We start from the raw sequence: 98,800 nt of genomic DNA, 5'->3' as shown, positions 1-98,800 counted from the left end.
GTGACCACGTCCTTGCAGTCGCGGCCCTGCTCGATCATCGAGATCACGCCGGCCAGCTGGCCTTGCGCACGGCGCAACCGATTCAGTACGGCAGCAATGCTGTCTTCGTCACCAACCATCACGTTCTCCTTGCTTGTTACAACTCAATGTAAGCCATTATCCCCCGGGGGGTATTCCCGCAGCGTCATGACGCGGCTGCGCGCGGTCGCGCCGCTCGGCGAGTGTGCGGCCGCGGCGACGATATCGCCGGACAACATCGCCGTCAGTTCACACGCGGCGAGAGATCAGGAGACCTTCTTCACCGGCGGTGAGTAGCTGGGCTTGCCCAGCCCGAGCGTGTACTGACCGATCATGTTGCGGAACACCTCGAGGGTGCCGCCGTAGATTCCGACCAACGGGGCGAACCGGTAGACGTATTCGGCGCTGCCGTCATCGGCGGCCCCGTCGGTTCCGAATGGCAGGGTCGACGCCGCTCCGTGGATGTCCATCAGATCCGGGGAGATGTCGCGCATCGTTTGGGCGATCGCCACCCGCCCGTAGATGTTCGGCGACGACAACGCCGCCTCCAACCTGGCGACGCTGCGGCCCAGCCGGTACGCGACCGAATCGTCGTCGACAAGCTTGCGCCCATTGGGATCCGGCCGTGTCACGGCCGTTACGGCGTTGTCGACCGCGGTGGCCATCGAACCGGCCTGGTGCATCATGATGGAGGTGTCCTGCAACCCGTCGGGTGCGGCCGCGACCGCGCCGTGCTCGGTGTTGAGCGGCTCGCGCAGCACCGTCCAGCCCGCGTTCACATCGCCCAGCCGGTACTTGTCGTCGACGCGGACGTCGCTGTAGTAGACGATGTTGGTCCGGTCGCCGTCCACCGTGCGGATGCCCTGGATCTCGATGCCCGGCGAGTCCAGCGGCACCAGGAACATGGTCAGGCTCTTGTGCTTTGGCGCATCCGCGGCGGTGTTGGTGATCAGGAAAACGTACTGGCAGTTGTGCGCACCGGTGGTGAACATCTTCGAGCCGTTGACCACCCAGCCGTCGCCGTCGCGCACCGCGCGGGTTTTGCAGGTGGCTATGTCGGAACCGCCCTCGGGCTCGGTGTAGCCGAGGCAGAGCCGGACCTCGCCGCTGAAGATTTTCGGCATCACCTCGTCCTGTAGCTCGGCCGAACCGAACCTCGCCACCGACCGCGCCACCATGGCGGTCGTCCCCCACGTCACCCACGGCACGTGAGCCCGCCGCTTCTCCAGCTCCCAGATGCGGCGGCGCAGGCGGGTGAATCCGCCGTCGGATTCCGGCTTCCATTCCAGGGCCAGATAGCCCGCGGCACCGATTGCCAGGTGCACGCCTTCGTCGAAGTTGTCACCGGTCTCGCGGTCGCGCCGCCGGACCTCCTCGGTTACATGGGTTTTCAGGAAATCGCGCACCTCGTCGCGGAACGCGGTGTCCTCATCGGATAGCTCCACCCGGGAGAAGTCCATGGTTTGCTCCTGTCCTAGACGGCCGCAGCCGCGCTCTCGCGAGCTGCCGCGATCTCGGCCACCCGCTTTGCGGCGGCGCCCGGATCACCGGCCGCCAGCGGCCATCCTCGGGCACGCACCAGGTACGCCGTCGCCGCGGCTTCCGACGAAACACCAAGTCCACCTTGGATATGGACGGCCATCGTGGCCGCCTTGGCGGCCTCCTCGGCCATGAACACGAACGCCGACGGCGCCAACTCGGCTCGCTCGCCGGGCTCGTTGTCCAGGAACCAGGCCGCCCGCCGGGCGAGGTTACGTCCGCCCTGGACGGTGATGGCCATGTTGGCCAGCGGATGCGAAATCGCTTGCAGCGTCGAGATCGGGACACCCAATGTGTAACGGCTCTTGGCGAATTCGGCCGCGATGGTCATCGTCTCCTCGACCAGCCCTACCAGGGCCGCCGCGGTCAGCAACCGCCACTCGTCCAGCGCCAGTTCGTAGTTCGCCAGCGCTTCGGGTCCCTGCGCGACGACCGTGCGGGTGTCGGCGGCGACCGGATCCACCCAGGCCATCGGCAACCGGCCGAGGTTGTCGACCTTGGCGGGCCGGGTCCCGAACGTCAGCCGCACCACCTCGTCGCCGTCGCGGACGATGATGTGGTCGGCGATCGATCCGGTCGGGATCAGCCGAGGGCCCGGTGCGCTGTCAATACGCGCGTCGATGCCGGCGAGCTGTTCACCGTCGGCGATGCCGGCGGTGTCGGCACCCAGCGCTCCCAGCCGGCCCAGCAGCCTTGCGGCGCACACATGGTCGACCCACGGGACGGGCGCGAGCGAGCGGCCGACCTCTTCGGCCACCAGGGTGAGGTCGACGAGCGTCGCCCCGTCGCCTCCACACGACTCGGGCAGCGCCATCGTGGTCGCACCCATCGCGCACAAGCGCTCCCACAAGTTCTTGTCGAAGCCGGAAGGCTCTGCGGCGCGGACTATTTCGATAGCACAATGGGTCTTGAAGAATTGCTTGTACGCATTCTGCAGATCCACGTGGTGGTCGGACAGGCTGTAGTCCAGTCTGCGCAGCTCGAAGCGGTCCATCTCTGTGCTCCTGTCGTATCTCAGGCTCGGTCGCCGAAGAAAAACTCTTGTGCGTTGTTGTAAAGGTAGTTGTCCAGCACCTCGGCGGGCAGGTCCAGCGCGCGGGCTTCAGGCAGCACTCGACGCATCCGCAATACCGGCCAGTCCGACGCGTAGATGACCTTGTTCGGACCGCGGGTTCGCATATAGTGCAGCAGGCTTTCCGGCAGTCGCTTGGGCGACCAGGCCGAAGTCATCAGCCGAAGGTTGGCGTACTTCAGCATCAGCCGGATCGCGACGTCCCACCACGGGTCGGCGCCGTGGATCATGCACAGCTTCAGCTCCGGAAACCGCACGCACACCCGGTCGAGATGGATGGGGTTCTGTACCTCTCCGGGAATCGGCGGCCCGGGGATACCGGTGTTGACGCACAGCGGCAGGTTGAGCTCCGCGCACTTGGCATAGAGCGGGTAGTAGACGGCGTCGCTCGGGGGGTACTGCCCGTCACCCCAAAAGCTCGGTCCTACTACGGCATACGCGACCGGGAGGTCGCGCACGATGGCGGTCAGTTCGCGCAGCGGCCCCACCGGACGCAGCAGGTTGACTCCGCCCATGGCCAGCGCGAAGCGCTCCGGCTTGGCTTCGACGAACTTGCGTGCCGTGGTCGACGGGCTGGCAAGGTTGTCCATAAGGACCGCTTTTTGCACGCCGTGCTCGTCCATCTCGTCGAGCAGTTCGGACAGGTCGACGGGCGCGAACATCGACTGCGGGCCCTTGAAGTAGTCGTCGCGGACCTTGAGCATCCAGGTGGGCTGGGAGTCAACCTCACCGAAGTGCACGTTGATCAGGCAGTCAATCGCTTTGTCGTTCATGCGGGCCCTTCATCGACGCCGACCAGTGCGGTATCCGAAAGCTGTTCTGCGGCAGCCTGTGTAGCCCACCGGTAGTTTGGCTTGCCATTGCCGAGTCGCTGAACCTGCTCGACGAACAGGATTGCCTTGGGCGCTTTGAAGTGCGCCAGCTGCGACTTGCATAGTGCGGCGAGTGCGGCTTCTTCGACACCCGCGCCCGGCTGCAGCGCGACCAGCGCGACGACTTCCTGGCCCCACCGCTCGCTGGGCCGGCCCACCACCAACGCGTCGGAGACGCCGGGATGGGTGCGCAACACCTCTTCGACCTCTTCGACGAATACCTTTTCACCGCCGGTGTTCACCACCAACGAATCCCGTCCGTACAGGCGCAGGGTGCCGTCGGATTCGATACTCGCTCGGTCGCCGGGGATCACCACCCGCTTGCCATCGATCTCGGGAAAGGTGCGCTCGGTGGCCTCAGCGTCGTTGAAGTAGCCCAGTGGAATCCGGCCGCTGCGGGCCACCCAGCCGATCTCGGGATCACCGGGCTGCAGGAACCTGCTGCGATCCTCCGACACCACCGCGCCGCCCTCGCGGAGCTGGAAGGTCTCACTCTGCGTCCCACGTTGACTGTGCCCGAACCCCATGTTCCCGGATTCCGACGAGCCATACCCGTCGATGATGGTGACCTGCGGCAGCTTTTCCATCAGCGCGCGCTTGAACTTCGGATTTGTTGCGGCCCCGCCAGTCCCGATCCCGTTCAGCGACGATAGATCGTAGGAACCGAGTTGCAACTCGGCGACCAACGGGCCGGCGTAAGCGTCGCCCACCATGGTCATCATGCCGACCCCTTCGCGCTCGGCGGTCTGCCACACCGAGCGCACGTCCAATTTGCCTCGGCCGTCATAGAGCACCGCCGTGAACCCGCTCATGATCGCCGCGAAGGCGGTCCACATGCCGGCGGCATGCATCAGCGGAGAGACCGCGAACCACGGCCGGCCGCCCCCGCGTACCTTCGCGTGGATCTCGTCGACGCTTGCGTGGTCGGCCCCGACCATCGACGCCACGTACATGTCGCTTTGGCGCCACAGGACGCCCTTGGGACGGCCGGTCGTCCCGCCGGTGCACATCATGATCAGATCGTCGGGCGATCCCGGCGCCGGATCGCCCGAACCACCCTGTGCCAGCGCATCATCCAGCGATATCGCGCCCGGCAGTTCGGCGGCGTCGGTGCCATCGTCGATCGAGATCAGCAGCTCGGCACCGTCCGGCGGCAGTACCTCGGCGCACCGCGCACCGAGCGACCGGTGATAGATGATGCCGCGGGGCCGGATGTAAGAGAGCAGATCGGCGATCTCCCGCGGCGAATAGCTGTAGTTCACGTTGACCGGAACCACGCGAGCTTTCAGACACGCGATCACCGCGTCCGGGTACAGGTCGTTGTACATCAGCAGCGCGACGCGGTCCTGACCACACTCCCAGCGGTTCAGCGCGTCTCGCTCTTGGTGCGCCCCGAAGCCGTTGGCGCTCAAGAAGTTCGCCAATCTGCTGGTTCGGCTCGCCGACTCGGCGAAGGTGCTGCGCCGAGTTCCGCATACTGTCATCAAGCGGTCGGGGATGACGTCCGCGATGGCGTCCAGAACCGACCCGACGGTCCATTCACTCACGGGCCGGGCCGCCTAGGCCGCCACTGTGGCTTTGACGCCCAGCAGATCTAACGCGTTGTCACGCATGATCTTTCGGATGTCCGATTCGCTGAAGTCGGTGAGCTCCTCGGCGAACGACAGGGGCGACTCGAGGCCTTCGCCGTGCGGCCAGTCCGAACCGAACAGGATCTTGTCGACGCCGATGACCTCAGCCAGCTCCGGCAGGTCGTCCTCGTAGTACGGGGCGATCCATACGTTGTTGCGCAACTGCTCCACCGGATCCTCAGGGAAATCGCGCGGCTGGGTGTTGGCCGCTTTCTTCAGCCGCTTGACCAGTCGGTGCACGAAATACGAACCGTTTTCGATGCTGACCGCCTTGAGTTTCGGGTGGCGGGTGAACACACCGTGCACGATCATCGAGGCCATCGTGTCGTGAATCGCGCGGTCGTCGAGGAGAACGTTCTCCAACGGATCCTTGGCGCCGAAGCCCTCGAACGTCGCCTTGCCGCCCCACGCCGCCGCGATGTGCAGATAGCCGCTGTCGCTGAGGTGGAATCCCACCGGCACCCCCGCCTCGGCCAGCCGGGCCCACACCGGGTCGTGGCTGGGGTGACCCAGCGACCGCGGCTTGACCAAGCCGGGCACCGGCGCCGGACGCACCAGCACCAGTTTCGCGCCGCGCGCCAACACGAAGTCAACCTCTTCGAGCGCCTTGGCCGGGTCGGCCAGCGAGATGATCGGCGCGGCGATGATCCGGTGATCCGGCCGGTCGAAGCCCCAGTCCTCGTCGAGCCATAGGTTGAACGCGTGCACCGACGCCATCGTCGCGTCGATGTCGTGCTTGAGCGCCTCCTCGACCCCGCACCCGAATGTCGGCAGCATGAAGACGGTTTCGATGTCCTGGGTGTCCATCACCGTGATGCGGGCGTCGCGGTTCTGGTATTCGGGGTGTTCGGCCATCCGCTCGACCTTCATCAGCGACGCCGGGTCGACACCTTCGGGTATCTCACCTCGGAACAACAGGTCGAGGCAGCCGGGCACGATGATCGGGTCGAAGGTCGGGTTGGGGATGAAGTGGTTGACCCGGTCCCCGATCACGGCCCAGGTGCGCTTGCCCTGGGTAACCATCTGCACGCCGCGGCGCTTGAACTCCTTGTCCAGGTGGCGGGTAAACGAGTCCAGCGGTTCGTAGTAGTGGTTGTCGACGTCAATCGCCTTGTAGCTCAAGCTATTCATCTTCTTCCTTCCCTGGTGCTAAGCGTCTGTTGGGCGCAGCGATGGAAACTGGGGAGGTCGCTTCTCGAGGAAGCTGGTGATCCCTTCGATGACGTCCGGCCGCGACATCGCCTCGTGCACGAGGACTTCGGAACGGTTGTTCGCGTCCACGACATCGCGGATGTCGTCGCCATAGACCTGACGCTTGATCACCGCCATCGATGCGGGCGAACAGTTGGCGGCCATGTCCTCCGCGTATTCCAGGGCACGCTTCATCAAGTCGTCGGCGGCAACGACTTCTTTGACCAGACCCAGCTCGGCGGCCTCCTCGGCGAGGAACGTGCGTGCGCTCAGCAACAGATCGAGGGCGACGCCCATGCTGGTCAGACGCGGCAGTATCCAGGAGATGCCGAATTCGGCGATCAGCCCGCGGCGCGCGAACACCGCGCCGAACTTCGCGCCCGCGGCGGCGAACCGGACATCGCACATCAGCGCCTGGGTCAGGCCGATGCCTACACACGCACCGTTGACGGCCGCGATGACGGGCTTACGCAGCGTCGTCACGAAGTGGGGCGGCCGTTCGCCGACCAAGTCGGCCAGGTTCGTCTGGCCGGCCTTCTCCATCGATTCGCCGACCTTGGCCGCCGCGCCCGGCGCGCCCAGGTAGGCACCGGCGCAGAACCCTCTGCCCCGGCCGGTCAGCACGATCACCCGGACGGCGGGATCGGATTCGGCGCGGTCGATACCGGCATAGAACGCGGCCGCAATGTCGGGGCCCCAGGCGTTGAGCCGGTCCGGACGATTGAACGTCAGGATGGCGACGCCGGTTTCCGTGGCCTCGTACAGCACCGCGTCGTCGGCATCGGAGGCACCGTCGCTGCCGGACATCTTCCGCGGCACCTCCTCACGCTTTGACTACGAGATTCACTGGGCTTTGTACCCATACTGTATACCTATCGGTACCGCATTCCACAACTGTCCCCGCGGCCTCGCTAACCCACGCCAAACAGCGAATTTCCACACGCTGAACCGCGGTCGGGGTGCCGTCAGCGGAGCTGGTGGAGAACCGCAGCCACGACGGTGCTGGGTGCCCGAAAATCTTTGGCACTGAATGCGCATCGCATTGTTTGGGATGGCGACTCGCCGGGTTACCGACACAGGTACTTGGATAATCGGCAACTGACGGGACCAGTAGTGAAGTCGACAGCAAAAGCGGTTGCGCATCGCGCCAGACAAGCGCGCTCAGCGGTGGTGAAAATCGAGGCGACGTGGGCGGGCTTTCAGTTTCTGCTCGCGTTGGGATCCATAGGCGTCCTCGTCGGCCTCGTTCTGTGGGCACGACGGCGTCGAACCCGTGACGAACCAGTGCGGGCGGATACGGCCACAGCGCCGGATGCGGACGCGCAAGCGCCCGGGCCGGTGGCCGCTACTGCGGCGAAAGCGGCCGCGAATGGGCTGGTCAACTGATGCTGTGGCGAGCGCCACTTTCCGTTCGTGTTTTCCCCATCGGCCGATCGGGAAGCGGTACTAAAGGCACCCACTAGGCAGGAGGAGGGAAACGCCAATGGTTGACATCATCAAGGGCGTCGTGGATGACGTTGTGGGCAAGGCCAAGGAAGTAGTCGGTACGGTCGCCGGTCGCAACGACTGGATCAGCGAAGGCCAGGCGCAGCAGGACAAGGCAGAGGCGCTGCGTAACGCCGCGAAGAAAGAGGTTCAAGCCGACAAGGCTCGCGCCGAAGCGAAAATTCACGAGGCACGCGAGCGCGCCGAGCAAAACTAATCGAATTGCGTAAGCAAGGCCCGGTCACTCCCTCGGTGGCCGGGCCTTTGCATACGCCTGCGGCACAGGGCTTTTGACTACGATTCGATGAGCCCGAGCCGGCGATAGGCCGTCTCGATTTGGGCCTTGGCCTCGGCCGGCAACTCCGCCTGCGGGGGCCGCGAATGCGGGTAGGCCCCTATCGGCAAGCCCAGTACCGAGGCAGCGTACTTGAACGCTCCTCCCCAGTGGGTGAAGTAATCCGATCGTCCCGGGTAGCACGTCCACCACGGTCCGAGGTCGAGATCGAATTGGTCCAGACCGGATTCACGGCCGTAATCCATTGCCTCGAGCAACTTATCGGACAACACCAGATCCCAGTACTCGGAAAACAGTCGCCGCTGCGGGGTTTCGAACAGGTAGCCCGCGGTACCCAACTGTGCCGGGCAGACGATCCCGTCGCGCAACCATCCGGCCCGGTACACCGTCTTGTCGCATTCCCACACCGCCAGGCCGGGCGCCAGTTCATGCAACATCCGGCTGCTCGCCGGCCGGAAAGCGCCCTCTTTGGTGGCGCACACCGCGGGCACCTCGTGATAAATCCGGGCACTTTCGGCCGGGGTCAACACATAGCCCGAAGATGGGGAATTGAACATGCCCAGTGCGATATCCGTGCGCGCGGCGACGTATTTGAAAAAGCGCAACACACCTTCGCCGCCGTGGGCCTCCATCATCGGTGTCTGGATGTAGGCGATATCAGCACCGGCCTGCTGGGCGTGCAGCGTCAGATCCAAACAGTCCTTCGGCGCCATGGCCGCCGTGCAGGCCTGCACCACGACGTCGGGATTGATACGGCGCGCTTCCTCGATCGCCACTTCCAGCAAGCGTTTCCGCTCATCGAGGGTCAGTGACCAGAACTCGGCAATTCCGCTGGTACACCACAACATCGGGTGTCCGAGATCACCGACGCAGTAGCGCACCAACGTCCGGTAGGCATCCCAGTCGATGTCGTCGCCGTCGGTGCCGCAGAACGGCGTGTACAGGGAGTCGCCGATACCCCGCAACGCCCCGCGCGCCCACGCGCGCGCCTCAGCAGCTGTCGCCACAGTCCACTCCTTCCGTTGGCCAAGCGATTTGAGGTCAGGTGAAGTCCGAGCCGCCGTCGACGTTGATGTTCGCGCCGGTCATGTAGGAGTTGCGCCGCGACGCGAGGAATGCGACGACGGGCCCGATCTCTTCCGGCAGGCCGGCCCGCGGCATGTGCGCCGGATGCCCAAAGTGCTTGGCAATGGCCTCCATCAGGCGATAGGGGTCGTTGCCATCGACGCCGACCGAATCGGCCCAGCCGACCAGCGACTCGGACGCAATGCTGCCCGGTGACACCACGTTGACCAGGATCTCGTCTTTGGCGAGTAACAGGGATAGGTTTTTCGAGACGCTCGTCAGCATCGATTTGGCCGCGGTGTAGGCGGGCAGCATGACACTTTGCCGCTGGGTGGAATGCGCCGATAAGTTGACGATCCGCGCCCACTGGGCCTTGCGCAGCAATGGAAGTGCCGAACGCACGCAGCGCACCATCCCCATCACTCCGTCTTCGACGGACTCACGCCACTGTTCGTCGGTCAGATCTTCGAAGCTGCCCGGCGCTCCCGGTCCGACCGTATTGATCAGCACATTGAGTTCGCCGTTCCATCGGGCGGCAATCTCGGAGAACACCTTGTCGACGGCGGCGGCATCGCCGATGTCGGCGGCGAATCCGAGGACATCCGGACTCCCGCGGTCCGTCAAATCTGCCACCGCGCTATCGAGAGAGCCGCGAGTTCGGCCAACCAGCGCCACCCGGGCGCGGTCCTCGGCGAGGCAACGGGCCGCGGCCAAACCCATGCCGCGGCTACCACCGACAACTACTGCTGTCGCATTGGCCAGCCCTAAATCCATCGCGATGCCCGCGGCTCATCCGGTGGGGCAGCCATTGGCTTACGTCCGGTCATCTTCGTCCGTCCAGCCTGATATACCAAAAACCCTACGATAGGTATTACAGTAGCAGGTGGAAAAGCGTACGAGAGCCCGGTTGACGGTCATATCCGAATGGCGACACGCCTACATATACGCAGGTGGGAGCGCATCTACCGGTAGATTTGGGTCAGCCGGTGGCGCGGTTGCAGACCGTACGCACAGGATACATTTTGATGGAGGTGCCCGTAGTGGCAAAGCAGGCAACCGCTGATAAGCGTCAACGACGCGAACGCGGGTCCATCAACCCCGATGACATCATCAGCGGCGCATTCGAACTCGCGGAGCAAGTCTCGATTGACAACCTGAGCATGCCGCTGCTCGGCAAACACCTCGGCGTCGGTGTCACCAGCATTTACTGGTATTTCCGCAAGAAGGACGATCTGCTCAACGCGATGACCGACCGCGCGTTGAGCAAGTATGTGTTCGCCACGCCTTATGTCGAAGCCAGCGATTGGCGGGAAACCCTGCGAAACCACGCGCGCTTGATGCGTAAGACGTTCATGGGCAACCCAATTCTGTGCGACCTGATTTTGATTCGCGCCGCGCTGAGTCCGAAGGCCGCACGAATGGGCGCCCTGGAGATGGAGAAGGCGATCTCCAATCTGGTCGAGGCCGGCCTCTCGCCCGAGGACGCCTTCGACACGTATTCAGCGGTTTCGGTCCACGTCCGTGGCTCGGTGGTGCTGCAGCGGCTCTACGAAAAGAACCAGTCCTCCGACATCGGTTCGCGCGCGATCGAGGATGCCGTCTCCATCGATCCTGAAAAGACTCCGCTGCTCTCCCAGGTGAGCCGGATAGGTCACCGGATCGGGGCGCCGGACGAAACCAATTTCGAGTACGGCCTCAGCTGCATCCTCGACCACGCCAGCCGGCTGATCGACGAGGGATCAAAACCCGCCAAGTCGTCATCCCGGGCACGCAAGGCCACGAAGTCCGCCAGTCCCCGCGCGCGGGCCAAGGCGACCGCGGACCAGTAGGCGCGAATCTCGTTATTACGCTTCGGGTTCCGGCACGTGGAAGTACTCGTCGCGGAGCCGGAACGCCTCTTTGGTGCCGTGCTGCGCCCGGGTCTTGACGAAATTGAACTCATCCGGCCCGAATTGCAGGTTGGTGCCATAGGCGTGAAAGAGATAGCTCGCGACCTCCTCACCGTTGTATGCCTGGCTCTGCTCGACGAGGCGGAATGCTTCCTTGGCGATGACGACACCGTCGGCGGGCATCTTCGCCGCCTTCTCGGCCCAGTACCGGGCGCGGGCGGTCACGGCGCCGGGATCGCATGTGTCGGTGAAGATTCCAAGATGTTCGAGCTCACCGGCTTCGATGACGTCGCCGGTCAGCAGCAGGCGCCGCGCCATGACCGGTCCCAGCCGATGGAAGAACATGTGCAGGCTGCCGAGCGCGGGGCCCAGGAAGCGCGTCGCCGGCATGCCGATCTTCGTGTCGCGCGCGATCACCGAGATGTCGGTCATCAGGGCCATCTCGAAGCCACCGCCCAGGGCGTAACCGGAGATCTCCCCCACCGTCACCTTCGGGAAGCCCATGAAGTTGTGGTAGAAGCTGAATGACTTGCGGTCCACCGTAAGTCGTCTGCGTTGACTGGGCCGACGCTTGCCTGCGGCATCATCGGGCGCCTTCGGCTTGTCGCCGTACCAGCCGTACGCGTTGTTCATGTCGGCCCCGGTGGAAAAGACTCCCTCGGCTCCGCGCAGCAACACCACGGTCAGATCGTCGTCGTCGGCCACCTGATCCAGGCAGCGGCCGACGGCCTCACGCATGGCCGCGTCATAGGAGTTGCGTTGCTTGGGATTGTTCAGTGTGATCGTCGCGATTCGATGGGCGGCATCGACTTCGAAAAGCACGCGATCGTCGTTCGGGGCAGTCATCTAGCGGATTCCTTTCGCCGCCTGCCGAATCTGTATCCGGTCAGCTTGTCCGGCTGCGACGCCAGGGTGTCGACCTCGCCGGTACACAGCACTTCGTCGCCGAGCAGCAGCCGCGCGGTCGACTCGATACCCCGCTCGACGTGGCGCCGGACAATGTCGAAGCGCAACTCGGTCAGCAGCGGCGTCGGCCGACGGAAGGTCACGTGCAGCGATCGCGTCTTGCCGGACAACCCCATGACGCAACTGTGATGCTGGATGACGCAGTCGAAGAAGACGGACAGAAAGCCACCGTGTACCAATCCAGGCGGCCCCTCGTAGGCCAGCGGGAAGACGACCCGACCATCGGCCGTGTCGGCGTCGAGATGATCGAAGGAGTACTCGGGGAAGGACGGGTTGTAGGCACCGATGTCGGTGGCGTGGTTGAGATAGACCCGCCGGGGATCGTTGTCGACGTCACCGATCCGGGGCGCGTTGTCCTGCGGCGCCGCGGACGCCAGCTCGCTCTCCCATTCGCCGAACTTCGCCAGCATGGCGTCAACCGTCGGGTGCGGATGTTCGAGCGACAGCAGTAGCGAGCTCAGGCGCCTCATCGCGCCGGCGGCGGCGACGGTCTGAGCCAGGGGCGCCTCGCCGAATTTCGCGTCGTCGGCGCGGACCGGTGTCCCCTTGGGCATTGGCGCCGCTCCTCCTCATCGCCGTCGCCGGCTCTGCATCGTCGCCGGCGCGAGGCATGCGACCCTCTTCCGCCGGGTTTCACCCGGTTGTTCCGTCGGCAGCGTTTCCTTGATAACTTATACAGCGTATCAATCGTATTGCCTACTGTATGGGTTCCCGTATCGCTGAGAAAGGCCGGATTCGACGGTGAGTCATGACGCCGATGCGGCCGACGCCGAGGGGTCGGTGACAGCACGCCGCGATGGCGCGATCCTGCGGCTCACACTTGATCGCCCACAGCGGCGTAATTCGTTGACCCACTTGATGATCGAGACGCTGGTCGGCGCGCTGACCGAGGCCGCCGCCGACGACTCGTTGCGCGCGATTCACCTGGACAGCGCCGGCGAGGACTTCTGCTCGGGCGCCGATTGGGTCGCCACCAACAGCGGCACCGGGCAGCGCCCGCGCACCGGTGACCTGGTACGCAGAATTCCGCACGCCGCCCACCGCCTGATCGAGCTCGTGCACACCATCCAGCTCCCGGTGGTCTGCACCGTGCGGGGTTGGGCAGTAGGGATGGGTTGCAATCTCGCCCTGGCCGCCGATTTCGCGGTGGCCGCCAGCGATGCCGTGTTCTGGGAGCCGTTCATCGAACGTGGATTCAGCCCGGATTCGGGCGCCACCTGGCTGCTCCCCCGACTGGTCGGGGTGGCGAGAGCCAGGCGCATGCTGTTGCTCAGCGAGAAGGTCAGCGGGGCGGACGCGGCCGACTGGGGCCTGATTCACCAAGCCACCGGCCCGGCCGAACTCGACAACGCCGTCGAGCAGCTGCTGGCGCGACTGGGCGGCGGACCGACGGTCGCGATCGGGCTGGCCAAGCAGGCCCTGAGCTACGGCCAGCACGCTTCGCTGAGCCAGTCCATGACACAGGAACTGTTCAACCTGGAACTGTCCTGTCGGACAACCGATTTCAAAGAAGGCCTGGAAGCCTTCCGGCAACGACGTGCGCCGAAGTTCGATGGACGCTGACCAGATGGGCTTTCGGTCGCACCGGGCGCTAGACGAAGGGAACACGGATGCCTGCTGACTCGTTCGACACCATCAACTATGAGGTCGACGGGCACACGGCCACCATCACGCTGAACCGGCCCGATGCCCTCAACGCGCTGAGCCCGCACATGATCACCGAGCTCCGAGCCGCCTACGACGAGGCCGAAAACGACGACAACGTCTGGCTGAGCATCGTCACCGGCACCGGCCGCGCGTTCTGCACCGGCGCCGATGTCAAAGAGATTCCCGAAGACGGCAAGGTGATCTACGAGCGGCCGTACCTGTCGACCTACGACCAGTGGGAGGCGCCGCAGGAGGGCACCCCGCCGTTTCGCACCATGGCCAAGCCGGTGCTGACCGCGGTGAACGGAATCTGCTGTGGCGCCGGCATGGATTGGGTCACGACGACCGACATTGTCATCGCTTCCGATCAGGCGACCTTTTTCGATCCGCACGTCAGCATCGGGCTGGTGGCCGGACGCGAGCTGGTGCGGATATCCAGGGTGTTGCCCCGCTCGATCGCCCTGCGGATGGCGTTGATGGGCAAGCACGAGCGGATGAGTGCACAGCGCGCCTACGAACTCGGGTTGATCAGCGAGGTCGTCGAACACGACCGCCTGCTGGACCGGGCCCGTGAGATCGCCGACATCGTCAACTCGAATGCGCCACTGGCGGTTCGGGGAACCCGGCAGGCCATTCTCAAAGGCCTGAATGTCCCGCTGCACGAGGCCGAGATAATGGCCGAGACCTTCCGCGAGCGGGTGCTGCGCACCGAGGACGCTGCCGAAGGCCCCAAAGCCTTTGTGGAAAAGCGCAAACCAAATTGGCAGTGCCGTTGAGTACCCCGCGTTTCGAAACCATTCTCCTCGACGTCGACGCAGCCGATCACGTCGCCACCATCACGCTGAATCGTCCTGATCAGCTGAACGCGTTCAACCGCACGATGTGTGAGGAGATCGCCGAAGCCTGGCGCACCGTCAAACTCGACGAGTCGGTGCATGCGGTGGTGCTGCGGGCAGCCGGCAACCGGGCCTTCAGCGCCGGGCTGGACATCAAGACGCCATACGGGCAACCCGAAAACGTGTGGAATCACGAGGATCCCGGCGAGCTGCTCAGCCCCAAGTGGCAGAAGATGTGGAAGCCGGTGGTGTGTGCCGTTCAGGGCATGTGTACAGCGGGCGCGTTCTACTTCCTCAATGAGTCCGATGTGGTCATCTGCGCAGAAGACGCAACATTTTTCGATTCACACGTCTCGGCCGGACTGGTCTGCGCCCTGGAGCCGATCGGGCTGATGCGCCGCATCGGCCTGGGCGAAACGCTGCGCATCGCACTGATGGGCAACGACGAACGGGTCAGCGCCGGCACCGCGTTGCGGATCGGATTGGTATCCGAGGTGGTCGCAACGGATCAGCTGTTCAGGCGCGCACACGAGATCGCCGCGGCGATTGCGGCCAAGCCGCCGTCGGCGACTCAGGGCACCGTCAAAGCGATCTGGGAGTCGCTGGACAAGCCCTACCGCGCCGCCTTGGAGCAGGGCCTGATCTACACACGGCTGGGCAACCCGCTGGGCACCGCCGAACTGGCGGCGCAGCAGGACGCCGACGGCAAGGATGCCAGGAGCGAACCAAAGATCCGCTGATGGCCGATCATCCACTGAGTCAACGCATCGCCGACGTACTGGATCTGCAGCCCGGCGCACCGGCGATCGAGTACGACGGTCGATGGCTGTCCTGGGCGCAGATCGCCGCGGCGGCAACGCAGATGGCGTCATTGACCGCCGAACACGCCGACGACCCGCAGATCGGAATGCTGCTGCGCAACCGGCCGGGGCAAGTGGCGGCGTTTCTCGGTGTGCTGCTGGCCGGCGGGACGGTGGTCACCATCAACCCTTCGCGCGGCGACGAACGTACCCGAGCCGATATCGCCGCACTGCAACTACCGCTGGTAGTCGGCGAACCCGACGACCTGGCCACGCTGGTCGCCCCCGGTACACCGACCCTGGCGATTGCGGGCCGGCTGGACGAGCCCGGCGAGTCGGAGCGGCGCGACTACCGGCCCATTGCCGCCCCCGAAGTCGCCGTGCGAATGCTGACCAGCGGAACGACCGGTCCACCCAAGCGAATTGACCTCAGCTACGACATGCTGGCACGCAGCGTGATGGGCCGACATCCAGAACACGCACCGGCTCCTCAAGAGCTGCGACGCGGTGTCGCGATCATGAATTCTCCGCTGGTTCACATCGGCGGCGTCTTCCGGGTGCTGCAGTGTGTCGCCGAGGCGAGATCTTTTGTGCTGCTGGAACGCTTCGAGCTCAAACCGTGGGCTCAGGCGGTGCGCACGCACCGGCCCCGCGCGGTATCACTGGTGCCGGCCGCATTGCGGACGGTGTTGCACTCCGACCTGTCGCGTGCCGATCTGGACGGCATCCGCGCCGTCACCTGTGGCACGGCCCCGCTGTCGGCAGACGATGCCGATGCCTTCACCGAGAAATTCGGCATACCGGTTTTAACCTCCTATGCTGCAACTGAATTTGGTGGCGGGGTGGCCGGTTGGACCCTGGCCGACTACGAGAGCTACTGGACCGCCAAACGCGGCAGCGTCGGACGGGCCAACCCGGGCGCGCAGTTGCGGGTGGTCGACGACGCCGGCACGCAGCTCGAAGCGGACCAGGTTGGGCTGCTCGAGGTCAAGCCGGGGCAGCTGGGGCGCTCGGCGCAGTGGATGCGGACCACCGATTTGGCACGCATCGACGCGGATGGTTTTCTCTGGATCGTCGGGCGGGCCGATCAGGCGATCATCCGCGGCGGGTTCAAAGTGATGCCCGACGACGTCCGTGTCGCGCTGGAGGGCCACCCCGCAGTGGCGGGCGCGGCTGTGATCGGGCGAGCCGACGCGCGACTCGGCGAGACACCGGTCGCGGTCGTAGAGTTGCGCGAGTCCGCTGGCACCGATACCGACACGTTGGTGCAGTACCTGCGAACGCGGTTGGCCCGCTACGAGATTCCCACCGAGATCGCGATCGTCGACACGATCCCGCGCACCCCGTCGGGTAAAGCCGACCTGAGCGAGATCCGGCGCATTTTCGAAGAGTCCGCGGCGCAGCGCGACCATGCCCGGTGAATCCACCGTCGCCGAGCTGCTGCGACTTCAAGCCCGCACGCATGCGAACAAACCTCTGCTCGTCTGCGATGCCGAGCGCATCAGCTACGCAGAAGCCGACTTCCGGTCAGCAGAGCTCGCACGCGGCCTGATCGCCCTCGGCGCCGGCAAGGGCACCCATGTCGGTCTGCTCTACCCCAACGGCGCCGAGTTCGTCATCGCAATGCTGGCGGCCGCGCGCATCGGCGCCGTGCTGATCCCGTTCTCCACCTTCGTCACCGCCCGTGAGATGCATGAGCAGCTGGTCGACAGCGATGTCGAAATCCTGCTGACCGCAGCGTCTTTTCGCACTCACGACTACGTGCAGCGACTGGCCGAGATCCTTTCGAACGCCGATCTCGGTTCCCGGTTGCTTTGCGCCGCAGCACCGCAACTGCGCCATGTTGCGGTCACCCACGAGACGGTGTACCAACGAGCCGGCACCGTCGACCCCGTGCTTTTGGCAGCGATGGAAGATGACGTCTACGGCTGCGATCCGCTGGCGATCATCTACACGTCGGGATCCACCAGCACTCCCAAAGGAGTCGTGCACACACATGCCGCGCTACTCGGACATCAACAGAACCTCAACCAGATCCGCGGTTTGACCAGGGCGGACAAGCTGTTCTGCAATTCGCCGTTCTTCTGGATCGGCGGATTCGCGTTCGGCCTGCTCGCCACCTTGGTGGCCGGGTCGACGTTGGTGTGCTCCAACGCCACCTCGGATACTGACGGAGCCGGGGCGACACTCGACCTGCTGGAAGCCGAAAAGCCAACCATGACAAACGGGTTCGCCGCCGGGATCGCTCACCTGGCCGACCACCCGAGCTACGCTGAGCGTGATCTGTCGTCGATGCGTCGCGGCAACCTCTACCCGATCATGGCCCCCGACACCAGGCCGGCCGACCCGGAACTGCGGCACAACATGCTCGGTATGACCGAGGCCGGCAGCGTCGTGCTGATCGGCGACGACGAATCCGACCAACCCGAAGCACGGCGGGGATCGTTCGGCAAGCCCGCACCCGGATTCCAGACGATGCTCATCAACCCCGACACCAAGGAAAACGTTGCCGTCGGCGAGGTCGGCGAACTGTGCATCCGCGGGCCTTATCTGATGCAGGGCTATTACAAACGCGGCCGCGAAGAGTGCTTCGATGCCGACGGCTGGTTCCACAGTGGTGATTTGGTGCGCACCGATGCCGACGGATTCGTCTACTTCGTCGGACGGCTGGGCGCGATGATCAAAACGGCCGGCGCCAACGTCTCGGCCGCCGAAGTGGAGAAGGCCATCACCAAGGTCACCGGCGGAGCGCCGGCTTACGTGATCGGCATTCCCGACACCAGGCGGGGGCAACTCGTCGCCGCGGTCGTTGTCCGGCCGGACGGCGCTGCGGCGTTCGATGACGCCGCATTGAGCGAACGACTCAAAGCCGAACTGTCCGCATACAAAATCCCCAAGCGGTTCATCTCCCTGCCCCGCGCCGACGTACCGCTGTTGTCCAGCGGCAAGGTCGACACGCGGCAACTGCGGAAGCTCTTCGATGCCTGACCCGGGCGCGCACACCATCGACGAGCTGGTGCGGTTTCGCGCCGACCGCGACGGGGATACGCCGATGGTGATCGATCCCACGTCCCGGGTCAACTACCGCGAACTCGACTCGACCACAAGCGATTTGGCTGCGGCATTTATCGAGGCCGGCGTGGGGAAGGGCACCCGGGTGGGGCTGATCATGCCCAACAGCACCCGCTGGGTACAGGTCGCCGTCGCAATGACCCGGATCGGCGCCGTGCTGGTACCGCTGAGCACCCTGCTGCAACCCCGCGAGCTCGTCGCACAGCTGCGAGTGGCGGCCGTGCAGTTCCTGGTGAGCGTCGAGGAATTCCGCGGCCATCGCTACCTCGATGACCTGAGGGCGGTGCCGCAATCCGAACTTCCTGCCCTGCGCCGGGTTTGGTCGATGGGGCAGCTGGACAACGCCACGGCGAGTGATGAGGCCCGGCAGATCATCGACGCCATGGCCGCAACGGTCACCGCCGCCGACCCGCTGGTCATCATGTTCACCTCCGGCAGCAGCGGAACACCCAAGGGAGTCGTGCACTCCCATGGCAACGCATTAGGCGCCGTGCGGTCGGGGCTTGGGGCCCGTTGCATCACCTCCGAAACCCGGCTGTACCTACCGATGCCGTTCTTCTGGGTAGGCGGTTTCGGCAGCGGGATACTGTCCGCCCTGCTGGCGGGTGCCACCCTGGTGACCGAAGAGATCCCCCGCCCGGTTACTACTCTGCGACTGCTGGAGCGTGAACGGGTCACCCTGTTTCGCGGCTGGCCCGATCAGGCCGAGACCCTGGCGCGGCATGCGAGCTCCGTCGGCGCCGATCTGTCCGCCCTGCGACCGGGCAGCCTGGAAGCCCTGCTGCCGCCCCCGCAACGGGCTGCACCCGGGGCGCGGGCCACGCTGTTCGGCATGACCGAGGCATTCGGGCCGTACTGCGGCTATCCCGCCGACACGGACATGCCCGCGACGGCATGGGGCAGCTGCGGAAAGCCGTTTGGCGGCATGGAAGTCCGCATCGTCGACACCGACAGCGGTGAGCCGGTCGCGGCGGGAACCGCCGGCATGATTCAGATCCGCGGACCCCACACCTTGCGCGGCATTTGCGGTCGCAGCCGCGAAGAGCTGTTCACCGTCGACGGCTTCTATCCGACCGGCGACCTCGGCCATCTCGACGAAGACGGATTCCTGTTCTACCACGGGCGATCCGACGACATGTTCAAAGTCAGCGGTGCGACGGTCTACCCCAGCGAGGTCGAGCGCGCGCTACGCACGATCGACCGTATCGACAACGCGTTCGTGACGAATGTGCCCGGCGCCGCGGGTGAACGGGTGGGCGCAGCGGTGGTATGCGGCGACGGTGCGCTGACGGCCCAGCAGTTGGGCGGCATGGCGCGGACTGTGCTGAGCGCCTTCAAGGTTCCGACGGTGTGGCTGCTGCTGGACTCCGACGACGGCGTCCCGCGCGGCGGCACCGGCAAGGTCGACGTCCATCGTCTGCGCGAGATGTTGATCGAAGCGAACCAGCCTTAGGGGCACCGACAGCCGCGCCGAACGTGCCGTGAGGGCGAAAAAATCAGGGATATCTCGCCCTCAGAGCAGGTTCGGCGCAAAGCAAAGCAAGGCCGACAAACTCAAGGAATCCCTAGGGGACCCGCGTCCAGGGTTGACAGTTCTGCGACTCGAAGGCCTTGACCGACGTGTTGATGTTCGCGAACATCGGACCGACCGAGATGTTCGTCTGGAGTACATGCTCCTTGTTCGCATCGGGCGTGCTGTAGGTAAACCACGCGCACATCGAATCCTGGGTCGGCACATTGTTGATCCAGACCCCAAAGGTCGACGCCGAACCGGCCGTTCGGTACAGGCCCGGTGCAATGTCCGGTCCGACGACAAAGACACCATTACCGGGGATCGGGTCGAGGAGGTCGGCACTCGCGGGTGACGCAAACGCGATCGCTGTCACGGTCGCAACGATTACCGCTGCGGGACGTAGTCGGCGCATGTTCTTCTCCAAACTGTCGCCACCCCAATGCAGCGTATGCCCAGCCACGCCCCAGCAACAACAGAAATCTTGGCGACGACCCCTCAGCCGGATGTGCCGCTGCGACCTTGCTGAGCCGGCGGGCCGCCTTCGTCTGCCACCACACCACGCGCGACGAGATGATCAATCAGCGGAACCGCCCCGGCGGCAAGATGTTCCGACATCGCCGCGCGGGCAAGCTTGTCGTCGTGTATTTCGAGCGCGGTCAAGATCTCCCGATGGTCCTTTATCGACTGGCTCGGCCAGCCCTCGATCGTGGGAAACACCGACTCGGGAGCGTAACGGGTGATCTGCAACATCAGCTGAGCGAGTTTCGGGGAGTCCGCGGCGACATTGATGGCCCGGTGAAACTCGTGGTTCAGCCGGACCGTCCGCTCGTGGTCATCACCGGCATAGGCCTGCTCCAGCTGGGCCTGCAGCTCCTTGAGCTCATGCAGCTGATCGTGGGTGATGTTGACTGCGGCCCGCGCGGCGAGCTCCCCGCCGACATGCGCCTGCACGTTCGCGACGTCGGTGACGTCTCGCCCGGTGACCGGCAACACCACGAAGCCGCGCCGGGGCTGCTGGGCGATCAGCCCTTCCGCGCGCAGCGCGAACAGCGCCTCACGGACCGGTGTGACGCTGATCCCCAACTCCGCGGCCAGTTGGTCCAGACGCACGTAAGACCCCGCGGCATAGGCACCATCGAATATCCGCCCACGGATGATCCGCGCGACGTCCTCGGAAAGTTGAGGCCGCGCAGCGAAATCCGGAACGCTCATCTGCTTACACCTGATACTCGGCGAGCAGTCGCTTGCTGATGATGTTCTTCTGGATTTCGCTGGTTCCCTCACCGATCAGCAGGAACGGCGCGTCGCGCATCAGCCGCTCGATCTCATATTCCTTGGAATAGCCGTACCCGCCGTGGATCCGGAAGCTCTGCTGGGTGACCTCGGTGCAGTACTCGCTGCACAGGTATTTGGCCATGCCGGCGGCGACGTCGTTGCGTTCCCCCGAATCCTTCAGGCGCGCCGCGTTGACCATCATCAGGTGTGCCGCTTCGACTTTGGTCGCCATCTCGGCCAGCTGGAACGCGATGGCCTGGTGCTCGGCGATCGGCTTGCCGAACGTCTCGCGTTGCTGCGCGTAACGCACCGCGAGCTCGAAGGCACGAAGCCCGACACCACACGCGCGCGCCGACACGTTGACCCGGCCAACCTCGATGCCGTCCATCATCTGGAAGAAGCCCTGCCCGGTGGCGCCGCCGAGAACATCGTCGGCGCTGGCCCGATAGCCGTCGAAGATGAGCTCGGTGGTTTCGATGCCCTTGTAACCCAGCTTGTCGATCTTGCCCGGAATTCGCAGGCCCGGAACGACTTCGCCGAAACCGACCGGCTTCTCGACCAGGAACGCGGTCAGGTTGCGGTGCGGTTTGTCCGAGCCTTCGTCCGTGCGCACCAGTACCGCCACCAGCGTGGAGGTGGCGCCGTTGGTCAGCCACATCTTCTGACCGTCGATGGTGTAGTTGCCGTCGGAATCGCGCCGGGCCCGAGTGCGGATCGCGGCCACATCAGAACCCAACTCGGGCTCCGACATCGAAAAGGCGCCGCGGGTCTCGCCGGCTGCCATCCGGGGCAGGAAGCGCTGCTTCTGCTCGTCGGTGCCGTGCTGGCGCAGCATGTACGCCACGATGAAGTGGGTATTGAGCACGCCGGACACGCTCATCCAGCCCCGCGCCAGCTCCTCGACACACAGCGCGTAGGTCAGCAACGACTCCCCCAGTCCGCCGTACTCCTGCGGAATCATCAGCCCGAACAGGCCCATCTCCCGCATTTGATCGACGATCTGCTGCGGGTAGGTGTCGCCACGTTCGAGTTCCGCCGCGTGCGGAATGACTTCCTTTTCGACGAATTGCCGCACCGTGGCGATGATCTCGGTCTGGAATTCGGTCAGCCCGAGGGTTTGGGCGAGCTTGGTCATGTGCTGTGTTTCCCTTCCAGCTGCTCAGCAGGCGATGGTTTTGGCGTTGGTGAGGCGCTCGATGTCGGCGGTGGTCAAGCCCAGGCTCCCCTGCAGGACATCGGCGGTGTCCTGTCCCAACGCGGGCGCGGGCGCGCTGGCCGGATGAGCGCCGTCGAACACGGCCGGCAGGCCGGGGGCTAGATACTCGCCGAGACCCGGCTGCTGCAGTCGTGAAAACAATGGATTGGCAGTCACTTTCGGTCCTGCTGCGACCTCGGCGAAGGTGCGATAGCGCTCGAACAGCACCGTGGTTTCTGACAACGCGGCGGTGATTTCGTCGGCCGTGTGATCGCCGAACCAGGTGGCGAACAAGCCGGACAACACGTCACGGTATCGGTAGCGGTCACCTTCGGAACCGAAATCCACGCCCAACGCGTCGGCGAGCGCCGACACTGCGGCGTCGGTGCCGGTCACCTCGAGCAGGTCACGAAAGTGCCGACCGGTCAACGTGACAAGCATGAACCGGGCTCCGTCACGACTAACGAAGTCCTGCCCGTACTGGCCGTAGATGGCATTGCCCAGCCGCTCGCGTTGCGTCCCGTTGACTTGCGGTTCGGTCAGCAAGCCGAGATTCGCGGCGGTGGCCAGGGCGACGTCCTCCAACGCCAGGCTGATCCGCGCCCCCACCCCGGACTGCTCCCGACGACGGACAGCGGTAACGACCGACAGCGCGGCGTACAGCCCGCAGCACACGTCCCAGGCCGGCAACACGTGATTGATCGGACCGGCCTGTTCGGCCGGGCCCGTGACGAGCGGATACCCGATACCCGCGTTGACCGTGTAATCCACCCCGGTGGACCCGTCGCCGCGTCCGAGCAACTGAACGTGGATGACGTCGGATCGCTTGGCCGCCAGCACATCATGGTTCAGCCAGGACAGCCCGGCGGCGTTGGTCACGACGATCCCGTCGCCGTCGTTGATCAGCCGCTGGACCAGCTCTTGACCTTCCGGAGAACGCAGATCGATGGTGGCCGAACGCTTTCCCTTGTTCAGACCGGTCCAATAGATCGAGGTGCCGTCTGCCGACAGCGGCCAGCGTTGGACGTCAGAGGCGCCACCGATCGGGTCGACGCGGATCACCTCTGCGCCAAGCTGGCTCAGCGTCATACCGCACAGGGGCGCGGCGACGAAACTCGACACCTCGACCACGGTGAGGCCGGTCAGCGGCAACACGGGGGTGCTCATGTCTAGGTGACCCGTTCGAAAATCGCGGCCAGTCCTTGGCCGCCGCCGATGCACATGGTCTCCAACCCGTAGCGCGCCTGGCGACGGTTGAGCTCACGCGCCAGGGTGGCGAGCATTCGCCCGCCGGTCGCACCCACCGGATGGCCCAGCGAGATTCCCGACCCGTGCACGTTGGTTCGGTCGAAATCGGCGGCACCGAAATTCCATTCGCGTGTCACCGCAAGCGCTTGGGCGGCAAAGGCTTCGTTGAGTTCGATCAGGTCGATGTCGGACAGCTGCAAGTCGGCTTTGGCCAGCGCGGCTGCCGTGGCGGGCACCGGACCGATACCCATGATGTTGGGCGCCACCCCCGCCAGTCCCCACGAGACCATGCGAACCAGTGGCGTCAGGCCGTATTCGGCCGCCTTCTCGGGCGTGGTCACCAGACACATGGAGGCGGCGTCATTCTGTCCGCTGGCGTTGCCGGCCGTAACCGTGGCCTCCGGATCATCTTTCAGTAGAACCGGTTTGAGCTTGCCCAGCGACTCGACCGTCGTGTCGGCGCGCGGATGCTCGTCGGTGTCGATGAGTTCCTCGTCCTGTCGGTTCCGGATGATCACTGGAATTATTTCCGAGGCCAGCATGCCGTCCTTCTGCGCGGCAATTGCACGCTGATGCGACCGCACGGCGAGCTCGTCCTGCTCCTGTCGCGAAATGCCGTACTGGCGGCGCAAGTTCTCGGCGGTCTCGAGCATGCCGCCCGGGACCGGGTAGCCGCGGCCGCCGGCAGTGGTGCGTCCCCGGGCCAGCCCGTCGTGCACCTGTACACCGTTGCGGGCGCCTCCCCAGCGCATGTCGGTGGAGTAGAAGGCGACGTTGCTCATGCTTTCGCAACCACCGGCCACGACGAGGTCATTGTCGCCGGCGCCCACTTGCAGACACGCCTGAATGACTGCCTGCAGGCCCGACCCGCAGCGTCGGTCGACTTGCATGCCGGGAACCGTCACCGGCAAGCCGGCGTCCAACGCCACCACGCGTCCGATCGCCGGCGCGTCGCTGTTGGGATAGCAGTGGCCGAGAATCACGTCTTGCACGGTGTCGGGCGCCAGCCCGGTTCGCTCGAGTAACCCTTTCAGCGCGGTGACACCAAGGTCGACGGCGCTGAGCGACTTGAACATTCCGCCGTAGCGACCGATCGGCGTCCGGACGGGTTCACAGATCACGGCTTCCCGCATTGCGTCACCCATCTCAGAGATGCCGGCCGCCGGTGATTTCCATGACGGTGCCGGTCATGTACGACGACAGGTCGGAAGCCAGGAACAGCGCCACGCTGGCGACCTCGCTGGGCTCGCCGGCCCGGCCCATCGGCACCTCGGCGACCTTTGAGTCCCAAATGCGTTGCGGCATAGCCTCAGTCATGGCAGATCGGATCAATCCGGGAGCGATCGCGTTCACCCGGACACCCAGGTAGGCCAACTCTTTGGCAGCCGCCTTGGTCATGCCGACGATGCCGGCCTTGGCCGCCGAGTAGTTGGTCTGCCCGACCATGCCGACCTTCCCCGACACCGAGGACATGTTGATGATCGCGCCCCGCTTGTTTTCCCGCATGATTGCTGCGGCCAGCCGGATGCCGTTCCAGGTTCCTTTCAGATGTATGGCGATGACCTGGTCGAACTGCTCCTCGGTCATTTTGCGCATCGTCGCGTCACGGGTAATCCCGGCGTTGTTGACCATGATGTCCAGGCCGCCGAAACGCTCGACCGCGGTCTGGATCAGGGTTTCGACGTCGGACGACTGCGTGACATCGCACCGCACCGCAACGGCGACGTCGTCACCGCCCAGCTGCTTGGCCACGACTTGGGTTTCCTCGAGATTGACGTCACCGAGTACGACTCGCGCCCCTTCGGCGACAAAGCGCTCCGCAATGGCCAGACCCAGTCCCTGCGCTCCACCTGTGATTACTGCGGTCTGACCTGCCAACAACGACACCTGGATCACACATCCTTCACTGTTTTCGCTACCACCGGGCACCCGCCAAGCAAATATCATATTTGATATAGGATCCTGCTCTGGACCGGGGTGCCCCGGATCCGGAGAGGAGTGTGGAGCCGATGGCCACCACCGAATTCGCGCAAGTCTCGGACGACGATTTCCGCGAGATCCTTGCTCAAACAAGGCAATTCGTCCGAACCGCCGTCGTCCCCCGCGAGCAGGAGATCCTCGACGAGGACCGCGTCCCCGACGACCTGCGTGACGAAGCCAAAAAGATGGGACTGTTCGGCTACGCGATTCCCCAGGAGTGGGGCGGCCTTGGGCTCGACCTCATGCAAGACGTCGAGCTGGCGATGGAGTTGGGCTACACGTCCCTGGCACTGCGTTCGATGTTCGGCACCAACAACGGCATCGCGGGACAGGTTCTGGTCGGGTTCGGCACCGACGAACAGAAATCCCGCTGGCTGGAGTCGATCGCGTCCGGCGACGTCGTCGCCTCGTTCGCACTGACCGAACCCGGCGCCGGATCCAACCCCGCCGGTTTGCGGACCAAAGCCGGTCGAGTCAATGACGATTGGGTGATCTCCGGCCAGAAACGCTTCATCACCAACGCACCCGTCGCCGACCTGTTTGTGGTATTCGCGCGCACCCGGCCCGCTGACGACCAGGGCCCGGGGATCGCGGTGTTCCTGGTTCCGGCAGACACCGCCGGCGTCGAGGTCGGCGCCAAGGACGCCAAGATGGGCCAGGAAGGCGCATGGACGGCCGATGTCAGCTTCACCGACGTCCGCGTGGGATCCGATGCGCTCGTCGGAGGCAGCGAAGACGTCGGCTACCGGGCCGCGATGACGTCGCTGGCGCGCGGGCGCGTCCACATCGCCGCGCTGGCGGTGGGCATAGCGGCACGCGCGCTTGACGAATCGGTCGGGTACGCCGCCACCGCGACCCAGGGCGGTGCGGCGATCGGAAGCTTCCAGTTGGTGCAGGCGATGCTCGCCGACCAGCAGACCGGCGTGATGGCCGGACGTGCGCTGGTGCGCGATGCCGCGCGGCTGTGGGTCTCAAACGAGGATCGCAGGATTGCGCCGTCGGCCGCGAAGGTCTTCTGCACCGAAATGGCCGGCACCGTCGCGGATCTCGCGGTCCAGATTCACGGCGGCAGCGGTTACATGCGTGGCGTTGCCGTCGAACGCATCTACCGGGACGTGCGCCTGCTGCGGTTATACGAGGGGACCAGCGAAATCCAGCGCCTGATCATCGGTTCGAACCTGGTCAAGGCAGCACAACGAGGTACCACAAAGAAGGAGCGCTAATGCCAGGCAAGCTCGAGGGGAGAGTGGCTTTCATCACCGGAGCGGCCCGCGGCCAGGGCCGCGCGCACGCCGTCCGAATGGCTCAGGAGGGCGCCGACATCATCGCCGTCGATATCGCCGGCAAGCTGCCGTCCTGCGTTCCCTACGACCCGGCGACGGAGGAGGATCTCGCCGAAACCGTTCGCCTGGTTGAGGAAAGAAATCGCCGCATCGTCGCCTCAGTTGTCGACACCCGCGACCTGGAAGCGCTGCGCAAGGCCGTCGACGACGGAGTCGCCGCACTGGGACGCCTCGACATCATCGTGGCCAACGCCGGCATCGCGGCCCCCCAGCCCTGGAACGAGATCACGGCCGAGAACTTCGGCGACGTGCTGGACATCAATGTGACGGGCACCTGGAACACCGTGATGGCCGGCGCGGACAAGATCATCGAAGGCGGTCGCGGCGGCTCGATCATTCTGATCAGCTCGGCGGCCGGGGTAAAACAGCAGCCGTTCATGGTGCACTACACCGCCAGCAAGCATGCCGTCACCGGGCTGGCGCGGGCCTTCGCGGCCGAATTGGGCAAGCACTCGATCCGGGTCAACAGCGTCCACCCCGGTCCGGTGAACACGCAGATGGGATCCGGCGACATGGTCGAGGCGGTGGCCAGAGCCATGGAAACCAACCCCCAGCTGTCGCACGTCCTCACGCCGTTTCTGCCCGACTGGGTTGCCGAGCCGGAAGAGATCGCCGACGCCGTGTGCTGGCTGGCCAGCGACGAGTCGCGAAAGGTCACCGCGGCCCAGATCCGGGTCGACCAGGGTTCCTCCCAATACTGACGCGGGGCGAATGCGGGCTATTCGCCGCCGCCCACGCGATCCGTCAACAAACCGGAAATGCCTTCCGAGCCGCGAATTGCGCCAACATATTTCACGGTGACAACGTCCGACGCCTCGGCCGTCTTTCGATTGAATCGGCCCATCATTACGACAGCGTGATGTGATGCAAATCACATCGTTATTGAACGTGGCGGGCGACACACCCACCCGGTGGAGCAAAAGACTAAGTACCACTCTTATTCTCTCAACATGGGACGGCCCCATTTGTCGATTGATGCTGTTGAGCCACTAGCGGCTGACATAAACGATTACGTTCTCGCCGACGGCACTATTGTCTTGCCCGACGGGTTGACTCTCACCTCGTTCTTCGATCAAAACCGGGCAGCATTCGGTGACCGTCCGTCATACCGGTTCATCGACTACGCGAAAGAGCAGGACGGACGCGTCGTCGAACTGAGCTGGAATGACTTGTGGACCCAGGTCCGTGCGATCGGCGCCCGACTGCAGCAAGTCGCGAAACCCGGAGACCGGGTCGCGATCTTGGCGCCGCAGGGCCTGGAATATGTGGCCTCCTTCTTCGCCGCGGTCCATGCGGGCAACATCGCGGTCCCGCTGTTCGCACCGACCTTGGCCGGCCACAACGAACGGTTGACGGCGGTGTTGGCCGACGCACGGCCGGCCGTGGTGTTGACGACGACCGCGGCGGCCGAGTCCGTGCGGGCATCGCTGCGCGCGCATCCCGTGGCGGGGCGGCCGCGATTGATCGCGGTCGACGCGATCCCGGCGTCGCTGGCCTCGATGTTCACCGAGCCGACCATCGACACGGACGACACCGCGTATCTGCAATACACGTCCGGGTCGACGCGCAGTCCGGCCGGGGTGGAGGTCACGCATCGCGCCGTGGTCACCAATGTGCTGCAGATGATCCTGGGCGCCAACCTGCACCGAAACACCCACAGCGTCAGCTGGTTGCCGCTCTACCACGACATGGGATTGATCATGATCATGTTCCCGGCGTTGTGCGGTGGCGAATACCTCACGCTGCTGGATCCCATGGCGTTCGTCCGTCGGCCCTTCCGGTGGATCAAAGAGCTGAGCGCGGAAGCCGCCAATGGCCCGACATTTGCGGCCGCACCCAATTTCGCGTACGAGTTGACCGCCGAGCGGGGGCTTCCCCCCGACGGCGTCACCATTGACCTCCACAACGTGGTCGGGCTGCTCAACGGCTCGGAGCCGGTGACCATTTCCGCCATCGAGAAATTCACGGAAGCGTTTGCTCCGCACGGTCTACCCGCGACGGCGGTCAAACCGGCCTACGGGATGGCGGAGGCGACGCTGGGAGTGGCCATGACCGCCCTGGACGAGGCTGCCCACGCGGTCTTCCTCGACCGTGTTCAACTCGCCGCCGGGCACGCGGTGATCGTCGAGCCGGACGCCGAAGGCGCGGTCGCCTATGTTTCCTGCGGCCGCCCGTTCCGTGATCTCTGGGCGGTGATCGCCAGCCCGGACGGTGCCGAGATGGCGGACGGCACCGTCGGGGAAATCTGGCTGCACGGCAACAACATCGCCCGCGGGTACTTCGGACGCGACGAAGAATCACAACGCACGTTCGCTAACAAGCTGCAGTCCCGGGTCGAAAGCGACAGCCATGCCGAGGGCGCCCCGGACAACTGCTACTGGTTGGCCACCGGCGATCTCGGCGTCTACATCGACGACGAGCTGTACCTGACGGGGCGGATAAAAGACCTCGTCATCATCGACGGTCGCAACCACTACCCGCACGACATCGAAACCACCGTCAGCCACTCGTCGGACGCGATCCGAACCGGCTATGTGGCCGCATTCTCGGTTCCGGCCGACTCCGTGGACGGCGGCGCCGCCGAGCAGCTTGTGGTGGTCGCCGAACGCGCCGCGGGAGTCGGGCGCGCAGATCCCGATGCAATCGCCGCGGCCGTCCGGGCGGCGGTCTCGCGCGAGCATCAGGTCCGGGTCGCCGACATCCGGCTGGTCGCCGCCGGGACGATTCCCCGCACCACCAGCGGCAAATTGGCGCGCAACGCGTGCCGGGCCGAGTACCTGGCCGGGCGGTTCACCCGATAACCGGGCTCAACTCAGCAGTTCCAAGGTTCCCAGTTCCCGCACGGCCCGACAGCCGCGACTGAGCATGGCGAGCACCATGTCGTCGCCGCGTTCGGTGGCCGTCGCGAAGGCGAATCCCAGGGCGGAGATCAGCAGGGCCTGCGGCATCCCGAGTCGGTAATCGCGCCAACATGTTTCACGGTCATAGCCCGTCACGCCGTAACCCAGCAAGGCTCGATGGTATTCGCCGACGAGGTCTTTCTCGATCGCCGACCGCAGCTCCGAATTCAGGCTCGTTGCCGTGAAATACGCGAGGTCTCGCGCCGGCAGACCCACGCCGAGCGTCTGCCAGTCGACCACGCTCACCCAGCTGTGCGCCGGGTCGAACAGCAGGTTGTCGAGTCGGTAGTCACCGTGCAGCAGCGCGAACCGATCCCGCTCGGTGAACAGCCACGGCGTCACCAAACCCATTGTCGTGGTGAAGGTTTCGCGGTCCTCGGCGCTCATCCGGTCGCCCAGCTTTTCCAGGGTGATGTCGGCGCTCATCTTCGCCACGTCGCCAAGGCCCTTGGCCCCTGCCTCGTCCGGCCGGGGAAACGCCAGGCCGGGCAGGTCCAGCCAGAACGGGTCGCACCAGCTGGGCCCGTGCAGTCCGGCCAGCGCCACCACCGACAGCCGCGCCTGCTGCTCGCCACAGCCCGCGATCTGATCACCTTGCACCGCGGGCGCTTGGTCGGCGAGCAGCAGCGCGTATTCCATGGCGTCGTCGGTGATCTGGCAGTAGAAGCAAGTCGGGGTCGGCACCCGCACCCGGTCGGCCACCGCGGTGTAGAACGCGCACTCGCTGCGGTAGCCGATGACGACGCGGTCGCGCACGGTGTCATCCTGGGCCGGCAGCTTGATCACGAATGTCTGTGGCAGATCACCGGGATCCGTGGCATACCCGGCCGTCACGCGATAGGTCGCCCCGGTCTGGCCCGTGCCGATCGCCACCACGTCGACGTCGGACACCTCGACCGGTGTGCGGCGTTCGCTAAGCGCTGCGGATAACCATTCGGGTGTCACATCGCCGGGGTACCGCGGAATCGACACCACAGCACTCATAAGCAACCACGCCTCCAGGACTCAACCAGCCGACTGACCGATCAACTGTAAGGCATACGGCAAGAGTCACCCGCCGTGGCCTATTCGGCAACGATGTGCCAGTCGGCAGCGTCGTGCTGCTGGTGCCAGAACTCGCTGAAACGGCCACCCGCGGTCAGCAATTCGTCGATCGAACCGTCCTCGACCACTCGCCCGTTGTCGACGAACAGAACGCGGTCGGCGTGCCGGATGCTTGCCAACCGATGGGCCACGATCACCCGGGTCCGCAATTGCGGATCGGCGGTCAGCGCGTCGACCACCGCAACCTCGTTCTCGGTGTCCAGGGCGCTGGTCGCCTCGTCGACCAGCAAAACGGGAGCGGCCTTGAGCAGCGCCCGAGCGATGCTGACCCGTTGCCGCTCGCCGCCGGACAACGCCGAGCCTGCTTCGCCGACGATCGTGTCGGCGCCGTCGGGCAACCTGCCGATCAGCTCGTCGACTCGCGCCAGCGCGACGGCCCGGCCGAACTGGTCGTCGCCGGCGGCGGGGTTTCCCGCGAAGACGTTGTCGCGGATGGTCCCGTGGAACAGGTACGGGTGCTGGAAGACGACACTGCTGACCGCGCGTCGAGCCTGCGCGTCCAGCGTTGCGGCGTCGGCGCCGTCGATGACGACGCGACCGCGGGTCGGTTGGTGCAGCCCGGCGATCAGCGCCAGGATCGTGCTCTTGCCGGAGCCGGACGGCCCGACGATCGCCGTCGTGGTTCCCGGCTGCAAGGCGAAGCTGACCCCGTCCAGCACGGGAGTGCTCGCGCCGTCGTAGCCGAAGGCGACGTCATCGAATTCGATGCGGGGGGCAACGGCGGCGTCGGACAAGCCGGCGGCCCCGGCCACCAACGCCGGTGCGGTCAGCACACCGCGGATCCGGTCGAGCGTGGCGCGGGTGCTCTCCAGCGCCGGCGCCAGCTCGCTGACAGTGGCGAACGGCTCCAGATAGCGGGCGATCACCACGATCAGGGCGACCGCCTCGGCCACGGTCAGGGTGCCGTCGATGGTGAGCGCCGTGGTGGCGCCGGCCAGCGCGATCAGGGCCAGCTGGCTGGCGACGCTGAACAACAGCTGGCCCGGGATCTGCATGCCCAGCAGCCGCATCGTGGCACTGTGCTGTTCGGCCAGAGCGGTGCCCACCAGGCTGCGGGCCGGCTCGACCCGCCGCGCGGCCCGCAGCGCCTGCTGGGTTCGCGCGAACTCGATGATCCGTTCTGTCAGCACGGTATTGGCGTCGCCGGCCGCCGCGTCGGCGCGCCGCGTCAAACGAAGCGAGGCCCACAGCGCACCGAGTAGCAAGGGCACCCCGGCCAGCGCCGCCACCCCGAGTTGCCAGGAGATGGGCAACAGCGCCAGGGCGATGGCCGCGGGTAGCAGAACCGCCGTGGTCAGTGGCGTCAGCAGGTTGACCACCAGGCCGACGAGTTCCGGGCCGGTTGCCGCAATCGCCTGGCGGGCCATCGCGGTGTTGTCGGTGGTGAACCAGTCCAGCCGCACCCCGGGAAGCCGGTCCGCCACATCGTGCTGCGAGTGGTCGAGCACGGCGAACCCCAAGTCGAAGCCGATCCGCGCGGTCATGGCGTCGACGATCCAACCGGTCACCGTCGCGACGGACAACCAGCCCAGCCATGCCAACGCGCGCTGCGGTGTGTCGCTGAACAGCGCGCCCACCAGCGGGACGAGCAATACCGCGCCCACCGCACGCACGACGACCGCAACGAACGCGAGCACGGCATAGCAGATCACCTTTGCGCGGTGATCCGCGGGAACAAGGCTTATCCAGGTGCGGATCATCGCCCGCTCTCCCGCCCCGCCGCGGTCACGGCCACTGGCTTGCCCTGGCCGGTATCCCAGAGCCGGCGATACCGTCCGTCGGCGGAGAGCAACTCGTCGTGGGTACCGCGTTCGGCAATCCGTCCGTGATCGAGCACGACGATCTGGTCCGCCCGGGTGATGGTGTGCAGTCGATGGGCGATCACCAACACGGTCCGGTCGTGGGTCAGTCGGTTAAGTGCCTGCTGTACAAGGTATTCCGACTCAGGGTCGGCGAACGCCGTGGCCTCGTCGAGGATCAGGACTCCCGTGTCGGCAAGGATGGCGCGGGCGATGGTGAGGCGTTGCCGCTCACCACCCGACAGCGCGGCGCTGGCGCCCAGGACGGTGTCGTAACCATGCGGCAGCCGCAGCACCCGGTCGTGGATTTGTGCCTCGCGGGCCGCGGCCTGGATCTGTTCGAGCGTGGCATCGGGGACGGCCAGCGCGATGTTCTCCGCGACCGTGCCGTGCACGAGCTGGGTTTCCTGCAGCACGAACCCGACCCGCGTGTAGAGCTGGTCGGCGGTCAGCGACCGGATATCTTGTCCCCCAACACGTATCGCGCCGTGTTCGACGTCGTGGAACCGGGCCAGCAGCGCCGCGAGCGTCGACTTCCCGGATCCGGACGGCCCGACCAGCGCGGTCACCGTGCCCGACCGCAGTTCCAGCGATACCTCCTGGATCACCGGCACCCCGGGGCGATAGCTGAACCCGACCCCGTCGAACACCACCGTGGCCGCGTCGCCGGACCTTGCGCACGGCCGTTCTTGCACCGCGAGTTCTTGTTCGTCGAGCGCGATTTGGAGACGCCGGGCCGCGATCATTCCGGTGCGGATGCCGCCGAGTCCGTAGGCGATGCCGAGCAGTCGGACACCGAAGGTGGTGCCCAACAACAAGAACGGCAGCAGATTGACCGGATCCATCCGATGCGTGACGACCAGCAAGGTGCCGATGACCGAGATCAGCCACAGGAAGGTGGACGGTCGGGTGGCCAGATCCATCGCGGTTTTCTTGCCGGCCAACGGGCGCTGCCAGGCGACCAGGAATCCCACGTACTCGTCCAACCGGCGACGGAAGCTCGACGCCGTCGCGCCGCCGAAGACGCGGATCACCGGCTGGCCCTCGAGGTAGGCGCCGGCCTCGTCGTTCATCCTTTCCGCCCAGCGTTGCGCCTGCACGATCTTCGGTCCGGATTGAATCGTCAACGACGACGTCATCACCAGATAGACCAGCACCGGCCCGAACAAGACCAGCGCCACCCGCCAGTCGACGGAAAACAGATAGACGAGCACCGCCACCGGCGCGACGATCGCGTTGACCGCGTCCGGGATCGCGTGGGTGACCAGGTAGTGCAGCGACAGCGTGTCGTCGGTCACCAGTTGCTTGATCGAGCCCGATCCGCGGGCGGTGAACCAGCCCAACGGAAGCCGGGACATCTTGCTCAGCAGTCGCGAGCGCAGATCGCTCGCGAACCGCGCGTCGATCACATGTAGCCAAAGGGTGAGGGCGGCACCGAGCACAGTTCCCAACCCCAGTAGCCCGACCGCCGCGATCCCGACATTCCACAAACGCGACTCGTCGGCGCCGGACACCAGTGACCGGGCCAGCTCCACCAGCAACACGAACGGCGCGAGTTGCACGAGCGTGATCACGGCTTGCAGCACGCCCGAGACGATCAGCGCCGATCGCAGCGGCGCGAGCAGCCGGCCGGCGGCCTGAGCGCGCCAACTGCCGTAGTTCGCCGGCGCGGACACATCCTCGGCGGCGACCGGCGCTGTCGCCGCTTGGGCCGCAACGCTTTCCGGCGCAATGCCGTCATCGGGCAGCGAGGTGGTCTCGGGCTCGCCGCCGCGGGTGGTGCCCATCTCGCGGCCGGCGCTCCAATACGCTTGTGCGTGGACCTCGGACTTGGGAAAACCGAACGTGTCACGCAGCCGCTTACGGACGTTCTTCAGAGTGTTGGCCTCGGGCGTCGCCCACGCATACCAATTCGACCAGTCACGGGTCTCGATGGCGTCGGCCAACGATTTCTCGTCGCTGCGGGCGACCCAGTGCACCCGCAGCCGGGGATGCCGCGCGATCGGGATCGCGGTGTCGTTGTCGTCGTGCTGCTCGAGGTACATCTCGATCGGCACGTCGTCGGGGACCGTGCCGATGATTCCGTTCATCCCGGGGATCGACGCCGAGTCGCCGATCAGCAGATAGCCGGCCGGCTGTTCTTCGGGGACGTCGAACCGCGACGAACCCATCAGCGACATCGCCGCGATCGTGGTGCCGGGTTCGACGGTGCGCGCCCACTTCGAAGCCGGACCGGCGGGCTCGTGCAGCACGACGTCGACGGCGAAACGACCGGCGGGTACGTCGGCCTCGGAGATCGTGTAGGCGCGCTGGAACTCGGTATTCGATCCGTCCGGGTCGGGAAACCAGAACCGCAGCCACGCCGCGGGCTCGGCCTCCGCGTCTTCGAACAGGGTCGCCGACTCCATCCGGATCCGCACGAAATGCGGTGCGATCTGCACGGTTTCGAGCACGGTCGCGGTGTGGTCGCGCGCGCCGAACCCGCGCAGTATCGCGCCCTGGAACCCGCGTGCCATCAGCGGTCCTCTCCCGCGGCGAGCAGTCCCGCCACGACCTCCACCCGCAACTAAGGGTTGCCTTACCATAGCTGACGGTGTGCGGGCGGTCGAGGCGCGGTGGCCCGGTGCAAGAGGTGCGCGGCTGAAACGCCGGACTGCGCAAGAGGTGCGGGCGGAGGGACTCGAACCCTCAAACTCTCTCGAGCACCGGCACCTAAAGCCGGCATGTTTGCCAATTTCATCACGCCCGCGGCGTGCCGATCGTACCGCCCACCTCACCGACGAATCTGTCGGCGGTCGTATCTAATCTTGGTTCATCACGGCCCCGAGAGGGGAGGCACGGGTGCGATCCGCGAAGGAGTTCGAGGCCGTACAGCGCCTTATCGCAATCGGTATGAACGACTGTGCGATCGCGCGTCAGACGGGCATTCCGCGAAGGACGGTGTGGGATTGGCGCTACTGCAGGTCACCAATTCGAGCAAGTGGTCCGAGCGCGGCATCAGCTTGCGGCATTGATCATGACTTCTCCGCGCTCCCATCGGCGCCGTACTGTTATTTGCTGGGCCTCTATCTCGGCGATGGCTGCATCTCACGCAGCGGACGCGTCTGGCGTCTAAGGATCGTCCTCGACTCCAAATATCCGCGGATTATCGCGCGCTGCCGCGAGGCGATCGACGCCCTGATGCCGGATCAGCGCGCGGCGGCGCTACGTCGTTCTGATCATTGCACCGAGGTCTCGCTGTACTCGAAACACTGGCCGTGTCTCCTGCCTCAGCACGGTCCCGGTAAGAAGCACCAAAGGCCGATCCGGCTCGAAGCATGGCAGCAATTACTCGTCAAACAGGCCACGGAGGAATTCGTTCGCGGCCTCATCGACAGCGACGGATGCCGAGTGGTCGCCAACGACCGCGGCGTCCGAAGCATCCGGTACCACTTCTCGAATCGATCCGAAGACATCCGAGGACTCTTCAGCGGGGCCCTCGATGCCCTCGGAATTCCGTGGACCCGGCCGAACCAGCACACGATCGCCATATACCGCAAGGTGGCGGTGACGCGTCTCGACGAATTCGTGGGGCCGAAGTCATGAGCCTTGTGTAAATTTGGCATGCCTAACCTAACCATCGGGCAGGGCTCGGGTAAGGTCAGCAAACGATGAACGGAGCCGCTAGCACCCAGACCGACGACGCGTCGACCCGAGTATTGAAGCGCGAGCGCAAGGACTTATCCGAAGAGGTACGGCGCGTCGGCCCGCTTCCTGTCCCTTTGCTGGACCCGCCGTACTCTCTCTGCGCCGCCGAAAGCGACGACGCAGAGATGGTGTCGGAGTGGATGAATCGCCCTCATCTCGCCGAGACCTGGGAGTACGCCTGGCCGGCGTCCCGCTGGCGCCGACACCTCGACGCGCAACTCGAGGGGACCTATTCGCTGCCGTTGATCGGAACCGTGCATGGCGAGGAGTGCGCCTACCTGGAGATCTATTGGGCAGCAAAGGACATGATCTCCCGTCACTATGACGCCCAACCCCACGACATCGGGCTACACGCGGCCATCGCGGATCTGGCGCTGGTCAACCGGGGCTTCGGACCGCGGGTACTGCCGCAGATCGTGACCAGCGTGTTCGTTCAGGAACCACGCTGCAGCCGGATCATGTTCGACCCCGACCACCGCAACACCAATGTCCGCCGACTGTGCGAGTACGTCGGATGCCGTTCGCTTGGCGAGCACGACGCGCCAAACCGGCGGATGGCGCTCTACGCGTTGGAGCGTCCCACCCAGTCCTCGTAGCCCTGGCGGTCGGCTTTCATTCCGGCCGCCACCAATTCCCAGAGGACCAGGTGAGAGTTATGCCACTCGATAGTTGCTGGTGCTGCCGTCGGTCGATCCAGCCGCGCTCGAGTTACGCCGCGCTGGAAGCGGCCCGCAATTCACGCAGCGCGGTGCGCAGGCCCCGCCGTTTACCGGTCGCGGGGTCGACGAAGCTCTCCCGCAGTCCCTCTCGGACGCGAAACTTCAACTCCGAGTGCGTTTCCGGCGCGTCATCCGGCGTGCCTTTGAGCAGCTTGTCAGGCAGGGCGAGCTTGAGGATCGTCCAGAACGACTGCCAGTATTGCCGGCCGAGGGACCCCGTGGTGTAGGGCAGGTCGTACTTCTCACACAGCTCGCGCACCCGCACGCTGATCTGGGCATAGCGATTGCTGGGCAGGTCCGGAAACAGATGGTGCTCGATCTGGTAGCACAGATTGCCACTCATGAACGCCAGCACCGGTCCGGCGTTGAAGTTCGCCGATCCCAGCATCTGGCGCAGATACCACTCCCCCTGCGTCTCGTTGTCGAACTCGTCCTTGGTGAACTTCTCGGCACCGTCGGGAAAGTGGCCGCAGAAGATCACTGCGTAGGACCAGTAGTTGCGGATCAGGTTGGCGACCGCGTTGGCCCGCAGGGTGTGCTTCCAGTTGCGCCCGGCTAACGCCGGAAAAACGACGTAGTCCTTGCCGACCTGCTTGCCGACCTTTTTGCCGATGATCCGCAGGTCTTTGCGCACTTCCGCCCAAGTCTTGTCGTGTCTGCGGACCGCCGAAAGCTCTAGCCCGTGCGCCGCGACGCCCCATTCGAACAGTGTGCCCAGCAGCAGGTTGTAGATCGGGTTGCCGATCATCCACCGCGACCAGGGCTCGTCACGGGTGACCCGCATGATGCCGTAACCGACGTCATCATCCATGCCGACGATGTTGGTGTACTTGTGGTGGATGAAATTGTGCGACTTCTTCCAGTGCACGCTCGGCGAGGTGGTATCCCATTCCCATTCGGTGGAGTGGATTTCCGGGTCGTTCATCCAGTCCCATTGACCGTGGGTGATGTTGTGACCGAGCTCCATGTTCTCGATGATCTTGCCGGCGCCGAGCATCGCCGTCCCCGCGGTCCACGCGTACTTGTTGCGGCTGGCCATCAACACAATTCGAGCGCCGACCACCAAGGCGCGTTGCAACTGAACCGAGCGGCGAATGTAGCGGGCGTCGCGCTCGCCGCGGGACTCCTCGATGTCGGCGCGGATCGCGTCGAGTTCGCGCCCTAGCGCTTCCACGTCCTCGGTGCTGAGGTGTGCGTACTGCTTTACGTCGGTAATTGCCATCAGTTCCTCCTTAGATCTTGAGCGTGCAGTTGCCGGAGGCCGTCGAGATGCAGGTTTGAATCCGGTCGCCTTCACCGTGTTCGGTCCCGGACCTGAAGTCGCGCACGTGCCCCGACTCCAGCGGAAGCACGCAGGTCTGGCAGATGCCCATCCGGCAGCCGAACGGCATCTGAATGCCCACCTTTTCTCCGGCGTCCAAAAGTGAAGTAGCACCATCGATTTCGATGGTCTTGTCGGAGATCGCGAAGGTGACGGTGCCCCCTTCGCCGCCCTTATCGGTAGCGGCGATAGTAAAGCGCTCCAAATGCAGCAAGTCGCCGATGCCCGCGCCCTTCCAGACCTCTTCGACCGTGTCCAGCAGCGCGGACGGCCCGCATACCCACGCCTGGCGATCCCGCCAGTCGGCGACGACGTCGTCGATCTGGTCGAAGTCGACGTGGCCTTCAGTTTCGGTGAGCTGCAAGTGAAGTCGATATCCGTCCTGAGATTCCTTGAGGTCTCTCAACTCGTCGTGGAAGATCACGTCGTCCGCACTGGGCGCCGAGTGAATGTGCACGATGTCGGCCTTCTGGTTACGGGCGTTGAGAGTCCGCAACATGGCCATCACCGGCGTGATGCCGCTGCCCGCGGTGACGAACAGGATCTTGGCCGGCGGCGGGTCGGGTAGCGCGAACTCCCCCTTCGGCGAGGCCAGGCGCACGATGGTCCCCGGCTCCACGCCGTTCACCAGGTGCGTCGACAGAAAACCCTCGGGGGTGGCCTTGACGGTGATCGTGATGTTCTTGTTGTCGCGCCGCGGAATCGATGTCAATGAATACGAGCGCCAATGCCACCGGCCGTCAATCCGCAATCCGATACCGACGTACTGTCCGGGTCGGTATTTGCCGGAGAAACCCCAGCCCGGTTTTATCGTCACCGTTGCCGAATCCGCGGTCTCGGGATGGACATCCACGATGAGGCCACGCAGTTCGCGCGCGGACCACAACGGGTTGAGCATCTTGAGGTAGTCATCGGGCAGCAACGGCGTGGTTGCCCGGGCCGCGAGCCCGCGGGGCACGTTGACCCAGGACTTGGCGGTCTCCACGCCTTTTGCGGGCGCCGTGCTCCAACGAGTGAGGCTGCGCAGGGTAGAACCCATTATTTGTCCCAGTGGTCGATTGAGGTTCCGTGCATCGGTTGAGAACACGGTTACCGTCGGCTTCCCCGCATCCGCGTTCAATAAACAGTTGTTCGCTGAATGGTCGGCGGGCGATGCTGCGCGGGTGAAGCTCACCGCGGCCGCCGCACGGTACCGTCGAGGGGTGTCCAGCCAGGCCCATCGGAGGCGCCATCACCGGCCCGCCCTGATCATCCTGGTGATCGTCGCGGCCTGCGGCTGCCTGGCCCTGGGCTGGTGGCAATGGACACGGTTTCAGTCGCCGTCCGGTTCCTTCCAGAACCTCGGCTACGCGCTGCAATGGCCGTTGTTCGCGTGGTTCTGCGTCTATGCGTACCGCAATTTCGTTCGCTACGAGGAGGTCCCACCGGAGCCGCGTAAACGGGGCGCGGTGACCGAGATACCGGCCGGGCTGCTCCCCGAGCGGCCACCGCCCGCGCAGCAACCGCCCGACGATCCCGCACTGCGGGAGTACAACGCTTACCTGGCCCAGCTCGCCGACAAAGATGCCGAAAAGCAGAACAGGACCACCGCATGACCACACCCGAGACACCTGGGGTCGCCGCCGCTGACCGCATCCGCCCTGCCCTGCTCGGCTATCGGATCATGGCGTGGACGACGGGTCTGTGGCTGATCGCGCTGTGCTACGAGATCGTCTCGCACCTCGCGTTCCACCATGAGATCCGGTGGATCGAAGTGGTGCACGGCTGGGTGTACTTCGCGTACGTGCTCACGGCTTTCAACCTGGCGATCAAGGTCCGCTGGCCGATCGGCAAGACCATCGGCGTGCTGCTGGCCGGCACGATCCCGCTGCTGGGCATCATCGTCGAGCACTTCCAGACCAAGGACATCAAGGCCCGCTTCGGACTTTAGGACAGGGTGCGCAAGGCGGGCAGTAGTAGCGCCAGCGCGCGCCCGCGATGCGAGGCCGCGTCCTTCTCCTGCGGGCTGAGCTGCGCCGCGGTGCGGTCCCCGAATTCAGCGCCAACGGGAACGAAAACCGGGTCGTAGCCGAACCCGCCGTCGCCGCGTGGCGTACGGGCGATCACGCCTGGCCACTCGCCGCGGACAACGACTTCGCCGCCCACCGAGACCAGCGCGCAAGCCGACACGAACGCCGCGGAGCGCCGCTCGCGGGGCACATCGCGCAACTGGGCAAGCAGCAGCGCGGTGTTGCCGGCGTCGTCGCCGTGGGTGCCCGCCCAGCGCGCCGACAGCACGCCGGGCATGCCGTTCAGCGCGGCCACCTCCAAACCGGAGTCATCGGCCACGGTGGCTAAACCCGTTGCGGCGAACGCGTCTCGCGCCTTGGCCAACGCGTTGTCCTCGAACGTCGCACCGGTTTCGGGCGCCTCGTCGAACGGCGCCACATCGTTCAGCGACACCAGCGTCAGCCGCGACAAGCCTGCGCCGTCCAGCACCCGGCGCAGTTCGGCCAGCTTCTTGGGGTTACGGCTGGCGACCAGCAGCTTCACCACAAGCGCCGCTTCTCCTCATCGCTGGCGCTCTGCATCGTCGCCGGCGCGGTCAGCTTCCGAACGCCTTCGGCGCATTCGGCCCCTCGGGCAGCACACCCGGGTACGGCAACTCCAGCGCCTCGCGCTGCGCGGCGAACAGGGTGTCGCACGCGCCAAGCGCCATGTCGAGCAGCTTGTCCAGTGTCGAGCGCGGGAACGTCGCCCCCTCACCGGTGCCCTGGACTTCCACCAGGGTCCCGGTGTCGGTGGCGACGACGTTCATGTCGACCTCGGCGCGCGAGTCCTCCTCGTAGGGCAAATCCACCCGGACCCTGCCGTCCACCACGCCCACGCTGACCGCCGCGATCGCGCACGACAACGGCCGCGGATCCGACAGCTTGCCCGCCGCCGACAGGTAGGTCACCGCGTCGGCCAGCGCCACATAGGCACCCGTGATCGCGGCGGTGCGAGTGCCGCCGTCGGCCTGCAACACGTCGCAGTCGACGGCGATGGTGTTCTCCCCCAATGCCGCCAGGTCGATGCACGCGCGCAGCGACCGCCCGATGAGCCGGCTGATTTCCTGGGTGCGCCCGGACAGTCGGCCTTTGACCGATTCCCGGTCCGAGCGCGTGTGGGTGGCCGACGGCAGCATCGCGTACTCGGCGGTCAGCCAGCCCAGGCCAGACCCTTTGCGCCAGCGCGGTACGCCCTCGGTGACGCTGGCGGTGCATAGGACTTTGGTTTGGCCGAACCCGATCAGCACCGAGCCGGCGGGGTTTTCGGTGAAGCCCCGGGTGATGACTAGGGGGCGAAGCTCGTCGTCATTGCGACCGTCTTCTCGTTTTGACACGACGCCACCCTAGCCCTCCGGTGCGTCGGGTGGGGCACCCCCAGCCGCGCAGCGGCGAGGGGACCGGCTCGGTCGAATCAGACTCGTTCTGAGTGCCGAACGTCGAACGTCTCGCCGCACACCACCGCGTGCACGGGACCGTCGAACTCGGCCTTGGCCTCGCTGATCACGTCCTCGCGCGAGGTCCACGGTGGGATGTGCGTCAGGAGCAACTCACGAACACCGGCCTGCGCGGCGACGCGGCCGGCTTCGGTGCCCGACAAGTGCAGGGCGGGCGGACGATCCGGCGCGTGCGTCCAGGACGCCTCGCAGAGGAACACGTCGGCGTCGCGGGCCAACTCGACGAGCTGATCGCAGACTCCGGTGTCGCCGCTGTAGACGAACGAGGCGCCGCTGGGATCGGTGATCCGCATGCCGTAGGACTCGGTGGGGTGCGCGACGACTCGCGGCGTGACGCGCAGCGCACCGATGTCGACCGCTTCGCCGTCGACCCAGTGCCGGACGTCGAAGATGTCCGAGCAGTCGTCGATTTCACCGCCGTAGGGCGACGACGCGGCGCCCAACCGCGACCAGGTGTCGCTCGGGCCGTACAGCATCGCCTTGCCCAGTGGACGGGCCGACGGATGGTAGCGGCGCCATACGAACAGGCCCGGCATATCCAGACAGTGGTCGGCATGCAGATGAGACAAGAGCACCTGTACCGAAGATGGGTCGGCGTAGCGCTGTAATGCCCCTAGCACACCCCCACCGAAGTCGAGGACCAGCGGTGGTGTGTCTGGAGCCCGGAGCAAGTATCCCGACGCGGGCGAATCCGGCCCCACCACGCTGCCCGAGCAGCCGAGCACGGTTATTCGCACAGGCACTACTGTGCCATGCCCGGAACCACCATGAGAAAAACATCGCCGCATTGATGTGATGAGAATCTCTCTGCGAGCTAGGCGATGGGCGAGTGGTGCACAGGCCGGACGCCGCTGACGGCAGGCCCCAGGAATCGCGCCGCCAAATTGGTGAAGGCCTCGGGGTCGCCGGTAGCTTCGAAGACGCGGGTGGCCGGCGCCGCGTCGTGTGGGCGCAGCAAATCCCGCTCGGTGAGCACCCGCAGCACTTCCTTCGCCGTCTCCTCGGCACTGGAAACCAGCGTCACGTTTTCGCCCATCGCCAGCTGTATCAAGCCGGACAGCAGCGGATAGTGCGTGCATCCCAGCACCAGCGTGTCGACCTGGGCGCGTTGCAGCGGCTCCAGATACCCCTCGGCCAGTCCCAGCACCTGACGCCCGCTCGTCACGCCGCGCTCCACGAAGTCGACGAAGCGTGGGCAGGCCACCGCGGTAATCTCGGTGTCGCGGGCGGCGGCGAACGCGTCCTGGTAGGCGTGCGACGTGATGGTCGCCTGGGTGCCGATGACGCCGATGCGGCCGTTGCGGGTCGTGGCGACGGCGCGGCGCACCGCCGGCAGGATCACCTCGACGACGGGCACGTCGTAGCGTTCGCGGGCATCGCGCAGGCACGCCGCCGAGGCCGTATTGCAGGCGATCACCAACGCCTTCACGCCGCGGCCGACCAAGTCGTCACCGATGGCCAGTGCGTGCGCGCGGACCTCGGGGATGGTGAGCGGACCGTAGGGACCGTTGCCGGTGTCGCCGACGTAGACGATGTCCTCGTCCGGCAGTTGGTCGATGATCGCGCGGGCGACCGTCAGTCCCCCGACGCCGGAGTCGAAGACCCCGACGGGCGCCAGTGGCGAGCTCATGAGTGCGTGCCGGCTTTTCGCTTCGCCCGGGCCTTGCGTTCGGGAGCGGACAACAGGTACGCGGCCACCACGCCGGCGATGGCACCACACAAGTGGCCCTGCCACGACACCCCACCGCATTGACCGAGCACCGGCATCGCGCCGAGCAGCACGCCGCCGTAGACCAACAGCACCACCAGACCGATGAAGATGTCGGCAAACCTGCGCACGAATATGCCGAAAACGAGCAGAAATGCCAGCCAGCCGAAGATCAGCCCGGAGGCCCCGATGTGGTCCGTCGGCCCGCAAGTGCTGCCCCAGTTGCCGATCAGCCAGGTGCCGAAGCCACCCAGGATCCAGACGATCGCGGTGGCCCACACGAACCGGGACAATCCGGACAGTGTCATCAGAAATCCGAGCACCAGCAGCGGGACGGTATTGGCCATCAGATGCTGCCAATTGGCGTGCAGCACTGGCGAGAAGATGATTCCCCACAGGCCGTCGGTCTCCAGCGGCCTGATGCCGTTGGCGTCCAGGGAATGCCGCGACAGTTGGTCGAACAGCTCGACGAGGTAGAGCAGCGCCACGAAGGTGAGGATCGTGGCCCCGCCCACCATCCACCGCGGACGCTTGGTTGTCTGCGTGGCGGGTGTGTCCTGATGTCCCGGGCTCATGCGCATAACTGCCCTTCTAGAGCGTCTTCGGCATCGTCCAGGCTACCGGGATACGCGCCGGTCGACAGGTACTTCCACCCGGGGTCGGCGGCGTCGCCCGCCCTTTCCATGGCCCGCCACACCTTGAGCTGCTCGTGCGAGTCGAAGCGGTAGAACGTCGGCGAGCGCTCGGCGTTGGCCATCGGAATGTGGCGTTCGGGACGATCGGAGCCCTCGGTGCCGGCCACCACGTCAGCTGCTCCCCTTCCCGAATGCACCGGGCAACGTGTCGCGATAGGTCGGTATTCCGGCGACCGACTCGGCCGCCAGCACGCCGACCAGCACCGCGCGGGCCAGGCAATCGGCCGCCGCGGCGCCCACCTCGGTCACCAACCGCGTCTCCGGAGACATCGCGGCGGGCGCATCCGCCGGCGGTGGCACCTCGACCGCCCCGGTGGCCAGGGCGAACACCGCGTCGCCGTCCAGCGGGGTGTGCGCAGGCCGGATGGTGCGGGCCAGCCCGTCCTGGGCGGCGATCGCGATGCGCCGGCACGCCGCCGAGCTCAGCGCCGCGTCGGTCGCAACCACGGCGATCGTCGTGTTGAGCGGTTCGAGCGAAGAACGCAGCTGCGCGAGCGCGTCGATCTGGTCGGCCGGTGGCGGCGTCAGCGCGAACTCCTCGATCAAGTCAGCCATCCACGGCAGCCCGGTGGCCCGGTCAACGACGTCGCCGGCGGAATTGACCACGACGACCGCGCCGACGGTAACGCCGGAGGACAGCGTCGTCGACGCCGTTCCGACACCGCCCTTGAGTACGCCGGCCCGCGCCCCCACACCGGCGCCGACCGTGCCGAGGGCCATCTCGGCGCCGGCGGCCTCGCACGCGGCGTAACCGAATTCCGCAGTCGGCCGGCAAGCCCAGCCGCCGACCGGCAGGTCGAAGATCACCGCGCCCGGCACGATGGGCACCACGCCGCCATCCATCGCCAGGCCTCGCTCGTGTTCCTCCAGCCAGCGCATGACACCGTCGGCGGCCGCCAAACCGTAGGCGCTGCCCCCGGCGAGCAGCACCGCGTCGATGAACCGCACCGTGTTGGCGGGGTCCAGCAGATCGGTCTCGCGCGTCCCGGGCGCGCCGCCGCGGCAATCGACCGCGCCGACGGTCCCCGGCGGTGTCAGCACCACGGTGACGCCGCTGGCCCACCCGGCGCCCATGGACACATCGGGGTCCAGCCGCTGGTAGTGGCCTACGCGAATGCCGCCGACATCGGCGAGCGAGTTCATCCGGTCGGCCATCAAGATGACCGGTGCCCCATCAGCACCAGGACCAGGTACTCCTGCAGGACGGTCAGCCACTGGTAGACGTCGAAATGCGTGGCCATCGGATGTTCGGGCGGCAGCCGTTCCGGCCCGTCCGGCCCGATCTCGAGCATGACCCCCAGCGCCAGCCGAATGTCGTTGACGGCCGAAATCCAGGCATTCGCCTGGTCCTCGGACAGCTCGAACCGTCCGCCGCTTTGCGGAACCGTGCCCAATAACTGCTGTGCCGCAACACGTTTGGCGTCGATGATCTCCGGCTCGTGCAGATTGCGCAGCGCGGCATTGAGACCTTCGGGCGTCTCGATCCCAGCGCCCGAGGCATGCTCGACGTCCGATCGGTAGAAATCGGGCAACAGCCGCCGCAGCGTCGGATCTCCGGGAGGTTCGGAATTTCCGGTCTTGATGCCGGTGATCTCCTCGAGTTCGTCTGGCGGCGAAGCAGATTCGCGTTCGTCGAGCAAGTCGATCAACGCGCCGACCAGGTTCTTGAGCAGGTCGGCCTCATGCGGAGCCAAAGACGACCGGAACCGGGGGCCGTCTGCGGTCTCGACCCGCTTCCATTTGCGCACAAGAAACCCGGATGCCCGCGATCTCACCGGTCCTGCTGCAGCGTCGCCCACAAACCGGCGGCGTGCAGCTTGGACACGTCGACTTCCATTGACTCCCGGCTACCGGCCGACACCACTGCCCTGCCTTCGTTGTGCACCTGCATCATCAGTTTGGTGGCATGCGGCTCGCTGTAGCCGAACAACTTCTGGAACACATACGTCACGTAGGTCATCAAATTGACGGGATCGTCCCACACGATGGTGACCCATGGACTGGCCGTCACCTCGACCGGAGCGGACTCGCGTTGCCCGGTGGTGCCGGGCTTGGTAGGCGCTGACGCAACGACCATGGCCTCCAGGATACCGAGAGACCGGCTGCCCGCGGTCAGCCGTTACCGTTGCGGGATGAACGAGCCGGCCTTAGCTGGGCTGTTGACCGACAAGTACGAGTTGACGATGCTGGCAGCGGCGCTGCGCGACGGGGCGGCCGAGCGCCGGACCACATTCGAACTGTTCGCCCGCCGTCTTCCCGAGGGCCGGCGGTATGGCGTGGTCGCGGGCACCGGTCGTTTGCTGGAAGCTTTGCCGCAGTTCAGATTCGACGACGACGCATGCCAGTTGCTGGCACAATTCCTCGACCCGGACACATTGCATTATCTTCGCGATTTCCGCTTCACCGGCGATATCGACGGTTACGCCGAAGGCGAGCTGTATTTTCCCGGGTCTCCGGTGCTGTCGGTGCGGGGCAGCTTCGCCGAATGCGTGGTGCTCGAAACGCTGGCGCTGTCGATCTTCAACCACGACACCGCCATCGCGTCGGCGGCGGCGCGGATGGTCAGCGCGGCCGGCGGACGTCCGCTGATCGAGATGGGATCACGCCGAACCCACGAACGCGCCGCCGTCGCCGCGGCCCGCGCCGCCTACATCGCCGGGTTCGCCGCGTCATCCAACCTGGAAGCGCAGCGTTGCTACGGAGTACCCGCCGAAGGCACCGCCGCGCATGCATTCACCATGCTGCACACCGGCGAGGGTGGGCCCGATGAGCTCGCGGCATTTCGCGCTCAGGTCGACGCGCTGGGCGTGGGCACCACGCTGCTGGTCGACACCTACGACGTGACAACCGGGGTGGCCAATGCCGTGGCCGCCGCCGGGGCGACGCTCGGGGCGGTGCGGCTGGACTCCGGCGAGCTCGGTGTGCTGGCCCGCCAGGTGCGTGAGCAACTCGACCGGCTGGGCGCTACCCGCACCCGCATCGTCGTGTCCGGCGATCTCGACGAGTTCTCCATCGCCGCGCTGCGTGCCGAGCCGGTGGACAGTTACGGCGCCGGCACGTCGGTGGTGACCGGCTCGGGCGCCCCGACCGCGGGCATGGTCTACAAGCTGGTCGACGTGGACGGCATACCGGTGCAGAAACGCAGCAGCCACAAGGAATCCCACGGCGGCCACAAGGAAGCCCTGCGACTGTCCCGCCCGACCGGCACGATCACCGAAGAGGTCGTCTATCCGGCCGGCAATCCACCCCAGACCACCGAACCGTTCCGGGTGCTGACCGCCCCGCTGGTCCGCGGCGGCGAAGTGGTGGCCGGCACGGACCACGCGACCCTGGCCGCCGCCCGGCAACTGGTGGCATCCGGCCTGCACAGCCTGCCGTGGGAGGGCCTGAAGTTGGCGCACGGCGACCCGGCGATTCCGACGGTGCATATCCCGGTGTGATCACCGGATTCCGATAACTTGGAGCTACTCAAGACGTGGCCGAATCCGCGCGCAACCAAGGGAGTTATCACGTCAGACGTGTCCGCATCCGTGCCCGAGCTGCTGGCCATCGCCGTGGCTGCGCTCGGCGGCAGCGAACGCAGCGGCCAGCTGGAAATGGCCGAGGCGGTCGCGCGAGCATTCGAAACCGGTGAGCACCTTGCCGTGCAGGCGGGCACCGGGACCGGCAAGTCGCTGGCGTACCTGATTCCCGCGATCGTCCACGCGATCACCGACGAGACGCCGGTTGTGGTCTCGACGGCGACGATCGCCCTGCAGCGTCAACTTGTCGATCGCGACTTGCCGCGACTGGCCGATTCACTGGCCGACACACTCCCGCATTCGCCGCGGTTCGCGTTGCTCAAAGGGCGGCGAAACTATCTGTGCCTGAACAAGATCCACAACGGCTCCACCGAAGAGCCGGATGGCGACGAGGAACGGCCACAAGAGAAGCTCTTCAACCCGATGGCGGCCAGCGCCCTGGGCCGCGACGTGCAGCGGCTCACCGCCTGGGCCTCAACGACCGACTCGGGTGACCGCGACGATCTCAAACCCGGTGTGCCAGAACGATCCTGGTCCCAGGTCAGCGTCTCCGCGCGCGAATGCCTCGGTGTGGCCCGCTGCCCGTTCGGCACGGAGTGCTTTTCCGAACGCGCGCGCGGCCGCGCCGGCGTGGCGGACGTCGTCGTCACCAATCACGCCCTACTGGCCATCGATGCGGTCTCCGAATCGACAGTGCTGCCCGAACATTCGCTGTTGGTGGTCGACGAAGCGCACGAGCTGGTCGACCGGGTGACGTCGGTGGCCACCGCGGAGCTGACATCGGCCGGCCTTGGTGTCGCCGCGCGGCGGATCACCCGATTAGTGAATCCGGAGTTGATCCAGCGCCTGGAAGCGACAACCGCCACCTTCGCCGCGGCCATCCATGACGCCACACCGGGTCGTATCGACCACCTCGACGACGAGATGGCGACCTACCTGAGGGCGCTGCGTGACGTGGCCAGCGCGGCGCGGTCCGACATCGACACCACCAGCGATGCGAAGGCAGCCGCCGCACGCGCGGAAGCCGTTGCGGCACTGAGCGAGATCACCGATACCGCGTCGCGGATCCTGACGTCGTTCGGGCCCGCGATCCCCGATCGCACCGAAGTGGTCTGGCTGGACCACGAGGACGTCCGGGGTTCACCGCGACCCGTGTTACGGGTGGCACCGCTGACGGTGGCCGGCTTGCTGCGCAACCATGTGTTCACGCGGTCGACGACCGTGCTGACTTCGGCCACGCTGACGGTCGGCGGTTCCTTCGACGCGATGGCCTCGGCGTGGGGTCTGACCGGACCCGACGAAAGCACGGCCTACCCGTCATGGAGTGGCCTCGACGTCGGCTCGCCGTTCCACCACGCCAAGGCGGGAATCCTGTATGTGGCAGCGCATCTGCCGCCGCCGGGGCGCGACGGCACCGGCTCGGCCGAGCAGCTCACCGAGATCGCCGAACTGATCACCGCCGCCGGCGGGCGCACCCTGGGCTTGTTCTCGTCGATGCGCGCCGCCCGGGCCGCCGCCGACGCCATGCGCGAACGGCTGTCCACGCCGGTGTTGTGTCAGGGCGACGACAGCACCTCGGCGCTGGTCGAACAGTTCAGCGCCGACGTCCAGACCTCGCTGTTCGGCACGCTGTCACTATGGCAGGGCGTCGACGTGCCGGGGCCGTCGCTGTCGTTGGTGCTGATCGACCGGATCCCGTTCCCGCGGCCGGACGACCCACTGCTGAGTGCCCGCCAGCGCGCGGTGGCCGCCCGGGGCGGCAATGGCTTCATGGCCGTCGCGGCCAGCCATGCGGCGCTGTTGCTCGCGCAAGGCTCGGGTCGGCTGCTGCGCCGCGTCACCGACCGCGGCGTGGTGGCAGTCCTCGACTCGCGAATGGTCACCGCCGGCTACGGCGGCTATCTGCGCGCGTCGCTGCCGCCGTTCTGGCAAACCACCGACGCCGCGCAGGTCCGCGGCGCCCTGGAACGGCTGCGCGCCACGCCGGACGGCCTGTCCGTCTGACCCGGTTATCCGGCCAGGGCGACCAGGCCGAGCTCGCTGCCGGCCGCCAGCATCGGGTGATGCGGCAGCACCCGGACCGTGTATCCGACCGCACCCGCCACCGGCAGCGAGGTCGTCGTCGAGAAGACCTGGTTGCCGCCTTCGGCGGTGCCCGTGTACGACATTTCGACGGTGACCGGGTCCAGCAGCGCATCGCCGGAATCGACCCGGCCGACCACCGCCTCCACGGTGACCTCGTCGGGCGCGAGACCGGCCAGCTGCACGGTCGCGGTCAGGGTGAGCTTCGAGCCGAGCACGGGAGTATCGGGCAAGCCGGTGGAATCGACGTCGGTGATATGGACCTTGGGCCACGCCCGCTCGGCGCGCCGCCGATAGTCGGCCAGCTCACGCGCGGCGCCGAACGCGCCGTCACCGCTGTCGGCGATGGTCTTGCGGAGCGACTGCGCCGCCGGCGTGTAGTACTGCTCGACATAGTCGCGGACCATCCGGGAAGCCAGCACCTTAGGCCCGAGCGTTTGCAGGGTGTGCCGCACCATTTCGATCCAGCGCGGCGGCACCCCGTGTTCGTTGCGCTCGTAGAACTTCGGCGCCACCGCTTGTTCGAGCAGGCCATAAAGGGCGGTGGATTCCAGCTCGTCGCGACGCGCCTCGTCGCTGACCCCGTCGGCCGACGGTATCTCCCAACCGTTTTCGCCGTCGTACCACTCGTCCCACCAGCCGTCGCGGATGGACAGGTTCAGCCCGCCGTTGAGCGCGCTCTTCATTCCCGAAGTGCCACAGGCTTCTAGCGGCCGCAGCGGGTTGTTCAGCCAGACGTCGCAGCCCCAATACAGCACCCGGGCCATCGACATGTCGTAGTCGGGCAAGAACGCGATGCGGTGGCGCACCTCGGGCCGGTCGGCGAAGCGCACCACTTGCTGGATCAGGGCTTTGCCCCCGTCGTCGGCGGGGTGTGACTTTCCGGCGACGATCAGCTGGATCGGCCGTTCTTTGTTGAGCAGCAGCTGTTCCAGACGGTCGGGGTCGCTCAGCATCAGCGTCAAGCGCTTGTACGTCGGTACCCGTCGAGCGAACCCGACTGTGAGCACGTCTGGATCGAAAGCCGTTGCAATCCATCCCAATTCAGCATCCGACGCGCCGCGCTCCAGCCACGAACGGCGCAGCCGGCGCCGCACGTCGTCGACCAGGAGCGACCGCAGTTGGGAGCGGATCCACCAGAGATGGGCGGCGTCGACCTCGCGCAGTCGTAACCACACACCCGGGTCGCTGAACGAGTCCGACCCGGCCAGCTCGCGGCCCAGCTGCAGCCATTGCGGCGCCGCCCAGGTGCGGGCGTGCACCCCGTTGGTGATCGACCCGATCGGCACCTCGGCCCGGTCGAATCCCGGCCAGAGCTCGTTGAACATGGCCCGGCTCACTTGGCCGTGCAGCAGCGAGACACCATTGGCACGCTGCGCGAGCCGCAAGCCCATGTGCGCCATGTTGAACTTGGTCTCATCGTCCTCGGCACCGAGCGCGATCACCCGATCGATCGGTACACCGGGCAGCAACGCGGGCTCCTGATCGTCGTTGTCCGCGTCGGTGTGGTCGTCAAAGTAGAGGCGCACCATGTCGACCGGGAAGCGGTCGATGCCGGCGGGCACCGGCGTGTGGGTGGTGAACACGGTGCTGGATCGCACCACCGTCAGAGCGGTGTCGAAGTCCAACCCCGAATTGGTGATCAGCTCGCGAATGCGTTCGGTGCCGAGGAACCCGGCGTGCCCCTCGTTCATGTGGAACACCTCGGGCGCGGGCAGGCCCTCGATGGCGGTGAAGGCGCGAATGGCCCGCACCCCACCGATGCCGGCCAGGATCTCCTGGCGCATCCGGTGTTCCTGGTCGCCGCCGTACAGCCGGTCGGTCACGCTGCGCAGTTCGTGCTCGTTTTCGGGGACGTCGGAATCCAGCAGGAGCAACGGAACCCGGCCCACCTGTGCCACCCAGATCCGAGCGGACAGGCGCGCGGAGTCGGGCAGCGTCAGTTCCACCAGCGCGGGATCCCCGGCGGCATCGGTGAGCAATCGCAGCGGGAGCCCTTGCGGGTCCAGCGATGGATAGGTCTCGTTTTGCCAGCCTTCGGCGGTCAGCGACTGCCGGAAGTATCCGGAGCGGTAGTACAGGCCGACCGCGATCAGCGGGACGCCCAGATCGGACGCGGACTTGAGGTGATCACCGGCAAGGATGCCCAGGCCGCCCGAGTAGTTGGGCAGCACCTCGGCAACGCCGAACTCCATCGAGAAGTACGCGATACCGGTCGGCATCGCAATACCGTCCTGCTGCCGTTGCTGATACCACAGCGGACGACTCAGGTAGTCGTTCAAGTCGGCGGACAGCTCGTCTAGCCAACGCAGGAACTCTTCGTCGAGCGCTAACTCATCGAGACGCGCAGGGTTGACCGCGCCCAGCAACGCCACCGGATCGCTGCCGCAAGTCGCCCACAGCGTCGGATCGATGCTCGCGAACAAGTCTTGCGTCGCTTTGTCCCAGGACCATCGCAAATTAATGGACAGCTGTTCGAGTGCGGCAAGGCGCTCGGGCAGGTGGGCGCGGACGGTAAAGCGACGGAGGGCTTTCACACGTCACCACCTTACTGACGATCGCCAGGCTCGCAGGTTGAGTGTCGACCGTTCGCCGTCGCGCGTGTGTGACCAGACACTAGGGTGGGTACGGGTAGTTACTGGGGCCGCAAAGACGCTTCCCCGGTACAGGAACTTTCCCCACGAGACGATGTTTCCTCACACGGCAGGCGGTCCGCGACGCAGCACAATCCGCGGTTTGCCCGCAAACAATCGGACGGAACGGAGTGGTGGTGCCCGGTCGCGTCGAGATCGATAACGTCCAGCCCGTCGTTTCCTGCGGCGCATACCCCGCCAAGGCGGTGGTCGGAGAGACGGTCCCGGTCAGCGCCGCAGTTTGGCGAGAAGGCCATGACGCCGTGGCGGCAACCCTGGTCGTGCGCTACCTGGGGCCGCGCTACCCGCAGGTCACCGAGACCCGCCGGGTCACAGCGGTCCAGGCGCCCGAAAAGCTGGCGTCGCCGCTGGACACCAAGCCTGCCGAGCGCATCAAACCGCTGCAGCTGCCGATGACGATGGGCCTGGAACCTTTCGTTTTCCATGGTCAATTCACCCCCGACCGGGTTGGGCTCTGGACCTACCGCGTGGACGGCTGGGGCGACCCGATGCACACCTGGCGGCACGGACTGCTCGCCAAGCTGGACGCCGGACAAGGCGAAAAGGAATTGTCCAACGATCTCCTGGTGGGTGCCGGGCTGTGCGAGCGCGCCGCGACCGGGGTCCCCCGCGCGAATCGCGATCCGCTACTGGCTGCCGCGGCCGCGCTGCGGGCCCCCGGCGACCCGGTGACGCGCAGCGCGCTGGCGCTGGCTCCCGAAATCGAGGAGATCCTGGACAGCTACCCGCTGCGCGAAATCGTCACCCGCGGCGAGCAGTACGGGGTTTGGGTCGATCGGCCGCTGGCCCGGTTCGGCTCATGGTACGAGATGTTTCCGCGTTCGACCGGCGGCTGGGACACCGACGGAAACCCGGTGCACGGCACCTTCGCCACGGCAGCCGCGGATCTTCCGCGCATCGCCGACATGGGATTCGACGTCGTGTACCTGCCGCCGATTCATCCGATCGGCAAGGTACACCGCAAGGGGCGCAACAACTCCCCCACCGCCGCTCCGACAGATGTGGGATCTCCCTGGGCAATTGGTAGCGACGAAGGCGGCCACGACGCGATTCATCCGGACCTGGGCACCATCGACGATTTCGACAAATTCGTTGCCGCGGCACGCGATCTGGGCATGGAGGTCGCCCTGGACCTGGCTCTGCAATGCGCCCCGGATCACCCCTGGGCGCGCGATCACCGGCAATGGTTCACCGAATTGCCGGACGGCACCATCGCTTACGCGGAGAATCCGCCGAAGAAATACCAGGACATCTATCCGCTCAACTTCGACAACGATCCAGCGGGCCTTTACGACGAGGTACTGCGCGTGGTCCGGCACTGGATTGACCACGGCGTCAAGTTCTTTCGGGTCGACAACCCGCACACCAAGCCGCCCGACTTCTGGGCGTGGCTGATCGCTCAGGTCAAAGACACCGATCCCGACGTGCTGTTCCTGTCCGAGGCGTTCACCCCGCCGGCCCGCCAGTACGGACTGGCCAAACTCGGCTTCACCCAGTCGTACAGCTACTTCACCTGGCGCACCGCCAAATGGGAACTCACCGAATTCGGCAACGACATTTCCGCGCTCGCGGACTTCCGGCGCCCGAACCTGTTCGTCAACACCCCCGATATCCTGCACGCCATCCTGCAGCACAACGGTCCCGGCATGTTCGCCGTCCGCGCTGTGCTGGCGGCCATGATGAGTCCGGCCTGGGGCGTCTACTCGGGCTACGAGCTGTTCGAACACCGCGCGGTACGCGAGGGCAGCGAGGAATACCTGAACTCGGAGAAGTACGAATTGCGTCCGCGCGACTACGCCGCCGCGCTCGCCGAGGGCAGGTCGCTCGAGCCGTTCCTCGCTCGTCTCAACGCAATTCGCCGAGTACATCCTGCACTGCAGCAGCTACGCACCATCTATTTCCACGGCGTCGACAACGACGCGTTGCTGGCCTTCAGCAAGTTCGACCCGGCCACCGGAGACTGCGTGTTGGTGGTGGTGACGCTCAACGCATTCGGGCCCGAGGAAGGCACGGTGTGGTTAGACATGGCGGCATTGGGTATGGAGCCCTATGAGCGGTTTTGGGTGCGCGACGAGATAACAGGCCAGGAATTCCAGTGGGGGCAGTCAAATTACGTTCGCATCGATCCCGGACAGGCTGTCGCCCACATCATCAATATGCCACTCATCCCGCAGGAATCTCGAAACACATTGCTGCGCAGGAGGTAACAGGGCCCGGAAGGGGATACAAGCATGAGTCGAACCGAGAGCCGAACCGATCAACCCGCCACCACGCACCTGGCGCCCGACCCGGGCGACCTGGCCCGCCTGGTGGCCGGCACCCATCACAATCCACATAGCGTCCTGGGCGCTCACGAGTACGGCGACCACACGGTCATCCGGGCATTCCGCCCGCATGCGCAGGAAGTCGTCGCGCTCGTCGGTGACGACGAGTTCGGACTGCAGCACCTCGAATCCGGCTTGTTCGCTGTCGCGCTGCCGTTCACGAATCTGATCGACTACCGGCTGCGGGTGGACTACGGCTCCGGCGGCTACGTCACCGCCGACGCCTACCGCTTCCTGCCCACGCTGGGCGAGATCGACCTGCACCTGTTCTCCGAGGGCCGGCACGAGCGACTCTGGGAAGTCCTCGGCGCCCATCCCCGCTCGTTCACCACGGCCGACGGCGTCGTCAACGGCGTGTCGTTCGCCGTGTGGGCGCCTAACGCCCAGGGCATCAGCTTGATTGGTGAATTCAACGGCTGGACCGGCACCGAAGCCCCGATGCGGGTGCTGGGCTCCACCGGGGTGTGGGAGTTGTTCTGGCCCGAATTCCCGGCCGACGGTCTGTACAAGTTCCGCGTACATGGCGCCGACGGCGTCGTTACCGAACGGGCCGACCCGTTCGCCTTCGCCACCGAGGTACCGCCGCACACCGCGTCGCGGGTGACGACGAGCAGGTACACCTGGACCGACGAAGACTGGATGACGCAGCGCGCACAGCGCAATCCGGTGTTCGAGCCGATGAGCACCTACGAGGTGCATCTCGGCTCGTGGCGACCGGGGCTGACCTACCGCCAGCTCGCCACTGAACTGACGAATTATGTTGTAGAGCATGGGTTTACCCATGTCGAGCTGCTGCCGGTGGCCGAGCATCCCTTCGCCGGATCGTGGGGCTATCAGGTCACGTCGTACTACGCGCCGACATCACGATTCGGCACTCCGGATGATTTTCGGGGGCTCGTCGATGCGCTGCACCAGGCGGGCATCGGCGTCATCGTGGACTGGGTCCCGGCGCACTTCCCCAAAGACGCATGGGCGTTGGGCCGCTTCGACGGCACACCGCTTTACGAGCATTCCGACCCCAATCGCGGCGAGCAACTCGACTGGGGCACCTACGTTTTCGACTTCGGCCGCCGCGAGGTACGCAACTTCTTGGTCGCCAACGCGTTGTACTGGCTCGAGGAGTACCACATCGACGGCTTACGGGTGGACGCCGTGGCGTCGATGCTCTACCTGGATTACTCACGCCCCGAGGGCGGCTGGACGCCCAACATCTATGGCGGGCGCGAAAACCTCGAAGCGGTGCAGTTCCTGCAGGAGCTGAACGCCACGGCCCACAAGGCCGCGCCGGGTATCGTCACGATCGCCGAGGAGTCGACGTCGTGGCCCGGTGTAACGCGGCCGACCACCCTTGGCGGCCTGGGCTTTTCGATGAAGTGGAACATGGGCTGGATGCACGACACGCTCGACTACATCAGCCGCGATCCGATCTACCGCAGCTTCCACCATCACGAGATGACATTCTCGATGCTGTATGCGTTCAGCGAGAACTACGTGCTACCGCTCAGCCACGACGAGGTGGTGCACGGCAAGGGCACACTGTGGGGCCGGATGCCGGGGAACAATCACGTCAAAGCCGCCGGACTGCGCAGCCTGCTCGCCTACCAGTGGGCCCACCCCGGTAAGCAATTGCTGTTCATGGGCCAGGAATTCGGCCAGCGCGCAGAATGGTCCGAGCAGGGCGGTTTGGACTGGTGGCAGCTCGACGAGCAAGGCTTCTCCAACGGGGTGCTGCGTTTCGTGCGCGACCTCAACGCCATCTACCGCGACCATGCTGCGCTGTGGAGCCGCGACACCACGCCCGAAGGCTATTCCTGGATCGACGCCAACGATTCCGGCAACAACGTGCTGAGCTTCCTGCGTTACGGCAACGACGGCTCGGTAATGGCATGCGTATTCAATTTCGCGGGCGCGGAGCATAGCGGCTACCGGCTCGGCCTGCCCACCGCGGGCCGCTGGCGCGAGGTGCTCAACACCGATGCGACGGACTACAACGGTTCCGGAATCGGCAATCTCGGCGGTGTCGACGCCACCGACGACCCGTGGCACGGCCGCCCGGCCTCGGCGCTGCTGGTGTTGCCGCCCACGTCGGCCCTGTGGCTGGAACCCGAGTAATCAGTACAGCGCGTTGGCGAGGTTTCGCCGACCGACGATGACCTCGGGGTCGGCGGGATCGAAGAGTTCGAACAACTCGATCAGCCGGGTTCGCACTTGGATGCGCTCATCCCCAGATGTGCTGCGCACCAACGTGGTCAAGCGCTCGAACGCCGCGCTCACATCCTGGTTGAGGATTTGCACATCGGCTGCGGCGAAGGCGGCTTCGATGTCACCCGGAGCGGCGTCGGCGACGGCCACGGCATCGGGACGCTGTGCGGTTGCGCGCGTGAGGAAGTCGATCTGGCGGATCGCAGCCTTCGCCTCGACACTGTCGGGGTTGGTATCCAGCAACGCCTGATAGGACTGTTTGGCCGCATCGAAGTCACCGGCCTCGAGCTGCTGGCGGGCTTGGGCCAACTCCGGATCGACTTCCTCACCGTCGTCGGAACCGGTTGCGCCCTTTAGCTTTCCGGCCGTGGCCGACAGCAGTTGGTCCAGCCAGTTGCGCAGCTGGTCGGCGGGCTGTACGCCTTGGAAGCTGGACAGCGGCTGCCCGGCGGCCAGGGCGACGACGGTGGGGACCGCTTCGACGCCGAAAATCTGGGCCACTCTGGGCGCCACGTCGACGTTGACCGTGGCCAGCGACCATTTGCCGTCGTCCTCGGCGGCCAGGCCGGCCAGCGTGTCGATCAACTGCACGCAGGCCTCGCTGCGCGGCGACCACAACGCGACCACGACGGGGACTTCGTCGGAGCGAACCAGCACTTCGCCTTCGAAATTGGCCTCGGTGACCTCGGTGGTCCCCGGCCCCGCCGGCGCTGATGGGCCCGGGGCACCCCCGGCTGAGGCGCTCTGCTGAGCACGCTGCTTAAGACCGGACAGGTCGACCGCACCAGTCAGCGCGGGCCCGATCGGTGATCTCGGACGCGTCACGCCGTCAAGTCTGTCATGTGTGGCGACTAGCGAGCCACCCGGTGGCGCGGGCGCTCCGCCACTGGGGAATTCGGCCGGAAATCCGCGCCGTGAGCGGCCCTGCTCGGCTCATATGAGCAAAATCACAACGATCCCGGTACGTCGCCGTCCAGCAACGCTGACCGGTGGTCAGCCTGGATTAGCCGGCCCGCAGAATCAGCGCATCGCCCTGGCCGCCGGCCCCGCACAGCGCCGCAACCCCGTAGCCCGAGCCGCGGCGGGCCAGTTCCAGCGCCACGTGCAGCGTGATCCGGGCACCCGACATGCCGATGGGGTGTCCCACCGCGATCGCGCCACCGTTGACGTTGACGATCTCGGGGTTCAACCCGAGTTCGCGCGTAGAGGCCAACGCCACCGCCGCGAACGCCTCGTTGATCTCGACCACATCGAGCTGGTCAACGGTGATGCCCTCGCGGTCGAGTGCCTTCTTGATCGCGTTGGCCGGCTGCGATTGCAGTGTCGAGTCGGGCCCCGCCACGACGCCGTGAGCGCCGATCTCGACCAGCCAGGACAGCCCCAGCTCCTGCGCCTTTTCCTTGTTCATCACCACGACCGCGGCGGCCCCGTCGGAGATCTGCGACGCCGAGCCCGCGGTGATGGTGCCGTCGCGGCGAAATGCCGGTTTCAGACCGGCCAGCGACTCCGCGGTGGTGTTTGCCCGAATCCCCTCGTCCTCGCCGAACTGCAGCGGATCACCTTTGCGCTGCGGGATGTTCACGGGCACCACTTCGTCGGTGAAGACGCCGTCCTTCCACGCCGCGGCCGCCTTTTGATGCGACTGCGCAGCGAACTCGTCCTGCTCGACGCGGGTGAACTTGTCGACGTCGTTGCGCTGCTCGGTGAGTGCGCCCATCGGCTGGTCGGTGAACACGTCGTGCAGGCCGTCGTAGGCCATGTGATCGAGCACCGTCACGTCCCCGTACTTGTAGCCGGCACGGCTGTCCATCAGCAAATGGGGTGCCTTCGTCATGGACTCCTGACCACCGGCCACCACCACGTCGAACTCCCCGGCGCGAATCAGCTGGTCAGCGAGCGCAATGGCGTCGATGCCGGACAGGCACATCTTGTTGATGCTCAGTGCCGGCACGTCCCAGCCGATGCCGGCCGCTACCGCAGCCTGGCGGGCGGGCATCTGGCCGGCCCCGGCGGTCAGCACCTGGCCCATGATCACGTACTGGACCGCAGCAGCCGGGACATTGGCCTTCTCCAGCGCACCGGCGATCGCGATCGCACCCAGATCACTGGCCGAAAAATCCTTCAGCGAACCCATCAACTTGCCGATCGGGGTCCGCGCTCCAGCAACGATCACCGATGTCGTCATAACAACCTCCTAGCGACGCATGGACGGCCGGTTCGGCCTCCCCGAGAAGCGCAATCTTTGCCGCCAGGTTACCTTTATGTGATGACGACCGACCAAGTTGACGCCCGTCAGTTGCTGGCCACCTCGCTGGTGACGGCGATCGATCACGTCGGCATCGCCGTCGCCGACCTCGACGCGGCCATCGCCTGGTATCACGACACCCTCGGCATGATCCTGGTGCACGAGGAAGTCAACGAGGACCAGGGAATTCGCGAAGCAATGCTGTCGGTGGCCGGCGCGAACGGCGGCCCAGCGCAGATCCAGTTGATGGCCCCGATCGACGAGTCCTCGACGATCGCGAAGTTCCTGGACAAGCGCGGACCGGGCATCCAACAGCTGGCCGTCCGGGTCAGCGACCTCGACGCCCTCTGCGAGCAGCTGAGCGAACAGGGCGTTCGGCTGGTCTACGAGGCGCCGCGGCGCGGCACAGCGAACTCGCGGATCAACTTCATCCACCCCAAGGACGGCGGCGGGGTGCTGATCGAGTTGGTCGAGCAGGCTTCCTAGCCGCGCACTGAATTCACGACCACTTTCGGGTCGGGCCGCGGTTTGCCCGATTAGTCCAGCACGGCGTGTGCCAATGCCGTCGATCGTCTTCTCTTGTTTGCGGCCCGCCTCCGGCTGTGTCCGCCGGCCACACCACCAGATGTGCGACGCCGGAACGGATTTCGTGATCGCAACCGGGGCAGCGGTAGGTCTTGACGGCACGCGCGCCCGCCACCGGGCGCACTTCGTAGTCGTGACCATCGGGCCCGGTTTCCACCCGACGCAAGGGCGACAGCGAGGGCAGCTGTTGCCGGCGTGGCGGTGTGCGGCGTCGAGCCATGCCGGCAATTCTAATCGGGCAAATCAGAACAGCCGGTACTCGTCGCTGTCCATTCCCCGCATCTTGTCGTAATCCAATGTGAGGCAACGAATCCCACGATCGGTGGCTAAAGTTCGCGCCTGAGGTTTAATCTGCTGCGCGGCGAACACTCCCTTGACCGGCGCGAGAACACTGTCGCGGTTCAGCAATTCGAGATAGCGGGTGAGCTGCTCCACGCCGTCGATCTCGCCACGGCGCTTGATCTCCACCGCAACCGAGCCACCCTGCTCGTCGCGGCACAACAGATCGACGGGCCCGATCGCGGTCATGTACTCGCGACGGACCAACGTATATCCCGCACCCAGCAGCTGGACGTGTTCGGCGAGCAATGCCTGCAGGTGAGCTTCCACCCCGTCCTTGACCAGCCCGGGATCGACGCCCAGATCGTGGCTGGAGTCGTGCTCGATCTCCTCGACGGTGATGCGCAGCTGTTCGCCCGCCTTGTTCTCGACCACCCATACCGGCGTCTCGCCATTGACCTCGTCGGTCAACCAGCACGGCGGACTCATCCAGTTCAACGGCTTGTACGCGCGATCGTCGGCATGCACGCTGACCGATCCATCGGCCTTGAAGAGCAACAACCTACGCGCCGACGGCAGATGCGCCGTGAGCCGGCCAACGTAGTCGACGGTGCACTGGGCGATCACTAGACGCACCCGATTCACCTTAGAGCGTCGTCAACGAATTAGGCTGGCGCCACCATGTCGGCCAACAAGACCTTGGCGCAACGCTTGGGCCGGGTGCTCGAGACGGTGACACGTCAGAGCGGCCGGCTGCAAGAGACGCCTGCCTATGGTTCCCTGCTGCTAGGCCGGGTGTCCGAGAGCCAGGCCCGCCGCCGGGTACGAATCCAGCTCATCCTGACCACCTTCATCCTGGCGACGAACCTGATCGGGATCGGCGTGGCCGTGCTGCTGCTGGCCGTCGCGTTGCCTTCGCCCAGTGTCTTCAGCGACGCGCCGCGGTGGCTCACCTTCGCCGTCGCGCCCGGATACATCGCCGTCGCGCTGGCGCTCGGGGCCTACTGGATCACCCACCGGACGATGGCCGCCCTGCGCTGGGCGATCGAGGAGCGCAAGCCCACCCTTGACGACGAGCGCAACACCTTCCTGGCCCCGTTCTGGCTCGCGATCGGGGTGCTCATTCTCTGGGGCATTGGCACGGCATTGCTGACGACGCTGTACGGGTTGACCAACACACTGTTCATCCCGATCGTGGGTTTCTCCGTGGGGATCTGCGGGATTCTGGTGGCCACCGCGAGCTACCTGTTTACCGAGTTCGCCTTGCGTCCGGTGGCCGCCCAAGCTCTCGAGGCCGGACGAGCCCCACAGCGGCTGGCTCCGGGCATCATGGGCCGGACCCTGACCGTCTGGCTGCTGAGCTCCGGTGTCCCGGTGCTGGGCATCGCGCTGATCGCGTTCTTCGCGCTGGTGCTGGGAAATCTTTCCGAGACCCAACTCAGCGTGGCGGTGCTGATCGTCTCGTGTGCGGCGCTGATCTTCGGGTTCGTCCTGATGTGGATCCTGTCCTGGCTGACGGCGACACCCGTGCGGGTGGTGCGTGCGGCTCTCAAGCGGGTCGAGCAGGGCGATCTGCGGGGTGACCTGGTGGTGTTCGACGGCACCGAGCTCGGCGAGCTGCAGCGCGGTTTCAACGCGATGGTCGACGGGCTGCGCGAGCGAGAACGCGTGCGCGATCTGTTCGGCCGCCACGTCGGGCGCGAAGTCGCCCTGGCCGCCGAACGCGATAAACCGAAACTGGGTGGGGAAGAACGCCACGTCGCCGTCGTGTTCATCGACATCGTCGGCTCCACACAATTGGTGACCAGCCAACCGCCTGCCGAAGTCGTTCAGATACTCAACCGCTTCTTCGCGATCGTCGTCGAGGAGGTCGACCGACAACACGGACTGGTCAACAAGTTCGAAGGCGACGCATCGCTGGCCATCTTCGGCGCTCCGAATCACCTCGACTGTCCCGAAGACGATGCGCTGGCCGCGGCCCGCGCCATCTGCAACCGGATGGCGGCCGAAATGCCCGAGCTCGAGGCCGGTATCGGCGTGGCGGCCGGACAGGTCGTCGCCGGCAACGTCGGCGCCAAGGAACGCTTCGAGTACACCGTGATCGGTGAACCGGTCAACGAGGCGGCCCGGCTGTGCGAGCTGGCCAAGTCACGCCCGGGCCGATTGCTGGCGACTGCGGAAACCGTCCAGGGTGCAAGCGAAAGTGAGCGCGCCCGTTGGTCCTTGGGTGAGACCGTGACACTGCGCGGGCATGACCACCCGACCCGGCTGGCCTCACCGGAAATCGGCAGGTAGTTTCTTGGCCACACTCGTCGCCTTTCACGCGCACCCCGACGACGAGGTGATTCTCACCGGCGGCACGCTCGCCGGGGCGGTGGCAGCGGGGCATCGGGTAATCCTCGTCACTGCAACCGACGGACGCGTGGGCGACGAGCCCGACGACACGCGAATGGGTGAATTGCGCTCGAGCGCCGGCATTCTCGGTGTGCATCGGGTGGAGTGTCTTGGCTACGCCGACAGTGGCTTCGGACCCGTCTTCTACCCGGATCCGCCCGGCCGGGTCAGGTTCGCGCGGGCCGAGATCGAAGCGGCGGCACAGCAACTGGCCGCCATCCTTCGCGACGAGGACGCACAACTGCTGCTGAGCTACCAGCGCAACGGCGGTTACGGCCACCGTGATCACGTGCAGGTCCATCACGTCGGCAAGCGTGCCGCCGAGTTGGCCGCGACCCCGCGGGTCCTCGAGGTGACGATGCCACGCGAATTACTGCGCCGCATCGGCAATCTCTTTCGCCTGCTGCGGCTTCCGGCACCCTACGATTCCGACACGGTGCGCACCGCGTATGCCCCGCGAGCAACGATCACCCACCGGATCGACGTCCGTAAGTTCGCACGACAGAAACGAGATGCGTTCGCGGCCCATCGCTCACAAATCGGCGGCGGGCGGGGCGCGCGTTTGTTCGGGCTACTGATGCTGCTGCCGCCCCAGGTGTTCGGACTGGTCTTCGGCCACGAATGGTTCGTCGATCCGGAGGCGCCGCCGGGCACCGTGCACAGAAGCATCCTCGATCTCTAGGACAAACTGCGAACCCGAACCGGCACAGCATCTTTCACCAGCGATGCCGTCAGCAGCAGGGCGAAGATCAGCAGCGTTCCCACGAACCAGGCCGTGGCCGGCCAGCCGCCCGCGCTGTAGACGAGCCCGCCGAACACCCCGGCCACCGACCCGCCGAGGTAGTAGCTGAACAGGTACAGCGCCGACGCCTCGGCACGGTCCCGGCGCGCGACGGCGCCCACCCATCCACTGGCCACCGCGTGCGCGGCGAAGAATCCGCCGGTGAACACGGCGGTACCGAACACGATCACGGGCAATGCATTCGGAAGTGTCAGCAACAGGCCTACCACCGTGATCGGTAAGGCGCCACCGAGCACCAGCGCGCGCCCCCTACGGTCGGCGAGCCGTCCGCCCACGACCGAGGTCCAGGTGCCCACCAGGTACAGCAGGAACAACAGTCCCACGATCGACGGCGCCAGCCCGAACGGCGCGGCGGCCAGCCGATAGCCGAGGTAGTTGTACACGGTGACGAATCCACCCATCATCGTGAAGGCCAAGGTAAAAAGCTTCAGCAACACCGGATTTCGCAGATGCGCGAGAAGGGTCTGCGCCGTCACACGCACGCTCACCGTCTTCGGGGTAAAGAACTGGGACCGGGGCACGAGCAGGGCGAACACCAGCGTGGCGACCAGCGTCGCCAACGAGCACACCAATAGCGCGACCCGCCAGTTGCTGACCCCGAGCACCAGCGCCGGGACGATGCGCCCCGCGCAGCCACCGATCGTCGTCCCGGCGATGTAGCGTCCCATCGCCGATCCCAACGAGGACGCATGCACTTCCTCGGCCAGAAACGCCATCGCGACGGCGGGTATCCCGGCGAGCGCGACGCCCTGGGCCGCCCGTCCGACCAGCAGAACGCCCAGCGTGGGACTGAACGGCAGCAGTAATCCGATCACGCTGGAGGTGATCCCCGAGATCAGCATCACGGTGATGCGCCCGTAGCGCTCGGAGAGCACGCTTGCCGGGACGATGGACAGCGCCAGCATTCCGGTGGTGAGCGAGACGGTCAGCGCCGAGGTGGCCGGCGATATCCGGTAGTACGCCGATAGGGCAGGGAGCAGCGCCTGCGTGCAGTACATCGCGGCGAAGCTGGCCAGCCCCGCACCGCACAGTGCCGTGGTCACTCGCTTATATCCGCTGCTGCCGGCGTGGTGCGCGGCGGGAGTCGCGGCGAGGTGGGGCATGGCAATCATGCTGCGCGCCGGCTCGCCGAATCGGAAATGAATTATTGCCGGATCTATAATGCAATTACGGCATAAGCATAGGTGGCGGTCATGGCCGATGGCGATTACGAGTGGTTCCTCACACTCGCGGAGCTGCAACATGTGACGGCGGCGGCTCAACAACTTCATATCGGGCAGCCGACACTGACTCGGATGCTGGCGCGCCTGGAACGCCGACTCGGGGTGACACTGTTCGATCGCCGTGGCCGACGACTGTCGCTGAGCACCTGCGGGCGGATCTTCTACGAGCACGCGCGCCGGGCCCAGTTGGAGCTCGATTCGGCCCGGCGCGAAATCGAGGACCTGAGCAATCCCGCCGCCGGGGAGATCCGACTTGGCTTCTTGAGTTCCTTCGGATCGATCGTCGTGCCCCGTTTGATCGCGGCGTTCACGCAGACGTCACCACGCGTGACGTTCACGCTCGAGGAGGGGGCCACCGAGGCGATCAACGATCGCGCGCTGGCCGGGTTCATCGACGTCGGAGTGGTGTCGCCGCGGCCGAAAACGCCAAATCTGGCTTGGCGCAGCCTGTTTCGTCAGCGCCTGGGCGTCGCCGTCCCGCACGGCCACCGGCTGGCGGGAGTCGCAACGGTGTCCATGACAGATCTCACCGACGAACCTTTCGTCACCATGCATCCGGGATTCGGCATGCGACAACTGTTCGATGAGCTTTGTGCCGCAGCGCAATTCCAGCCACGCATCGTGCTGGAATCGGCAAACCTGACTACGACGGCCGGGCTGGTATCCGCGGGTCTGGGCATCAGCCTGACGCCGATCGACGGCAGCGAGCGTGCACCCGGGGTCAGCGTGCTGCGCCTGGCCGACGCCGACGCCTACCGCGACATCGGGATGATCTGGGATTCGGCTCGACCATTGTCCCGTGCTGCCCGGGACTTCGTCGCTTCCGCCGTGACCACCTAGGTATCGGGCCGCCAAAGCTCGACCGTGGTGCGCGCACCTGCGGGCAGCTCGAGAATCTCGATGGGTGTGTCATCGGGGTCGTAGACGAAGAACATTCGCACACCTCCGATATCGACGGCCGGCTCGGTCCGCACCTCGGGATGCTGACGCCCCAGGGTTTCGTAGGTGTAGTCGAGGTCGGCGACGCGAAACGAGATGTTGGTGTAGCCGCGGTGGGGGCCGGCAGGGCTGGCCGGAACATCGCCCAGAAAGAGCAATTCGACCATCGCTCCCCCGATCAGTCCGCCGACCATACGGCCTTTCTGTGCGGCGCCACCGGTCACGGCATCGAGTCCGGCGCCGTCGAGTTCGACATCGAAGACGACGTCGATACCCAGCACCGCGGTGTAGAACGCCAAAGCCTTGTCCATGTCGGAGACGCCGATGCAGACATGGGAGAAGTTCTCGACCGCGATGGGTCTCGGCTCGGTCATGCGGGCTCCTTCGGGACGATCGGCGGTTTGGGGGTCGCGGATGCGCGGGCCGGCCCACCATCATGTCGCTTTTCCGCCAGTCTTGTCGGCAGTCGGGTGTAACTGTGGAAGCGTGCACGACGATTTCGAACGCTGCTACCGAGCGGTCCAATCCAAGGACGCCCGGTTCGACGGCTGGTTCGTCACCGCGGTGCTGACCACCCGGATCTACTGCCGGCCCAGTTGCCCGGTCCGCCCGCCGTTCGCGCGCAACGTGCGGTTCTTACCGACCGCGGCGGCCGCGCAGCGGGCGGGTTTCCGCGCGTGCAAGCGATGTCGCCCCGACGCCTCTCCGGGTTCGCCCGCGTGGAATGTGCGCGGCGACGTCGTTGCGCGGGCCATGCGGCTCATCGCCGACGGCACGGTCGACCGCGACGGCGTGGCCGGACTGGCCGCCCACCTCGGGTACACCACCCGACAGTTGGAGCGGCTTTTGCAGGCCGAGGTCGGCGCCGGTCCGCTCGCGCTGGCTCGCGCACAACGAGGCCAGACCGCCCGACTGCTGATCGAGACCACGGCCCTGCCGTTCGGCGACGTCGCGTTCGCCGCCGGCTTCTCCAGCATCCGCCAGTTCAACGACACCGTGCGCCTGGTGTTCGAAAGCACACCGACCGCCTTGCGCAAACGCGCGGCGGCACGATTCGGGTCCGACACGACTTCGCCTGGGACAGTGTGCCTTCGGCTGCCGGTGCGCACGCCGTTCGCCTATGAGGGCGTGTTCGGCCATCTGGCCGCCGGCGCGGTCCCCGGCTGCGAGGAAGTGCGCGACGGCACGTATCGGCGCAGCCTGCGGCTTCCCGTCGGCAACGCCGTGGTCGCGCTGACACCGGCCGTCGATCACGTCCGCTGTCTGCTCGTACTCGACGATTTCCGCGATCTCACGACCGCGATCGCCCGCTGCCGGCGGCTGCTCGACCTCGACGCCGACCCGGAAGCGATCGTGGACACGCTGAGTCGCGACCCGCTCCTGGCCCCCGTGGTGGCCAAGGCGCCGGGACAGCGGATTCCCCGCGGGGTCGACGAGGCCGAACTCGCGGTGCGCGCGGTACTGGGTCAACAGGTATCGATGAAGGCCGCGAGAACCCACGTCGGCCGGTTGGTCGCTGCTTACGGTCAACCGGTCCACGACCCCGAAGGTGCACTGACGCATACCTTCCCATCGGTCGAACAACTCGCCGAGATCGATCCCATTCATCTCGCGGTCCCCAAGGCCCGGCAACGGACGATGCGTACGCTCGTCGCCGGCCTGATCGATGGCAGCGTGGTCCTGGACGCCGGAAGCGACTGGAACAGCGCGCGTACCCAACTGCTGGCCCTGCCGGGCGTCGGCCCCTGGACCGCAGAGGTGATCGCGATGCGCGGCCTCGGCGACCCGGACGCCTTTCCCGCCAGCGACCTTGGGCTGCAACTCGCCGCCAAACAGCTGGGCTTACCGATGGACCAACGAAAACTCATTGAGCACAGCGCACTTTGGCGCCCCTGGCGCTCGTATGCCACCCAACACTTGTGGACCACCCTCGAGCACCCGGTAAACCATTGGCCGCCACAGGAGGTCGCATGATCCAGTACCGCACCATCGACAGTCCGATCGGGTTGCTCACCCTGGCCGGCCGCGGCTCGGTGTTGACCAATCTGCGGATGGTCGATCAGACCTATGAACCGAGCCGCGCCGACTGGTCGCCGAACCCGGAAGCGTTCGACGCGGCCGTCGACCAACTCGTGGCGTATTTCGCCGGCGAGCTCACAGATTTCGATGTGGAACTCGATCTGCGGGGTACCGAATTCCAGCGACGAGTGTGGAAGGCGCTGCTGACGATTCCGTACGGCGAAACCCGATCGTATGGAGAGATCGCCGAACAGATCGGGGCGCCTGGCGCCGCACGCGCGGTCGGATTGGCCAACGGCCACAATCCGATCGCTATCGTCGTTCCCTGCCACCGCGTCATTGGCGCCAATGGAAGCCTCACTGGCTTCGGCGGCGGAATCGCGCGAAAGCGGTCGCTGCTCGAATTGGAGAATCAACGGTTGAATTTAACGCTATTCGACTAATTCTGAATGCAAAAACACCCCCTTTGCAGGGGGTGTTTTTGTGTATGTTCGGCGGTGTCCTACTTTTCCACCCGATCGGGCAGTATCATTGGCGCTGACAGGCTTAGCTTCCGGGTTCGGAATGGGACCGGGCGTTTCCCTGTCGCTGTGGCCGCCGTAACTCTATTTATTTTTCATTCAAGTGTATTGATGGGGGGTGTGGTATTCAGCACGACTATAAGCCGCGAAAGAATAGTGGTTGCGAGTTGTGTTGGTAAGTTTTCGGCCGGTTAGTGCCAGTTCCCTGCACTCATTACTGAGCTTCTAGGTCTGGCCTATCAATCCCGTGGTCTGCGGGGGGCCTTATCCCTCTAAAAGGGTGAGAAACCTGATCTTGGAGAAGGTTTCCCGCTTAGATGCTTTCAGCGGTTATCCTGTCCGAACGTAGCTATCCAGCGGTGCCCCTGGTGGGACAACTGGTGCACTAGAGGTTCGTCCGTCCCGGTCCTCTCGTACTAGGGACAGGTTTCCTCAAGTTTCTGACGCGCGCGGCGGATAGAGACCGAACTGTCTCACGACGTTCTAAACCCAGCTCGCGTGCCGCTTTAATGGGCGAACAGCCCAACCCTTGGGACCTGCTCCAGCCCCAGGATGCGACGAGCCGACATCGAGGTGCCAAACCATCCCGTCGATATGGACTCTTGGGGAAGATCAGCCTGTTATCCCCGGGGTACCTTTTATCCGTTGAGCGACACCCCTTCCACTCGGGGGTGCCGGATCACTAGTCCCGACTTTCGTCCCTGCTTGACTTGTAGGTCTCGCAGTCAAGCTCCCTTGTGCACTTACACTCAACACCTGATTGCCGTCCAGGTTGAGGGAACCTTTGGGCGCCTCCGTTACATTTTAGGAGGCAACCGCCCCAGTTAAACTACCCGCCAGGCACTGTCCCTGAACCCGATAAGGGTTCGAAGTTAGGTGTCCAATACGGTCAGAGTGGTATTTCAACAACGACTCCGCTCTAACTGGCGTTAGAGTTTCACAGTCTCCCACCTATCCTACACAAACAGTACCGAACACCAATACCAAGTTGTAGTGAAGGTCCCGGGGTCTTTTCGTCCTGCCGCGCGTAACGAGCATCTTTACTCGTAGTGCAATTTCGCCGAGTCTATGGTTGAGACAGTTGGGAAGTCGTTACGCCATTCGTGCAGGTCGGAACTTACCCGACAAGGAATTTCGCTACCTTAGGATGGTTATAGTTACCACCGCCGTTTACTGGGGCTTAAATTCTCCGCTTCACCCTTACGAGTTAACGGGTCCTCTTAACCTTCCAGCACCGGGCAGGCGTCAGTCCGTATACATCGTCTTGCGACTTCGCACGGACCTGTGTTTTTAGTAAACAGTCGCTTCCCACTGGTTTCTGCGGCCGGTTCCCGCTCGCAGCGCAAGGCTGTTCACGGTAAGCCGGCCCCCCTTCTCCCGAAGTTACGGGGGCATTTTGCCGAGTTCCTTAACCATAGTTATCTCGTACGCCTTGGTATTCTCTACCTGACCACCTGTGTTGGTTTGGGGTACGGGCCATGTATGCGCTCGCTAGAGGCTTTTCTTGGCAGCTGAGGATCACCGAATTCGCCTCAATCGGCTATGCATCACCTCTCAGGAATATGAGCGACGGATTTGCCTATCGCTCTCCCTACAGGCTTGCCCCAGTATTACCACTGACTGGTACGGCTACCTTCCTGCGTCACCCCATCGCTTGACTACTACCCATCCGGGTCCCACGCAGCCGGCAGTCCTCGCACCCCGAAGGGATTGATAGACCACCATTTGGGTGGTTAGCAGAACGGATTCGTCAGGGACGCTCATACACGGGTACGGGAATATCAACCCGTTGTCCATCGACTACGCCTGTCGGCCTCGCCTTAGGTCCCGACTCACCCTGGGCGGACTGGCCTGGCCCAGGAACCCTTGGTCTTTCGGCGGGCAAGGTTCTCACTTGCCTAATCGCTACTCATGCCTGCATTCTCACTCCCCCACGCTCCACCATCGGTCACCCGACAGCTTCGCTGCATGAGGGACGCTCCCCTACCCAACCTTGCGGTTGCCGCGGCTTCGGCGGTGTGCTTGAGCCCCGCTACATTATCGGCGCACAATCACTTGACCAGTGAGCTATTACGCACTCTTTCAAGGGTGGCTGCTTCTAAGCCAACCTCCTGGTTGTCTCTGCGACTGCACATCCTTTTCCACTTAGCACACGCTTAGGGGCCTTAGCCGGCGATCTGGGCTGTTTCCCTTTCGACGTACGGAGCTTATCCCCCGCCGTCTCACTGCCACGCTATACACCACGGCATTCGGAGTTTGGCTGACGTCAGTAACCTAGTAGGGCCCATTGGCCATCCAGTAGCTCTACCTCCGTGGTGAAACACGTAACGCTGCACCTAAATGCATTTCGGGGAGAACCAGCTATCACGGAGTTTGATTGGCCTTTCACCCCTACCCACAGCTCATCCCCTCAGTCTTCAACCTAAGTGGGTTCGGGCCTCCACGCGGTCTTACCCGCGCTTCACCCTGGCCATGGGTAGATCACTCCGCTTCGGGTCCAGAACATGCCACTCAAGCGCCCTATTCAGACTCGCTTTCGCTGCGGCTACCCCACACGGGTTAACCTTGCGACATGTCCCTGACTCGCAGGCTCATTCTTCAAAAGGCACGCCATCACCCCACAAGGAGGCTCTGACGGATTGTAGGCACACGGTTTCAGGTACTATTTCACTCCCCTCCCGGGGTACTTTTCACCATTCCCTCACGGTACTAGTCCGCTATCGGTCATCGAGAAGTATTTAGGCTTACCGAGTGGTCTCGGCAGATTCACAGCAGATTTCACGGGCCCGCTGCTACTCGGGAATTGATACAAGGCAGGTGCCGGGTTTTCGCGTACCGGGCTCTCACCGTCTATGGCAGGCCATCCCAGGCCACTTCCGCTAACCACAACACTTTCTGACTGCCCCTCGGCCAGGTAGAGCTGAGACATATCAATCCCACAACCCCGCACACACAACCCCTACCCGGTTATACATGCATGCGGTTTAGCCATGTTCCGCGTTCGCTCGCCACTACTAGCGGAATCACTTTTGTTTTCTTTTCCTACGGGTACTGAGATGTTTCACTTCCCCGCGTTCCCTCCCGCACCCTATATATTCAGATACGGGTAACACGACATAACTCGTGCTGGGTTTCCCCATTCGGAAATCCTCGGATCAACGCTCGGTTGACAGCTCCCCGAGGCTTATCGCAGCCTCCTACGTCCTTCATCGGCTCTCGATGCCAAGGCATCCACCATGTGCCCTTAAACACTTACAAACACAAAAACCAAAAGAAAAAAATTACACAAAACGAACACGCAACCGTTGCCGGCAACGCATTCATTTAGATGCTCGCAACCACTATGCAATACTCAAACACCACACCCCACCACCAAGATGGAGGGACAGCACTCGGGGCTTTGCGCCCGACTGTTGTCTCAGGGCCCAATAGTGTGTCTGGCGATTTATCTGCTGTTGTGCACCCAGCCCTCGTCCACTACAGACGAGAACCCCTCACGGCTCACACCCCACCAATTGGAGTGTTTCTCGTGGTGCTCCTTAGAAAGGAGGTGATCCAGCCGCACCTTCCGGTACGGCTACCTTGTTACGACTTCGTCCCAATCGCCGATCCCACCTTCGACAGCTCCCTCCAAAAGGTTAGGCCACTGGCTTCGGGTGTTACCGACTTTCATGACGTGACGGGCGGTGTGTACAAGGCCCGGGAACGTATTCACCGCAGCGTTGCTGATCTGCGATTACTAGCGACTCCGACTTCACGGGGTCGAGTTGCAGACCCCGATCCGAACTGAGACCGGCTTTAAAAGGATTCGCTTAACCTTGCGGCATCGCAGCCCTTTGTACCGGCCATTGTAGCATGTGTGAAGCCCTGGACATAAGGGGCATGATGACTTGACGTCATCCCCACCTTCCTCCGAGTTGACCCCGGCAGTCTCTCACGAGTCCCCGGCATTACCCGCTGGCAACATGAGACAAGGGTTGCGCTCGTTGCGGGACTTAACCCAACATCTCACGACACGAGCTGACGACAGCCATGCACCACCTGCACACAGGCCACAAGGGAACCGACATCTCTGCCGGCGTCCTGTGCATGTCAAACCCAGGTAAGGTTCTTCGCGTTGCATCGAATTAATCCACATGCTCCGCCGCTTGTGCGGGCCCCCGTCAATTCCTTTGAGTTTTAGCCTTGCGGCCGTACTCCCCAGGCGGGGTACTTAATGCGTTAGCTACGGCACGGATTCCAAGGAAGGAAACCCACACCTAGTACCCACCGTTTACGGCGTGGACTACCAGGGTATCTAATCCTGTTCGCTCCCCACGCTTTCGCTCCTCAGCGTCAGTTACTGCCCAGAGACCCGCCTTCGCCACCGGTGTTCCTCCTGATATCTGCGCATTCCACCGCTACACCAGGAATTCCAGTCTCCCCTGCAGTACTCCAGTCTGCCCGTATCGCCCGCACGCCGAGGGTTAAGCCCCCGGTTTTCACGAACAACGCGACAAACCACCTACGAGCTCTTTACGCCCAGTAATTCCGGACAACGCTCGCACCCTACGTATTACCGCGGCTGCTGGCACGTAGTTGGCCGGTGCTTCTTCTGCAGGTACCGTCACTTGCGCTTCGTCCCTGCTGAAAGAGGTTTACAACCCGAAGGCCGTCATCCCCCACGCGGCGTCGCTGCATCAGGCTTGCGCCCATTGTGCAATATTCCCCACTGCTGCCTCCCGTAGGAGTCTGGGCCGTATCTCAGTCCCAGTGTGGCCGGACACCCTCTCAGGCCGGCTACCCGTCGTCGCCTTGGTAGGCCATCACCCCACCAACAAGCTGATAGGCCGCGGGCCCATCCCACACCGCAAAAGCTTTCCACCACAAGACATGCGTCTCGTGGTCATATTCAGTATTAGACCCAGTTTCCCAGGCTTATCCCGAAGTGCAGGGCAGATTACCCACGTGTTACTCACCCGTTCGCCACTCGAGTACCTCCGAAGAGGCCTTTCCGTTCGACTTGCATGTGTTAAGCACGCCGCCAGCGTTCGTCCTGAGCCAGGATCAAACTCTCCAAACAAAAACTCCTCGATAAACGAGGTGAATTTACAATCAGAGAAAATCTGACCTAACAAAAAGACACCAAAAACTGGCATCAAAATAAAACGACCACACCCATCACACGGGGAGTGTTTACGGTGTGGTCAAAAAAACAACAACAAACAAAAACACCAAACACACTATTGAGTTCTCAAACAACACTCTTGCTTGTTTCGCCCGCTTCGGGGCAACCCTACCAGCTTAATACGAATCCGGCAGAGGCGTCAACCCCCAAGTTTTTGCGATCGTGGTGACCGCTGCAGGGGCAGCCGTGCCAGGTTAGTACTGTTCCGGCGAGGGAGTCAAGGCCTCGGTCTCGGTCTCCTTCGAGAGGTGACCGCGCCTGTGGGGCACTGACTTTGGTTACTGTACCCGCTCGATCTCCGCTCCCAAAATCGCCAGGTTTTCCACGAACAACGGGTAGCCGCGATCGATGTGAAAGACGTCGTGGACCTCGGTGTCGCCGTCGGCGACCAGCCCGGCGAGCACCAGGCCGGCGCCGGCCCGGATGTCCGAACACCAGACCGGGGCGCTGGAAAGTTGCGGGAGCCCCCGCACCACCGCATGATGCCCATCGGTGCGGGCGTCGGCGCCCAGCCGGATCATCTCTTCGACGAATCGGAAGCGTGCCTCGAACACGTTCTCCGTGATCATCGAGGTGCCGTCGGAGATCGACGCGAGCGCGATCGCCATCGGCTGCAAATCCGTCGGAAAACCGGGGAACGGCAACGTCGCAACGTTCATGGCCTTCGGGCGCTCGTACTGGGTGACGCGGAAGCTGTTGTCCGTCTGGGTGACGGTGGCACCCGCGTCGTGCAGTTTGTGCAGCACCACCTGAAGATGCGCCGGATCGATACCAGTCACCGAGATGTCGCCGCGGGTAATGGCAGCGGCGATCCCCCAGGTGGCGGCCACGATGCGGTCGCCGATCACCCGGTGTTCGGTGGGGTAAAGGCGCGGGACGCCGGTGATGGTCATGGTCGGCGAACCGGCACCTTCGACCTGGGCACCCATCTGGTTGAGCATGTTGCACAGATCGACCACATCGGGTTCGCGCGCCGCGTTGTGGATCGTGGTGACACCCTCGGCGACGACGGCGGCCATCAGGATGTTCTCGGTAGCTCCCACCGAGGGGAATTCCAGCTGAATTTCCGCGCCGCGCAACGTGTCTGCGTGGGCCACCACGCAGCCGTGCTCGATGTTGCAGTGCGCACCCAGCTGTCGCAGGCCCGCCTGGTGCATGTCCAGCGGACGCGATCCGATCGCGTCCCCACCGGGCAGCGCGACCTTGGCCCGCTTGCATCGGCCGACCAGTGGGCCCAGCACGCAAACCGAGGCGCGGAACTGCCGCACTGCCGCGAAGTCGGCGTCGTACTTCGGCTCGTCAGGTGAGGTGATGCGGGCGACATCGCCGTCAAGTTCGACGGTCGCGCCCAGGCCGCGCAGCACCTCGGCCATCAACGGCACATCGAGGATGTCGGGGCAGTTGGTAATGGTGCTGGTGCCTTCGGCCAGCAGGGTCGCGGCCATCAGCTTGAGCACGCTGTTCTTGGCGCCCCCCACTGCGACTTCGCCGGATAACCGGTTACCGCCGGTCACCACGAATCGCTCAGCCACCCGCGTCAGTCTAGTGAAGCGGTATCGGCTTGTCAGTCGGCCACTCTAGTTAGCCGAGTACGGTTTGTTCATGGCAGTACACCTGACCCGTATTTATACGCGGACCGGCGACGACGGGACCACGGGATTGAGCGACTTCTCGCGGGTTTCGAAGAACGATCCCCGGCTGGTTGCGTACGCGGACTGTGACGAGGCCAACTCCGCGATCGGCGTCGCCATCGCCTTGGGCCAGCCTGATTCCGAGCTCTCGGACGTGTTGCGGCAGATCCAAAACGACCTGTTCGACGCCGGTGCGGATCTGTCCACCCCGGTAGTGGAAAACCCGAAGTATCCTCCGTTGCGAGTCACACAGTCCTACATCGATCGCCTCGAAGGATGGTGCGACAAATACAACGAACCCCTGCCGGCGCTGAACTCCTTTGTGCTGCCGGGTGGTTCGCCGCTGTCGGCACTGCTGCACGTCGCCCGCACCGTGGTGCGCCGGGCCGAGCGATCGGCATGGGCCGCAGTCCATTCAGCGCCAGCGGACGTCAACGTGCTGCCGGCGAAATATCTGAATCGGTTGTCGGACTTGCTCTTCATCCTGTCGCGGGCAGCCAATCCCGACGGCGATGTGCTGTGGAAGCCGGGTGGCGGCGCTTAAAACGGTTGAGCCACAGCACTTTTGGTCAGACGCTGCGACGGCGTGCGCGCGGCGACGGACGGGACTCCAGCCAGGACAAGAACGCGGTCAACGCGCCCTGATCGAGTGCGATTTCGTAGCCCGACCTACGTTCCTGCGTCGTATCGCGCAGCTCCAGCACCACGATCTCGTTGGTCATGATGTCGAACTCGTCGCCACGCGGTGCGCGCCGGGCCACGATCTCGACACCTCGCCGGCCAAGCCGGCGATCCGGCCACAGGCGCAGGCTGGACAGGCGATAGAAGGCCGCTTCGCCGCCGCGGTAACGGATCACGCCGTGCCGCCAGCCGTGGCCTCCGACCGCCGGGATATCGCGCATGATGCCCGCGGTTCCGCCCTGCCGCAGCTTCCATAACCGGTAGCTCAGGGCCAGAACGGCAGCCCCCAACACAACGACGAGCACGACCATGCCCACCATGGGCGCGCTCATCGACGGCTAGTCGATCGCGCCGACGGCGCGCAGTCTGGCGCGTCCCCTGGCGGCAACGCGGGGATCGTCGGACTCGGAATCCTGCTTGGCGGCGCTCTCGTCGATTTCCGACTCGAACTCGGCGGATTCGGCGAGCACGGTGACAGTCTCCTCGGTCACCGAAAGGAACCCGCCATCAACCGCGATTCGGAGATCGTCTTCGCCTTCCCGCTCGACGCGGACCATGGCGTCGTCGACCAACTGGGCCACCAGCGGGATATGCCGGGGCAGGATGCCGATCTCGCCGGCGGTGGTGCGGGTGAACAGGAACGTTGCCTCACCCGACCAGATCTTCCGGTCGACGGCAACGATCTCGACGTTCAATTCAGCCATGCCACACCACCTTTCGACTCGGCCGGCAGTTAGAGCTTGGCACCAAGAGTCTCGGCCTTCTTGGCCAGGTCGTCCAGGCCACCGATCAGGAAGAAGGCCTGCTCGGGCACATGGTCGAAATCGCCCTTGGACAACCGGTCGAAGGCCTCGATGGTCTCCTTCACCGGGACCGTCGAACCCGGCTGACCGGTGAACTGCTCGGCAGCCATCATGTTCTGCGAGAGGAACCGCTCAATACGCCGAGCGCGGTTGACCAGCTGCTTGTCCTCTTCGGACAGCTCGTCGATACCGAGGATCGCGATGATGTCCTGAAGGTCCTTGTAACGCTGCAGGATTCGAATGACTTCCTGCGCAACGCGGTAGTGCTCATCACCGACGACGCTGGGGTCCAGGATGGTGGAGCTGGACGCGAGCGGGTCCACCGCGGGGAAGATGCCCTTGGAGAACACCCCACGGGACAGCTCAGTGGTGGCATCCAGGTGGGCGAACGTCGTCGCCGGCGCCGGGTCGGTGTAGTCGTCAGCCGGCACGTACACGGCCTGCATGGACGTAATCGACTTGCCTCGCGTCGAGGTGATCCGCTCCTGCAGCTCGCCCATCTCGTCGGCCAGCGTGGGCTGATAACCCACCGCCGACGGCATCCGGCCGAGCAGTGTCGACACCTCTGACCCGGCCTGGGTGAACCGGAAGATGTTGTCGATGAACAACAACACGTCCTGGCCCGCTTCGTCACGGAACCACTCCGCCATCGTCAGCGCGGACAGCGCGACTCGCATACGGGTACCGGGCGGCTCGTCCATCTGACCGAAAACCAGCGCGGTGTCCTTGAGCACGTCGGCTTCTTTGAGCTCGACCCAGAGGTCGTTGCCCTCGCGGGTGCGCTCGCCCACGCCGGCGAACACCGACGTACCACCGAAGTTACGGGCGATGCGGTTGATCATCTCCTGGATCAGCACGGTCTTGCCCACGCCGGCACCGCCGAACAGGGCGATCTTGCCGCCGCGCACATAAGGGGTGAGGAGATCGACCACCTTCAGTCCGGTCTCGAGCATCTCGGTGCGGGGTTCGAGGTCCTCGAATGCGGGCGGCTTACGGTGAATCGACCAGTGCTCGAAGTCTTCGCCGTATCCCGGCTTGTCCAGGCAGTAGCCCAGCGCATTGAAAACGTGGCCCTTGACTTCCTCGCCGACCGGCACGGTGATCGAATTACCGGTGTCGATCACCTCGACGCCGCGCACCAGGCCGTCGGTGGGCTGCATCGAGATGGTGCGCACCAAGTTGTCACCGAGATGATTCGCCACCTCCAACGTGAGGGTCTTCTTGAGCTCCTCGAATGTGACCTCGGCGTGCAGCGCGTTGAACAGCTCGGGGACCGAACCCCGTGGGAACTCGACGTCGACGACCGGCCCGGTCACTCGTACCACGCGGCCGCTGGTGTCCGACTTCGTCGGCTTGTCGGTCTTCTCGGCAGTAGCACTCATAATCTTTTTCGCTTCCTTGTGGGGCTACTTAGCGGCGTCGGCGAGCGCGTTTGCGCCACCGACGATTTCGCTGATTTCCTGGGTGATCTGGGCCTGCCGCTCGCGGTTAGCCTCTAGCGTCAGAGCCTTGATGAGGTCGTCGGCGTTGTCGGTGGCCGATTTCATTGCCCGCTGACGCGATGCCAGCTCCGATGCGGCGGACTCGAGCATGGACGCATAAACCCGCGTGGTCAGGTAGCGCGGGAGCAACTCCTCGAACAGCGTCGTCGCGTCCGGCTCGAACGAGTACAGGGTGCGTGGCCCGGTGTCTTCCTCGACATATTCCACGACCAAGGGGGCCATCCGGTGGGCCACCGCCGTCTGCGACATCATCGACTTGAACTCCGAGTACACGATGTGCAGTTCATCGACGCCCGCAACGTCGTCGGCCTGCTGATCGTCGTCATCCCCGGCGCCTTTCATGAAGGCATCCACCAAGGTCGAACCGATCTCCGCGGCGTTCTCGTACTGGGGTTGCTCAGAGAAGCCCGACCACGACGCGGCGATGTCCCAGTTCCGGAACGTGTAATAGTTCTGCGCCTTGCGACCCACCGTGTAAAGGACGGGTTCTTTTCCCTCGTCCCGAAGCAGGGCGAAAAGCTGCTCGGAGCGACGGAAAATGCCGGAGTTGTATGCGCCGCACAAACCGCGGTCCGACGACACCACCAGGACACCGGCCCGTTTCGGTTCGGGGCGCTCGACGAGCAACGGATGGTCCAGAGCGGCTTCGTCGGCCAGGGTGGTGAGCATCCGGGTGATCTCGAAGGCGTAGGGCCGGGCGGATTCGAGTCGATTCTGCGCCTTGGGAAGGCGCGACGTCGCGATCAACTCCTGGGCCTTGGTGATCTTCTTGATCGAGCCCGCGGAGCGGATCCGCCCGCGTAGTTCGCGAAGTGTGGCAGCCATCGTTAGCTACTTCGCGTCCTTCTTGGACTTGTTTTTGGTGTCCTTGTCCTTGGGTTCAGGCTTTTTGACCTTCACCGATTCTTTGCCTTCGTCTTCCTTGGCCTCGGCGTGCTCGTCGGGCACGACAGACCCACCGCCCGTTGCCGCGAAGCCTTTCTTGAAGTGATTGATGACCTCGGTGAGCGCGTTCTCGTTTTCCTCGCTGAGCTTCTGGCTCGTGCGGATCTCTTCAAGGATCTTTTCTTCGGAGCCCCGGATGTGGTCCAGCAGTTCGGTTTCGAACCGCCTGACATCCTCGACCGGCACCGAGTCCACGTGGCCGCCGGTGCCCAGGAACATGGAAACCACTTGCTCCTCGACGGGCATCGGCTGGTTTTGCGGCTGCTTGAGCAACTCGACCAACCGCGCGCCACGCTCCAACTGCGCCTTCGACGTAGCGTCCAAATCGGAAGCAAAGGCCGCGAAGGATTCCAACTCGCGGTACTGCGACAGGTCCAAACGGAGACTTCCTGCCACCTCTTTCATTGCCTTGATCTGCGCCGCGCCGCCGACCCGGGACACCGAGACACCGACGTTGATGGCCGGCCGGACACCCTGGTTGAAGAGGTCTGTCTCCAGGAAGCACTGCCCGTCGGTGATCGAGATGACGTTGGTCGGGATGTAGGCCGAGATGTCGTTGGCCTTGGTCTCGATGATCGGCAAACCGGTCAGCGAACCGGCACCGAGTTCGTCGGAGAGTTTCCCGCATCGCTCCAACAGCCGCGAGTGCAGATAGAACACGTCACCGGGATAGGCTTCGCGGCCGGGCGGACGACGCAGCAGCAGCGAGATGGCGCGGTACGCCTCGGCCTGCTTGGTCAGGTCGTCGAAGACGATCAGCACGTGCTTACCCTGGTACATCCAGTGCTGAGCAATCGCCGAACCGGTGTACGGCGCAAGCCATTTGAAGCCTGCGGCATCCGAGGCTGGTGCCGCGACAATGGTGGTGTATTCCATCGCGCCGCCCTCTTCCAGAACTCGGCGGACGGAGGCGATCGTGGTGCCCTTCTGCCCGATGGCCACGTAGACGCAGCGCACCTGCTTTTTCTCGTCGCCGGTCTCCCAGTTCTGGCGCTGGTTGAGGATCGTGTCGACGCAGACGGTGGTCTTACCGGTTTTGCGGTCGCCGATGATCAGCTGACGCTGGCCACGGCCGATCGGTGTCATTGCGTCGATGGCCTTGATTCCGGTCTGCAGCGGCTCCTTGACGCTCTGCCGCTGCACCACCGACGGCGCCTGCAGTTCCAGTGCGCGGCGCGTCTCGGCATCGATGTCCCCGGCGCCGTCGATCGGCTGGCCGAGCGGGTTGACCACCCGCCCCAGAAACGCGTCGCCGACGGGGACCGACAGGACTTCGCCGGTGCGCTTGACCTGCTGGCCTTGTTCGATCTTCTCGAAGTCACCGAGGATCACCGTGCCGACGCTGTGCTCGTCGAGGTTGAGGGCGACGCCAAGGACCCCGCCCGGGAATTCGAGCAGCTCCTGGGTCATCACCGACGGCAAACCCTCGACGTGCGCGATGCCGTCTCCGGCATCGATGACCGTGCCGACCTCCTCGCGGGAGGTGTCGGAGGTGAAGGACTCTACATACTCTTCGATCGCGCTCTGGATGTCATCAGCGGAGATCGTCAACTCGGCCATAGCTTTTCGTCTTCCTACTTCGGTTATAACTGACTAGTTCGTGTTCAGTCGGGCAGTTGAGCCTCGGCCGCGGTCAGACGAGACGAGAGGGTCCCGTCGATCACTTCGTCGCCCACGGAGATCAGGAGCCCACCCAGCAGCTCGGCGTCGATCTGCAGCTGCACGGCCACGGGATGACCATAGATGCGGCTGAGCACCTCGGTGAGGCGAGTGCGCTGCGCATCACTGGGTTCGGCCGCCGCACTCACCTGCGCGACAACCTCGTTGCGCCGTGCCACCGCCGCTTCAGCCAAGAACATCACGGCGGCGTCAGCCGACTGCCCTCTCAGCAGCTCAATTGTCTGGGCCAGCAACGCGTTCGTAATCCGGTTGCTCCTGCCGGTCGCGCTGCTGAGCACATTGCGCAGCAACCCGACTCGGCCTTCGGCCGAAACCCCGTACTCGCCCAAGAGGACGGCAAGGCGCGGCTGCGCCTCAAGGATCCGAGCAAACCGGAACAACTGGTCTTCGACCTCGTCAACCCGATCCTCGCGCGCGGCAACTTCCAACAACGCTTGCCGCGCCACGTGTTCGACGGCGTCGACCAGATCCGCGTTGGCAGACCACCGCTCCGAAACGGCCATCCGTAACAACTCCAGAGTGGGATCGCCGACTTTGCCGGACAGCAAGCGCTCAAGCAACCTGACCCTGGGCGCGGCATCTTCGGAAGGCAGGGTGAGATACCGGGTGACGACGAGTTCGTCGTCCAGCATTTTGGTAACCGAAACCAGCTCAGCAGCAAGCTTTTCCAGTCCCGGATTGTCAAGATCGTTGGCTATGGCGTCGAACCGGTCCGTGACACTTTTCAGCGCCCGCCGACTGGCTGAGCGGAACTTCGCCATCAAGGGGTACTTGACCTCCGCCGCCGTCGGCGCCATGGCATCGAGCTCATCCAGGAAGCGGTCGACGGTGGCCGACTGCTGCGCCGCTTCTGCGACGTAGTTGCGCACCAATTCCTCTGCCTGGCGCACAGATTCGTGCCCGAGCTCCAGACGGAGCTGACGGCTCAGCTGTGCCCGCAGCAGTTCAGCCTGGCGCCCACCCTGTGCCCTGATGCGCTCCGCGTCGATTTCGGCCTGGGCCTGTAGCTGTTCGGCAATCCGTTCCGCGTCTGCCTTGGCTTCTTCGACGACCCGCTCAGCGTCCGATTTGGCCGCTTCCACAGCCTTGCTATGTGCAGTCGTCGACTCAGTGAGCCGTTCGGCGGCCTTCGCCGCGTCGTCCAGCTGTTGGCGCACCACATTCTGCCGAGTGGCCATCAACTTGCGTACTGGCGGCACGACATAACGCACCACCAGAAACACGATGGCGGCGAACCCGATCAGCTGTCCAATAAATGTCGACATTGATGATTACCTTGTCGCGGCCGAGGTAGTGACGTCCACGCCGAGGATTCGACTGGCCAGGGTCGCCGACATGGTCCCCACGTTGGCACGCAGATCCAATTCCACGGCGTCGCGTTCCCGCTTCAATTGTTCGCCGGCTTGCTGCAATGTCACCAGCACCTGCTGCTCGGCCCCGGCACGCGCGTCGTCGACGACCTTACGGCCTTCCGCCCGGGCGTGGTCGCGCAGCGACGACGCCTGGACGCGGGCGTCCCTCATGGCATTCTCGTAATCCGCTTGGGCGGCTTCGAACTGCTCGGTCGCCTTCTTGTTGTCGCTGGTGGTCTTGGCGACCATCGCGTCGCGTTCGCGCAACACCTTCATCACCGGCGGCACGACAAAAGTGCCGATGACAGCCAGCACGATCAGGAAGATCGCCAGCACGAAGAAGAAAGTGCCGTTGGGGACAAGAAAGTTATTGCCCCCCTCTGCTGCTAACTGGCTGGATGCCAGAACGCTGCGGCTCGCATCACCCATCACAGCGAACTAGCCGACGGGGGTAGCGAAGACGAACAGCGCCATGAAGGCCAGGTTGATGAAGTAGGCCGCCTCAACCAGACCGACGGTGATGAAGAACGGCGTGAACAACCGGCCTTGTGCCTCGGGTTGCCGGGCAATACCCGCAACCAGGGCGTTACCGGCAATACCGTCACCGATACCGGCACCGATTGCGCCGCCGCCCATGATGATTCCACCGCCGATGAGAGCAGCGGCAGCGACTTGGGGGTCCAGGGCCATTCTTTTCCTCCTTATAACTGGTAGCGGTCTACCAGGCTTCTGTAATGGTGTGTGGCTCGGGCCAATTCACGGTGATCTCAGTCATGGTGATCCTCGAGCTCCATGGCTTGGCTGAAGTACAAGATGGTCAGAATCGAGAAGATGAACGCCTGGATCGCACCGACGAACAGGTCGAACGCCTTCCAGATCGCGTTGGGTGCCCACATGATGTAGGGCGGGAAGAGCGCGATGAGCGCGACCAGGATGCCGCCGGCGAAGATGTTGCCAAAAAGTCGGAGCGACAACGAGATCGGCTTCGCGAGCTCTTCGACCAGGTTGATCGGTGCCAGGAACGCCACGTGGCCCTTGAGCACCGCCAGCGGATGTCCCACGATGCCGCGGCGCCAGATGCCGGCCACGTGGTAGGAGACGAATACGAAGAGGGCCAGGGCCAGCACGTAGTTGATGTCCGCGGCCGCCGAGCTGAGCAACTCGGTAGTGCGCCCGGATTTGTCGGTGTACTGCAGCGGCAGCACCGATAGCCAGTTGGAGACCAGGATGAAGATGAAGATGGTGACCGCCAGCGGCAAGACGAACGGCGCGATCCGCATCCCGACGGCGCTTTCGATCTGGTCGCGCATCTGAACGGTGATGGCCTCCCAGAACAACTGCACGCCGCTGGGGACGCCGGTCGAGGTGATCTTCGCGCGCAGGTAGAAGGCCAACGCGAGCACGACCAAGGCAGCGATCCCGGTCGACAGAATCGTGTCGGTGTTGACGGTCATCCCGAGCCAGGTGGCGTGGGTGTGCTCTCCGACCTCGATTGCGCCCTCGGCCAGGAACGTCGTCTCAGTCATCGCTGGTGTTCCCTCTTTCCGTTCCGTCCGCTGCCGACTCCGCCCAGTCTCCGGCGCGCAGTTTCTTCCATACCGGCAGTGCGGTCGACAGCACCAACACCACCTGGAACAGGGCCAAGCCGAACACCACGCCCAAGCCGGCGGGCCGGAAAATGTAAGCGATGATCAAGCCGATGACGGTGATGATCGCCAGTCGTGCCGCTGAATTCAGCGCCATCGTGCTTTTCATCGGATGTTCTTTCGCGGTGATCGATGCCACCGAGCGACGCACCAAAAGGGCGTTGAGCAAACCCAGCAGCAATCCGACGCCGAAGAACACTCCGACCATCAGGTGACCGGAGAAAGCGGCGGCAGCTATCACCACCGCGGTGATGGCAGCGCTCGTCACCAGGAGCCGGGCGGGATTGAAGGCAACAGAGGGAAACACCAACGGCGCGTCCTGCGCTGGTGTCGTCACTGCAGCACCTCACTCCGGATTGATGAAGCGGAAACCTTCCGACCGACTGATCGGTGGCCCGCCGAGCGTATCGCACGTCACAGTGGAATCACTCAAGGGGTATCTCCCTTTGTCGGTCGTCGATCGGCACTGTCGGAAAACGATCCGACGGCCCGGTTGGCCGGCAACCCTAAGGATTCTTTTCGGGGTTCTACCTGCACCGTACCATAAGGTCAGCGCTACTACTACTCCTCGTCGTAGTAGTCATCACGACGGCGCAAGAGCGGGATCACCGTCGCGACACCGGCTACCACAATGGCGCCCAGCATGACCGCGCCGGTATCGCGCGGGTTGAAAAAGATCGTGCTGGCGGCGCCGAACGCGACGATGCCCACCCATAAGTAGATGAGCAGTACGACCCGGCGATGCGAGTGACCGATCTGTAGCAACCTGTGGTGCAGATGCATCTTGTCGGGACTGAACGCGCTGCGGCCCGCACGGGTGCGCCGCACGATGGCCAGCAGCAGGTCGAGCATCGGCACGAACATCACCGCGACCACCAGCAGGAACGGTGACAGCAGAGCAAATACGTCGCGGGCGCCGTAGGCGTTTTGCGAGATCGGGCCGGCCGCGGTGGTGGACGCGGCAGCAAGCATCAAGCCGATCAGCATCGAGCCGGAGTCGCCCATGAAGATCTTGGCGCGATGGAAGTTGTGCGGCAGAAAGCCGAGACAGGCCCCGGCCAGCACGACGGAAATGACGGCGGGCGGATAGAACAGCACGTCGCCGCCGTGGTCGCGGAGCAGACCGACCGAGAACATGCAGATCGCCAGCGCGGTGATGAGTCCCAGCCCGGCCGCCAGCCCGTCGAGCCCGTCGACGAAGTTCATCGCGTTGACGATCGACACCGTCAGAGCCAGCGTCAGCAGGATCGACGACGCCTGGTCCAGCACGATGGTGCCGACGCCACCGAACGGGATGTACAGCACGCTCCACGCGACGCCCATGGTGACCAGCACGCTGGCGGCGGTGATCTGGCCGGCGAATTTCGTCAGAGCGTCCAGGCCCCACCGGTCGTCGATGAGTCCGATGCCCATGATCACCGCGCCCGCCACCAGCACCGCGGGCATACCACTGGAATAGACGAAACCGCGGGTGAGCGCGGGAAGCTGGGACGCCAAGAACACCGCGGAGAGAACACCGACGAACATCGCCAGCCCGCCCATGCGTGGGGTCGGCGTCACGTGCACGTCACGTTCGCGCGGATAGGCGACCGCACCCAAGCGGGTGGCCAGCACGCGCACCGGGCCGGTCGCAAAATAGGTGATGATCGCGGCGGTCAGTCCGACCAACGCAAGCTCGCGCAGCGGAACTCCGGCGCCGCGGTCGGACAGGGCGTGCAGACCAGCGGCAAGACTTGCTACGTCGCTAGACACCACGCGACCGTACGCCACCTTCCTTCAGACCTGAATCGGTGCTTCGTGACCGCTTCGCCGCTAGGCGATCAACCGTCCAGGGTCCATTCCGAGCACTTCCGCGACTCGCTCGACACTGACCGGTCCGGCTCGTAGCAGGCGCGGGGTCTCCCCGGTGAGGTCGACGATCGTCGAGGCGGCCTGCTGTTCGGAGGTCCCCGCGTCGAGATAGACGTCGACGAGATCGCCGAGTTGGCTGCGCGCCTCGGCGGCGTTCACCGCGGGCGGACGACCGGAGACGTTAGCGCTGGATACCGCCATCGGCCCGACCTCGCGCAACAGCTCGATCGCAACCGGGTGCAGCGGCATCCGCAGCATGACGGTGCCACGGGCATCGCCGAGATCCCACTGCAGCGACGGTGCTTGGGCCACCACCAGACTCAGTGCGCCAGGCCAGAATGCGCGGATCAGTTCGCGGGCCCCGTCCGGCACCGTGTAGACCAGGCCCTCGATGGTGTGCCAGGAACCCACCAGCACGCCGACCGGCATGTCGCGGCCGCGTCCCTTCGCCGAAAGCAATGCGGAAACGGCGGAGTTGTCGAAGGCGTCCGCGCCGATGCCGTACACCGTGTCAGTCGGCATCACCACCAGTCGGCCGCCCTTGAGCGCACCGACCGCCGAGGCGATTCCGGTCGAACGCTGTTCGGGCTCAGCGCAATTGAATACCTCAGTCACTCGGCACCGTTCCTTGAGGCAGTGACGAATCTTGGCCGGCCGGTGAGGTCTTGGCGCGCCCGGACGTCGTCGAAAAACCCGGTGCTCTGAGTCAATCCGACGGTCCGCGACGACGTGGTGTCATCGTGCTCGACGGCGAGCAGGCCACCGGGGCGAAGCCAGCGTCCGGCAAGGCCGACGACCGCGGGGATCACCGCCATCCCGTCCGGGCCACCGAATACCGCATGCGCTGGATCATACTGCGCGACTTCGGGTTCCAGCGCGACACCATCGGGCACGTAGGGCGGGTTGGCCACGACCAGGTCGACTCGTCCGTCCAGCTCGGGAAGCAGATCGGGTTTGGTGACGTCCGCGCGGACCAGCTCGACCGCGGTACCCTCGGCGTTGCGGCGCGCGTAGTCCAGGGCCGCATCGGAGTCGTCGATGCCGATGACGCGCGCAGCCGGCCAGTGGCGGGCCAACGTCACCGCCAAGGCACCGGATCCGGTGCACAGATCGACGATCACCGGCGCCGCGGGGAGGCGCTGCGCCACGGCCCACTCGAACATGGCCTCCGTCTCGGGGCGCGGGATGAAGACGCCGGGGCCGACGTGCAGCACAGCCGGGCCGAATGGCGCCGTGCCGGTGAGATGTTGCAACGGCACTCGCCGCGAGCGCGCAGCGATGACGTCGTGGTATCGCACCAAGAACTCGTCGTCGATCGACTCGATCAGGGTCAGCCGGCCGCGCTCGGCGCCGACGACGTGAGCGGCCAACTGCTCGGCATCGCAACGCGCAGAATCGATTCCGGCTTCGGCGAGCAACGCCGCAGCCGAGTCGATGGCGCGCCGCAGGACCGTCATGCCTGTTGCAACCGCACCTGTTTGTCGGCCGCGCCCAATGCGTCGAACAACGCATCCAGGTCGCCGTCGAGAACCTGGTCGAGATTGTGTGCCTTGAAACCGATTCGGTGATCAGTGATCCGGTTCTCCGGGAAGTTATAGGTGCGAATTCGTTCGCTGCGATCCACGGTGCGGATCTGGCTGGCCCGATCCGCCGATGCGTCGGCCTGTGCCTGCTCCTCGGCGAGTGCCTGCAAACGGGCGGCAAGCACCTGCATCGCCCGGATCTTGTTCTGCAGCTGTGATCGTTCGTTTTGACAGGTGACGACAATTCCGGTGGGCAGGTGGGTGATTCGCACCGCCGAGTCGGTGGTGTTGACACCCTGCCCACCCTTGCCGGACGACCGGTAGACGTCGATACGCAGATCGGTCTCGTCGATCTGCACCGCGCCTACTTCCTCGGGCTCGGGGTAGACCAGCACGCCTGCCGCCGAAGTATGCACGCGGCCTTGGGATTCCGTCACAGGGACCCGCTGTACGCGGTGTACCCCGCCCTCGAACTTCAAGCGTGACCACACCCCGTCGACCGAGTCGCCCTTGCTGGCGATGGTCAGGGTGGCATCCTTGTAGCCACCCAGATCGGAGATGGTTTCGTCCAGCACCGTCACGGTCCACCCATGCCGCTCGGCGTAGCGGATGTACATACGGGCCAAATCGGCCGCGAACAATGCCGATTCCTCGCCGCCTTCACCGGATTTGACTTCCAGCACGACGTCGTCGGCGTCATGCGGATCGCGCGGCGCGAGCATGTCGGTGAGTTGGGTGTCCAGTTCGGCCACGCGTGCTTCGAGTTCGACGACCTCTTCGGCGAACGACTCATCGTCGGCGGCCAGTTCTCGCGCGGCCTCCAGGTCGCCGCGGGCCGACTCCAGCTTGCGGTGCGTGGCGACGATCGGGGCCAGGCGGGCGAATCGCCGGCCGGCCTTGCGCGCCTCGTCGGGATTGCTGTGCAGCGCGGGATCGGCAAGTCGCTGCTCCAGTTCGGCGTGTTCGGCGAGCAGCACGTCAATCGTCTGTACCGGCTTCGTCATCACACACCTCCTCCCCGTTCTCCGCGAGCTTATTTCCCGCAAACGCGAACCGACGCCCGGCCTGCGCAACGTCGTGCACAGTTCGGGCGTCGGTAAGGCAGCTATTTGTCGGTCGACTCCGCCGTGTCGGCTCCGGCCTTCCGCTTTCCGTAGCGCTTCTCGAAACGCGCCACGCGGCCACCGCTGTCCAGGATCTTCTGCTTACCGGTGTAGAAGGGGTGGCACTGCGAGCAGACCTCGACGGTGATGTGGCCACCCTCTTTGGTGCTGCGGGTCTGGAAAGTGTTGCCGCAGCCGCAGAGCACCGTGGTCTCCACGTAGGCGGGATGAATGTCAGCTTTCATGATGTCCTCTTCGATCGTTGTCGCCCTGGTCCCCCGCAGGGATCCGGCCGTCGGGCGGGAACTAAAGAACGGGAGGCGGTCCCGGGCAGTCGACGCTCGATTATGCCAGGTCAACCACCTTCTCCCCAAACACCGAGATGCGCCCGCACATTCCCGGTGGCGTAACCCGTCCGGCTTTCGCGGGTCAGGCCCGTCTGTAGGGCCCCCGTTGCCCGTTGCGCGTCCACAAGACGCCGCCCTCGGGCGCTGCTCCGCGGGCGGTCAACTCCCGTTTGACGACCTTGTTGGTCGCCGTGGTCGGCAGCCGATCGGTGAGCCAGACATACCGTGGCCACGCCTTGGGAGACAGGTCGGGCTGACCAGCCAAAAACCGCTCGAACTCGTCGGGCGTGAGCTCGGCGTCGTCCTGCAAGATGATCGCCGCCATCACCTGGTCGCCGACGTGTTCGTCCGGGACCGCGTACACGGCGACCTGGCTGATCGGCGTCAACCGTTGCAGGATGCGCTCGATGGGCGCGGTGGTCATGTTCTCGCCGTCCACGCGCAGCCAGTCCCCGCTGCGACCGGCGAAGTAGAGCCATCCGTCGGCATCTCGGTACGCCAGGTCACCCGACCAGAACATCCCCTGGCGGAGGCGTGCGTCGGTCGCCTCGGGGTCGTTGTAATAGCCGGCGAACAATCCCGCGCCGGTGGCGTTGACCAGCTCCCCGATCGCATCCTCGGCGTTGGTCAGGGCGCCGTCGTCGCCGAATGTGGCGACCGCGCACTCCGCGCCAGTCTCCGGGTTGTGGATGGCGACGCCCGGGAAGCCCTTGCCGAGCGATCCGGGCGGGCAGCCGTCCTCGCGGGTGATGATGATCGCGCCCTCAGTGGAACCGAAGCCGTCCCACACCGTGCAGTCGAAACGACGGCTGAACTCGGCGATATCGCGATCGCTCGCCTCGTTGCCAACAGCGACCCGCAGCGGGTTGTCGCGGTCGTCGGGCCGCTCCGGCGTGGCCAGCACAAAGGCCAATGGTTTGCCGACGTAGTTCATGAAGGTGGCCCCGTACCTGCGCAGATCGGGAAGCAGCCGAGACGCCGAGAACGTCGCGGGGACCATAGCCGCGCCGGCGCCCACCCCCACGCTCCATCCGGTAAATAGCGCGTTGGCGTGAAACAGGGGCATCGACATGTAGCAGACATCGGAAGCGTCGAGCTCGAATCGCGCGATCAGGGTTGCGCCGGCAAACAGCACGGTGAAATGGGTAACCTGCACAGCCTTCGGGTCGCCGCTGGTCCCCGAGGTGAACATCATCATGAAGGTGTCGGTGGGTGTGACCTCGCGATATGGGGTCAATGGCCCGGCACCGTCACGCCGTGCCGACCAGGACTCACTCGACACGTCGAACACCTGCACACCGGGCAGTTCCAGCCCATCCAGCAACCCCTTGTGGGCTGGATCGGTGAGCAGGATCTGGCAGTCGGCCCGCAAGATATCGCCGGCCAGTGCGGCGCCGCGACGGGTGTCGTTGATTCCGCACAGCACATACCCGCCGAGGGCGGCCGCCGCCATGGCGGTGAGCATTTCGGGAGTGTTGCCGAGCAACGTGCCCACATGCAGCGGACGGCCCGGATCGGCGACGCCGACCAGCGCGGCGGCAGTAGCGGTGGCATCGGCGAGGTGTTCTCGCCAGGTACAGACCTGGTCGCCGTACTTCAGCGCGGGCGTGTCCTGCGCCAGACGTTCACGAAGCAGTTGCTGAAGCGTCTCCGCCACAGCTTGCGACGTTAGTCGTTGTCCATGTTCCCCGGTGTCGTCTTGGACACCTGGACCAGGAACTCGTAATTGGTCTTCGTCTTGCGCAGCTGCGACATGAGCAGGTCGATGGCCTGGTGGGAATCCAGACCCGACAGCACGCGGCGGAGCTTGTGCACAATGCCGAACTCATCGGGCGAGAGCAACAGCTCGTCTTTTCTTGTGCCAGAAGGGTTTACGTCGACCGCCGGGAAGACCCGGCGCTCCGAGATCTTGCGGTCCAGCTTCAGCTCGGCGTTACCGGTGCCCTTGAACTCCTCGAAGATGACCGTGTCACCGGTGGATCCGGTCTCGACCATCGCCGTGGCGATGATGGTCAGCGACCCGCCTTCTTCGATGTTGCGTGCGGCGCCCAGGAAGCGCTTCGGCGGATACAGCGCGGTGGAGTCGACACCACCGGACAGGATCCGGCCCGACGCGGGCGACGCGTTGTTGTACGCGCGGCCCAGGCGGGTGATCGAGTCAAGCAGCACCACCACGTCCTTGCCCTGCTCGACGAGCCGCTTGGCGCGCTCGATGGCCAGCTCGGCGACGGCCGTGTGGTCGGTCGGTGGCCGGTCGAACGTCGAGGCGATGACCTCGCCTTTGACCGAACGCGTCATGTCGGTGACCTCCTCAGGCCGCTCGTCGACGAGCACGACCATCAGGTGGCATTCCGGGTTGTTCTGCGTGATCGCGTTGGCGATGTCCTGCAAGATCGTCGTCTTACCGGCCTTGGGCGGCGACACGATCAGGGCGCGCTGACCCTTACCGATCGGCATGATCAGGTCGATGACCCGCGTGGTCAGCCGGTCCGGAGTGGTCTCCAGACGAAGCCGCTGGTTGGGGTAGAGCGGCGTCAGCTTGCTGAAATCGGGCCGCTTTCTCGCGTCTTCGACCGGACCGCCATTGACGCTGTCGAGGCGGACCAGCGGGTTGAACTTCTGCCGCTGGTTGGTCTGCTCGCCCTCCTTGGGCACCCGAACCGCGCCGGTCACCGCATCTCCGCGGCGCAGGCCGTTCTTGCGCACCATGTTCATGGACACGTAGACGTCGTGCGGACCGGCCAGATAGCCGGAAGTACGCACGAAGGCGTAGTTGTCGAGAACGTCAAGGATGCCGGCTACCGGCTGGACGACGTCGTCCTCACGCAGTTCGGCGTCGCCGCCACCTTCGCCCGAGCGTTCACCGCGGCGCCTGCGATCGCGATCGCGGAACCGGCGGCCCCGCCGGCCCTGGCGCCCGTCGCCGTCGTCATCTTGCTGATTGGAGCCACCACGATTCTGCTGGCCGCCCGAGCCTTGCTGGTCGCCGGCGTCGGATGAGCGCTCGTCGGTCTTGGTTTCCTTCTGGCCCGAGTCACGCTTGTCGGAGTTACGCTTGTCGGCCTCGCGAGTGGCGGTGCCGTTGCGGTTCTCCGAGCCCTCGCGATCCGACTCATCGGCGGTGCGGGCGGCCGACCCCGCGTCACGGGAGGCGCCGCGTCGTTCCCGGCGCGGGCCACCCTCGGTCGCCGAATCCTTCTGTTCCCCTTGGGCAGTCGGCGCTTCGCCGTCAGTTTTCTGTTCGTTCTTTTCTTGGTCAGACTTGCCGGTGTCCTCGGACGGGGCGGCGCCGGCGGAAGTGCCGTTGGCCTGTCCCCTGATTTCCTTGATCGCGGCAATGAGTTCGTTCTTGCGCATACCCGACGTGCCCTTGACACCGGCTTGATTAGCCAGCGCACGCAACTCGGGCAGCACCATGGTGGACAGGGAGCCGGCCGAGACGTTGGATTTGACGTCTGGAGTGTCGGTGGTCACGGCGTTCGACAGCTGATTGCTGTCGGTGCTTTCGTCAGCCGTGAACAGGTCCGTATCAGTCACGGATTTCCTTTCTTCCCTCGCTGATCACGTCATACGAGGGGTTCGTTGCATTCAGCCAAATTGCCGAATGCGCCCAATCATCGACTCTGCGACGGTGGTCGCCTGGATGGGCGGAGAAAACGGCGAACCTCGTCCACGAGAAGAATTGGTGTTATCCCAGCGGCAAGGCAGTATGTATGCAGATGCAGAATCCTGCGATTGCTGGACGATGCCGAGGATAACCCGCATCTGAGCCTGAAGCAAGCAAACCCTCCGGTGAGCCTGTGGATTAACCGGCGATTGTGGCACCGGGACCCCAGCGAACTCCTTCGCCGGCTGTCATCTCGGTAATGGTAAATCCGTGGGCAGAGCCATAGTCCAGCGCCTCCGAAGGCAGCTCCGGCTTCGTCGTCAGTGCAATGACAGACGGACCCGCCCCCGAGAGTGTCGCTGACACGTTAAGACGCCGCAGCAGTCGCAGATATTCCGCCGAGGCCGGCATCGCGGGTGCGCGTTGCGGCTGGTGAAGCGCGTCCTCGGTGGCTGCCATCAGCAGATCGGGGCGTTCGGTCAGCGCGACCACCAGTAATGCGGCCCGGCTGACGTTGAACCTGGCGTCCTCGTGACTGACCTGCGCGGGCAGCAGCACCCGGGTCTCCGCGGTCGAGGAGCGCTCCTCGGGGATCGCGCAGAACAGCCGGATATCGGGATGCAGGGCCAGGGCGACGGCCGAGTAGTCGGGCGTGTCGCCGGTGCGGTCGATCCAGGAAACGACCGCGCCGCCCAGCACCGCGGCGGCGGCGTTGTCGGGGTGACCCTCGAACTCCGAGGACAGCTGGATCAGCTGCGCTTCGCTGAGTGGATCCGAATCCGTCTGTGCAACAAGGCCATTGACCGCTGCAAGGCCGCTCACCACCGCGGCCGCGGACGAGCCGAGGCCGCGAGAATGCGGGATGGCGTTGCGACAGCGCACCACCATCCCGGGAGCGCAGACGCCGGCGGCCTGCAACCCACGCTCGATGGCACGCACCACCAGATGCTCGGGGCCCAGCGGTACCTGACCGGCGCCCTCTCCCTCGACCTGCACAACCAAGCCGGAATCGATTGTCTCCAGGACGATCTCGTCGTAGAGACTCAACGCCAGACCGATGCTGTCGAAACCCGGGCCAAGGTTGGCGCTGGACGCCGACACCACGGCACTGGCCACCAGCCCGGCGGGCAGCATCTGATTCACCGGCAAGCACTCACTACGCCAGCCCCAACTTCTCCACGACCAGTACAGGATCCACCGGCAGCGCCGAAACGCTCGGCATATCCTTCAGCGCCGTGTCGGGATCCTTGAGGCCGTTGCCCGTCACCGTGCACACCACGGTCGATCCGCGGGCCACCCACCCGTCTTCGACGGACTTGAGCAGACCCGCGATGCTGGCCGCGGACGCGGGCTCGACGAACACGCCCTCGGATTCGGCCACCAGATGGTATGCCGCCAAGATCTCCTCGTCGGTCGCGGCCAGGAAGCGCCCATTGGATTGCTCCTGGGCCGCAACCGCGGCCGACCAAGACGCCGGTGAACCGATGCGGATCGCGGTGGCGATGGTCTCGGGGTTCTTGACGGGTTTGCCGTGTACCAGGGGTGCCGCTCCGGCCGCCTGGGTACCCAGCATGCGGGGCAGCTTCTCGAACATGCCCTCCTGGTGGTACTCGGTGTAGCCCTTCCAGTAAGCGGTGATGTTCCCCGCGTTGCCGACGGGAAGCGAATGGACGTCTGGAGCGGTGCCCAGGGCGTCCACGATTTCGAACGCAGCCGTCTTCTGTCCCTCGATACGCACCGGGTTGACCGAGTTGACCAAGGAGATCGTCGGGAAGTCGGCGGCCATCTTGCGAGCCAGCTCCAGGCAGTCATCGAAGTTTCCGTCGATCTGAATGATTTTGGCGCCGTGCATAACCGCCTGCGCGAGCTTGCCCATCGCGATCTTGCCCTGGGGTATCAGCACCGCGCAGGTGATGCCGGCGCGCGCAGCGTAAGCGGCCGCGGACGCCGAGGTGTTTCCGGTCGACGCGCACAACACGGCCTGTTGCCCGCGGGCCACCGCGTCGGTGACCGCCATCGTCATGCCCCGGTCTTTGAAGGACCCGGTGGGGTTGAGACCTTCGACCTTGAGGTGGACCGTGCAGCCGGTCATTTCCGACAGCCGGGCCGCGGGGATCAGCGGGGTACCACCCTCGAGCAGGGTGATCGGCGTCCAGTCGTCACCGACCGGCAACCGGTCGCGGTAGGCGGCGATCAGGCCCGGCCAGGGTTTGTGGATGGCGGTCCGCGGCGTGCTCATATGCTGGTTCCTTCCAATCTCAGCACGCTTGCCACACTCTGCACGACGTCCAAATCGGCCAGCGCGTCCACTGTTTCGGAGAGTGCAGCGTCGGTGGCGCTGTGCGTGACCACCACGATGCGGGCCCCAACCCGACGTCCACCTTCGTCCGCGACGCCTTCCTGACGGACTTCGGCGATGCTGACCTCGCGCTTGGCGAATTCAGCTGCCACCGCGGACAACACGCCGGGCTTGTCGGCGACGTTCATGCTGACGTAGTAACGGGTGGATATGAAACCCATTGGCGCGATCGGCAATTGGGCGTACTTGGACTCCTTTGGCCCACGGCTGCCCAGCACCCGGTTGCGGGCGGCCATCACCAAGTCACCAGTCACCGCCGATGCGGTGGGCGCGCCGCCGGCGCCCTGGCCGTAGAACATCAGCCGCCCCGCCGCCTCGGCCTCCACCACCACCGCGTTGAAGGCCCCGCTGACGGTGGCCAGCGGATGCGACAGCGGCACCAGCGCCGGATAGACCCGCGCCGAGACCCGTTGCTGACCGTCGTCTGTGGTGATGCGCTCGCAGATCGACAGCAGCTTGATGGTGCAGCCCAACGCATGTGCGGACGTGAAGTCCGCCGGGGTGACGTTGGTGATGCCTTCGCGATAGACGTCGTCGGCGGTCACCCGGGTGTGGAAGGCGATCGAGGCCAGGATCGCGGCCTTGGCCGCGGCGTCGTAGCCCTCGACGTCGGCCGTGGGATCGGCCTCGGCGTAGCCCAGCGCACTCGCGTCGGCCAGGGCGCTGGCGTAATCGGTGCCGGTGCTGTCCATCGCGGAAAGGATGTAGTTGGTGGTGCCGTTGACGATGCCGGCCACCCGCACCACCGTGTCACCGGCCAGCGACTGGGTGAGCGGGCGGATGACCGGGATCGCGCCCGCGACTGCCGCCTCGAAATACAAGTCGACATGCGCATTTTCGGCTGCTTGCGCCAGTTCTTCGGTCGATGTGGCCAACAACGCCTTGTTGGCCGTGACGACGGACTTGCCGTGCTCGAGCGCGGCCAGGATTGCCTTGCGCGACGGCTCGACCGGCCCCATCAATTCGACGACGATATCGACGTCTTCCCGCGACACCAGCTCTTCGATGTTGTCGGTGAGCAGCTCGACGGGGACACCGCGATCGGCTGCGACGCGCCGGACTCCGATGCCGCGCAGCGCGAGAGGCGCACCGACACGGGCCGCGAGATCGTCCGCGCTCTCCTCGATGATGCGGACGACTTGGCTGCCGACGTTGCCGAACCCGAGTACCGCTACGCCGACTGGCTTTCCATTATCGGACACAGTTCACCTCACTTCCAGACTCAGCAGATCGTCGACCGTCTCCCGGCGCAGGATCGGGCGGGCCCGCCCATCGCGAATCGCTATCACGGCGGGCCGGCAGATCATGTTGTAACGGCTTGAGAGCGAATAGCAGTAGGCACCGGTCGCGGCCACGCCGAGCAGGTCCCCCGGCCTGAGATCGCCGGGCACCCAGGTGTCGCGCACGACGATATCGCCGCTCTCGCAGTGCTTTCCGACGATGCGGGCCAGCGCCGCCGGTGCGTCGCTGGTCCTCGACACCAGCCGGGCGTCGTACTGCGCGTCGTAGAGCGCGGTGCGGATGTTGTCGCTCATGCCACCGTCGACGCTGACGTAACGGCGGATTGCCGTGGTGCTGACCTCGACGTCCTTGACGGTGCCGACTTCGTAGAGCGTGATGGTCCCCGGTCCGGCGATGGCCCGACCGGGCTCGACCACGAGCCTGGGGGTGGGTAAGCCCACGGCCGCGGACTCGTTGCTGATGATCGTGCTCAGCTTGGCGGCCAGTTCGGCCATCGGGGGCGGGTCGTCGGAGGCCAGGTACGAGATGCCCAGGCCGCCACCGAGATCGACGGTGGAGATCTGCGCGGTCTTGTCCACACCGAACGCAGTGACGACCTCCTGCAGCAGCCCGAGGACACGGCGCGCGGCCAGTTCGAAGCCGGCGACGTCGAAGATCTGCGAACCGATGTGGCTGTGCAACCCGACCAGTCGCAGGTGATCGGTCGCGAATACTCGCTCCACCGCTGCCATGGCCGCGCCGCCGGCCACCGACAGACCGAACTTCTGATCCTCATGCGCGGTGGAGATGAACTCGTGGGTGTGCGCCTCGACGCCGACGGTAAGTCGGACGAAGACATCCTGGACGACGCCCGCCTCACCCGCGATGGTTTCGATGCGCTCGATTTCGGTCATCGAGTCCACCACGACATGTCCCACACCGGCTTTGACCGCGGTCGTCAGCTCCGCGACAGATTTGTTGTTGCCGTGGAAGGTAATCCGCTCCGGCGGGAAGTCGGCGTGCAGCGCAACGGCCAATTCCCCGCCGGTGCACACGTCGAGCGAGAGGCCCTCTTCGTCGATCCAGCGCGCTATCTCGGTGCACAGGAATGCTTTAGCGGCGTAGTGGACATTGGCGCCGCCGCCGAATGCCGTCGCGATCTCTCGGCAGCGCGAGCGGAAGTCGTCCTCGTCGATGACGAAGAGCGGGGTTCCGTATTCCTGGGCCAGATTGGTCACCGGGATACCGGCGATGACCGCGACCCCGGCTTCGTTGCGAACCATGTTGCGCGGCCAGACATTCGGCGCCAACGCCAGCAGCTCCTCCGGCGACTGCGGCCGGGGCGGGCTGTCCGCGTGACGGACTTCTTCGGCGTGCCGGGGACCGGCAGGATGGACGTTCACATTCTCTCCGGGGCGCTGACGCCGAGTATTTCCAGCCCGTTGGCGATGACCTGGCGGGTGGCCTGGCACAACGCCAGGCGGGCGATGTGCAGGTCGGTGGGTTGTTCATCGCCCTGGGGCAATACCCGGCACGAGTCGTAGAACCGGTGGTAATCACCGGCGAGGTCCTCCAGATAACGGCAGATCCGGTGCGGTTCCCGCAGGGACGCAGCGGAGTCGAGCACCCGCGGGAATTCTCCGATGGTGCGCAGCAGCGCACCCTCCTTGTCATGGCTGAGCAATTCGAGGTGCCCGGTGTCGGGGATCAGGCCGAGCTCGGCGGCATTGCGCGCCAGCGCCGAGAGCCGGGCATGCGCGTATTGCACGTAATAGACCGGGTTTTCATTCGACGCCGAGGACCACAGCGCCAGATCGATGTCGATGGCGGTGTCCACCGACGACCGGGTCAGGCTGTAGCGCGCGGCATCCACGCCGAGGGCGTCCACCAGGTCGTCGAGCGTGATCACGGTGCCTGCGCGCTTGCTCATCCGCACCGGCTGGCCGTCGCGGACCAAGTTGACCATCTGACCGATGAGCACCTCGACCGTGGCCGGGTCGTCGCCGAACGCGGCCGCCACCGCCTTGAGTCGGGCGATGTACCCGTGGTGGTCGGCACCGAGCATGTAGATGCACAGGTCGAAACCGCGCTGCCTTTTGTCCAGGTAATAGGCGATATCGCCGGCGATGTAGGCCGGTTTGCCGTCGCTCTTGATCACGACGCGGTCTTTATCGTCGCCAAAAGCGCTGGTGCGCAACCAAGTTGCGCCGTCCTTCTCGAAGACGTTGCCGGTTTCGCGAAGCCTGGCGATGGCCTGGTCGACGAGGCCGCTGGTGTGCATCGACTCTTCGTGGGTGTAGACGTCGAAGTCGGTGCCGAACTCGTGCAGCGATGCCTTGATGTGGGTGAACATCAGGTCGACGCCGATTTCGCGGAAGGTCTCGTGCATCTCGGCGTCGGGCAGGCTGAGCGCGTCGGGCGCCTTCTGCAGCACGTCCGCGGCGATGTCGACGATGTAGCTGCCGGCGTAGCCGTCCTCCGGGGTCGGCTCCCCCTTGGCCGCCGCGATCAGCGAGCTTGCGAATCGGTCGATCTGCGCGCCGTGGTCGTTGAAATAGTATTCGCGGACGACATCGGCGCCCTGTGTCGAGAGCAGCCGGCCCAGCGCGTCGCCGACCGCGGCCCACCGGGTCCCGCCGATGTGGATCGGTCCGGTCGGGTTGGCCGAGACGAATTCCAGATTGATCTTGCGGCCGGCCAGCGTGTCGGCGTGACCGAAGCGGTCGCCGGCGTCGATGACGTTATTCACGACCTTGGCTTGCGCCGATGACTCGAGGCGCAGGTTGATGAAGCCCGGGCCCGCGACTTCCGCCGAGGAAACACCGTCGGCGCCGGTCAGCGCCTCGGCGAGCCATCCGGCCAGCTCACGCGGGTTGGCGCCGACCTTCTTGCCCAGCTGCATCGCCAGGTTGCTCGCGTAATCGCCGTGCTCGGGATTACGAGGGCGCTCCACGGTGACCGTCGCCGGTAACGCCGACACGTCAAGGCCATGCTCGGCAAGCACCGCGGATGCGGTGGTTTTGAGCAGCTCAGCCAGGTCAGCGGGTGTCACGAGCGTCCATCCTATTGGTTAGCGTGCCTACGCCCCGAATCCATTGCGGTGACGAAGCGGCCACCCGGATGCGTTAGTCTGTCGGGGCCCAATGGCGCAGCATTTTTATCACTGCGCCCCCGTAGCTCAGGGGATAGAGCGTCTGCCTCCGGAGCAGAAGGCCGCAGGTTCGAATCCTGCCGGGGGCACCA

At 65.1% G+C, this 98,800-nt stretch carries 87 protein-coding genes, 2 tRNA genes, 3 rRNA genes and 2 pseudogenes; 28 read left to right on the top strand and 66 right to left on the bottom strand.

Annotation, left to right across the window (positions count from 1 at the left end; genetic code table 11):
• The 7 genes from ACZY0B_RS16155 to ACZY0B_RS16125 all read right to left on the bottom strand — a co-directional run.
• Nucleotides 1–119, bottom strand: a 119-nt coding sequence (locus tag ACZY0B_RS16155) for a metal-sensitive transcriptional regulator (protein WP_463765143.1), incomplete at its 3' end; no start/stop codon positions are given.
• Nucleotides 120–284: 165 nt separating this feature from the next.
• On the bottom strand, nucleotides 285–1,478 hold the full coding sequence (locus ACZY0B_RS16150) for an acyl-CoA dehydrogenase family protein (RefSeq protein WP_463765138.1): 1,194 nt from the start codon (nucleotides 1,476–1,478) through the stop codon (nucleotides 285–287).
• A 14-nt stretch (nucleotides 1,479–1,492) separates the two neighbouring features.
• Nucleotides 1,493–2,551 carry an acyl-CoA dehydrogenase family protein gene (locus tag ACZY0B_RS16145; protein WP_463765137.1) on the bottom strand — a complete coding sequence of 353 codons (1,059 nt, stop codon included), beginning with the start codon at nucleotides 2,549–2,551 and terminating at the stop codon, nucleotides 1,493–1,495.
• A 20-nt stretch (nucleotides 2,552–2,571) separates the two neighbouring features.
• Entirely contained in the window at nucleotides 2,572–3,402 is an 831-nt protein-coding gene (locus tag ACZY0B_RS16140) for an amidohydrolase family protein (protein ID WP_463765136.1), read from the bottom strand.
• Nucleotides 3,399–5,048: an acyl-CoA synthetase gene (locus ACZY0B_RS16135; protein WP_463765135.1), complete on the bottom strand. Its 1,650-nt coding sequence runs from the start codon at nucleotides 5,046–5,048 to the stop codon at nucleotides 3,399–3,401. The genes ACZY0B_RS16140 and ACZY0B_RS16135 overlap by 4 nt, the downstream gene beginning before the upstream one ends.
• A 12-nt stretch (nucleotides 5,049–5,060) precedes the next feature.
• Nucleotides 5,061–6,263, bottom strand: a complete 1,203-nt coding sequence (locus tag ACZY0B_RS16130; RefSeq protein ID WP_463765134.1) for an amidohydrolase family protein — start codon at nucleotides 6,261–6,263, stop codon at nucleotides 5,061–5,063.
• An 18-nt stretch (nucleotides 6,264–6,281) separates the two neighbouring features.
• Nucleotides 6,282–7,130, bottom strand: a complete 849-nt coding sequence (locus ACZY0B_RS16125; protein ID WP_463765133.1) for an enoyl-CoA hydratase — start codon at nucleotides 7,128–7,130, stop codon at nucleotides 6,282–6,284.
• Between the two features lie 676 nt (nucleotides 7,131–7,806).
• On the opposite strand from ACZY0B_RS16125, the gene mbp1 reads away from it, so the two are divergent.
• Entirely contained in the window at nucleotides 7,807–8,025 is a 219-nt protein-coding gene (gene mbp1 / locus ACZY0B_RS16120) for a microaggregate-binding protein 1 (RefSeq protein ID WP_463765132.1), read from the top strand.
• A gap of 77 nt (nucleotides 8,026–8,102) precedes the next feature.
• Here the strand turns inward: mbp1 and ACZY0B_RS16115 are convergent, their stop codons facing one another.
• Together ACZY0B_RS16115 and ACZY0B_RS16110 are read right to left on the bottom strand one after the other, a co-directional pair.
• Entirely contained in the window at nucleotides 8,103–9,110 is a 1,008-nt protein-coding gene (locus ACZY0B_RS16115) for a dihydrodipicolinate synthase family protein (protein ID WP_463765131.1), read from the bottom strand.
• A 34-nt stretch (nucleotides 9,111–9,144) separates the two neighbouring features.
• Nucleotides 9,145–9,942 (bottom strand): SDR family NAD(P)-dependent oxidoreductase, encoded by a 798-nt coding sequence (locus ACZY0B_RS16110; RefSeq protein WP_463765130.1) that lies wholly within the window; start codon nucleotides 9,940–9,942, stop codon nucleotides 9,145–9,147.
• Between the two features lie 251 nt (nucleotides 9,943–10,193).
• On the opposite strand from ACZY0B_RS16110, the gene ACZY0B_RS16105 reads away from it, so the two are divergent.
• A complete protein-coding gene (locus tag ACZY0B_RS16105) occupies nucleotides 10,194–10,997 on the top strand; it encodes a TetR/AcrR family transcriptional regulator (RefSeq protein WP_463765129.1) in 804 nt (267 codons plus the stop codon).
• Between the two features lie 15 nt (nucleotides 10,998–11,012).
• On the opposite strand, the gene ACZY0B_RS16100 is transcribed toward ACZY0B_RS16105, so the two are convergent.
• Nucleotides 11,013–11,903, bottom strand: a complete 891-nt coding sequence (locus tag ACZY0B_RS16100; protein WP_463765128.1) for an enoyl-CoA hydratase/isomerase family protein — start codon at nucleotides 11,901–11,903, stop codon at nucleotides 11,013–11,015.
• The gene (locus ACZY0B_RS16095; protein WP_463765127.1) at nucleotides 11,900–12,577 is read right to left on the bottom strand and encodes a hotdog family protein; all 678 of its coding nucleotides are present in this window, start codon (nucleotides 12,575–12,577) and stop codon (nucleotides 11,900–11,902) included. Before ACZY0B_RS16095 ends, ACZY0B_RS16100 begins: the two co-directional genes overlap by 4 nt.
• 187 nt (nucleotides 12,578–12,764) lie before the next feature.
• Between ACZY0B_RS16095 and ACZY0B_RS16090 the strand changes: the two genes are divergently transcribed.
• The 6 genes from ACZY0B_RS16090 to ACZY0B_RS16065 are packed head-to-tail and all read left to right on the top strand — an operon-like array spanning nucleotide 12,765 to nucleotide 19,831.
• Nucleotides 12,765–13,586: an enoyl-CoA hydratase/isomerase family protein gene (locus ACZY0B_RS16090; RefSeq protein WP_463765126.1), complete on the top strand. Its 822-nt coding sequence runs from the start codon at nucleotides 12,765–12,767 to the stop codon at nucleotides 13,584–13,586.
• Nucleotides 13,587–13,633: 47 nt separating this feature from the next.
• Nucleotides 13,634–14,446, top strand: a complete 813-nt coding sequence (locus ACZY0B_RS16085) for an enoyl-CoA hydratase/isomerase family protein (protein WP_463765125.1) — start codon at nucleotides 13,634–13,636, stop codon at nucleotides 14,444–14,446.
• Nucleotides 14,437–15,246 (top strand): enoyl-CoA hydratase/isomerase family protein, encoded by an 810-nt coding sequence (locus ACZY0B_RS16080; protein WP_463765124.1) that lies wholly within the window; start codon nucleotides 14,437–14,439, stop codon nucleotides 15,244–15,246. Before ACZY0B_RS16085 ends, ACZY0B_RS16080 begins: the two co-directional genes overlap by 10 nt.
• Nucleotides 15,246–16,727: a class I adenylate-forming enzyme family protein gene (locus ACZY0B_RS16075; protein ID WP_463765123.1), complete on the top strand. Its 1,482-nt coding sequence runs from the start codon at nucleotides 15,246–15,248 to the stop codon at nucleotides 16,725–16,727. The genes ACZY0B_RS16080 and ACZY0B_RS16075 overlap by 1 nt, the downstream gene beginning before the upstream one ends.
• Nucleotides 16,717–18,294: a class I adenylate-forming enzyme family protein gene (locus ACZY0B_RS16070; protein WP_463765122.1), complete on the top strand. Its 1,578-nt coding sequence runs from the start codon at nucleotides 16,717–16,719 to the stop codon at nucleotides 18,292–18,294. The genes ACZY0B_RS16075 and ACZY0B_RS16070 overlap by 11 nt, the downstream gene beginning before the upstream one ends.
• Complete coding sequence (locus ACZY0B_RS16065) at nucleotides 18,287–19,831, top strand: class I adenylate-forming enzyme family protein (protein ID WP_463765121.1); 1,545 nt, start codon at nucleotides 18,287–18,289, stop codon at nucleotides 19,829–19,831. The genes ACZY0B_RS16070 and ACZY0B_RS16065 overlap by 8 nt, the downstream gene beginning before the upstream one ends.
• Before the next feature lie 112 nt (nucleotides 19,832–19,943).
• Here ACZY0B_RS16065 and ACZY0B_RS16060 read toward each other — a convergent pair whose 3' ends face one another.
• From ACZY0B_RS16060 to fabG, 6 genes are all read right to left on the bottom strand, one after another.
• On the bottom strand, nucleotides 19,944–20,303 hold the full coding sequence (locus tag ACZY0B_RS16060) for a hypothetical protein (RefSeq protein ID WP_463765120.1): 360 nt from the start codon (nucleotides 20,301–20,303) through the stop codon (nucleotides 19,944–19,946).
• Nucleotides 20,304–20,386: 83 nt separating this feature from the next.
• Complete coding sequence (locus tag ACZY0B_RS16055; RefSeq protein WP_463765119.1) at nucleotides 20,387–21,103, bottom strand: GntR family transcriptional regulator; 717 nt, start codon at nucleotides 21,101–21,103, stop codon at nucleotides 20,387–20,389.
• A 4-nt stretch (nucleotides 21,104–21,107) separates the two neighbouring features.
• On the bottom strand, nucleotides 21,108–22,301 hold the full coding sequence (locus tag ACZY0B_RS16050) for an acyl-CoA dehydrogenase family protein (protein WP_463765118.1): 1,194 nt from the start codon (nucleotides 22,299–22,301) through the stop codon (nucleotides 21,108–21,110).
• 24 nt (nucleotides 22,302–22,325) lie between these two features.
• Entirely contained in the window at nucleotides 22,326–23,528 is a 1,203-nt protein-coding gene (locus ACZY0B_RS16045) for a CoA transferase (protein WP_463765117.1), read from the bottom strand.
• Nucleotides 23,529–23,530: 2 nt separating this feature from the next.
• The gene (locus ACZY0B_RS16040) at nucleotides 23,531–24,754 is read right to left on the bottom strand and encodes an acetyl-CoA C-acetyltransferase (RefSeq protein WP_463765116.1); all 1,224 of its coding nucleotides are present in this window, start codon (nucleotides 24,752–24,754) and stop codon (nucleotides 23,531–23,533) included.
• A 1-nt stretch (nucleotide 24,755) separates the two neighbouring features.
• Nucleotides 24,756–25,505, bottom strand: coding sequence for a 3-oxoacyl-ACP reductase FabG (gene fabG / locus ACZY0B_RS16035; RefSeq protein WP_463765115.1), 750 nt, complete (start codon nucleotides 25,503–25,505; stop codon nucleotides 24,756–24,758).
• A 113-nt stretch (nucleotides 25,506–25,618) separates the two neighbouring features.
• Between fabG and ACZY0B_RS16030 the strand changes: the two genes are divergently transcribed.
• Together ACZY0B_RS16030 and ACZY0B_RS16025 are read left to right on the top strand one after the other, a co-directional pair.
• Nucleotides 25,619–26,812, top strand: coding sequence for an acyl-CoA dehydrogenase family protein (locus ACZY0B_RS16030; RefSeq protein WP_463765114.1), 1,194 nt, complete (start codon nucleotides 25,619–25,621; stop codon nucleotides 26,810–26,812).
• Nucleotides 26,812–27,633 (top strand): mycofactocin-coupled SDR family oxidoreductase, encoded by an 822-nt coding sequence (locus tag ACZY0B_RS16025; RefSeq protein ID WP_463765113.1) that lies wholly within the window; start codon nucleotides 26,812–26,814, stop codon nucleotides 27,631–27,633. The genes ACZY0B_RS16030 and ACZY0B_RS16025 overlap by 1 nt, the downstream gene beginning before the upstream one ends.
• 17 nt (nucleotides 27,634–27,650) lie before the next feature.
• On the opposite strand, the gene ACZY0B_RS16020 is transcribed toward ACZY0B_RS16025, so the two are convergent.
• Complete coding sequence (locus tag ACZY0B_RS16020) at nucleotides 27,651–27,779, bottom strand: hypothetical protein (protein WP_463765112.1); 129 nt, start codon at nucleotides 27,777–27,779, stop codon at nucleotides 27,651–27,653.
• A 103-nt stretch (nucleotides 27,780–27,882) separates the two neighbouring features.
• On the opposite strand from ACZY0B_RS16020, the gene ACZY0B_RS16015 reads away from it, so the two are divergent.
• Complete coding sequence (locus ACZY0B_RS16015; RefSeq protein ID WP_463765111.1) at nucleotides 27,883–29,733, top strand: fatty acyl-AMP ligase; 1,851 nt, start codon at nucleotides 27,883–27,885, stop codon at nucleotides 29,731–29,733.
• Between the two features lie 6 nt (nucleotides 29,734–29,739).
• Here ACZY0B_RS16015 and ACZY0B_RS16010 read toward each other — a convergent pair whose 3' ends face one another.
• From ACZY0B_RS16010 to ACZY0B_RS15995, 4 genes are all read right to left on the bottom strand, one after another.
• Nucleotides 29,740–30,816, bottom strand: a complete 1,077-nt coding sequence (locus tag ACZY0B_RS16010; protein WP_463765110.1) for a phosphotransferase family protein — start codon at nucleotides 30,814–30,816, stop codon at nucleotides 29,740–29,742.
• A gap of 80 nt (nucleotides 30,817–30,896) precedes the next feature.
• Complete coding sequence (locus ACZY0B_RS16005; RefSeq protein WP_463765109.1) at nucleotides 30,897–32,636, bottom strand: ABC transporter ATP-binding protein; 1,740 nt, start codon at nucleotides 32,634–32,636, stop codon at nucleotides 30,897–30,899.
• On the bottom strand, nucleotides 32,633–35,251 hold the full coding sequence (locus tag ACZY0B_RS16000; protein WP_463765108.1) for an ABC transporter ATP-binding protein/permease: 2,619 nt from the start codon (nucleotides 35,249–35,251) through the stop codon (nucleotides 32,633–32,635). Before ACZY0B_RS16000 ends, ACZY0B_RS16005 begins: the two co-directional genes overlap by 4 nt.
• A gap of 149 nt (nucleotides 35,252–35,400) precedes the next feature.
• Nucleotides 35,401–35,484, bottom strand: a tRNA-Leu gene (locus tag ACZY0B_RS15995).
• 92 nt (nucleotides 35,485–35,576) lie between these two features.
• On the opposite strand from ACZY0B_RS15995, the pseudogene ACZY0B_RS15990 reads away from it, so the two are divergent.
• The 3 genes and pseudogenes from ACZY0B_RS15990 to ACZY0B_RS15980 form a co-directional block, all read left to right on the top strand.
• Nucleotides 35,577–35,678: pseudogene (locus ACZY0B_RS15990) on the top strand (hypothetical protein); the annotation flags it as partial.
• 447 nt (nucleotides 35,679–36,125) lie between these two features.
• Nucleotides 36,126–36,320, top strand: coding sequence for a hypothetical protein (locus ACZY0B_RS15985; RefSeq protein ID WP_463765144.1), 195 nt, complete (start codon nucleotides 36,126–36,128; stop codon nucleotides 36,318–36,320).
• Between the two features lie 65 nt (nucleotides 36,321–36,385).
• On the top strand, nucleotides 36,386–37,018 hold the full coding sequence (locus ACZY0B_RS15980) for a GNAT family N-acetyltransferase (RefSeq protein ID WP_463765107.1): 633 nt from the start codon (nucleotides 36,386–36,388) through the stop codon (nucleotides 37,016–37,018).
• Nucleotides 37,019–37,130: 112 nt separating this feature from the next.
• On the opposite strand, the gene ACZY0B_RS15975 is transcribed toward ACZY0B_RS15980, so the two are convergent.
• Together ACZY0B_RS15975 and ACZY0B_RS15970 are read right to left on the bottom strand one after the other, a co-directional pair.
• On the bottom strand, nucleotides 37,131–38,363 hold the full coding sequence (locus ACZY0B_RS15975) for a fatty acid desaturase family protein (protein ID WP_463765106.1): 1,233 nt from the start codon (nucleotides 38,361–38,363) through the stop codon (nucleotides 37,131–37,133).
• Between the two features lie 10 nt (nucleotides 38,364–38,373).
• Nucleotides 38,374–39,501 (bottom strand): ferredoxin reductase, encoded by a 1,128-nt coding sequence (locus ACZY0B_RS15970; RefSeq protein ID WP_463765105.1) that lies wholly within the window; start codon nucleotides 39,499–39,501, stop codon nucleotides 38,374–38,376.
• A 163-nt stretch (nucleotides 39,502–39,664) separates the two neighbouring features.
• On the opposite strand from ACZY0B_RS15970, the gene ACZY0B_RS15965 reads away from it, so the two are divergent.
• Together ACZY0B_RS15965 and ACZY0B_RS15960 are read left to right on the top strand one after the other, a co-directional pair.
• A complete protein-coding gene (locus ACZY0B_RS15965; protein ID WP_463765104.1) occupies nucleotides 39,665–40,057 on the top strand; it encodes a hypothetical protein in 393 nt (130 codons plus the stop codon).
• Nucleotides 40,054–40,392 (top strand): DUF3817 domain-containing protein, encoded by a 339-nt coding sequence (locus ACZY0B_RS15960; RefSeq protein WP_463765103.1) that lies wholly within the window; start codon nucleotides 40,054–40,056, stop codon nucleotides 40,390–40,392. The genes ACZY0B_RS15965 and ACZY0B_RS15960 overlap by 4 nt, the downstream gene beginning before the upstream one ends.
• Here the strand turns inward: ACZY0B_RS15960 and ACZY0B_RS15955 are convergent.
• The 9 genes and pseudogenes from ACZY0B_RS15955 to clpS form a co-directional block, all read right to left on the bottom strand.
• Nucleotides 40,389–40,997, bottom strand: coding sequence for a non-canonical purine NTP pyrophosphatase (locus tag ACZY0B_RS15955; protein ID WP_463765102.1), 609 nt, complete (start codon nucleotides 40,995–40,997; stop codon nucleotides 40,389–40,391). The genes ACZY0B_RS15960 and ACZY0B_RS15955 overlap by 4 nt on opposite strands.
• Before the next feature lie 49 nt (nucleotides 40,998–41,046).
• Nucleotides 41,047–41,826: a ribonuclease PH gene (rph, locus tag ACZY0B_RS15950; RefSeq protein ID WP_463765101.1), complete on the bottom strand. Its 780-nt coding sequence runs from the start codon at nucleotides 41,824–41,826 to the stop codon at nucleotides 41,047–41,049.
• Between the two features lie 77 nt (nucleotides 41,827–41,903).
• Nucleotides 41,904–42,689 carry a cyclic nucleotide-degrading phosphodiesterase gene (locus ACZY0B_RS15945; protein WP_463765100.1) on the bottom strand — a complete coding sequence of 262 codons (786 nt, stop codon included), beginning with the start codon at nucleotides 42,687–42,689 and terminating at the stop codon, nucleotides 41,904–41,906.
• Between the two features lie 71 nt (nucleotides 42,690–42,760).
• A complete protein-coding gene (murI, locus tag ACZY0B_RS15940; RefSeq protein ID WP_463765099.1) occupies nucleotides 42,761–43,576 on the bottom strand; it encodes a glutamate racemase in 816 nt (271 codons plus the stop codon).
• A complete protein-coding gene (locus ACZY0B_RS15935) occupies nucleotides 43,573–44,229 on the bottom strand; it encodes a rhomboid family intramembrane serine protease (protein WP_463765098.1) in 657 nt (218 codons plus the stop codon). Before ACZY0B_RS15935 ends, murI begins: the two co-directional genes overlap by 4 nt.
• Nucleotides 44,226–44,342 (bottom strand): annotated as a pseudogene (cysM, locus tag ACZY0B_RS15930) (cysteine synthase B); the annotation flags it as partial. The gene ACZY0B_RS15935 and the pseudogene cysM, both read right to left, overlap by 4 nt.
• Before the next feature lie 118 nt (nucleotides 44,343–44,460).
• Nucleotides 44,461–45,492, bottom strand: coding sequence for a P1 family peptidase (locus tag ACZY0B_RS15925; protein ID WP_463765142.1), 1,032 nt, complete (start codon nucleotides 45,490–45,492; stop codon nucleotides 44,461–44,463).
• Nucleotides 45,493–45,503: 11 nt separating this feature from the next.
• On the bottom strand, nucleotides 45,504–46,097 hold the full coding sequence (gene aosR / locus ACZY0B_RS15920; RefSeq protein WP_463765141.1) for an oxidative stress transcriptional regulator AosR: 594 nt from the start codon (nucleotides 46,095–46,097) through the stop codon (nucleotides 45,504–45,506).
• Between the two features lie 23 nt (nucleotides 46,098–46,120).
• Nucleotides 46,121–46,426 carry an ATP-dependent Clp protease adapter ClpS gene (clpS, locus tag ACZY0B_RS15915; protein WP_463765097.1) on the bottom strand — a complete coding sequence of 102 codons (306 nt, stop codon included), beginning with the start codon at nucleotides 46,424–46,426 and terminating at the stop codon, nucleotides 46,121–46,123.
• Between the two features lie 55 nt (nucleotides 46,427–46,481).
• Between clpS and ACZY0B_RS15910 the strand changes: the two genes are divergently transcribed.
• Nucleotides 46,482–47,789, top strand: coding sequence for a nicotinate phosphoribosyltransferase (locus ACZY0B_RS15910; protein ID WP_463765096.1), 1,308 nt, complete (start codon nucleotides 46,482–46,484; stop codon nucleotides 47,787–47,789).
• Between the two features lie 66 nt (nucleotides 47,790–47,855).
• Nucleotides 47,856–49,874 (top strand): ATP-dependent DNA helicase, encoded by a 2,019-nt coding sequence (locus ACZY0B_RS15905; RefSeq protein WP_463765140.1) that lies wholly within the window; start codon nucleotides 47,856–47,858, stop codon nucleotides 49,872–49,874.
• A gap of 5 nt (nucleotides 49,875–49,879) precedes the next feature.
• Here the strand turns inward: ACZY0B_RS15905 and glgP are convergent, their stop codons facing one another.
• On the bottom strand, nucleotides 49,880–52,489 hold the full coding sequence (gene glgP / locus ACZY0B_RS15900; protein ID WP_463765095.1) for an alpha-glucan family phosphorylase: 2,610 nt from the start codon (nucleotides 52,487–52,489) through the stop codon (nucleotides 49,880–49,882).
• A 233-nt stretch (nucleotides 52,490–52,722) separates the two neighbouring features.
• Between glgP and ACZY0B_RS15895 the strand changes: the two genes are divergently transcribed.
• Both ACZY0B_RS15895 and glgB read left to right on the top strand, forming a co-directional pair.
• Nucleotides 52,723–54,813 carry an alpha-1,4-glucan--maltose-1-phosphate maltosyltransferase gene (locus ACZY0B_RS15895; protein ID WP_463765094.1) on the top strand — a complete coding sequence of 697 codons (2,091 nt, stop codon included), beginning with the start codon at nucleotides 52,723–52,725 and terminating at the stop codon, nucleotides 54,811–54,813.
• Between the two features lie 24 nt (nucleotides 54,814–54,837).
• On the top strand, nucleotides 54,838–57,042 hold the full coding sequence (glgB, locus tag ACZY0B_RS15890; protein WP_463765093.1) for a 1,4-alpha-glucan branching protein GlgB: 2,205 nt from the start codon (nucleotides 54,838–54,840) through the stop codon (nucleotides 57,040–57,042).
• On the opposite strand, the gene ACZY0B_RS15885 is transcribed toward glgB, so the two are convergent.
• Nucleotides 57,043–57,957 carry a co-chaperone YbbN gene (locus ACZY0B_RS15885; protein WP_463765092.1) on the bottom strand — a complete coding sequence of 305 codons (915 nt, stop codon included), beginning with the start codon at nucleotides 57,955–57,957 and terminating at the stop codon, nucleotides 57,043–57,045.
• A gap of 178 nt (nucleotides 57,958–58,135) precedes the next feature.
• Nucleotides 58,136–59,317 (bottom strand): acetyl-CoA C-acetyltransferase, encoded by a 1,182-nt coding sequence (locus tag ACZY0B_RS15880; protein ID WP_463765091.1) that lies wholly within the window; start codon nucleotides 59,315–59,317, stop codon nucleotides 58,136–58,138.
• Between the two features lie 78 nt (nucleotides 59,318–59,395).
• On the opposite strand from ACZY0B_RS15880, the gene mce reads away from it, so the two are divergent.
• Entirely contained in the window at nucleotides 59,396–59,863 is a 468-nt protein-coding gene (mce, locus tag ACZY0B_RS15875; RefSeq protein ID WP_463765090.1) for a methylmalonyl-CoA epimerase, read from the top strand.
• Between the two features lie 13 nt (nucleotides 59,864–59,876).
• Here the strand turns inward: mce and ACZY0B_RS15870 are convergent, their stop codons facing one another.
• Nucleotides 59,877–60,182: a hypothetical protein gene (locus ACZY0B_RS15870; RefSeq protein WP_463765089.1), complete on the bottom strand. Its 306-nt coding sequence runs from the start codon at nucleotides 60,180–60,182 to the stop codon at nucleotides 59,877–59,879.
• A 23-nt stretch (nucleotides 60,183–60,205) separates the two neighbouring features.
• Complete coding sequence (gene nucS / locus ACZY0B_RS15865; RefSeq protein ID WP_463765088.1) at nucleotides 60,206–60,877, bottom strand: endonuclease NucS; 672 nt, start codon at nucleotides 60,875–60,877, stop codon at nucleotides 60,206–60,208.
• A gap of 45 nt (nucleotides 60,878–60,922) precedes the next feature.
• Here nucS and ACZY0B_RS15860 point away from each other — a divergent pair, with 45 nt between their 5' ends.
• Together ACZY0B_RS15860 and ACZY0B_RS15855 are read left to right on the top strand one after the other, a co-directional pair.
• Complete coding sequence (locus ACZY0B_RS15860; protein WP_463765087.1) at nucleotides 60,923–62,536, top strand: adenylate/guanylate cyclase domain-containing protein; 1,614 nt, start codon at nucleotides 60,923–60,925, stop codon at nucleotides 62,534–62,536.
• Between the two features lie 4 nt (nucleotides 62,537–62,540).
• Nucleotides 62,541–63,317 carry a PIG-L deacetylase family protein gene (locus tag ACZY0B_RS15855; protein ID WP_463765086.1) on the top strand — a complete coding sequence of 259 codons (777 nt, stop codon included), beginning with the start codon at nucleotides 62,541–62,543 and terminating at the stop codon, nucleotides 63,315–63,317.
• Here the strand turns inward: ACZY0B_RS15855 and ACZY0B_RS15850 are convergent.
• Nucleotides 63,314–64,549: an MFS transporter gene (locus tag ACZY0B_RS15850; protein ID WP_463765085.1), complete on the bottom strand. Its 1,236-nt coding sequence runs from the start codon at nucleotides 64,547–64,549 to the stop codon at nucleotides 63,314–63,316. The genes ACZY0B_RS15855 and ACZY0B_RS15850 overlap by 4 nt on opposite strands.
• Before the next feature lie 81 nt (nucleotides 64,550–64,630).
• On the opposite strand from ACZY0B_RS15850, the gene ACZY0B_RS15845 reads away from it, so the two are divergent.
• Nucleotides 64,631–65,500 (top strand): LysR family transcriptional regulator, encoded by an 870-nt coding sequence (locus ACZY0B_RS15845; RefSeq protein WP_463765084.1) that lies wholly within the window; start codon nucleotides 64,631–64,633, stop codon nucleotides 65,498–65,500.
• Here the strand turns inward: ACZY0B_RS15845 and ACZY0B_RS15840 are convergent.
• Nucleotides 65,497–65,973: a VOC family protein gene (locus tag ACZY0B_RS15840; protein WP_463765083.1), complete on the bottom strand. Its 477-nt coding sequence runs from the start codon at nucleotides 65,971–65,973 to the stop codon at nucleotides 65,497–65,499. The two genes, ACZY0B_RS15845 and ACZY0B_RS15840, sit on opposite strands and share 4 nt — an antisense overlap.
• 112 nt (nucleotides 65,974–66,085) lie before the next feature.
• Here ACZY0B_RS15840 and ACZY0B_RS15835 point away from each other — a divergent pair, with 112 nt between their 5' ends.
• Nucleotides 66,086–67,573, top strand: coding sequence for an AlkA N-terminal domain-containing protein (locus ACZY0B_RS15835; protein WP_463765082.1), 1,488 nt, complete (start codon nucleotides 66,086–66,088; stop codon nucleotides 67,571–67,573).
• Nucleotides 67,570–68,061: a methylated-DNA--[protein]-cysteine S-methyltransferase gene (locus ACZY0B_RS15830; RefSeq protein WP_463765081.1), complete on the top strand. Its 492-nt coding sequence runs from the start codon at nucleotides 67,570–67,572 to the stop codon at nucleotides 68,059–68,061. The genes ACZY0B_RS15835 and ACZY0B_RS15830 overlap by 4 nt, the downstream gene beginning before the upstream one ends.
• A 46-nt stretch (nucleotides 68,062–68,107) precedes the next feature.
• On the opposite strand, the gene rrf is transcribed toward ACZY0B_RS15830, so the two are convergent.
• From rrf to murA, 4 genes are all read right to left on the bottom strand, one after another.
• Nucleotides 68,108–68,220, bottom strand: a 5S ribosomal RNA gene (gene rrf / locus ACZY0B_RS15825).
• Nucleotides 68,221–68,310: 90 nt separating this feature from the next.
• Nucleotides 68,311–71,397 (bottom strand): 23S ribosomal RNA (locus tag ACZY0B_RS15820).
• Between the two features lie 285 nt (nucleotides 71,398–71,682).
• Nucleotides 71,683–73,201 (bottom strand): 16S ribosomal RNA (locus tag ACZY0B_RS15815).
• The 16S, 23S and 5S rRNA genes sit together here, the layout of an rRNA operon.
• Before the next feature lie 383 nt (nucleotides 73,202–73,584).
• Nucleotides 73,585–74,838 carry a UDP-N-acetylglucosamine 1-carboxyvinyltransferase gene (gene murA, locus ACZY0B_RS15810; RefSeq protein WP_463765080.1) on the bottom strand — a complete coding sequence of 418 codons (1,254 nt, stop codon included), beginning with the start codon at nucleotides 74,836–74,838 and terminating at the stop codon, nucleotides 73,585–73,587.
• Nucleotides 74,839–74,908: 70 nt separating this feature from the next.
• Here murA and ACZY0B_RS15805 point away from each other — a divergent pair, with 70 nt between their 5' ends.
• Entirely contained in the window at nucleotides 74,909–75,481 is a 573-nt protein-coding gene (locus tag ACZY0B_RS15805) for a cob(I)yrinic acid a,c-diamide adenosyltransferase (RefSeq protein WP_463765079.1), read from the top strand.
• Between the two features lie 25 nt (nucleotides 75,482–75,506).
• Here ACZY0B_RS15805 and ACZY0B_RS15800 read toward each other — a convergent pair whose 3' ends face one another.
• The 22 genes from ACZY0B_RS15800 to argS form a co-directional block, all read right to left on the bottom strand.
• The gene (locus tag ACZY0B_RS15800; protein ID WP_463765078.1) at nucleotides 75,507–75,950 is read right to left on the bottom strand and encodes a DUF2550 domain-containing protein; all 444 of its coding nucleotides are present in this window, start codon (nucleotides 75,948–75,950) and stop codon (nucleotides 75,507–75,509) included.
• A gap of 6 nt (nucleotides 75,951–75,956) precedes the next feature.
• Nucleotides 75,957–76,322, bottom strand: coding sequence for a F0F1 ATP synthase subunit epsilon (locus tag ACZY0B_RS15795; RefSeq protein ID WP_463765077.1), 366 nt, complete (start codon nucleotides 76,320–76,322; stop codon nucleotides 75,957–75,959).
• Nucleotides 76,323–76,351: 29 nt separating this feature from the next.
• Nucleotides 76,352–77,803: a F0F1 ATP synthase subunit beta gene (atpD, locus tag ACZY0B_RS15790; protein ID WP_463765076.1), complete on the bottom strand. Its 1,452-nt coding sequence runs from the start codon at nucleotides 77,801–77,803 to the stop codon at nucleotides 76,352–76,354.
• 24 nt (nucleotides 77,804–77,827) lie between these two features.
• Entirely contained in the window at nucleotides 77,828–78,748 is a 921-nt protein-coding gene (locus ACZY0B_RS15785; RefSeq protein ID WP_463765075.1) for a F0F1 ATP synthase subunit gamma, read from the bottom strand.
• Between the two features lie 6 nt (nucleotides 78,749–78,754).
• A complete protein-coding gene (gene atpA, locus ACZY0B_RS15780; protein WP_463765074.1) occupies nucleotides 78,755–80,428 on the bottom strand; it encodes a F0F1 ATP synthase subunit alpha in 1,674 nt (557 codons plus the stop codon).
• A 44-nt stretch (nucleotides 80,429–80,472) separates the two neighbouring features.
• Nucleotides 80,473–81,813, bottom strand: a complete 1,341-nt coding sequence (locus tag ACZY0B_RS15775) for a F0F1 ATP synthase subunit B/delta (RefSeq protein ID WP_463765073.1) — start codon at nucleotides 81,811–81,813, stop codon at nucleotides 80,473–80,475.
• Nucleotides 81,814–81,819: 6 nt separating this feature from the next.
• Nucleotides 81,820–82,329: a F0F1 ATP synthase subunit B gene (locus tag ACZY0B_RS15770; protein ID WP_463765071.1), complete on the bottom strand. Its 510-nt coding sequence runs from the start codon at nucleotides 82,327–82,329 to the stop codon at nucleotides 81,820–81,822.
• A gap of 9 nt (nucleotides 82,330–82,338) precedes the next feature.
• On the bottom strand, nucleotides 82,339–82,584 hold the full coding sequence (locus tag ACZY0B_RS15765) for a F0F1 ATP synthase subunit C (RefSeq protein WP_090609504.1): 246 nt from the start codon (nucleotides 82,582–82,584) through the stop codon (nucleotides 82,339–82,341).
• 83 nt (nucleotides 82,585–82,667) lie between these two features.
• On the bottom strand, nucleotides 82,668–83,426 hold the full coding sequence (atpB, locus tag ACZY0B_RS15760) for a F0F1 ATP synthase subunit A (RefSeq protein WP_463765070.1): 759 nt from the start codon (nucleotides 83,424–83,426) through the stop codon (nucleotides 82,668–82,670).
• Nucleotides 83,419–83,883 carry an ATP synthase subunit I gene (locus tag ACZY0B_RS15755; protein WP_463765069.1) on the bottom strand — a complete coding sequence of 155 codons (465 nt, stop codon included), beginning with the start codon at nucleotides 83,881–83,883 and terminating at the stop codon, nucleotides 83,419–83,421. The genes atpB and ACZY0B_RS15755 overlap by 8 nt, the downstream gene beginning before the upstream one ends.
• Nucleotides 83,884–84,107: 224 nt before the next feature.
• Nucleotides 84,108–85,316 (bottom strand): UDP-N-acetylglucosamine--decaprenyl-phosphate N-acetylglucosaminephosphotransferase, encoded by a 1,209-nt coding sequence (gene rfe, locus ACZY0B_RS15750; RefSeq protein WP_463765067.1) that lies wholly within the window; start codon nucleotides 85,314–85,316, stop codon nucleotides 84,108–84,110.
• Nucleotides 85,317–85,358: 42 nt separating this feature from the next.
• On the bottom strand, nucleotides 85,359–86,012 hold the full coding sequence (locus tag ACZY0B_RS15745; RefSeq protein ID WP_463765066.1) for an L-threonylcarbamoyladenylate synthase: 654 nt from the start codon (nucleotides 86,010–86,012) through the stop codon (nucleotides 85,359–85,361).
• Nucleotides 86,009–86,854, bottom strand: coding sequence for a peptide chain release factor N(5)-glutamine methyltransferase (prmC, locus tag ACZY0B_RS15740; protein WP_463765065.1), 846 nt, complete (start codon nucleotides 86,852–86,854; stop codon nucleotides 86,009–86,011). Before prmC ends, ACZY0B_RS15745 begins: the two co-directional genes overlap by 4 nt.
• The gene (prfA, locus tag ACZY0B_RS15735) at nucleotides 86,851–87,924 is read right to left on the bottom strand and encodes a peptide chain release factor 1 (RefSeq protein WP_463765064.1); all 1,074 of its coding nucleotides are present in this window, start codon (nucleotides 87,922–87,924) and stop codon (nucleotides 86,851–86,853) included. The genes prmC and prfA overlap by 4 nt, the downstream gene beginning before the upstream one ends.
• A 101-nt stretch (nucleotides 87,925–88,025) precedes the next feature.
• On the bottom strand, nucleotides 88,026–88,268 hold the full coding sequence (gene rpmE, locus ACZY0B_RS15730) for a 50S ribosomal protein L31 (protein ID WP_463765063.1): 243 nt from the start codon (nucleotides 88,266–88,268) through the stop codon (nucleotides 88,026–88,028).
• A 184-nt stretch (nucleotides 88,269–88,452) separates the two neighbouring features.
• Nucleotides 88,453–90,027 (bottom strand): fatty-acid--CoA ligase FadD1, encoded by a 1,575-nt coding sequence (gene fadD1 / locus ACZY0B_RS15725; protein WP_463765062.1) that lies wholly within the window; start codon nucleotides 90,025–90,027, stop codon nucleotides 88,453–88,455.
• An 11-nt stretch (nucleotides 90,028–90,038) separates the two neighbouring features.
• A complete protein-coding gene (gene rho, locus ACZY0B_RS15720) occupies nucleotides 90,039–91,907 on the bottom strand; it encodes a transcription termination factor Rho (RefSeq protein WP_463765061.1) in 1,869 nt (622 codons plus the stop codon).
• A 268-nt stretch (nucleotides 91,908–92,175) separates the two neighbouring features.
• Nucleotides 92,176–93,111 (bottom strand): homoserine kinase, encoded by a 936-nt coding sequence (gene thrB, locus ACZY0B_RS15715; protein ID WP_463765139.1) that lies wholly within the window; start codon nucleotides 93,109–93,111, stop codon nucleotides 92,176–92,178.
• A 22-nt stretch (nucleotides 93,112–93,133) separates the two neighbouring features.
• Nucleotides 93,134–94,216, bottom strand: coding sequence for a threonine synthase (thrC, locus tag ACZY0B_RS15710; protein ID WP_463765059.1), 1,083 nt, complete (start codon nucleotides 94,214–94,216; stop codon nucleotides 93,134–93,136).
• Nucleotides 94,213–95,538 (bottom strand): homoserine dehydrogenase, encoded by a 1,326-nt coding sequence (locus ACZY0B_RS15705; protein ID WP_463765058.1) that lies wholly within the window; start codon nucleotides 95,536–95,538, stop codon nucleotides 94,213–94,215. The genes thrC and ACZY0B_RS15705 overlap by 4 nt, the downstream gene beginning before the upstream one ends.
• A 3-nt stretch (nucleotides 95,539–95,541) precedes the next feature.
• Entirely contained in the window at nucleotides 95,542–96,960 is a 1,419-nt protein-coding gene (gene lysA / locus ACZY0B_RS15700; RefSeq protein ID WP_463765057.1) for a diaminopimelate decarboxylase, read from the bottom strand.
• Nucleotides 96,957–98,609: an arginine--tRNA ligase gene (argS, locus tag ACZY0B_RS15695; RefSeq protein WP_463765056.1), complete on the bottom strand. Its 1,653-nt coding sequence runs from the start codon at nucleotides 98,607–98,609 to the stop codon at nucleotides 96,957–96,959. Before argS ends, lysA begins: the two co-directional genes overlap by 4 nt.
• Before the next feature lie 115 nt (nucleotides 98,610–98,724).
• On the opposite strand from argS, the gene ACZY0B_RS15690 reads away from it, so the two are divergent.
• A tRNA-Arg gene (locus ACZY0B_RS15690) sits at nucleotides 98,725–98,800 on the top strand.

It is taken from the genome of Mycobacterium sp. IDUB_19 (assembly GCF_055419445.1).
Note: the sequence above shows the minus strand (reverse complement) of the source record. Positions and strands in the feature narration are given on the sequence as shown.

Bases quoted from the DNA above. Each gene is read 5' to 3' on its own strand.
- ACZY0B_RS16150 (WP_463765138.1), bottom strand. From the start codon at position 1,478: ATGGACTTCTCCCGGGTGGAGCTATCCGATGAGGACACCGCGTTCCGC.
- ACZY0B_RS16145 (WP_463765137.1), bottom strand. From the start codon at position 2,551: ATGGACCGCTTCGAGCTGCGCAGACTGGACTACAGCCTGTCCGACCAC.
- ACZY0B_RS16140 (WP_463765136.1), bottom strand. From the start codon at position 3,402: ATGAACGACAAAGCGATTGACTGCCTGATCAACGTGCACTTCGGTGAG.
- ACZY0B_RS16130 (WP_463765134.1), bottom strand. From the start codon at position 6,263: ATGAATAGCTTGAGCTACAAGGCGATTGACGTCGACAACCACTACTAC.
- ACZY0B_RS16125 (WP_463765133.1), bottom strand. From the start codon at position 7,130: ATGTCCGGCAGCGACGGTGCCTCCGATGCCGACGACGCGGTGCTGTAC.
- mbp1 (WP_463765132.1), top strand. From the start codon at position 7,807: ATGGTTGACATCATCAAGGGCGTCGTGGATGACGTTGTGGGCAAGGCC.
- ACZY0B_RS16110 (WP_463765130.1), bottom strand. From the start codon at position 9,942: ATGGATTTAGGGCTGGCCAATGCGACAGCAGTAGTTGTCGGTGGTAGC.
- ACZY0B_RS16105 (WP_463765129.1), top strand. From the start codon at position 10,194: ATGGAGGTGCCCGTAGTGGCAAAGCAGGCAACCGCTGATAAGCGTCAA.
- ACZY0B_RS16100 (WP_463765128.1), bottom strand. From the start codon at position 11,903: ATGACTGCCCCGAACGACGATCGCGTGCTTTTCGAAGTCGATGCCGCC.
- ACZY0B_RS16095 (WP_463765127.1), bottom strand. From the start codon at position 12,577: ATGCCCAAGGGGACACCGGTCCGCGCCGACGACGCGAAATTCGGCGAG.
- ACZY0B_RS16085 (WP_463765125.1), top strand. From the start codon at position 13,634: ATGCCTGCTGACTCGTTCGACACCATCAACTATGAGGTCGACGGGCAC.
- ACZY0B_RS16075 (WP_463765123.1), top strand. From the start codon at position 15,246: ATGGCCGATCATCCACTGAGTCAACGCATCGCCGACGTACTGGATCTG.
- ACZY0B_RS16070 (WP_463765122.1), top strand. From the start codon at position 16,717: ATGCCCGGTGAATCCACCGTCGCCGAGCTGCTGCGACTTCAAGCCCGC.
- ACZY0B_RS16065 (WP_463765121.1), top strand. From the start codon at position 18,287: ATGCCTGACCCGGGCGCGCACACCATCGACGAGCTGGTGCGGTTTCGC.
- ACZY0B_RS16060 (WP_463765120.1), bottom strand. From the start codon at position 20,303: ATGCGCCGACTACGTCCCGCAGCGGTAATCGTTGCGACCGTGACAGCG.
- ACZY0B_RS16055 (WP_463765119.1), bottom strand. From the start codon at position 21,103: ATGAGCGTTCCGGATTTCGCTGCGCGGCCTCAACTTTCCGAGGACGTC.
- ACZY0B_RS16050 (WP_463765118.1), bottom strand. From the start codon at position 22,301: ATGACCAAGCTCGCCCAAACCCTCGGGCTGACCGAATTCCAGACCGAG.
- ACZY0B_RS16045 (WP_463765117.1), bottom strand. From the start codon at position 23,528: ATGAGCACCCCCGTGTTGCCGCTGACCGGCCTCACCGTGGTCGAGGTG.
- ACZY0B_RS16040 (WP_463765116.1), bottom strand. From the start codon at position 24,754: ATGGGTGACGCAATGCGGGAAGCCGTGATCTGTGAACCCGTCCGGACG.
- ACZY0B_RS16030 (WP_463765114.1), top strand. From the start codon at position 25,619: ATGGCCACCACCGAATTCGCGCAAGTCTCGGACGACGATTTCCGCGAG.
- ACZY0B_RS16025 (WP_463765113.1), top strand. From the start codon at position 26,812: ATGCCAGGCAAGCTCGAGGGGAGAGTGGCTTTCATCACCGGAGCGGCC.
- ACZY0B_RS16020 (WP_463765112.1), bottom strand. From the start codon at position 27,779: ATGATGGGCCGATTCAATCGAAAGACGGCCGAGGCGTCGGACGTTGTC.
- ACZY0B_RS16015 (WP_463765111.1), top strand. From the start codon at position 27,883: ATGGGACGGCCCCATTTGTCGATTGATGCTGTTGAGCCACTAGCGGCT.
- ACZY0B_RS16010 (WP_463765110.1), bottom strand. From the start codon at position 30,816: ATGAGTGCTGTGGTGTCGATTCCGCGGTACCCCGGCGATGTGACACCC.
- ACZY0B_RS16005 (WP_463765109.1), bottom strand. From the start codon at position 32,636: ATGATCCGCACCTGGATAAGCCTTGTTCCCGCGGATCACCGCGCAAAG.
- ACZY0B_RS16000 (WP_463765108.1), bottom strand. From the start codon at position 35,251: ATGGCACGCGGGTTCCAGGGCGCGATACTGCGCGGGTTCGGCGCGCGC.
- ACZY0B_RS15980 (WP_463765107.1), top strand. From the start codon at position 36,386: ATGAACGGAGCCGCTAGCACCCAGACCGACGACGCGTCGACCCGAGTA.
- ACZY0B_RS15975 (WP_463765106.1), bottom strand. From the start codon at position 38,363: ATGGCAATTACCGACGTAAAGCAGTACGCACACCTCAGCACCGAGGAC.
- ACZY0B_RS15970 (WP_463765105.1), bottom strand. From the start codon at position 39,501: ATGGGTTCTACCCTGCGCAGCCTCACTCGTTGGAGCACGGCGCCCGCA.
- ACZY0B_RS15960 (WP_463765103.1), top strand. From the start codon at position 40,054: ATGACCACACCCGAGACACCTGGGGTCGCCGCCGCTGACCGCATCCGC.
- murI (WP_463765099.1), bottom strand. From the start codon at position 43,576: ATGAGCTCGCCACTGGCGCCCGTCGGGGTCTTCGACTCCGGCGTCGGG.
- ACZY0B_RS15935 (WP_463765098.1), bottom strand. From the start codon at position 44,229: ATGAGCCCGGGACATCAGGACACACCCGCCACGCAGACAACCAAGCGT.
- ACZY0B_RS15925 (WP_463765142.1), bottom strand. From the start codon at position 45,492: ATGAACTCGCTCGCCGATGTCGGCGGCATTCGCGTAGGCCACTACCAG.
- clpS (WP_463765097.1), bottom strand. From the start codon at position 46,426: ATGGTCGTTGCGTCAGCGCCTACCAAGCCCGGCACCACCGGGCAACGC.
- ACZY0B_RS15910 (WP_463765096.1), top strand. From the start codon at position 46,482: ATGAACGAGCCGGCCTTAGCTGGGCTGTTGACCGACAAGTACGAGTTG.
- glgB (WP_463765093.1), top strand. From the start codon at position 54,838: ATGAGTCGAACCGAGAGCCGAACCGATCAACCCGCCACCACGCACCTG.
- ACZY0B_RS15880 (WP_463765091.1), bottom strand. From the start codon at position 59,317: ATGACGACATCGGTGATCGTTGCTGGAGCGCGGACCCCGATCGGCAAG.
- ACZY0B_RS15870 (WP_463765089.1), bottom strand. From the start codon at position 60,182: ATGGCTCGACGCCGCACACCGCCACGCCGGCAACAGCTGCCCTCGCTG.
- ACZY0B_RS15860 (WP_463765087.1), top strand. From the start codon at position 60,923: ATGTCGGCCAACAAGACCTTGGCGCAACGCTTGGGCCGGGTGCTCGAG.
- ACZY0B_RS15850 (WP_463765085.1), bottom strand. From the start codon at position 64,549: ATGATTGCCATGCCCCACCTCGCCGCGACTCCCGCCGCGCACCACGCC.
- ACZY0B_RS15845 (WP_463765084.1), top strand. From the start codon at position 64,631: ATGGCCGATGGCGATTACGAGTGGTTCCTCACACTCGCGGAGCTGCAA.
- ACZY0B_RS15840 (WP_463765083.1), bottom strand. From the start codon at position 65,973: ATGACCGAGCCGAGACCCATCGCGGTCGAGAACTTCTCCCATGTCTGC.
- ACZY0B_RS15830 (WP_463765081.1), top strand. From the start codon at position 67,570: ATGATCCAGTACCGCACCATCGACAGTCCGATCGGGTTGCTCACCCTG.
- ACZY0B_RS15805 (WP_463765079.1), top strand. From the start codon at position 74,909: ATGGCAGTACACCTGACCCGTATTTATACGCGGACCGGCGACGACGGG.
- ACZY0B_RS15800 (WP_463765078.1), bottom strand. From the start codon at position 75,950: ATGAGCGCGCCCATGGTGGGCATGGTCGTGCTCGTCGTTGTGTTGGGG.
- ACZY0B_RS15795 (WP_463765077.1), bottom strand. From the start codon at position 76,322: ATGGCTGAATTGAACGTCGAGATCGTTGCCGTCGACCGGAAGATCTGG.
- atpD (WP_463765076.1), bottom strand. From the start codon at position 77,803: ATGAGTGCTACTGCCGAGAAGACCGACAAGCCGACGAAGTCGGACACC.
- ACZY0B_RS15785 (WP_463765075.1), bottom strand. From the start codon at position 78,748: ATGGCTGCCACACTTCGCGAACTACGCGGGCGGATCCGCTCCGCGGGC.
- atpA (WP_463765074.1), bottom strand. From the start codon at position 80,428: ATGGCCGAGTTGACGATCTCCGCTGATGACATCCAGAGCGCGATCGAA.
- ACZY0B_RS15775 (WP_463765073.1), bottom strand. From the start codon at position 81,813: ATGTCGACATTTATTGGACAGCTGATCGGGTTCGCCGCCATCGTGTTT.
- ACZY0B_RS15770 (WP_463765071.1), bottom strand. From the start codon at position 82,329: ATGGGTGATGCGAGCCGCAGCGTTCTGGCATCCAGCCAGTTAGCAGCA.
- atpB (WP_463765070.1), bottom strand. From the start codon at position 83,426: ATGACTGAGACGACGTTCCTGGCCGAGGGCGCAATCGAGGTCGGAGAG.
- prmC (WP_463765065.1), bottom strand. From the start codon at position 86,854: ATGACGGTCCTGCGGCGCGCCATCGACTCGGCTGCGGCGTTGCTCGCC.
- prfA (WP_463765064.1), bottom strand. From the start codon at position 87,924: ATGACGAAGCCGGTACAGACGATTGACGTGCTGCTCGCCGAACACGCC.
- rpmE (WP_463765063.1), bottom strand. From the start codon at position 88,268: ATGAAAGCTGACATTCATCCCGCCTACGTGGAGACCACGGTGCTCTGC.
- thrB (WP_463765139.1), bottom strand. From the start codon at position 93,111: ATGCTGCCCGCCGGGCTGGTGGCCAGTGCCGTGGTGTCGGCGTCCAGC.
- thrC (WP_463765059.1), bottom strand. From the start codon at position 94,216: ATGAGCACGCCGCGGACCGCCATCCACAAACCCTGGCCGGGCCTGATC.